Below are 115343 nucleotides of genomic sequence, written 5' to 3'. Positions count from 1 at the left end.
AACTGAAACGAGAACATTAACAAATGGAGATGAAACGTTTCAGGCCATTTTAGATGGATTAAAACGAGCGAAACATCACATTCATATGGAATATTACATTGTGCGTGATGATAAGCTTGGAACGGAAATTAAAGATATTTTAATACAAAAATCAAAAGAGGGCGTAGTCGTTCGTTTTTTGTATGATGCGGTTGGAAGTTTTAAATTATCAAAATCGTATATTGAAGAATTAAACGATGCAGGAGTCGAAATGATTCCGTTCTTCCCTGTACGCTTTCCGATTTTAAACGATAAAATTAATTATCGAAATCATCGAAAAATCGTTATTATTGATGGAAATGAAGGCTTTGTAGGTGGATTAAATATTGGTGATGAATATTTAGGGAAGGATAAGTACTTCGGCTTTTGGCGAGACACACATTTATATTTGCGTGGTGAAGCTGTACAAAGTTTGCAGCTTATTTTCCTTCAAGATTGGTTTTATATGACTGGTGAGGCTGTGCTAGCCCCTGAATATTTACAAGCGAAAGCAGTTGAGGGGGAGCATTGGGGAGGCGTGCAGCTTGTTGCAGGTGGGCCTGATAATAAATGGGAAACGATTAAGCATTTATATTTTGCCATGATTGCTTCTGCTCGGAAATCCATTTGGATTGCAACGCCGTATTTTATTCCGGATGATGATATTTTATCCGCATTAAAGGTTGCTGCACTTGCTGGTATTGATGTTCGTTTATTAATGCCGAGTAAACCGGATAAGCGTACTGTCTTTTACGCATCGAGATCTTACTTCCCAGAGCTTTTAGATGCAGGTGTAAAGATATATGAATATGAAAAAGGTTTTCTTCATAGTAAAGTTGTCATCGTCGATTCTGATTTAGCTTCAATTGGGACAGCTAATATGGATATGAGAAGTTTTCATTTGAATTTTGAAGTAAATGCCTTTTTATATGATACAGATAGCATTCGAAAACTTGTTCAAGACTTTAAAGATGATTTAGAAGAATCAAGTGAAATTCATGTTGATCATTTTCATAAAAGACGTCTTCATAGACGAATTGTTGAATCAACATACCGCTTATTATCACCTTTATTATAAAAAGAGATGTCCGAAATTGGGACATCTCTTTTTTAAAAGGAATTTGTAACAAATTGTAGAATATAAGGAGCTGAAAGGGTGTGATTACGATATTTATCGCTAAAAGAGAAAACGGAGAGAAAATTCATTTACTCTATAATTGTAATGAAAAGCTTTTGCGCCGTATGCGTCAACAAGAACGATTCTTTTGTGTAGCTTGTGGAAAGGAAGTGCAAATGAAATTAGGGAAACAAAAAAGTTGGCATTTTGCTCATAAAAAAGTGGATTCATGTCTTGCCTTTTATGAAGCGGAATCAACGTATCATATGCACGGTAAAGAATTGTTATATAGATGGTTCAAGCGTCAAAACTTTCAGGTGGATATAGAGTACTACCTTCCAGAAATTAAGCAACGACCAGATGTTTTTGTAGAGAGGGCGGGCAGAAAAATTGCAATTGAATACCAATGTGCAAACCTCGCTATAGAGCAGCTGTACAAAAGAACATATTCGTATTGGCAAGCTGGTATACAGGTCATTTGGATCGTTGGTGGAAATCAATTGAAAAAGCAATCTGCATATTGGATGAAATTTTCCTCACTTATGGCTTTCTCCTTACAATCTTATCCTCAGCCACTTCTTATTTTCTTCTGTCCGAAACAAAAATCATTTATGAAAGGTGTATTTGTCACTCCCTTTTCTACAAATGTCTTTTTCTCACATACTATATATTTACCAACTGATACGACTACTTTTGAAATGCTTTTTTCTCCCGTTCCTTTCGGGAAAGAAAGATTGGGTGAAGAGTGGAAGAAGAGAAAGAACTACTTCCGCAAAAATGCCCTGCCGATTTGGAATTATAATTATAAGTCATTATTACGCCTCTTATATCAATTTAAATGTACCCCAGCAAGCTTTCCTTCTGAAATTGGTGTTCCACTCCCTTCTGCATTTGCTTTACAAACAAACCCATTTATATGGCAAGCTTTTCTATATATGAAGTGTATAGGGAAGCTTGCAGTGGGAGAGTGTATTTCTCTTCAATACGTGTGTAGTTATGTAAAAAGGTATACGAAAAGGCGGATACTTCCGTACTTTTCAAAGCATATATGGAAAGTGGCAGTTACTGAATATATGACATTTTTATGCTATATAGGTGTTTTGCGTAAAGTGGGAACTTATACGTACCGGAAAATAAGGGATGTCATGATGTTAAAAACAGAGGAGGAGATTATAAAACATGATGAGATTTGCTTAATACATGCGCTATCTTTATTTGAGGCAAATTTTAACATGAGAGGAGGAAAAGGGGATATAATAAAGAATGATTGTGAAGGAATTACATAAGAAAAAAACGAATTGTACTTAAGTAGAGATATTTAAAGGAGGGCTTAAAGAATGTCTGAACAAAACAAAGCGAAAGCATTACCAGATCGCAACGAGATTGAAGAAGCAAGTACGTGGCGATTAGAAGATATTTTCCAAACGGATGCAGAATGGGAAAAAGAATTTCAAGCTATTAAAGAGCTATTGCCGAAGTTAACTGAATTTAAAGGGAAACTTGGTGACTCTGCGGACAATTTACTTGAGGCATTACAATATGAAGATGAAATTTCAATGCGATTAGGTAAGTTATATACATATGCTCATATGCGTTACGATCAAGATACAACAAACTCTGTATATCAAGCATTAAATGATCGCGCAACAAATTTATATTCACAAGTATCTAGTAGCACAGCGTATATTGTTCCTGAAATTTTATCGATTTCAGAAGATACACTACAAACATTCTTGAAGGAAAATAGAGATTTAAGTGTATATGAACATGCATTAGAAGAAATTACACGTCAACGCCCGCACGTATTATCAGAAGCTGAGGAAGCTTTATTAGCGGAAGCATCTGAAGTAATGAGTTCATCAAGCAATACATTCGGTATGTTGAATAACGCGGATTTAAAATTCCCATCTATTAAAGGGGAAGACGGAGAAGAAATAGAAATTACACATGGCCGTTACATTCAGTTTTTAGAAAGTGATGATCCTCGTGTTCGCCAAGCTGCATTTAAAGCTGTATATGAAACGTACGGAAAATTTAAAAACACATTCGCAAGTACGTTAAGTGGAGCAGTAAAACGTAATAATTTCAATGCGCGTGTTCGTAAATATGATTCTGCTCGCCAAGCTGCATTGAGCAATAATAATATTCCGGAAGCAGTATACGATCAACTCGTTGAAACAGTAAATGACAACTTACATTTATTACACCGTTACATCGATATTCGTAAGCGTGCACTAGGACTTGATGAGCTTCATATGTATGATTTATATACACCACTTGTACCAGAAGTGAAAATGAATGTGAAATACGAAGAAGCGCAAGACCTTTTATTAAAATCTTTAAACGTACTTGGTGATGAATATGTTGATATTTTGAAAGAGGCATATGAAAATCGCTGGGTAGATGTGTATGAGAATAAAGGAAAACGAAGCGGGGCATATTCATCTGGTGCATATGGAACAAATCCGTATATTTTAATGAACTGGCATGATAATGTAAATAATTTATTTACACTTGCTCATGAGTTTGGTCATTCGGTGCATAGTTACTATACAAGAAAAACACAACCGCACGTATATGGTGATTATTCCATCTTCGTAGCAGAAGTGGCATCTACTTGTAATGAAGCGCTTCTAAATGATTATTTATTAAAAACGACAGAAGATAAGAAAGAGCGTCTATATTTATTAAATCATTATTTAGAAGGGTTCCGTGGTACTGTATTCCGTCAAACGATGTTTGCAGAGTTTGAACATATTATTCATAAGAAAGTACAAGAAGGACATGCTGTTACGCCAGACATGCTAACGGAAATTTACTACGATTTAAATAAGAAATATTTCGGTGACGCTTTAGTAATCGATGAAGAGATTGGTTTAGAATGGTCTCGTATTCCACACTTCTACTACAACTATTACGTATATCAATACGCAACAGGATTTAGTGCAGCGACAGCTCTATCTAAACAGATTTTAGAAGAAGGACAACCAGCAGTAGAACGTTATATTAACGAGTTCTTAAAAGCAGGAAGCTCTGATTATCCAATTGAAGTGCTGAAAAAAGCAGGAGTAGATATGGCATCTCCTGAACCAGTAAAAGAGGCACTACAAGTATTTGAAGAGAAATTAAATGAATTAGAAGCATTATTATTTGAAGAAAAGTAATGAAAAAAGACGAGGGATTGTATCCTCGTCTTTTTTGTTGAATAGATTTAATGTCGATATTTGTTGAAAAAAAGATGAATTTCTTTATTTTTTCTAACTGAAAGGATAGCTTTACGGCTGATTTTTGAACTTAAAACCCTTTGAATCGTTTTTTATAATTGAAATAAGAGAGTGTGATAACGATGATTCCGAATAAAAGAGGTAAGGCAATAATTTTAGGAAAAGCTTGTAGTAGAGAGAGGATGTACAAGAAAAAAGAAACGATGACAGCTAGAAAGAGAAGAGCAATATAAGATTTTTTCATAAATAAACCCCCTAAATGACCTTTTTTATAGCTTATTCAAAAATGAAAACGTTTAGAATGTGACAAAAGTGTGAAATTCGACAAAAGGGGTTGTCATCTGACGTCGAATCTTGTAATATAATAAGCGTGAACGAATTCACATACAAACATATACCCCTTTGTTTGAACGTGAAAATTTCTCCCATCCCCTTTAATATTTTTATAAGCCGTAAAGAAGAAGACCTGGTGTTTACACCAGGTCTTTTTCTTTTGCTATCCATTTCCAATAACGTTCGCATTTTACTTCAATCATTTGTACTTTTCGTTTCAGTTGTAATTTTTTTAGTTCGCGCTCAATTTCTTGCTGCGGACAGTCATAAATAAATGCTACTTCTTTTGAAGATATAAATTGTGTTGCTTCTAGTAGCACTTCTAAAGGTGGTAATGGTTCTGGCTCAATTTCACATTTTACAAGTTCTTTCAATAATTGTACGTATACATCGTAGGAATAATTTCCAGCGATTTTAATACCTTCTTCATCTGAGTTCGCATGAAAAAAGACGAGGGAAGGTATTTCTGTAATATGCATTTCATTCGTGAATTTCAAGTCACATTGGAAAGCTTTTTTTGCACTAGCAGAATGTAGATCTTTTTTAAATTCTTCTACATCAATATTGCTATCTCTCGCACATGCAAGTAATAGTTCGCAATCAGGGTTTGATACATTTTCAAGGAAAATGTATTCTTGGAGTTTTCGCAAAAACTTCGAACCTGCTTTTCGGCCTTGCAACTCCGCTGCCTTAATTGCCATCGAAACTAAATATGGTGTTGACGATGCTTCTTGCATATGTACCTTTCCATCACATGAAAAACCTTGTAAACTGGTTGTCTTTTCCCACACAAATCGAATATTAGCAGGTTTATTCCATTTGTGTGAGGAAGCGTTCGTTCCATCCACTTTCCCTGTTACGATATGACGAATAGAGAAGTATTTCCCGTATTCAAGCCATAGTTTAATAATAAAAGGCTCAATTTCCCAGCAATCTTTACAAAGTGGATCAATAAATAAATATGCTTCTACAGACTTATGCTCGCATGCGGAAGGAGATGGCATATTTATATGCTTTGCTTCCTGCTTATCCATTACACTTCACCTGTTTCGTTTGGAGTATTAACCATATGCTGAGCGGTTAATGCTAAACGTTCAAAAACAAACTCTCTTATATGACCATGCACTCCAGTATCATCCATTGCTTGCTCCATACATGATAGCCAAGCCTCTGCTCGTTTTGGGGTAATCTCAAACGGGAGATGGCGTGCTCTTAACATAGGATGACCATGTTCTTCAGTGTACAAATTAGGACCACCTAAATATTGGGTTAAAAATTGCTTCTGCTTCCTAGCGGTTTCTGTTAAATCTTCCGGGAAGATGGGAGATAAGTCAGGGTGTTTACTGACATAGGAATAAAATGTATCTACTAATATTGCAATGCATTGTTCACCGCCAATTGCTTCAAATGGTGTCATCGGTTGCTTGCTCATCCTTTATAAACTCCTTTTTCCATGAAATGTATATCTATTGTAGCAATGGAATGTTCGAGAGGGCAAATAAACAGCCTTCTCAAAGATTCTTTGCTTATTCTACGGGTGTAACCTTTTTTAGTGAGGTGTATCCACTAGTGAAACATATTCACTAGTGGAATTTTCACTTTAGCGTGCTTTGTTTTGTTTGGCAAGGAAAAAGCGTTTTACTTTGTTATTTGTATGGCGAACGGGTATGTTATGTTGCGTTAATAAATCAATAAATGCAGCTTTTCCTGTTTCTTCATCTTGCACTTCAAATTCAATTTCATAATCATCGTGATTGTAATAGAAACTATGATCAAAGACAAGCGTTCCGCCTTTAAATAATGTTTCTGCTCTTTCTGTTGTTAAACTACCCATATATGTTAAAGCAGAAACAGGAATTTGTAATTTGTGTAATTGATCTACTACTGCTCCTTGAATGATTGTGTTTGTTTCCATCATCATTTTTGCTTCGTCTTCTGTTACGACTTGATGCGTTTCTAATAAACCAATTTCTGCAGGTTGTTTCAACGTTAACGTATAAGTTTTTCCTTTATGACGAATACGAAGTGCAGAGCCAGCTTCTTTTAACGAGAAGTCAGGTGTTTCAAAGTAGTGATTCACTTGTTTTGTAAATGCTTCAATAGAAAACGATTTACATAATGTATCGAATTCTTCTTTTGTAACGATATTTTTGAATTCAATTTCAATTTCTTGTGTCATTGTATAATCTCCTTTTGAAAAATAATTCTTTACACATTATCGCTTTTTCATAAATTTGGTTCAATGTTTTATTTGTTTGCGTCCATGTTATGATACAATAATACTGTTAAGTAAGACAGGAAGTTGAGATGGAGGAGTTAGAGCATGCAAAATAAAATCCAAGTTAAGAGCGTAGAAAAGAGAGAGAATGCTCTTATTTTTTGTGCGGAAAATAGTGAAATAGAGGTAAAGGAGTTAAGTGCGCGTAATCACGTACTTGTAGACTCAGACAATTTATCATTTTTATATATCTTAGAAAATGAATCATCTTTCATTTATGTAAGTATTCCGCACACATGCTGGGAAGCAATGCATGAAGCGATGAATAACGATGTGGTTATGTTCGTTCGCGTGAATGACATTGAAATGGAATTAGAAGGATTAAAAGAAGAAGTAGAATATTTAGTTGAAAATATTGAAGGTAATGCAAATTACGGAGAAGAACTAGTAACTGCTGTAGAAAAAGTATTTCTATAAGCAAATGGATTGATTTTGGTGGTGGTTGAAATGAATCGAAATTGGGAAGAATTTTTAGCACCTTACCACCAAGCGGTGGCAGAGCTGAAAGTGAAACTAAAAGGAATGCGTACTCAATTTGCAATGTTAACAGAGCATTCTCCAATTGAGTTTGTAACAGGAAGGGTAAAGTCGGTTGCAAGTATTATTGATAAAGCGGAGAAGAGAAATGTACCGCTAGACCGATTGAGAGAAGATATGCAGGATATTGCTGGGCTTAGAATGATGTGTCAATTTGTTGATGAGATTAAGCCTGTTGTAGAATATCTTCGAAAACGAAATGACTTTGAAATCGTGGAAGAACGTGATTATGTTACGCAAAAGAAAGATAGTGGTTATCGTTCTTATCATGTTGTCATTAGTTATCCTGTTCAAACGATTCAGGGTGAACAAAAAGTATTGGTAGAAATCCAAATACGCACGCTAGCAATGAACTTTTGGGCAACAATTGAGCATTCTTTAAATTATAAATATAGTGGACGTTTTCCTGAAGATATTAAAATAAGGTTGCAACGTGCAGCTGAAGCGGCGTTTTTATTAGATGAAGAAATGTCTTCTATTCGTCTTGAAATTCAAGAAGCGCAAAAGGCTTTTTCAAGAAAGCAAGAAACGAAAGATTCTGAATCATAAACTAAAGGGTGTTGGGCGATGAAATTTACAATTATGTCAAAGGGAGATCAATCATCAGATACACTGGCAAGCACGATGAAAGAGTACTTGCTAGATTTTGGATTTATAATGGATGAAAAGGAACCCGATATTGTAATTTCTGTTGGGGGAGATGGAACGCTTTTATATGCGTTTCATCGTTATTATAATCGATTGGATGAAACAGCATTTGTTGGTGTACATACAGGACATCTAGGTTTCTATGCAGATTGGTTACCGACAGAAGTAGAGAAATTAGTAATTGCAATTGCGAAAACACCATTCCAAGTGGTGGAATATCCGCTTTTAGAAGTTATTATTCGCTATGTGAATGGAAGTAAAGAGTCACAGTATTTAGCGATGAATGAGGCGACTGTAAAAAGTGCAGAAGGTACATTAGTAACAGAAGTAGAAATACGCGGAGAATATTTTGAAACATTCCGCGGAGACGGCCTATGTATCTCTACTCCTTCAGGAAGTACCGCGTATAATAAAGCGCTTGGCGGAGCGATTATTCACCCATCTATTGAAGCGATACAAATTGCAGAAATGGCGTCCATTAACAATCGTGTATTTCGTACTGTAGGATCGCCGCTCGTATTGCCGAAGCATCATACATGTGTGTTAAAGCCAGCTGCAGGAATGAACTTACAAATTACAGTGGATCATTTAACGATGGTTCATCAAGATGTGAAATCAATCCAGTATCGCGTCGCAAACGAGAAAGTACGATTTGTTCGTTTCCGTCCATTCCCGTTCTGGAAACGAGTTCGTGACTCGTTTGTTGCGGATAAATAGAAAGGGTTATATATTTGAACAGATTTACATTAAAATGGGATATAGGTCCGGCTGAAGAGGGAACTTTAGTTAGGGAATTTTTGAAAACGAAATGTATTTCTAAAGCCGCTTTAACGGATATAAAGTTTCACGGCGGGGCAATTGAAGTAAATGGTCAACATGCGAGTGTTCGTCATCAGTTGCGTGCTGGTGAAGAATTACGTGTCTTTTTTCCAGTTGAGGAAAGAAGTGAAGGGATGATGGCAGAAGATATCCCTTTAAGCATTGTATATGAAGATGACGCGGTTCTTATCATTAATAAAGAGGCGAACATGTCAACGATTCCGTCTAGAGAACATCCGACAAGGAGTGTTGCCAATGCGCTTTTATCTCATTATGATAAGCAGCACCTTGCAAGTACAGTGCACATCGTAACACGTTTAGATCGTGATACTTCGGGGCTTATGCTTATTGCAAAAAATCGTTTCGTGCATCATCTTTTATCGAAGCAGCATCAACAAAAAGCTGTGAAACGAACGTATGAAGCAATTGTTCACGGAAAGATTGTAGAACGAGAAGGAATGATTGATGCACCAATTGGTCGAAAATCTGATAGCATTATTGAGCGAACGGTTTGTGAGGATGGACAAAGGGCAGTTACTCATTTTAAGGTAATTGATAGTACATATCATAAGACACATGTAGCGCTTGAGCTTGAGACAGGAAGAACGCATCAAATTCGTGTGCATATGGCTCATATAGGACATCCGTTACTTGGTGATAGCTTATATGGAGGGAGAAGGGATGAAATGAAACGGCAAGCACTTCATAGTAAATCTTTGACGTTTTATCATCCTATTTTAGAGAAAGAGATGTCTTTCACTATAAAGCTTCCAAGCGATATGCAAGAAGTGTTGCGGCATACTTAAAAAGGGGACAAAATTCTTATATTATAAAGAATTTTGTTCCCTTTTTTCTTAGCGGAATAATATTAAAATTTGGTTTTCACCCGTACGCTTTATAACGAAAAATCCACTTTCGGCTTTTGTAGCAATGCCATTGTCATTTGGACGACAATATCCATGTGCTTCGCAAGTGCCGTCATCACGTACTAACATTTGTCCAATTAATCCGACAGGAAGCCACTCGGCGCGATCTTTTCTTGCTACATATTTGCAAGTTGGATCCCATTCTGTATTTAAAAGAGGTTGTATTTCTTCGGCTTCCGTCCATACATATTGGCGTTTTCCAAAGTTATCTGTTTTATAACGTTTTTGCCAACTTAAAGCCCCGCTATTTCCTATAAGGGCAGGGGTTGCACTAGATATTCCTAAAATGAACGAATCGCGTGAAGTAGCTATCCGAATTTTTTCTTCGTTACTAAATGTAACGAAATAACCGACATCAATAGGTTTATAACCTTCGGTTTCAAACATTTGTGCAAAATCCGTTCCGCTTGCATTGTAAGACGCGCCCTCAATGTACATTTCTCCATTATGAGCAAGCCATTTAGCCCCGATATTATGGTCGGTGTCGCTTACACCATTTGCAATAAACCAAGAATAAGCTTCTTCTGCAGTGCCGAAGCGCCCCATAATATGGCTACCTGCAAAATGAGCTGTTGATGTATGATGACCTTCCGCATGAGAAGAGGATCCGTTAGCGATAGTTGCGTTTCCTTCTGCGTGTGCTGCTTCGCCTAAAGCAATTGTCTGTTTACCCTCCGCATGAGAATAAGCCCCGCCTGCTGTCGTTTCACTTCCCTCACTATGCGAACTATGTCCAGTTGCTTTTGAGTTTGATCCTTCTGCATGAGAGAAAGAACCTTTTGCGTGTGTTAATAAGCCTTCCGCATGTGCTGCCATGCCCTCCGCATGAGAGTGAAGCCCCTCTGCATATGCATATCGGCCGCCCCTTTTAACTTTTGTATTTTCAGGTGTAGGTGTCTCAATTATGAGTGGTTTTTCAATTTGTATATCATTCGATGAAGCTAATGCTTCTTTTATTTTTTTTACTTTGTTTATAATAGCAGCTGGAATTTCTGGTTCCACTTTTTTATTTATTGCTACAGAAATATTTTCTTCCGTCTTTTCTTCTGTTTGGTTAGAATGTAGTATCTGTTCATCTTGATTTGAAAGCTGTTTATTTTTTTGTTGCATCTTTATTTTTCTGCGATCGATTATGCGGCTCATCACAGCATTTTCTAAAGAGACATATGTTGGTTTTACTTTGCTTTTTTTTGATGACTCTTGTTCTTCCAGTTCTTCTATCGCTGCAGCCCGAATACTACACCAGTTGTTAATTCCGTACATGGGCAGATATAAAGGGGGGAATTTTCTTTTTTGTTTAGAAGATTTTTTCTTCATTCTGTCACCTCCTGCGACATTATATGTAGTGTAATTAAAAAAAGATGCACTTTATTGCATCTTTTTTTAATTACTTTACCTAGTTTCATATGAAATCTGCCTAAATAATACGGTAATCTCTCGCTAAGTAAGGTAGTTATGAAATTGGACGGAATTTCTCAGCGACAAAAGGTAAAGAAGAAGGGACAGAGATAGTCTCCATTTCAGGATAACGTAATCCGGTTAATTTGCCACCAAATACAGCACCAGTATCAATATTGACTGTCTGATTGACGAATCGAGGTTCTGCTATTGGTGTATGTCCATATACAATCCAAGCTTGCCCCTTGTATTCTTGCGCCCAATCGCGACGGACAGGTGAGCCATCGGCATGCTTTTCTCCTGTAATATCGCCATATAATACAAAGGTTTGTACTTTTTTATCTCGTCTTCCTATGTAATCTTGCCGAATCCCAGCGTGACATACGATTACTCTTTTTTCATCTAGTATGTGGTAGAGCGGTGATTGTTCATAAAGAGTGATAAACTTTTCTTTTATAATGTTTTGCTTATTAGGAGGAAGTGCCTCATATTCAGCAACAGTTGTTTCAAGTCCGTGAGCGACTGTTACATTACGCCCAAGGAAAAATCGATATAGTTTATTACAGTGATTTCCAGGAGCGTAATAAGCTTCTTTTTTATGTATGACAAGTTCCCATACAATTTCAATCATACGTAATGAATGAGGACCACGGTCTGTAATATCGCCAACGAATGCAAGTTTACGTTGGTCAGGGTGAACCGGTAGACCGCTACTCCAGTTATATCCTAGCTTCTCTGTTAAATTTTGAAACTCTTGGAAGCATCCATGAATATCTCCTATAATGTCATATTTCATATTTAAACCTCCATCGTATTTTTCATTAGTATATCTAAAAAAGGATAGAGATAAAAATATAGCGTTTTTGTGTTGTTCATTTAAACATAAAGATTTTCGTTCTTGAGCGAACATTTAAAATGAATCCAATCGCAATCATGTATGTAAGCAGTGAACTTCCTCCGTAGCTCATAAGAGGTAATGTTATCCCTGTAATGGGGAGTAATCCGATTGTCATCCCGATATTTTGGAATACTTGGAAAGTAAACATTCCGATTGTACCAGCGCAAATGTAACTACCGAAAGGATCATTACTTTCTAAAGCAATATGAATCATTCGAAAAATGAGTAAGAAAAAAAGAGAAATAATGACACTTGCGCCTAGAAATCCAAATTGTTCAGCGACATTAGTGAAAATAAAATCTGTATGTGGTTCTGGAAAATATACTTGTCCATTTTCCCACCCTTTTCCTTGCATTTCTCCGGATCCAGTCGCTAAGAATGCTTGTCTTAATTGATAGCCTTGTGCATCATATTTGTAAGGTGCTAACCATCCGTAGAAGCGATTTAATTGATATTCTTTTAAAATGTGTGCTTTAAAGAAATCTGTGTGAGTAAAAAAAATATATATTAATGTAGTTCCAGCAACGAAAGTAGCTGAAACTAATCCGAAAATAAAACGCCATCGTATGCCAGAAACTAGTATCATTGCTGCAAGCATCGCTGAAATGACCATTGTATTTCCTAAATCTGGTTCCTTTGCGATGAGTAGTAGTGGTGGCAAACTTGTTGCAAATATTTTTCCAAGTAGTAAAAAATCGTCATGTATTGTTTGGGAAAAATATTTCTCATTATGGTTTGCTATAATTCGTCCAATGACGATAATTAAAAATAATTTCATAATTTCAGAAGGCTGAAAATTTCCGATGCCTGGGAGCCTGTACCAAGCGGTAGCGCCTTTAATTGTAACGGCACCTGGTACTTGAAGTTCTAGTCCAATAAGTAGTACCATTGCAAAGCTGTACAAATACCAAGCAATTTTTTGATAACGATCGAAGTCGATAATCATAATAACACCAATGGCTATAAATCCAATGAAATACCATTGGATTTGCTTTAGTACAAAATTGACGTTTTGTAAAAATGGCGGTAAAGAGGCTTGCGCACTTGCAATAGCACAACAACTAACAATCCCAATGGCAAATAAAATAAATAGTAATACGTAGTCTATTTGATATTGAGAATTTGGATCTTTCAATGTAGGTATTCCTTTCTACTGCTCTTTATAGTAATGGATTTTATCCCGCATTAATGGGCAGTAAGACCCCTACCTCAAAATTCAGCGAAAGCGAAGAAGTTAGGTGGGGGATCAACTGCCCGTAAAAGCCCGATTGGTGAGAGCTGATTAAAGTTTCACTTTATAGTATGAGAAAGAATGTATGAACTATACGAATGATTCACATATAGTCCATACACTTTTAATTTTGCAGAGTAGTTTAATTGTTTAACTCTTTAATAATTATATCCAAACAATGGGAAAGACGTACATGTGCGTCAGGAAAAATATCTAGTTGATGAAGATAGTATTTTAAGGAACTTTTACACCATTGGTAAGCACTAAGTAGAGCTGCTCTATAGTCTGTAGTATTTTGTAAAAAGCCATATTCTTTTGCTGTTATAACGAGGTGTGTGAAATCTTCACAACCTTGAAGGAGCTTATTGTGTATTTGTTGTCCAGCATGGTAGCGAAATTGACTTAAAGGCTCAGAAATGTATATTGCATTTCCTTTAGAAAGTAAAGAAATCCATGAGGCCATATCAACACTACAAGAATATTGTCGCTCTTTAAGGGTGCCAAAAGGTTCAGTGAGCAATTCCTTTCGGAACAAGGTAGTTGTAGGCTCACCGATAATGTTGTGTCCACCCTTTAACATCCAATTACCTAAAAATATCCCGTTTAATGGGGTGTCTTCACTATATAACCTTTGTGTTGGATGGGAATCACCTATTAGATTTCCATGATCATCAATGCGTACTCGATAAGAAGTAACAAGAGCAAGATTTTTATTGGGATCTTGCTCAAAATAGGTCATCATTTTTTGTATTTTATGCTTATAAAACACGTCATCGTCCATTAAAAAATTTATATACTCACCATTTGATTTTTCTATGAGCATAAGGTCATTGTGAAATTGTCCTAGAGTAGGGATATTTCGAATGTATGTTATATTTTTATAATTTGGTAAGTATTGTTCGCGTATTAAAGTTGCTGTTTCATCATTTGTACTATCATCTCCGATGATGATTTCAATATTAGAATAAGTTTGTGCCAATGCACTTTCTAGAGCAATTTTGAAATAATGAGGCCGATTATAAGTGGGAATAAGGATGGAAACGAGAGATGGATTTTTTTCATTCATCATACATAACTTCCTTTCAGAAGCTTTTTTTTGTAAGAACAATATCTTGGTAACTTGTATATTCATGTCTGCCGCACCATAAACCGTAATGCGGCTTATTGATTATTTCTAGGCCGTACTTATTCAATAGATTGCAAATATCTGTCTCAGGATAAGCAACTGCGAAATTCGGAATATCTTTATTTACAACGTAGCAATTTTCGATTCGATGATAAAAACCTAATGTACTTTGTCCTGCATTTAAATAATAGGACGATTCAGGATTTATAAGAAAGAATGTAATGAAACATCTCCCGTCTTTTTTTAATACACGTACAATTTCAGATACGTAATGTTCTAATTCTTTTGGGAGAAGATGCGTAAATACAGAAGTTAAAAAGATAAAATCGAATGTCCCGTCTTCATAGGGGAAACGATATTGAGAGGCATCTTCTTTTCCTTCTGGATTATAGAATTGATTGTATATGTCAACATGTTCAAAGTGAAAATTATTACGCATAGTTGAAATGTTATTTTGACACCAAGTAATTCCATCTTTAAACAAATCAAATCCATAATACGCTCCATCATCATTTAAGTAATTCAATAATGGTACAGCCATTCGACCGACGCCGCAGCCTACATCTAATACTTTTTCATTTGGTTTTAAAGCGCCAATTTGAATAAAATGCTTTAGGAACTCTTTTCCAACTTTTTTGAAGTCGCCACCTACATATTGGACGAGTTCAGGAGGGGGGAGTAAAGTCATTTCTTTGTTAAGTTCACTCATGAGTATACCCCTTTCTTGTATGAGAAGATGCAGTAAATCTATTAATAAAATTTTCAATTTGTATTGAGAGAACACAGGAAAACAATTGTTATATGTAAGGAGATTCCGAAAAAGAATACTTAATTGGATTAGAAGTGAGAGAAGGATGAGTGAAAATGAAATCTCCTATAGATTAAATCTTTTTTATTCTTTTCTCCAATAAACGCCAAATACATCAATTTTAGTAATAGGGGCTTTTAAATTTCGTTGGTTTCTAAAGTCTGTCACAGCCTCAGCGCATGGCGGTAGCCCGTAGTCATCGATAATTATATAGCCACCTTTAGAAACTTTATCATATAAGTTCACGAGACCATCCATTGTGGATTCGTACATATCACCATCAAGCCGTGCAATTGCTATTTTTTCAATTGGTGCTGTTGGTAAAGTATCTTTAAACCAGCCTTTTAAAAATTTCACTTGATCATTTAGTAAATCATATTTTTTGAAATTCTCTTGTACTTGTTCTAAAGAGACGCGTAAATAATCGAATGTGTGCAAATAATCACCGTAATCTTTTGGATATTGTTCTAGATTCGGTGCTGGCAAACCTTCAAATGAATCAGCGACCCACACATTACGATTCGTAATGTTGTTTGCTTGTAAAAAACCATTCATAAAAATGCACGATCCTCCGCGCCATACACCTGTTTCAATAAAATCTCCTTCTATATTTTCACGAACAACGGTTTCCATTGCCTCTTGTAATTGGTTCATACGTTCTCGACCGATCATGCTATGTGCTGCTCTTGGCCAATCCATTCCATCATGGCGTTCACTTTTTGAAACATTTGGTTTTACAATTTTTAAGTTATGGTTTTCAGCATATTGCTTAATGAATAAAGGGAGGGGGACTGTAACTGGCTCGAATTCTAGTTCTTTTGAAATATGTAGAGATGCGGGTAAGTATGCCTCATATTCTAACCATATTTCAAATAAAATGGTCTTCTTTAGCAATTCGAGATAAAGCTGAACAGCAGATTTACTTTCCATATTTGTGCCTCCTGCAAAATGTCATACAACAATATGATTATGTAGATAGCGAATGTTTCATGATTGAATTTGAAATTGAAAAAGCAGTAAAACTGATATCAGTTTTACTGCTAAGTAAAAAATTAAGCGATTTTTTCAATAATAATAGATGCATTTGTACCAACAGCTAATGATAGCCCAAGCCCTGTAACGATTACTTCAATTAATGATGGAGTTGTCGTAATTTGCGTAATTGCTTGAACAACGATAGGTGCTCCAACTGAGATTAAAGTGGCCCCAGTACCTGGAACAGATACCCCATTTACTTGGATTGTAAGTCCTCCTAATAGACTTACTGCTGCAGTGTATACGATAACGGTAATTTTATAGAATCCAGTTTGACTAATTACGAAAGTATCAGGATCTAATTGAGAAATTGCTGTACCAAACTGAGATCCAACAGTATTAAATGGTACTGGAGCATTAAGTCCAATATCCAAAGAAATCCCAGCGGAGTTAAATGCATACAATCCTGCTGGAAGCCCTAGTCCAGATGGTCCAGTAGGTCCAGTCGGTCCAGTAGTCCCAGTGCCACCAGTCGGCCCCGTAGGTCCAGTAGCCCCAGTGTCACCAGTCGGCCCCGTAGGCCCAGTAGTCCCAGTGCCACCAGTCGGCCCCGTAGGTCCAGTAGCCCCAGTGTCACCAGTCGGCCCCGTAGGTCCAGTAGTCCCAGTGCCACCAGTCGGCCCCGTAGGTCCAGTAGTCCCAGTGCCACCAGTCGGTCCTGTAGGTCCTGTAGGTCCTGTAGGTCCTGTAGGTCCTGTAGGTCCCGTAGGTCCAGTTGGCCCAGTAGGTCCAGTTGGCCCCGTAGGTCCCGTAGGTCCAGTCGGCCCGGTCGGCCCAGTCGGAAGGGTAAACGGTGGTATCGGTGGTAATGTAGGTCCTACAAGATTAGGGTCAAATGCACTAGCTGATAAAGATTCATCGGGATTTAATCCATTTGAATAATTATTATTTGACATAAATTCACCTCCATAAAGCGTTCATTATATAGTAGATGCAAAACCGAAAGAAAATGACACGGACATTTGAATTATTGAAAAGAAATCTTAAACTACTTGAACAATTTAAAAAAATGGAAAGTTTAGTATATGTATAACATATGATTGATTTGGAAGAGGGTGATTATGTTGAACAAGCAAGGAATTACAATTAGTTTATGTATGATTGTTCGAGATGAGGAGGAGACAATAGCCCGTTGTTTAGAAACAGTTGAAAAAATTGTGGATGAAATTATAGTAGTTGATACAGGTTCCGTCGATCGAACGAAAGAAATCGTAGAGAAATACACTTCTAACATATATGATTTCCAGTGGATTGATGATTTTGCAGCAGCAAGAAATTTTTCTTTTTCAAAAGCGACGCAAGAGTATATATTGTGGCTAGATGCAGATGATGTCTTATTAGAAGATGCTCAAGAAGCATTGAAACTTTTAAAAAGAGAATTAGATCCTAAAATTGATGCTGTTTCGATGCCTTATCATCTTGCAATGGATTCTAACGGGAAACCTTTATATTGTACAAAAAGAAATCGACTTGTAAAGCGTGAAAAACAATTTCAATGGTTTGGAAAGGTTCATGAGTATTTAGCTATTTCTGGTGAGGTTTTTAGTAGTAATGTTGCTATTACACATAAAAAAGAAAAAAAAGTAACAAATCGTAATTTGAAAATTTTTCAAAATACTGTAGCGGCAGGTGAAGAATTAAGTCCGAGAGATTTATTTTATTACGCAAATGAATCTACGGATAACCAAAAATATGATGATGCAGTTCTTCTATATGAAACATTTCTTAATCAAGACGAAGGATGGTATGAAGAGAAAATTTATGCATGTGGTAAGTTAGGAGATTGCTATGCAAAGCTAGGAATGTGGGAGAAGGCAATCGAATCTTGTGTGAAGTCGTTTCGGTATGACGTCCCTAGAGGAGAGAATTGTACAAGAATAGGATATATATATATGGAACAAGAAAAATATAATGAAGCGATATTTTGGTTTAAACTTGCCACGGAAGTACCAATGGCAACGGAAAGTCCTTTCCATAGTCCAGCTAGCTACACATGGCTACCCTATTTACAAATGTGTATTTGTTATAGCAGGTTAGGGGAGCAGGATAAAGCGTATTATTACAATGAATTAGCAGCTTCTTATGTTCCGAATAATGCTGCAATTGAATATAACCGTAAATATTTTCGGGGAGTTTTTGATAAACCATATAAAGTGTAATAGGTTTCGTTTTTTAGAAATGATTTATCGCTATTCTAACTCTAATAGATTGGTTATATATTAGAGTATCAGTAACGTAACCAATATAAATAAAAGATTTTATACTGCTATTTGCGGGCTAATAATCATTGGGGGATGAACAAAATCTGCACTTTATAGAATTCATATGAGATTTATATTTCTAATTCAATTTGCATAAGGAGTGTGTGAAATGAATCGCGAAAAAAGTTCTTTATATGAAGAAAAATCCGAGCATTATTATAATGCAGCGAATCCGAATTTATTAAAGCATATAAAAAAGGAATGGAAAGAAGTTCTTGATATTGGTTGCTCGAGCGGTGCATTGGGAGCAGCTATTAAAGAAAACGGTACACGTGTATCAGGAATAGAGGCATTTCCAGAGGCGGCAGAAAAAGCGAAGGAAAGACTAGATCATGTTATTTTAGGGGATATAGAAAAAATAGATCTTCCTTATGAGGAGGGGCAATTTGATTGCGTCCTATTTGGGGATGTATTAGAGCATTTATTTGATCCGTGGGCTGTGATTGAAAAGGTTAAGCCATATATAAAGCAAAATGGTGTGATTTTAGCAAGTATACCAAACGTTGCTCATATTTCAGTATTAGCTCCCTTACTTGCTGGAAATTGGACGTATACAGAATATGGTTTATTAGATAAAACACATATTCGTTTCTTTACATTCAATGAAATGCTAAGAATGTTTTTAAAAGCAGGATATTCAATTAGTAAAGTAGATCGTGTATATGTTGATCATAAAATGTATGAGTCGCTTATTGAGGAGTTATATGGAATTTGTAAAAAATATCGTCTTGGAAGTGGCTTCATGGCTGAGACAGTTGTATTTCAGTATATTATTGAAGCTGAAAAATCACAATTATGAGTGCTGCAGACAAAACAATATTATTTGTTACATGCATAAATGATCGGAAATTGTATGCAAACTGCGTGCGACATATATTGCAATTGTTAGTACCGCCAGGGTATATTGTCCAATTTATGCCGATTCGAAATGCGAAAAGTATGACGAGTGGATACAATCAAGCCATTTCGCATCCAGCGAAGTATAAAGTGTATTTACATCAAGATGTTTTTATTATAAATAGGGCTTTTTTATACGGATTACTTCAATTATTTGAGGAACATGAAAACCTTGGGATGATTGGGATGGTTGGAGCGCAATATGTTCCTCCGACTGGCGTATGGAACGAAGGGCGTGGAATTGTAGGAAAAGTCATTGGTTATATGAATGATTTGTTTTATATGGCAAGTTTAGAACAACCGTATCATGAATCAAAAACATTTATTCCTGTAGAATGTATTGATGGTTTATTAATGGCGACACAATATGATGTTCCGTGGCGAGAAGACTTATTTGACGGATTTGATTTTTATGATGTATCCCAATCATTTGAATTTAAAAAAGCAGGATATACAGTCGGTGTACCTGTACAGCGCGATGCTTGGTGTATCCATTATCATTTTGATGTGAATATGACGAACTATGAAAAGTATCGGAAAATATTTGTGGAACACTATATGTCAGATGTAAATAAGGAAGAATAAAAGGGGGGACAAAAATGAAAGATCATACAATATTAGTCGTTGTTTGTGTAAATAATGAGGAGCTTTTCAAACAATGTGAGAGCCAAATAAGAAACATTTTTGTTCCCTCTGGTTATGTCGTGCAAATTTTTCCGATACGAGATGCGCAAAGTATGGCAAGTGCATACAACCGAGCCCTTTCATATCCAGCGAAATACAAAGTGTATATACATCAAGATACATATCTTATTAATCGAGACATGTTTTCTACACTTATATCTCTTTTTAAAGAAAATGAAAAGCTTGGTTTAATAGGAGTCGCTGGGGCTCAGTTTTTACCGAATAACGGGATATGGTGGGAAGGAAAAAATTTAGTAGGGAAAGTGATTGAGTATAGAAGACGGAATTATCAATTATTAAATTTAGATCAGGTTTTTTATGGTAATCAACCATTTTTGTCAGTTCAGGCAATTGATGGTTTATTCATGGCAACGCAGTATGATATTCCGTGGCGAGAAGATTTGTTTCAAGGGTTTCACTTTTATGATGTGTCACAGTCTTTAGAGTTTCAAAGGGCTGGTTATTTAATTGGTATCCCAAATCAAGCAAATTTATGGTGTATTCATTACAACGGGGATGAGTTTGATGCGGATACATATGAGAAGTACCGGAAAGTGTTTGTAGAACATTACAAAGATATATTATCTCCATCATAAAGGAGAGATGAAAAGTGAAAGGAATTATTTTAGCAGGTGGTACTGGATCGAGATTATATCCAATAACGAAAGTAACGAATAAACATTTACTTCCTGTTGGTCGGTATCCGATGATTTATCATGCGGTATATAAGCTAAAACAATGCGATATTACAGATATTATGATTATTACGGGTAAAGAGCATATGGGGGATGTTGTTAGCTTTTTAGGGAGTGGTCATGAATTTGGAGTGTCCTTTACGTATCGTGTGCAAGATAAAGCGGGCGGGATAGCACAGGCGTTAGGGCTTTGTGAAGATTTCGTCGGGAATGATCGTATGGTAGTTATATTAGGGGATAATATTTTTTCAGATGATATTCTTCCGTATGTTGAAGAGTTTGCAAATCAAAAAGAAGGTGCGAAAGTGCTATTGCAATCTGTAGAAGATCCCGAAAGATTTGGCGTAGCACATATTCAAAACCGAAAAATAGTTGAAATTGAAGAAAAGCCGAAAGAGCCGAAAAGTTCTTATGCGGTTACGGGAATTTATTTGTATGATTCGAAAGTCTTTTCTTATATTAAAGAATTAAAACCTTCTGCACGGGGAGAACTTGAAATTACAGATATAAATAATTGGTATTTAAAACGAGGGGTACTTACTTATAATGAAATGAGCGGCTGGTGGACTGATGCGGGAACTCATGCTTCGCTTCAAAAGGCGAATACGTTAGCGCGTGATATTAATTTTGGGAAACAGTTTAACGGAGAATAGGTGAGAATATGAAAGTTGTAGAAACAAATTTTACCGATGCAAAATTGTTAGAACCGAGGTTGTTTGGAGACGAGCGTGGCTTTTTTTCAGAGAGTTATAATAAGCAGGTGCTAGAAACATTAGGGATAACGTATTCATTTGTACAGGATAACGTATCTTATTCGGCTAAGGCAGGAACGATTCGGGGACTACACTTTCAAAAAAAACCGAAAGCACAAACGAAACTCATTCAAGTTATGCAAGGGGCAATTTATGATGTTATCGTTGATTTACGAAAAAAATCACCAACATTTAAACAATGGAAAGGATATATTTTAAGTGCAGATAACCATCGGCAATTACTAGTGCCAAAAGGGTTTGCGCATGGATTTTGCACGCTTGTTCCGCATACTATCGTTATGTATAAAGTAGATGAATATTATAGCGCAGAGCATGACTCAGGATTACTTTGGGAAGATAAAGATTTAGCAATTCCTTGGCCAGTAACCGATCCTATATTGTCCGATAAGGATCAGATATTACCATTACTAGAGGAATATGAAGATAGTTTTTAAGTAGGAGCGTTGTTTATGAATATATTAGTAACAGGTGGGGCTGGATTTATTGGAAGTAATTTCGTCCATTACATGCTACAAAGTTACGAAACATATAAAATTATTAATTACGATGCATTAACATATAGCGGGAATTTAAATAACGTAAAATCTCTTCAGGATCACCCGAATTACTCTTTTGTAAAAGGAGAAATTCAAAATGGAGAGCTATTAGAACACGTTATAAAAGAGCGAGACGTACAAGTGATTGTAAATTTTGCAGCTGAATCACATGTGGACCGTAGTATTGAAAATCCGATTCCTTTTTATGATACAAATGTAATTGGAACGGTCACTTTATTAGAACTAGTTAAAAAATATTCGCATATAAAACTTGTGCAAGTGTCAACGGATGAAGTGTATGGCTCTTTAGGAAAAACAGGGAAGTTTACAGAGAAAACACCGTTAGCTCCAAATAGTCCATATTCTTCAAGTAAGGCGAGTGCGGACATGATAGCTCTATCTTACTATAAAACATATCAATTACCAGTTATAGTAACGCGTTGTTCCAATAACTACGGGCCGTATCAATATCCTGAAAAATTAATTCCGTTAATGGTTACGAATGCACTGGAAGGAAAAAAATTACCGTTATATGGCGATGGATTAAATGTAAGAGATTGGTTACATGTAACGGATCATTGCAGTGCGATTGACGTTGTTCTGCATAAGGGGCGTGTAGGAGAAGTATATAATATAGGTGGAAATAATGAAAAAACAAATGTAGAAGTTGTGGAACAAATTATTAATCTTTTAGGAAAAACAAAAAAAGACATTGAATATGTTACAGATCGTTTAGGGCACGATCGTCGTTATGCGATTGATGCAGAGAAAATGAAGAATGAATTTGATTGGGAACCGAAATATACGTTTGAACAAGGATTACAAGAGACGGTGAAATGGTATGAAAAGAATAAGGAATGGTGGAAACCACTAAAAGACCAGTAAGGGGCATGTTGTATGAAAGAGAGGGTTATCATAACAGGAGCAAACGGTCAATTAGGAAAGCAACTATTTGAAGAGTTAGACTCTGAAGAATATGATATATATCCATTTGATAAAAAGTTATTAGATGTGACAAATATATCCCGAATACAACAAGTGGTACAAGAAATAAAACCACATATAATTATTCATTGTGCTGCTTATACGAAAGTAGATCATGCGGAGAAAGAACAGGACCTTGCATATAGAATAAATGCAATCGGAGCTCGAAATGTAGCGGTTGCTTCACAATTAGTAGGAGCGAAGCTAGTTTATATTAGTACTGATTATGTATTTCAAGGCGCCAGACCAGATGGATACGACGAATTTCATAGTCCAGCGCCGATAAATATATATGGGGCCTCTAAGTATGCGGGGGAGCAGTTTGTCAAAGAGTTACATAATAAATATTTTATCGTTCGCACATCGTGGCTATATGGTAAATATGGAAATAATTTTGTCAAAACGATGATGCGATTAGGAAAAGAAAGAAATGAAATATCTGTTGTAGCGGATCAAGTTGGCTCTCCTACGTATGTGGCGGATTTAAATATGGTTATTAATAAGCTCATTCATACTTCTTTATACGGTACATACCACGTATCAAACAGAGGCTCATGCTCTTGGTTTGAATTTGCACAAAAGATATTTTCGTACGCCAATATGAAAGTGAATGTATTACCTGTTTCAACGGAAGAATTCGGGGCTGCGGCTGCGAGGCCCAAATATTCTATTTTTCAACATAACATGCTACGATTAAATGGTTTTTCACAAATGCCGTCTTGGGAAGAAGGATTAGAGCGGTTTTTTATAGAAACCAAAAGTCATTAACAAATTTCTGTTAATGACTTTTTTGTTTGCCTTTAAGCGGTTTTATGGTACTATAATTATAGTATCAGGTACTAATAACAAGTATAAGTATTTCTGGGAGGATATATCATGGAACTATTACAAGGGAAAACATTTGTTGTTATGGGCGTTGCGAACCAAAGAAGTATTGCATGGGGAATAGCTCGCTCTTTGCATAATGCAGGTGCAAAATTAATATTCACATATGCAGGAGAACGTTTAGAAAGAAACGTTCGTGAATTAGCGAACACATTAGAAGGACAAGAATCACTTGTATTACCTTGTGATGTAACGAATGATGAGGAACTTACAGCTTGCTTTGAAACAATTAAACAAGAAGTAGGTACTATTCACGGTGTAGCACATTGTATTGCTTTTGCAAATCGCGATGACTTAAAAGGTGAATTTGTAGATACTTCTCGCGATGGATTTTTACTTGCACAAAATATTAGCGCATTCTCTTTAACAGCTGTAGCAAGAGAAGCGAAGAAAGTAATGACAGAAGGCGGAAATATTTTAACATTAACATACCTTGGCGGCGAGCGCGTTGTGAAAAATTATAACGTTATGGGTGTTGCGAAAGCTTCATTAGAAGCGAGCGTGAAATATTTAGCGAACGATTTAGGTCAACACGGTATTCGTGTTAACGCTATTTCTGCAGGTCCAATTCGTACGTTATCTGCAAAAGGTGTAGGCGATTTCAACTCAATCTTAAGAGAAATTGAGGAGCGCGCACCACTTCGTCGTACAACAACGCAAGAAGAAGTTGGCGATACAGCAGTATTCCTATTCAGTGATTTAGCACGCGGTGTAACAGGAGAAAACATTCATGTTGATTCAGGGTATCATATCCTAGGATAAATATAATATTAATTTTTAAAGGACAATCTCTAAATGCTGAAGATTGTCCTTTTTATTTGTTCTTAGAAAGAACGATTTTTAACGAAAGTTCTTACCACGTGATGAATATAACTATAATAGTACACGATTTATTTAGCTACGTATGGAAGTGGGAGGGACGAGTGTGAAGAATAAAAATAAAAGTTCAACAGTTGGAAAACCGTTGTTATATATCACGCAAGTAAGTTTAGAACTTGCTGCACCGAAAATAAAAAGGATTATCCTGACAAACTTTGAAAATGAAGATCAAAAAGAGAAAAGTAATAGACAAGAAAATATTGTAAGAAGTGCTGTGGAAGAGGTAATAGAACAAGAACAACAAGAAGAGCAGCAAGTGGAAGAAAAAATAGAAGAAGAAAAAGAAGAACACATAGAACAAGAAGAGCAAGAACCAGAACCAGTAAGAACTGTCCCGTATAATAAATCATTTAAGGATATGAATAATGATGAAAAAATTCATTTTTTACTAAACCGCCCTCATTACATTCCGAAAGTAAGATGCAGAATAAAAACAGCTACAGTCTCATATGTTGGATCGATCATATCGTATCGTCATGGCATTGTATCTATTATGCCGCAAAATAGTATGAGAGATATTAGGTTGTCTATAGATGATATCCAATCGATTAGTATGGCCGGTTTTTAAATATGTAAAGGTGGTAGAAAGCTTCTACCACCCCAATAGTTTTTTAGTTTACTTTACGATAGAAACGTCGCGTAAGCATTGAATCGCACAGAAACAGCTTAAATCAACAGTAATGCAAGTAGTTGTAGATATTAATCTTGCATTTGGTACAGCTAAAAACGTACAAATTGGATCGTCACCAGGTGGTACCGGAGTACCGTCACCTAATACTACAGTTAATACACGTAGCACAGCACAGCTATCATCATCTACACTTTCCACACGGAAAATTGGAGATCGGCAGCTAGTAAGGCTTGAAGATGGTGCAAATGCTTCAAAAGGTTCTCCAGTTTTTGTGTATAAAATAAAAGGGCGTGTATTTGCTACTGATGCAGTATTGTGTGCACCTAAAAATGGGATTTCACAACCAGATCCACATGTTGTTGTAGAACAATCTTGTAATTCATTGATGAATTTTACAACGTCAACTACACAATGAGAAGAGCCATGGTGTTTATTTTCGTTACAACTCATTAATGTCACTCCTTATCTTCTTGTTTGTATTTACATTAATAAGATATTGGAGTCGAGGAGATTTGGTCACAATCTCAAGACCTTTTTTTTTAAATAGGCGAAAGAGGATAAGGGTAGGTGGAATTATGCTGTTTACAAGCTGGCTTTTATTTTTTATTTTTGCGTTAGCTGCTTTTAGGCTCACTCGTTTAATTGTTTATGATAAAATTACAGCCTTTTTGCGAAGACCATTTATTGATGAATTAGAGATTACGGAGCCGGATGGAAGTGTATCAACGTTTACAAAAGTGAAAGGTAATGGATTAAGAAAGTGGATTGGCGAATTATTAAGCTGTTATTGGTGTACAGGTGTATGGGTTAGTGCTTTTTTATTAGTCTTATATAATTGGATCCCTATCGTTGCGGAACCGTTACTTGCATTATTAGCTATTGCAGGAGCGGCAGCAATCATTGAAACAATTACAGGATATTTTATGGGAGAATAATATATTTTCATAATACGAGAAAAAGCGGAGTTTAAAAGAATGAGGGAACGGAAATAAAGAGTTGTTCATATAGTAAATAGACAGAATTGACAGTAGAGGAGATGTTTGCTGTGAGCAATAATCCAAGGCAGAATTCATATGACCTGCAGCAGTGGTATCATATACAGCAACAACACCAAGCACAACAACAGGCATATCAAGAACAATTACAACAACAAGGATTTGTGAAGAAAAAGGGATGCAATTGTGGGAAAAAGAAGAACACAATAAAACAATATGAAGAATGAAACACTCATGCTACTGTGAGTGTTTTTTATTATATATAAAAAGCGGTATTTCTGTATAAGAAATACCGCTTTTTACTAGCTAATTTGTGCAACTGTTAATGCTGCAGCACGAATGTCTACAGTTCCAATTAACTGAACTGGCACAATTTGAATTAAGTCACCAGGATTTAAGTTAATAAGAATAACACCGCTGGATACGTCTACTTCACCAGTACCAATAACGTTAGAACGAACTGCTGTACCTGATCCAGGAATAATGTTAGCTGGTGTATTTAATGATAAGAAGAAACGACCAGCTTCTGGTGCAGTAGGTACGTTATCAAGACTAATTGTTAATGTATAACTAATTTGATAAATACCAGCTCGTAGAATTCGAATGCCATCTCCGACACTTACTGTATCATTTATTACAGGAACAGTAATATTTGGGTTTGGACTTACGCTAGGTAATAATAGTGGTGTAAATAGTGAAGCAAACTGAGGTGCAGACGCGTTGAAAGCAAAACCAAAGGCAGGTAGTGTACTAGCTGGCTTCGCCTCACAATCGATTTTAGTAAATTCGCAATCAGAAGAGAACATGTTTTTCACTCCTTTATCTGTTTCTACTTTCAGTTAATGAAAAGGACAGGTTCTATGTTCTAGACAAGTTCCCAATTTTAAGAAATTTACATAAGAATACTCTTTAAGCATGGATTGGGTGGCAGAATACTCTGCCACCCAATCCATGCTTAACTCATTATTTAGTTTTAAATAGAAACATCACGTAAGCATTGAATAGCGCAGAAGCAACTTAAATCAACAGTAATGCAAGTGGAGGTTGATATTAGTCTTGCATTTGGTACAGCTAAAAACGTACAGATTGGGTCGTCACCAGGTGGTACAGCGGTACCATCACCTAAAACTACAGTTAATACACGCAATACAGCACAGTCATCATCATCTATACTTTCTACGCGGAAAATAGGAGATCGGCAGCTAGTAAGGCTTGAAGATGGTGCAAATGCTTCAAAAGGTTCTCCAGTTTTTGTGTATAAAATAAAAGGACGTGTATTCGCTACTGATGCATTGTTATGTGCACCTAAAAATGGAACTTCGCAACCAGATCCACATGTTGTCGTTGCACATTCTTGTAGTTCATGTATAAAACGAACAACATTCGATACACAGTTGAAATCACACTCATGTTGATGATCTTCATTACAATTGCAGCTCATTATGTTCACTCCTTCTCGTGAGTTCTGACATACACTATTACAATATGAGTGGGATATGGCTGATATTACGTTAATTCTCACGATAAAAACAAGGAATTTATATAGGAGGGATGTACATAACGTGATATAAAAAAAGACATCCTTATTTAGTGGATGTCTTTTCAGGTAAATCTTTTCGCACAGTATATAAAAAACGAGATATATCTAATTTCTTTCCTCTGAAAAATTGCGGAGAAGAAATGTAAAGTTCTTCTTTCGCACGTGTAATGGCAACATAAAGTAATCGGCGTTCTTCTTCTAACGCTTCAGAAGTTTCCGTAACACGATCATTTGCATCTTTTAAAGAAGAAGTATGAGGCAGGATTCCATCACTCGCTCCAAGTAAAAAGACACATGGAAATTCAAGGCCTTTTGCGTTATGAATTGACATAAGTGAAACGGCATCTTTTTGCGGCATTGTTTTTAATGCTTCCATTTCTTTTTGACCTTGAATCGCCTCGTCGATAAATTGTAAATAAGCTGGAATATCGGTGAAACGAGTTGCAGACTCCATTAATTCTTCCAACATTTCTTCTTGTATGTCTTTATGCATTGTAAAGGAAGAACGATCGTTACTTTGTAAGTACTCTAAATATTTTCCTTTACCATGAATGATTTCTTTTAATGCTTTTTTCGGTTCTAATTCTTTAATAAACTTAATAAAATCGATGCGCTCATTTACCTTTTTCACTTGAAAAGGTTTTAAGCTTGGATTTAATAGTAAGAAATGAAGAAGAGAAGGGAAGCGCCCCTCACCATATTTCCATTGTTCACGTTCAATAAATGAAATACAATCATCACGTCCGATATACATCGTCGGCAATATGTTTGAAAGTGATTCTAGTCGAAACGGCTCAATCACGAGTCTTAAATGATCTAATACAGGCTTAATTAAAGAATGTTCATAAAATGATTGGCTCGCTCCGTGTTTAATAAACGGGATTTTATGAATGGTAAGCTGATCAAGTAACGAACGACTTACAGAATGTGTGCGATACAGTAAACAAAAATCTTTATAGTTTCGTTCACCACTCTCTACTTTTTCTTGAATAAGCTGCAAAATTTGATTTGCTTCATCAAGAGTCGTAGCAGGTCTTGCATAAAAAGGTTGTACACCTTCCTCACGAACAGAGTATAGCTCTTTATCAAAACGTTCTTGATTTAATTTTATAACTTCATTTCCAAGCCCGACGATAAAGGGGTTGGATCGATAATTCGTATTTAGTGCAATGATTGTTGTGTTATCAAATTCTTTGGGAAAAGATAAAATAATTTGGTGACTTGCTCCTCGCCAGCCGTATATCGCCTGGTCGTCATCACCTGCGATAAATAAATTATTTCTTGGCGTGGCTAACAATTTTACGATTTCATATTGTGCATACGATGTATCTTGAAACTCATCTACTTCAATGTAGTGAAAACGTTGTTGTAATTGAGTTAGTAAAGGAGCATTATTTTCTAACATATAATATGTTTCCAATAAGATGTCATCGAAATCAATATAATTGTATCTTTGTTTTACCTCTTCAAAACGTTCGTATACTTCTTTAAATTCTTGTTCGACTGGTGTTTTCGCTTTTACATCTTTCGGACGATTTAATTTGTTTTTCTCAAGTGAAATCATCGCGAGCATCGTTTCCGCATCATAATCGTCTTTTAAACGCAATTCTTTTAAGATTTTCTTTATCATAATTTGTTTATGTTTTTCATTTGCTAAAATTTGCTGATTATAACCTTGACTACGAAGTAATTTTAAGAAAACAGAGTGGAATGTACCAGCAACTACGTAGCTACTTGCTGCATGATTCATACCCGGTAACTTCGCAACACGACTTCGTATTTCTTCAGCTGCTTTTTGTGTAAATGTAAGTAATAAAATATTTCGTGGATGAACTTGTTTTACATTTACTAAATAACCAACGCGAGTTGTTAAAACAGATGTTTTCCCGCTTCCGGCACCAGCTAGTGTAAGAACAGGACCTTCTGTTGTACGCACGGCTTCTAATTGTTTTTCGTTTAAAAAAACATTTTGTTGCTCGAGAGCGCGGAAATAAGCCGCATCTACATCTTCTTCCATAATTAAATGGGTAGATGTTTTCGGAATATGATATGTCGCACGCGGAATATCAGCGTGTGTTAACGATTTTTGTGAAAATTTTTCTTGTGTCATATGTTCACCTTCAAAACTATAGCATCAACATTTAACTTTAGCGGAAGAAAAAGAAAATAGCAATGTAAAAAAACAGGAGGGGTCACCTCCTGCTTTCAAATTACAATTCTTTTATCATTACGACGTGCGGGATATTTGCTTCCATAAATACATCAGAACTTGTTACATATCCAAGTTTTTTATAGAAATCTTCAGCATGTGTTTGAGCGTGAAGTTTCAATTTCGGTAGCGAATTTTCTTTTGCATACGCTTCAAGCGAATCCATAATAATTTTTCCGATGCCTTTTTTCCGATGGGAATTTAGCACGCAAATGCGTTCCATTTTTCCTATACCATCAAGGGTGCGAAAACGTCCAGCACCAACTGGAACATCATTGTCATATATAACAACGTGTGTTGAAGTTTCTTCAAACTCATCGTACTCTTCTTCAGCAGAGACACGTTGTTCATTTACAAACACTTGTTTACGTACAGAGAATGCATCTCTTAGTTGTTCGTCCGTTTGTACAATCTGTGCGTGCAAATTAGTTGTTCCCCTTTCCAAGACGGAATGTTTCGTGTACAGTCCATGTTCCATTTTCTAATTGATATAGAAGATGGAAACGATCAATTGGTTGTTCGTAATAGAAATCTTTCATACGTAATCGGCCCAACACATCAGCATGCTCTGCATCTGATAAGCCTTGTCCGATTGTTAAATGAGGTACGAAAGCATATTCGCGTTCTTGCGTGAATAACCCGCTATGCATTTCTTCATTTAAGAAAGTAAGTTCAGGTGTTTTTTCTACTTTAAAGTAAAGGACGTTATTAACAGGTGCGAATGAACCAACTTTCCCAACATGAAGGGTGAAAGGGTTCGTTTTACTTGCGATTGTATGTAACTCGTTTACAATCGACTCTAATTGTTCATCTTGCGCCTCAAAGGGTGTTTTCAATGTAATATGTGGCGGAACTAATGCGTAGTGCGGGTCATAACGTTTACGCAATCCGTTCGCTTTATCTTGAATCATTTTAGATGGAAAAATTACAATTCCTAATTTCATGTTCCAATTCCTCCCTTTGTAAGTCTAGTTAGATTTTGAGATAAATAAATCTCTTTATCTATTATATCAAATTATTCTGAATACTGCTCTCTATTATTTCATTGATAGAATATGAGAGAAGGCTTTCGGTAAATCAGTCTGCCAATATTTCCAAGTATGATTGCCTTCAAATTCCTCATAATGCGTGATGAAGTTTCTATCTGTAAGAAGCGTATTTAACTCACGGTTCGGCCCTACGAAATCAGATACTTGTCCATCAGTACGCTTTACAGCCGTTTCTTCTGTACCGATGACGTGATACAGTTCTAACGCCTGTGGATCTTTGAATTCTTTTGCTAAGTTCATCACTGTCTCATCCACAAATGGTGATTGCATAACGACTTTACCGAATGTATGCGGATACATAAGTGCAGTCATAAAGGAAACTGTTCCGCCAAGAGAATCACCAATTAAAACACGACCTTTTCCCATTTGGTACGTTGGATAATTTTCATCAATATATGGTGCAAGTTCATGAGCAAGGAAACGAATATATGCAGCATTTTTTACTTCATTTGGGAAATATTTTTCTTTACGATCATGTACATTTTTATATGGAATACCGACAATAATTGTACGGTCAATTTCTTCGGTTTCACGAAGGCGCTCAATTACACGGTGCGCTTTACCAAGCTGAAAATAATCTCTACCATCTTGTGCAATTACAACTGTATGTTTGTGCAGTGGTGTGTAATTTACTGGTAAATAAACGAGAAGTGTAACATCTTCTTGAAGTGATGCGCTATAAAATGAAATTTCTTCAATTCTCCCTATTGTTTGACTCATGTAGATCCCCCTAAATAAAAATTTACTGTAACGATTGTAAGAGCGACGCTTGTAGTGAAAAGGAAAGAAATATTCACTAATTGGTGCCTTAATTTCTATTTTACCATAATGGTACGAAGAATCTAAAAAATTAGTATTTAAGTTGCGAAAGAAAACGGATATAATGAAGTGGGATTTTTGACAGGTGAGAGGGGAGACAGGATTTGAAACAAGAAAAATCAATCGCACTACCATTAGCAATTTCTATAATTGCCATTTCGTTTGCAGCAGTTTTTGTAAAGATGTCCTCAGCACCATCTTCAATATTAAGTATGTATCGCTTATGGATTATCGTACTTATTATGCTGCCTATCGTATGGAAAAAAAGAGAGGAATTTAATAGGATTCAAATGAAAGATTGGGGCTTTTTAATTGGATCTGGTTTCTTTTTAGCACTTCATTTTCTTTTATGGTTTGAATCTTTAAAGCATACAACAGTTGCTAGTTCAACAATTATTTTGGCACTTCAACCGATCGTATCTTTAGTTGGAGGTTTTTTTCTATTTAAAGAAAGAACAACATATTCAGCCATTGCAACGATGGGAATCGCTATTTTAGGAGTAATGTGCATTGGTTGGGGAGATTTAGGTTTAAGTAAGCAAGCAATTTATGGTGACATATTATCCTTTCTAAGTGTAATAGCAGTTGTCGGTTATTTATTTATCGGGCAAACGACAGTGAAGAAAGTATCGCACTGGATTTATAGCTTTACAGTCTTTGCGTTCGCAGGTCTTTTTATGGGGATTTATAATGTCATATTACAAGTACCCTTTGCAGGTTATACGAAGTGGGATTGGACTGTTTTTCTTTTACTTGCGGTTGTGCCGACAGTGTCACATGTAATTAATAACTGGCTGTTAAATTATGTGAATGCAACGACGATTTCAATGAGTATTTTAGGAGAACCTGTTGGAGCATCTATACTTGCGTTCTTCTTACTTGGAGAAAAATTGAATGCAATGCAAATTATCGGTAGCATGCTCGTATTGTTTGGTGTATCTGTTTTCTTACTGCAGCAACAAAAGCGAACAGCAAAAAATGTCGTAAACGAGCCAGCGTATACACAGGAATTATAGTGTTAGAGGAGAAAAGAGAAGTTGTGATACTTCTCTTTTTGTTTTATAAAAATACAGAGGAAGAAGGGGGAGGAAAATGGAAGACATATTAAAGAAGTATATGCAGAAACTTACAACACTAAGTGAAGAAGAGCAGCACATGATCCTCAGTGAATTACAAATTGAAGAATATAAAAAAGGAACAGTGCTCCTAAGGCAAGGAGATGTTCCTTCAAAATGTTATTTTGTATTAAAAGGATGCATTAGGCAACATTGTATAGATGAAACAGGGAAAGAGGTTACATCAAATTTTTATACAGAAGAACAAGCAATCGTAAATTTTAATCATCATAAACAAGATAAATCATCCCCGCATACGTTAACGTGTTTAGAAGATTGTCTAGTTGTAGTTGGCGACCTGGATAGTGAAAAGGACATGTATAAGAAATATTCACAAATAGAAGAGATGACACGGCAAATGATTGAATATAATTTCGGTGAGGTACAAGAAGAACTTTCCTTATTTATTGCATCGACACCAGAAGAGCGCTACAAATCATTATTACAAAAACGACCTCATTTAATCAATCGTGTTCCTCAATATCAATTGGCAAGTTATCTAGGTATTACGCCAGAATCATTCAGCAGAATTAAAAAAAGACTCAAACAGTAGCATTTTTTCCACCTCGAATCAATAGCCATATACTAAATCCAAGTTCACCTGCAACCATCGGCAATTGGAACAGTATTTGCACGATTGAGATCATCGTATCGTATTGTGAAAACATCGTATTCATGACGTGAATGACGATATAACCGATAGACGCGAAGAATAGTAGTATACTAATCCATTTCGGTATATGTTTAGATAGGAAAGCTACATAGCCTAAAACGAAAAGATGCAATCCAAAAATGATCAATCCTACAGACCAAATGTATTCGAATGCACTGAGAAACAACATTGTATATGTTTCTGGATTCGCAATTGTATTTTTTGAAAGCAATAATGCCAATATTAGATTGAATATAGCAATCCCAAGTATAGCTGTATACATAAGACGAAGCATAGCGGCTAGTAATGAGAGGCTAGTATGAATCGGCTTTAGAAAGAAATAAAGAGCCCATGAGGCGACAATATCAGTAATGAAAATGATAATCCAACCGAAGATTTCCGCTTTGAAAAGTGAATTTGAAGTTTGGATATTATGGAATGTTGTACTCGCATCTCCTTGTATAACGAGATTTCCATGAACAAAACCGTAAGAAAAAAATGCACTGAATGCCATAACAAGAAGAGAAAAGCCAGCAAATAAGGCATACTTTCGTTCAGTCATAATACGTCCTCCTATTCTAATGTTGTTTTCATTGTAATTGGGAAGGGGAGGAGATTCATTGACTTAAATCAAGACGGGGAAAGTTTAGTAGAATTTCCATCAAAAAAAGATGTATGGTTATATACAATTTTTTATTAACCTTGTAAAAAGTAAAAACTCAAATATTGAAATCAAGTAAAAGAGTGGCTACGAAGCCACTCTTTTACTTTGGATTTGTCATATAAGGTTGTACATGAATGACACATAGGTCACGAAATTTGCCTTCAGCAGTTGTGACAATTACGACTGCTTTACCTGCACTTTTTCCAGTAATCGTCACGGTGTCACCTTTTGGATATATGGTGATGATATCAGAATTCATATTTGACCAAATAAGCTCTTTATTCGTTGCTTGTATTGGTAAAATGGAAGCTGATAACACAATGTTTTGTCCCGTTTTTATTTTTAATTTATGTTTTTCCATATGAACACCGATGACTGAAATAACAGAAGGAGCAATTGAAATTTTAGGCGGGTTAGGTTGCATGTTTAAACAAGACGCAGAAGTATTTGTGATAGGTGAAAATTTTCGTGTTTGTTGTTGCTGGAAAGCTGCTAACATGTTGGAGTCCCCTTTCTGTATAAGTGCTGATACTCATACTATAAAGGAGTAGTGTTATGTTAAATTTAACGAAACATAAAGAATTTGTTAAATTTGATAAAAAGATTGTCGAACTGTAAAAAATCTCTGCTGTTATGATAACAGCAGAGATTTTTTTATAAATTATGACGATGTTGTTTTTCGAAATCCTCAAATTGCTCTTTAACTTCTTTTGAAGGTTGTGTTAGTAAACTAACAATTACGATTACTAGTAAACTAATAGTAAAACCAGGAATCATTTCATATAAGAATTCTTTTAAGAATTTGAATTGAGTCCAAATAATGACTGTAGCGGCACCAGAAATCATACCAGCAAGTGCGCCCCACTTCGTCATGCGTTTCCAATATAAGCTTAATAAAATAGCAGGTCCGAATGAAGAACCAAATCCAGCCCAAGCGTACCCAACAAGAGCTAAAATCGTATCATTTTGTTTAAACGCTAATGCGCACCCAACTAAGGCAATAACAAGTACAGCCATACGACCGACAAATACAAGTTCTTTATCAGAAGCAGAACGTTTAAAGAATGTACGATATAAATCTTCTGTTATAGCGCTAGAAGTAACGAGTAATTGAGATGAAATTGTACTCATAATCGCTGCTAAAATAGCTGCTAATAAAAATCCAGTAATAAGTGGATGGAATAAAATTTTTCCGAGTTCAAGGAAAATTGTTTCTGGGTTAGATAATGTTAACTCTTGTTGTGAGTAGTAAGCAATACCGATAAGGCCAGTAAACATAGCTCCGACAACAGAGAAAATCATCCAGCTCATACCAATTCTTCGTGCGCTTTTAATTTCTTTTACAGAGGAAATCGCCATAAAGCGTACGATAATATGAGGTTGTCCAACATAACCAAGGCCCCATGCAAATAAAGAAATAATCCCTAAAGTAGAGGCACCTTTAAAAATATCTAAACGTGTTGGATCTACAGAACGAATTGTATCAAATGCAGGTCCCAGTCCGTTCGAATTCATAATTGTTACGATAGGAACAAGAATAAGAGCAACTACCATAATGATTCCTTGCACGAAGTCTGTCCAACTCACTGCTAAGAAACCACCAAATAATGTGTAAGCGACAACAACACCAGCTACAATGAATAATCCAACGTGGTAGTTCATACCAAATGAATTTTCAAATAATACAGCGCCTGAAACTAATCCTGAAGCTACATAGAAAGTAAAGAAAATCATAATAACAAGTCCAGATACTAAACGTAGCATATGAGATTTGTCGTGGAAACGGTGTTCCAAAAATTCTGGAATAGTAATAGAGTTATTTGCAATTTCTGAGTAGGTACGTAAGCGAGGAGCAACATAAAGCCAGTTTGCGTATGCGCCTAGTGTTAGGCCGATCGCAATCCAACTACTACTTAATCCAACGCTAAACATTGCACCTGGTAATCCCATTAAAAGCCAACCACTCATATCGGATGCTCCAGCACTTAATGCCGTTACTGCGGGGCCTAGTGTACGCCCGCCAAGCATATAATCTGTTAAGTTGGACGTTCGTTTATAGGCGAAATAGCCGATTACTAACATCCCGAGCATGTAAATAGAGATTGAAGTTAAAGTTAACATCTGCGTACTCATGAAGTTCCCCTTCCTTTTGTCATGTCTTTTGATGCGTTATGCATATTTATCCCGCATAAACGGGCAGTAAAACTCCCACCTTAAAATTGGCTGGGCAAGGAAGTTAGATGGGAGAGCAACTGCCCGTAAATGCCCGATTGATTTAACTAATAATCAGTGGGATGAACAAACCCCTACTGATTAAAGTTTCACTTTATAATCTATCATGATTATTCTGAAAAATCCATATAGAAATACGAATTTTCAGAAATGTAAGCGTTTTTTGATGTCATTTTACTTTTTTAATATATAATATTCATACAAAAAACCTTATTTTTAATAGAGTATTTATTATATTTACATAAAAAGAGGTTGTTTTGTCAATATAATATTGAAAGGAAAGAAAAATAAAATTTTTGAAAAAGTATTGACTTGTGAAAAAAGTCAGGTCTATAATGAGTGCAACTTAAAAAAATGCAAGCGTTGATGAAGAAGAGTACACATGATGAACATGTCAGAGAGCTGATGGTTGGTGCGAATCAGTATGGAATTGATGTGGAATGGGCTTCGGAGCTTCCAAACCGAAACGAAAGAAGTAGGCTTTGGCGACATGATCTCATCGATACAAGAGACACGTATTGTTTTTGATACGGTAAAGTGCGTTACATTTGTAACGAATTAAGGTGGCACCACGGGAGTACCCGTCCTTTCTATAGGATGAGTACTCCCTTTTTGTGTATAAAAAATTAAATAAATGAAATCGTTTAAGTAAGAAGAATACGTATATTGGAGACGTTACAGAGAGCCGGGAATAGGTGGGAGCCCGGTACGGTGCCATATACGGAATGGGCTTACGAGAGGTATGCTGAACAATTATTTTCAGTAGGCAACCCGGGTTCCGCCGTTACAAGGATAAGGTATAAATTTTGTACCTGAACAAAGCGGGATGCTTTTGCATCCAACACGAGGTGGTACCGCGGTATATTTATCGTCCTCTACATATTTTCGATATGTAGAGGGCTTTTTTATTTTTCAGGGCGAGGTGAAGGACATGATGACGAAAGAAGAATTTATAAAACAAAAAAGAGAGAGAAAGACATTTTTAGTAATCACTGAAGAAGAAGGAGATAGCATTACGCCAATTTCTTTATATAGACGTATGAAAGGGAAGAAGAAATTCTTATTAGAAAGTTCACAGCTTCATCAAGATAAAGGACGTTATTCTTACTTGGGATGTAATCCTTATGGAGAAGTGAAAAGCGTTGGTACGGAAGTGGAACGAACGATTTTCGGTCAAACAGAAAAGGTGCAAGGTAATGTACTACAAGTGTTAGAAGAAGTAATTGCACCATCACAAGTAGACAGTCCATTTCCATTTTGCGGAGGAGCAGTTGGTTATATTGGATATGATGTCATTCGGCAGTATGAAAACATTGGAGCGGATTTACACGACCCATTAAATATTCCAGAAGTACACCTTTTACTATATCGTGAGTTTATCGTTTACGATCATTTACGCCAAAAGTTGTCGTTTGTATATGTATGCAAGCAAGATGATTCAACAGATTATGAGGAAGTATACGAAAGGCTACGAGTATACAAAGAGGAAGTGCTACAAGGAGAAGAAGCTGAAGTAAATGCAATACAATCCACATTATCATTCACTTCTTCTATAACGGAAAAAGAGTTTTGTGAGATGGTAGAAACGGCGAAAGAACATATAAGAGCGGGAGACATATTCCAAGTCGTACTATCACAGCGTTTACAAAGTGAATGTATTGGGAATCCATTCGGGTTATACCGAAAACTTCGAATTGCAAATCCATCACCATATATGTTCTATATCGATTTTCAAGATTATGTTGTACTCGGTTCTTCGCCGGAAAGTTTACTATCAGTAAGGGAGGGCAAAGTGATGACGAATCCAATTGCTGGTACGAGACCAAGAGGGAAAACGAAGAGGGAAGATGAGGAAATCGCAAAAGAACTGTTAGGCAATGAGAAAGAGCGAGCAGAGCATATGATGCTTGTAGATCTTGGGCGAAACGATATTGGTAGAGTGAGCGAAATCGGCTCGGTTACGATAGATAAATATATGAAAGTAGAAAAATACTCTCACGTTATGCACATTGTATCTGAAGTTTACGGAACATTGCGAAAACAAATGGGCGGATTTGATGCGTTAGCGTATTGCTTACCAGCAGGGACGGTTTCTGGAGCTCCGAAAATTAGAGCGATGGAAATTATAAATGAACTAGAGAATGAAAAAAGAAATGTATACGCTGGTGCAGTTGGATACGTTAGTTTTTCAGGAAATCTTGATATGGCGCTCGCCATTCGAACGATGGTCGTAAAGGATGAAAAAGCATACGTTCAGGCAGGAGCAGGAGTCGTTTACGATTCAGATCCAGTAGCTGAATATGAAGAAACATTAAATAAAGCGAGAGCGCTTTTGGAGGTAATGAAATGATTGTACTTATCGATAATTACGATTCGTTCACATATAACTTGTATCAACTGTTAGGCGAACATGAAGAAGAAATTGTAGTTGTAAGAAATGATGAAATAACGATAGAACAGTTAGAAGAGATGAATCCAAGAGGAATTGTACTTTCACCAGGACCAGGAAAACCAGAGGATGCTGGCATTTGTATCGACGTCATCCGTCATTTTTATAAGAACGTTCCTATATTAGGGATTTGCCTTGGCCACCAAGCGATTATAGCTGCATTTGGAGGAGACATTGTTAGAGCAGAACGTATTAAACATGGAAAAACATCGCGTGTGAAACATAACGGAACGTCAATCTTTTCATACGCTACACAGCCGCTAACGGCAATGCGCTATCATTCCCTTGTTGCAGAGCAAACGAGCTTGCCAAAGTGTTTTGACATATTAGCGACAGCGATGGACGACGGAGAAATAATGGCAGTCCGTCACAATTATTATCCGCTCTTCGGATTACAGTTTCATCCGGAATCAATCGCAACAGAAGAAGGCGGAAAGTTAATACGTGCCTTTTTAACAGAAGTAAAAGAGGAGGAAAGAGTATGAATAACTATCTTCGTAAATTAGTGGAGGGTCAACATTTAACAGAAGAGGAAATGTATAAAGCAGGATTACTTTTATTAAGTGAAAACATATTAGAAAGTGAAATTGCAGCTTTCTTAGTCTTACTGAAAGCGAAAGGTGAAACTGCAGAAGAAATATACGGTCTCGTTCGAGCTCTTCGCGAAAAGGCATTGCCGTTTTCGAACCATATACAAGGAGCAATGGACAATTGCGGGACGGGTGGTGATGGTGCTCAAACGTTTAATATTAGCACAACATCAGCATTCGTACTGGCAGGAGCAGGTGTAAAGGTTGCAAAACATGGTAATCGTGCTGTTTCTAGTAAAACAGGAAGTGCAGACTTATTAGAAGAACTAGGTGTAAATATTAGTAGTACGCCAAGCGAAATTGATTATTTACTAGAGCATGTAGGTATTGCATTTTTATTTGCACCAGTGATGCATCCAGCACTAAGGCGCATTATGAAAATAAGAAAAGAATTAAACGTACCGACGATCTTTAACTTAATTGGCCCTTTAACAAATCCAGTGAATTTAGAAACACAATTTGTCGGTATTTATAAACGAGATATGTTATTACCAGTTGCACAAGTATTACAAAAGTTAGGCCGGAAACAAGCGCTTGTCGTAAATGGAAGTGGTTTTTTAGATGAAGCATCATTACAAGGGGAAAATCACGTAGTCCTTTTAAAAGATAATGAAATAGTAGAAATGAGTATTGATCCAGAAAAGTATGGTTTTTCAAGAGTGAAAAATGAAGAAATTAGAGGGGGGAATTCAAAAGAAAATGCAAAGATTACGCTTGAAGTATTGAGCGGAGAAAAGAGTGTTTACCGCGATACCGTTTTATTAAATGCAGGTCTAGCTCTTTTCGCAAATGGAAAAACGGAAACGATTGAAGAAGGAATTAAACTCGCGGCACATAGCATCGACTCTGGAAAAGCATTAACCAAATTAAACTTATTAATTGCAGCAAGCAACGAAAAATTAGAAAGGGTGAACTAAAGTGGGGACGATTTTAGATAAAATTGTAGAACAGAAGAAAAAGGAAGTTGCGGAGTTATATGAAATATATACACCAGTAAAAACAAAAAGAAAGGCACATTCACTTGTAGAAGCGTTACAGCAGTTTACTGTCATTGCAGAAGTAAAGCGAGCATCACCATCAAAAGGAGATATCAATTTACACGTTGACGTACGAAAACAAGTGGGAACATATGAGAAATGTGGTGCAGGAGCAGTTTCTGTTTTAACAGATGGTCAATTTTTTAAAGGATCGTTTCACGATTTACAAACAGCAAGAGAAGAAAGTAACATTCCGCTTTTATGTAAAGATTTCATAATCGATAAGATTCAAATCGATAGAGCGTATGAAGCGGGAGCAGATATTATTTTACTAATTGTAGCAGCGTTAACGAAAGAGAAGTTAAAAGAGTTGTATAGCTACGTGTTAGAAAAAGGATTGGAAGCGATTGTTGAAGTTCATGATGAACAGGAATTAGAAACTGCGATTGTATTAAATCCGCACGTTATTGGTATTAATAATCGTAATTTAAAAACGTTCGAAGTAGATTTAAGCCAAACTGAAAAGCTTGGAAAAAGATTGAATGAGGAGAAACTACTTTGGATTAGTGAAAGCGGGATTCATTTAAAAGAGGATATTATTCGTGTTAAAAAAGCAGGAGCAAAAGGTGTATTAATTGGAGAGGCACTTATGACATCATCTTCTATTAGTAACTTTTTTGAAGACTGTAAGGTGAATATATGAAAGTGAAAATTTGCGGCATCACTGATATGGAAACAGCAAAACGTGCTTGCGAATACGGCGCAGATGCACTCGGATTTGTTTTTGCAGAAAGTAAGCGGAAAATCACTCCAAAGAGAGCGGAAGAAATCATTCAGGAGCTTCCAGCCAACGTGTTAAAAATCGGTGTTTTCGTAAATGAATCAGTAGAAGTGATCCAGAAAATTGCAGATGAGTGCGGGTTAACACATGTACAACTACATGGAGATGAAGATAATTATCAAATTAGAAGATTGAATATTCCGTCTATAAAATCACTAGGAGTAACTTCAGAAAGTGATATGAAAAACGCTCAAGGGTATGAAACGGATTATATATTATTTGATAGCCCGAAAGAAAAGTTTCATGGAGGAAATGGAAAGACATTTTCATGGGAACTACTTGGGCATATGCCAAAAGAATTGCGAAAGAAAACGATATTAGCTGGTGGATTAAACGCTCTTAATATAGAAGAAGCAATTCGAACTGTTCGGCCTTATATGGTCGATGTGAGCAGCGGAGTAGAGACAGAAGGAAAGAAAGATGTAGAGAAAATAAAACAATTTATTATAAAAGCGAAGGAGTGTTCCAAATGAACTACGCATATCCAGATGAAAAAGGACATTACGGTATATACGGAGGACGATACGTTCCAGAAACGTTAATGCAATCTGTACTAGAACTAGAAGAAGCATATAAAGAAGCGATGCAAGATGAGGCATTTCAAAAGGAATTAAATCATTATTTAAAAACGTACGTCGGAAGAGAAACACCGCTTTATTTCGCTGAAAATCTGACGAAGTATTGCGGAGGTGCAAAGATTTATTTAAAACGTGAAGATTTGAATCATACAGGAGCTCATAAAATTAACAATACAATCGGTCAGGCACTACTTGCAGTGCGAATGGGCAAGAAAAAAGTTGTCGCTGAAACAGGAGCTGGACAACACGGAGTTGCAACAGCTACTGTATGTGCTCTTCTCGGATTAGAATGCGTCATTTTTATGGGAGAAGAAGATGTAAGACGTCAAAAATTAAATGTGTTTCGAATGGAATTACTCGGAGCGAAAGTAGAAAGTGTAGCGGTAGGTAGTGGTACATTAAAAGATGCGGTAAACGAGGCGCTTCGTTACTGGGTTTCACATGTGCATGATACGCACTACATTATGGGATCTGTTCTCGGACCACATCCATTCCCGCAAATTGTACGTGATTTCCAAAGTGTAATTGGAAATGAAACGAAAAAACAATATGAGGCGTTAGAAGGAAAGGTACCAGAAGCAATCGTTGCTTGTATTGGAGGTGGTAGTAATGCGATGGGGATGTTTTATCCGTTCGTACACGATGAAGAAGTTGCTCTTTACGGCGTAGAAGCAGCTGGAAAAGGCGTTCATACAGAAAAGCATGCAGCAACTTTAACGAAAGGAAGCGTCGGTGTTTTACACGGATCAATGATGTATCTTCTGCAAAATGAAGAAGGGCAAATTCAAGAAGCACACTCTATTTCAGCAGGACTTGATTATCCAGGTGTTGGTCCAGAACATAGTTTGCTAAAAGATATTGGCCGCGTTTCTTATCAGTCGATAACAGACGAAGAAGCATTAGAAGCATTTCAATTATTAACGAAAAAAGAAGGCATTATCCCGGCGTTAGAAAGTTCACATGCTGTCGCATACGCATTAAAATTAGCGCCGCAAATGAAGGAAGATGAAGGACTTGTTATTTGTTTATCAGGCCGCGGGGATAAAGATGTAGAGAGTATAAAACGTTATATGGAAGAGGTGTAAAAAATGGGAGTAGAAAAAATTAAAGCAGCGTTTGAAAATGGTAAGAAAGCATTTATTCCGTACGTAATGGGCGGAGATGGTGGCTTTGAAAAATTAAAAGAAAGAATTCGTTTTTTAGATGAAGCAGGAGCGAGCATCGTTGAAATCGGCATTCCTTTTTCGGATCCAGTCGCAGACGGTCCAACGATTCAAAGAGCAGGGAAACGAGCGCTAGATAGCGGTGTAACAGTAAAAGGTATTTTTCAAGCATTAATAGAGGTAAGGAAAGAAGTGCAAATTCCGTTTGTACTCATGACATATTTAAATCCAGTACTTGCATTCGGAAAAGAACGATTCATCGAAAACTGTATAGAAGCAGGTGTAGACGGCATCATCGTTCCAGACTTACCGTATGAAGAACAAAATATTATTGCGTCGTTACTTCGAGAGGCAAACATTGCGCTCATTCCACTTGTTACCGTAACGAGTCCTATTGAAAGAATTGAAAAAATTACGAGTGAATCAGAAGGGTTCGTTTATGCTGTTACAGTAGCGGGCGTAACGGGAGTACGTCAAAACTTTAAAGAGGAGATTCATAGTTACTTAGAAAAAGTAAAATCACACGTCAACTTACCAGTAGTCGCTGGATTTGGCATCTCAACAAAAGAACATGTAGAAGAAATGGTTACAATATGCGACGGAGTTGTCGTTGGAAGTAAGATCATTGAGCTTTTAGAAAATGAAAAGCAAGAAGAAATATGTGAATTAATATATGCAACAAAACAAAAAGAAGAGGCGTAGTCTCTTCTTTTTGTTTTGCGTAATAAATGTTAAAATATACAGAAAATACATATAATTTAGAGGGTGAGAAGGCATGCTAAGACGTAAACTACTATATCTATTTTTAACTGTACCGCTATACGCTTGGCTCATTAGCATGACGAAAATAGAGTTAATGGCTCTATTTTTAGGGTATGTATTCATCTTTTCCAACTTAAATCGCATTCAAGAACAGTCTATTTTAGGAATATGTCTATTTTCGATTAGTATAGAATTATTTAGTATCGTTTCGATTGTATTATTAAACGAATTATTTCTACGGATTCATTCATTTACATTAATGAAATTTTGGAATATTATATTGCAAGCAATATGTACTTACATTGTGTTTGTTGTGTTGAAAGAAATAGTCGGAAAGCAGACCGTTTTTCAGGATAATAGAAAATGGGAGTGAATGAAAAGGAGCCGTTTGGTTCCTTTTTTGAATCTGTTGTAAAAACAATTGAAAATTATAGTATCTGTTATATAATAGTTAAAAATTGTATTTTAAACGAAATGAGATGATAACATGGCCATATTGTTGGCACTTATCCCAATTATGATGATTTTCATTTGTTTATTTTTATTTAAACAAACGTCATTAAGGTCCTCGTTAATTTCTTATGCTGTGTCTGTTGGAATCGTTTTACTCTCGCCAATGTTTCAATTAGGGATAAGTGAAACTGTGCACGCAACGATTAAAGGATGGTTAATTTGTTTTATTGTCGGGTACGTTTTATTTTTCGGTATTTTTTTATTTCACCTCATGAACAAAATGGGGTACATCGATCAAGTAGCACGTTTTCTAGAAGCAGTTACTCAGGATCGCTTATTACAAATGCTGCTTATGTGTTTTGGCATTTGCCCGCTTATTGAATCAGTAAGTGGATTCGGTATTGGCTTCATGGTTGCAGCACCTATTTTTCTTTCACTAGGATATAAACCATTTCAAGCTGTACTACTCTCATTCATCGGCTTACTAGCTAGTTCATGGGGCGCAATGGCAACTGGTACGATTATCGGTTCGCAGCTAATAAATATGCCTCTTACAACACTTGGCACAAATACAGCGCTATTAAGTATTCCGATGTTTGCTTACTTCGTTATTCTTTCTTTACACGTTGTTGGCGGCTGGCAAGCGGTTATAGAAAAGTGGAAAGAAGGAGTAGGGTTCTTTCTATTATTTTCTCTCGGAATCTATCTTTCTAATGCGTACGTAAGTGTTGAACTAGCCGGGATATTAAGTTCTATCGTTACGATTACCTTTGGCTTTTTTATCATTAAATTAAAAGGAAAAAGTAGGCAAAATCTTATAACAGAACATGCGGCTGCAACGGAGAGAGAAGTATCCATTATAAAAATTATTAGCCCTTATATATTTCTAACAGTTTGTATTTTACTTTCTCGCCTCGTTCCAGCATTACATGATTTGTTCAGATCATATGCGGTTCTTGATTTGAAATCATACTCTTACAAATTAGAGTTACTATATTCACCAGGATTTTGGCTCGGTATGACTTGCTTATTTACTATTATTTTCTTCCGCATCCCGTCTAATATTATTAAACAATCACTCTCACAAACGATTAAACAATGGATTCCATTTGCTATTACGACGACAATGTTTATCGCCATTTCAGAACTAATGGGTGCATCAGGCATGCATTCATTACTCGCAAAGACAGCTGGTGAAACATTTGGAACCTTTTTCGTTTTCGTTGCTCCGTTTATTGGCGCTATTGGTGGATTTTTAACAGGTAGTAACGCAGGATCAAATGCAATGTTTATAAAACTACAAATGCAAACCGCACAAAACGTAGCACTCCCGTGGCAATATGTCACAACACTTCAAAACACCGCATCATCAGTAGCGACAATCGCTTGTCCATCACGGATTACACTAGGTGCTTACTTATGTAATATCCCTTACCGTGAAAATGAACTATTAAAGAAGACGACGTTAATGATCTTTGGTGCGGTTTTGCTTGTAGTGGTAGAAGTTATTGTTTGGTATATGTTGAGAAATTAAAAATCCTCCTAACATAGGAGGATTTTTTTTATGAGTGGATAATGATTTAAATATGAATAGCTTCTACTAAATGAATAGGAGATGAAATGTATGCCCCTAAAAAACTACGGTGTGTTAAAAGGTACAGTTATACAATCAAAGATTGGAAAAGGGAAAACACCTCATTATCAAGTTCATTTACAGGGCGAGACAGGAGTAAATTATCGTATTGCAATTAACGTAAAATCGGAAAGCTATCCGTCAGAAGTTTTATATTTTGCGAGTAACAATATTAAGTCAGAGGCGATTCATATTTTACCGACATTACCATTCGGTTTTACAGAAATAAAAAACAATGAACCGAAAGTAGCTTTAGATTATGTAAGAGGAAATCTATTTGACTCAAATCAAATGATTCCTTTGCCTCCCGAAAAAGCAGGAGCAGATAATGATTTAAATGAAAAAATAGAACGTTATATAAAACGAGCAATAGAAGAAAAAGCAATTATTTACGCGTTTGGTGAAAGATGGGGACCAGAAGAAAATACACCAGATTCCTATTTTCATTTCAAACCAGGAAACGGTATACATGATATTCATATGAATCAAGGGAATGTAGAAAAATGGCAAGGTGATGATGGCATATGGCAAGACGGAGGCATACTCATTCACTTTGAAAAGGAAGAAGAATGGATTGGTATCTTTCTTGCATTCCAATCACAGTCATGGTGTACCGATGAAGAAGGGCATGCTCGTGTGCCTGTTGAGCATTGTGATTATAAGGGGAATAATTAATAAGAAGAGGGCGTTTAAAAAGAACGCCCTCTTCTTATTTTATAAAACGAAAAACTAACAAGTGTAGAAATACAAGAGAAAAGCAGTGCTACACTAGAAAACGCAATGAGATACATATTATATTTCATAACCTGTCCAATTAGCTGGTTACTGTCGTATTGAAACAGTCCCGCGATGATGTTGAATAAAAATAAAACGATAAACATGACGATAACACCGTCTATTGATCCTTTAATGTCTGGTTTACTTAAAGCGATATGTGCGGAAATGCAAATGGAGATAAATAAAAATAACCAAAAGGAAGGATTCAATAAATTGCCGATTGTAAATAAGCTTTTCAATAATACAAACGTCGACAAGAGCATGTTTTGGATCATTTCTACATTAATAGAAGTAGAAGCAATCGTTTTTTCGAGAGTTGTATTAAATAAAAAATATGATTCTGGTACGAAATAGCGCATTAAAAGGATTAACGCAGTAATACCAGAAATAATAGGCCCAATGCCGATGAAGAAATTCCCAATCCGTTGATACACACTTTTTTGATTGTATTGATGTTGTACGTAACCTAAAGCCCCTTGACTTGTATCTGTCGGGAAGAACTGCGTTGCTACAATCTTATGACGGAACAGCACGCACATAATGGCATGTCCAAGTTCGTGAATAGGAACACCAATCCAAGCCGTTAATAGGAATCCTTTTCGTCCAAAAGCTCTCGACCAATACATCCGTGTGAGAGATTCTAAATAGCCTAATAGAAATCCAATTACAATGATAACGCCAATTAAAGATAATAATTGGATTACGCTTGTAAGGAGTATTTGAAAAATTGAGTTTACCAATTCCATTGCCAGTCATCCAATCTGTTAAAAATATTATTTATTCTGTTTCATAATAGCATTTTTTTTCAAGATTACTAGCACATATATTTTCTTTCGGAAGAAGGATTTCAGAATCTTTTTCTTGTAGTCATGTTTTATGTACAAATTCATATATTGAATTTGTAACACCCTATACGGTATATCCTTAAGGAGGGATAAGAGAATGAAATGTCCGTCATGTCATACAGAAAATGCAGCGGAGGCAAAATTTTGCGGGAATTGTGGACATTCGTTAACGGAAGAAGTAGTGGCAAGTAGTGGCCAAGAAGAAGGGCCGGAACAAGCACGTGCGGCACAAGCAAAGGAAGCTCGGCAAAATGAAACGGTAGAGCAAGCGAAGCGGTTTGCGAGCGGCTATTTTCAATTTTTTAAACATGCATTACAAGCACCGACAGCGATTATGCAAAGCGGCGCTATTGAAGTACGAAATGGAATTGTAAGTCTTGTTCTTATTTGTTTTTTAGGAGCATGTATTTTTTATAGAATGATGAGTGCAGCATCAGCAGTTACGAGAACATTTGCACCAGATATATCTACTCCCACGTTTTTTGTAGAATCTATAACGGTCTTTTTCTTTTTATTAATTTTAACTTTATTTGTCGGATTTATTATTTTTGTAAGTGGTAAGATGATGAAATCATCTTTTTCGTTTCTTGAAGTATTCGGTATATGGGGAACGATAGCGACGCCGGCTATTGTCATATTAGTCCTTTCTTTTCTTTTTAGTTTCTTATTAATCTTTTTCTTACCGATATTATTATCCGTAGCTGCAACTTATATAGGGATTAGTATAACTGTAGCCGTATTAAAGCTAGACAATGGCGGATTAGATCTCGTTTACACACTTATTATTGCAAATGTTTTAATTGGAATTGCAACATTCATTGTACTTTGGTCTTACATTAGCACGATAATTCAAGCCTTAACACAGGGAATAACTGGCTTCTAATGAAAAGGTGGTTGACTGGATGAATGTATGTACAAAGTGCGGAGTTCAGTTTGAAGATGGTGTGCAGTTTTGTCAAAACTGCGGGACGAAGAGGGGACGTTCTGTAGTAAAGAAGAACATGAGCGGTGGTGTAAAAGTTGGCATTACACTGTTAGCGCTATTTGTTATAGCGATTATTGGATTGTATTTGTACGGATTGTCGTATTATACGCAGGTGGCACAAGTAGACCGGATGATTACGATTTTACAAGAGAGGGACGGAGAGAAATTAGCTGAGATCGTTACGGCAGATGATCCATCGGTTATGATAACGAGAGAGAGCGTAACGCCTCTATTTTCATATATAAAAGAAAATCCATCTTACGTGAATGAATTAAAAGAATATTTGAGACAAGGTGAAAAACAACGGGACGGAATAGAAAGAGCTGATTTTTCATTAACGAAAGACGGAAAGTATTTCTTTATATTTGATCGATATAAATTGAAAGCGAAGACGTACTATGCAACTTTGCTTTCAAATGAAAAAGACGTATCGTTAAAAATGAACGGAAAAGAAATTGATAAGACAGATGACAAAAAGTTTGAGAAGCAATATGGGCCATTTCTTCCGGGAAATCAAGTGTTTCAATCAGAATATAAAAATGACTACGTAAAACTATCGCGTGAGGAAAAGGTTGTACTTATGAAACAAAGCCAAAATAACGTAACGGTAGATTTAACGTTGCAAGGTCAATATATTACAGTTCAAACGAACGCGCCTGGTGCAACATTGTACGTAAATCAAAAACCAGTTACAGCGCTCGCAGGAGAAGAAATTACATGGGGGCCTGTAGCGACTGATGGAAGCGCGAAAATTTATTTAGAACGAAATGGAGAAAATGGACGGGAAACGACAAAAGTAGAGACGGTAACGGCACTTTCGTCTTATAATCTTCCATTCCAAACGAAAAGTGCAGAAAAAACAGTTGTTTATAATGTTACTCCAACGCCCGCGACTGGGTATGTATATAATGGTTTCATCTTTCCTGATAGTGATATTCGAAAATTAACGAGCACAGATTTAACATATTTATCGAAAGAACAGTTGAAAATTGCTAGAAATGAAATATATGCAAGGCATGGACATATTTTTCAAACGAAAGATATGCAAGCGTATTTTGCAAAACAGTCTTGGTATAGAGAAAATCCTTATTTTACAGGAAAGTTAACAGATATCGAAACTTATAATATTGAACTAATTAAATCAAGAGAATAGAGCGCGGGAAAAAGGTACAGTGTATATTACTGTACCTTTTCTATCGTTATTTGGCTGGACGAGGTTCCCTAGAGAAAAAGATATGAAAGAGAAATGTGACTTTACTTGCCCCTCCTGATGTACTGGCTTGCACATCAGATAAAGAACTAGACGTTAAAGCAGCTTCAGAATGAGGAGGGACGATTATTTTAAGAGCATCATCTGATTCTGAGGATGCAGTAACTGTTATTGTATCGTCAGAAAAATTTAAAATTTTAACAGTACCGACTGGAAAGATGGCCTTGCGAGCATGTGATGAAGAAGCGAAGCGGGTAGCTTTCCAGATAGTTTGTGAGAAAGTGTCATTGTCAGATAACCAAGCACGAGCACTGTATAAAGTTACACTAACCGTAAACTCCTGTTCAAGCGGGAGGGCGGGTTTCGGTTCTATCGGTTCCTCTGGAAGCTGGACGAGAAGGCCGGCGCACATGTATGTTTCACCTACTTTCAACTGGTTACTGTTATAGGATATTAAACATGTTGTTTATAAGACACGACAGTTACCTATTCAGGCATAAGTTTGTGCACAAAATTTGAAGATGAAATTCTCTTTCTTTACAATGGAAGTAGGTGTTATTTCTATAAAATATGGAAAACGTAAAGAGTATGTAAAAAAGAAGGAGTGGTAAAGTGAACTATGTCATTATTGGCGGAGATGCAGCTGGTATGAGTGCAGCGATGCAAATTGTTAGAAACGATGAAGATGCAAATGTTGTAACTTTAGAAAAAGGTGAAATTTATTCGTACGCGCAGTGTGGGTTACCGTATGTCATTAGTGGTGCTATCGCTTCAACGGAAAAGTTAATCGCGCGTAATGTAAAGACGTTTCGTGATAAATACGGAATTGATGCGAAAGTACGACATGAAGTAACGAAAGTAGATACGGAGAAGAAAATTGTGTACGCAGAGCATACGAAGACGAAAGATGTCTTTGAATTTCCATACGATCGTTTATTAATTGCGACTGGCGTGCGTCCTGTTATGCCAGAATGGGAAGGACGGGAATTACAAGGTGTTCATCTTTTAAAAACAATTCCGGATGCTGAGCGCATATTAAAAACGCTAGAAACGAATAAAGTTGAAGATGTAACCATTATTGGCGGCGGTGCAATTGGACTTGAGATGGCAGAAACTTTCGTCGAACTTGGTAAGAAAGTAAGAATGATTGAGAGAAATGATCATATCGGTACAATTTATGATTCAGATATGGCGGAATATATACATAAAGAAGCAGATAAGCATCATATTGAAATTTTAACGAATGAAAATGTAAAAGCATTCAAAGGGAATGAACGAGTAGAAGCAATTGAAACGGATAAAGGTACGTATAAAGCAGATCTTGTTTTAGTGTCGGTTGGAGTGAAGCCAAATACTGATTTTCTTGAAGGGACAAATATACGTAAGAATCATAAAGGAGCAATCGAAGTAAATGCATATATGCAAACGAATGTGCAAGACGTATATGCAGCCGGTGATTGCGCAACACATTACCACGTTATAAAGGAAATTCATGATCATATCCCGCTCGGAACGACTGCCAATAAACAAGGGCGACTTGCTGGACTGAATATGCTGGATAAACGAAGAGCATTTAAAGGTACGTTAGGTACAGGCATTATTAAATTTATGGATTTGACACTCGCAAGAACAGGATTAAATGAAAAAGAAGCGAAAGGGCTACACATCCCGTATAAAACAGTCAAAGTAGATTCTACAAATATGGCGGGCTATTATCCAAATGCAAAACCACTTTACTTGAAATTACTATATCGCTCCGATACGAAACAATTATTGGGCGGGCAAGTAATTGGAGAAGAAGGGGTAGATAAACGGATTGATGTGATCGCAATGGCGCTTTTCAATAAAATGAGTATTCACGATTTAGAAGATATCGACTTAAGTTATGCACCACCATATAACAGCGTGTGGGACCCAATTCAACAAGCGGCAAGGAGAGCAGAATAGCACTTTTTAAAGTGCTATTTTTTTTACAATGAGGGAGTAAATAAAGTTTCACTTTATTTTGAATATACCGTTTCCCCTTGAAAACATATTACGTATCGCTTATATTTTCATATAGTATTTATTTTTTAAACGAAGCAATGAACGAACCAGGGGGCGCAGTATGGCAATTAACATGAAAACAATCGAAGAATGGATTGCTGAATCAAATGCAAGACATGAAGAAGACTTTGGACACGTTGTGGAAGAAATGAAAGAAGTATGTGTCGGACTTGATAACGCGACATTAATTTATACGAAAAATGTATTTTGTTTCGGTAAAAAAGTAGAAGTCTTTTTCTTCTTCCAAGACCATGTCGTGATTGGACAAGAAAAAGACGAATATGTTGAGATTGAAAAATTAAAGTATGATGCCATTACAAATAGTAACTTAAAAACAAATGACAAAAATACTACGTTAGAATTAAAGTTTGCTAACGGACAATCTATCAATTTAGATAGTTTAAATGATAACTACGGTACGAAAAATTGGTTATTTGCTAGACAAATTAAGAGTATTTTTAAGTTAATCTAGTAAAAAGAGCAGACCTCAAAGGGTCTGCTTTTTTATTTGTTTCCTATTACACAAAGGCATCCTCTTTCTTCATAACATTTCACATTTGTAAATCCTGTCTTATAAAATAGGTTTATTAATTCTTCATTCGTTTTCCATTTCTCCATATGATATTGAATTTTAAAAGTTTCAGCGACCAATAAAAAGGATCCGTTTGGTTGTAGGACGCGAAATAGTTCTTTTATATCTTGTTCCACATCAGGCCAAAAGTAGTGTGTTTGAAAAGCGGTTATGAGATCGAAGAAGTTTGTATGATAGGGAATAGAAGAAACGCTTGCTTGTTAAACAATTACTTTTTGTTTTTGAACATCTTTTGCATTCGTCTGTATAGAATTTTTCACAGCTTGATCGGAGTAATCAATTCCATATATTTCCCCAAGTGGAGTTCGTTTTGAAAGAGTGTGTATGGTTTTGCCTCCACCACAGCCGATGTCTAATACGACTGCATCTGTCTTTATATGTACTTTCTGCAATGCCCAATTTATTAATCTCGTATGTGCAGCGTTCATAATACAAAGCATGGAGGAACCAATTGTTCCGCTAGGCTTTTTTGCTTGCTGAATTAACCGTTGTAAAATGCTCAAGTTAAATTCTCCTTTTATGTAAGAATATATACTCATTTCGCTTTTTATAAATTAAATCCTTTAAAAAAAGCACGCCGATAGACGGCGTACTTCTAACAATGCAAAGCCCCTTTTAACCAATTCCGCGCCCGATATGCCCCAACTGGAACTTGAATAAGAGATGTTTCATTCCCAGCATCTATTCCGTACAATTGATCACATGCATTTGTATCAAAACTAAGTAAAGGATGCCCGCCCATCCCCATAGCAGTTGCAGCAAAAACGAGTTTATGAACGAGTATACCTGCTTCCATTTGGTGAATGCGGTATCCTCTATAGCCTAATGCACGTGTATAGTAATCTTTCTGTCCGACTACATGTAAGCAAAGTGGTACTTGAAAAAGGTTTACGTTATCCATCGTCATACTAGACTGAAGTGGGTAGCGAAGGTCTCCATATCGAATTGGTTGTATGGAATGTGTTTTACTGTTATAAGCGTAAGCCCCGTTTTCAATATTTTTCACGCTATAAAAACATCCGTATAAGGAGACGCGTGTATTTTCATTTGTATACTTACCGTCAAGGTCGTTGTAATAGGGGAAGGAGAGACTCGCTTCTTGTAGTAAAGTAGCGAGCTCAGCTGCATCCCATTTCGTTAAAATAAAATCCGCATCAGGAGAATATCGTTTTTTACAAAGTTGTAGGAAATCATACGATAACCGTTCTACTTTCGGTAGCTGTACAGAGTACGCATTATGTTGATAGTGCTCTTCATGATGTAGTGTTTGGAAGTGTGCTGTCGATTCGATTATAGAAGCCGCATTTATTTTTGTTATCATCGGATGTTCATCTACATGTTTTGAGCGAACGAAATGTTCATGTGCGAGCGGCGGAATTTGTTGCAACAACTCATGAGAAGTAACTATTTTATTTTCACGGTAATCATTGTGAAACCAATTAGTTTCTGGTTCTGTACTTAAAGGAATAACGGCATACACACTTTCTTCACCTTCTGACAATCCGAGTAAATGGTTCAGTGCACGGTCTAGAAATTGAAAATATACGCCGTTCGTATAACCGAACTGTTTTGCACATTCTAGCAATTGTCCAATGAGAACCCCGCTATCTAATCCTTGAAGTCGATATGAAAAGTTATTGTATTTAAAGAAGTTTTTCCAAAACATAGTGGATACGAATGCAGCACCGAAACAATCCTGTATGTTACAGCGATTACCGAGTGCGTCTGCTAAATAAGAATCGAAATTTCCTTCGCGAAGTAAAATAAGTCGGTGATGCGCGGCGTCATAATGGTAAATGCCGTCTGGATAATCGTCAATCTTTAAATAGATATACAATTCATTCGGATATAAAGCACCACCCGAAGGAATAGATCTTCGTAATACATTTCTCTCGCTATTTAGCTGACATAATTGTGTTACACCAAATGAATACCAAAGGTAGTGACCAATCTCATCTAAAGTAGGTGTAGTAGAAGAGTTCGGTAAAGATAATGGGATTTCTAAGGAGAGCGGGATGGTAGGTAAATTTCGATATAATTTATAAGGAAGCGGTGCGTCTTTCCAGTCCACCTCATGATTCGGCATAATTTCATCGATAGAGAAATGGAGATGATGTAAAAAAGTATCTAGCTGCATGAAATCCCTCCTTTACTATGGAAACGGATGTGGATGTGGATTTAATCTTTCATTCGTTAAAGGTTCGTCTGTATATCCAAGTGTCATCGGTACGGTATATACCCGGTCCAGTCCTGTAACTCGAGTAAGATGGTGACCAAACGTCATCGGTAGCATGCCTGGAATAATAACTTTTACACAATGTAATCCATTCTTTTCTATGAGGGGAACGGTTTGATCTACAACGATTATTTCAAGATTAGATTGATGCAAACGATTTAAAAGTTGGTGGAGATCGGATGTTAAATCCATATCAAATGATTGTGATACATTCATTTCTTGGAACGTTTGCACCGGTGCATCTTCCCGTAAAAGGAAGTGAAGACGTTCTTCTGTTTCTTTCAATCCATACAGCATACTATGGTCTTCCATTTTATTAACGAAATAAGGATCTTGTAAGCATTTTTCGTAGTATTCTCTTTTGTGCTCGAGCTCATCGTCTGTTATAAGTAACATGCCTGCTATTTCTTGAATGGCGCTTTTTAAGGCTCGAATAGGATCTAAATGAGCGCCTCCTGCACAAACAACGTTCATTCCATTTTCACGCGTATTTTTTGCAATTACCCATAAGCTAGGAATGCCGTGTTCCATCGTCGCGTTAAAAGCGTGTAATTCATATCCGGTAATCGTACGTAACCGCTGAATCATTAATTGTAATTCTGTATCATTTGCTGAACTAAGATCAAGGCGGGGAAGAGGTAATTCGGCATACCAAGTGAGTAAGAAGGCATCACGCTCTACTATTTCTAAAATGCCGTGAAAAATCGCTTCTTCTAAACTACCGCCAATTGCACATCCATTTGATGTTTCATACACGAAAGCATCTCGATGACCAAGGCTATAATAAGCAATTGATTCAGGAACTAAAAGCGGTCTGTTTTGTGATAAAGAATATCCCCATACCCAGTTTTGCTCATAATCAGGATCAAACGGCTTGAATGGAAAGTTATCACGATTGTAATGTTCATTTGTATGGACACCGAGTGTGAGGGGATTTAGTGCATGTTCCTCTAAATCATGAAAACTACCATGCACATTTGTCTTTTTCCCTCGAGGCGACATACCGCAATATCGTTCTAAACCTTCTAAAATAGCAGTTGCTTCACTCACTGCAAATGAATGAGTTCGTCCCGCAACACCTTCATTTCCGAACATTAATGGCATGTTTATAATGACGTCAGCGAATGGTAATACAGAATGCTGCATTTTTCCGTTCAACATACCGACCCGATAATCTAAATAGTCTCTCGTTAAAAATGTGTTTAGCTCATGAATGGAACGGCAGCGATACGTTTCGGTGCTTACTTTTAAACTCGGTTGTAAAGAAACTTCCGCCGCATCCGCAGTATCATCAGGTAAATTACTACATACAGGACAGAGAGGATCTGGAAGAAAAGAATGCCGCGTACATTGTAATGTTTGTAAGTTTAGTAAAATAAGTTCATTTTCTAAAGAAGAATGGTTATGAGTTAATATTTTTCCTGTTTCTGCGCAAATAAGATGGCACATTTGCAACATTCCATTTTGGGTGGCACGTACGTCACGTCTCGTTACATTATCTGCTTTAAAGGCATATTTCCGCTGTAGTTCCCACATTTCTTTTTGATCAAAGCCAGCGATAAAACGGCGTCCATCAGAACAATGGGAACATCCAGGCGTAAGAGGATGAATGTAAGGACCGATAATACCTTCGCCAAATGAAGTAAAACCACGAAGCCATGGAATATGATTTGAGCGAAAAATAAGTTCGGCATCATGATGAATAGTAGAAGGAGATCCGTCATGTAATACGAGAGCGAGATGAATATTTTCAGGAAGTTCTTCTGTAAGGGTCTGCTGACGAATGATGGAATATTGTTTGCATAATTGATCATGTACATAGTCTGCAAGAAGGCCGTCTCCTATAAGCAATATATTTTGAATCATAAACCGTCCTCCTTTGCAATTAATACCCCATACACACCGTCTAGGTTTTCTTTCAAAAATGGTTCGATTGCTAAATCGAACACGAAGGGATAAAAATTATGTTCTTCTAAATGCTGTAAGGCAAGCTGTAAAGATTGCACACTTGGAATTTCTTCTTCCGCTTGTATTTCCACTCTAAAAGAATCCGTGTCATATAAAATAATAGAGGATTCAGGCAAGATATTAGCTCTGTAAGGAATTTCTTCATTTTGAACGTGAAAGAGTGATAGTTGTAGTGCGTTTCGTAACGCTAACGTCATATTAATATTAGATGCACCGTACCATCTATCATTTATACCAACCCAAACGACTGGAAAACTAAGAATCTCTTCACTCATTGCGATTTTAGGTGTTTCATGGATTGTAGAGAGAGCATCGTAATAAAATCTACAATGTTTATCTTGAATATCAATTAAATCAACAGTTGTAAGTTCCTCTAGAATATGTGACTGCCGCTCATACAGTTTATTGTTTAAATGTTGTTGTAGTGCCCGGTAAAATCCTTCTGTCATCGTTTCTCCAGCACCGATACCGATATTGTTATGTTCAGGAATAAGGCGGTGAATGATTTCTGCTACATATGTTTCAATTCCTGTTAAACCAGCTTCTCGGCGTGCTTCATTATGAGTCAATCCACTACAAGTCATAAGAGGCAGAAGGGGAGCTGGGCCATCTGATAGTGGAGTAGCTACTTGAATATAGCATTGTGATAATGGTAATTGATATGAATCTTGTTCATCCCATACATGGAATATACCGGCTTCTTTAGAAGTTAATGAATCGAAAAAGCGGAATACATCAGTTGAAGTATGTTGGCCATACCGATGCTCAAGTTTTTCAGAAATATTTTCTATCGTATCAATTGTAAAACTTTCATCAGTTGCAAGAGGGTGTTTTATAAAAGGATGCCACGTTCCTTCAAGTGTTTCATAGTTTAATAAAAAGAATTGTGATTCTTTTTCACGATATGAATCATCCGCGACATGTTTAAACAATTCAAAAACGATTACATTTGCTAACATGGCAGATGTAATTGGTGAGAAGGAATCCGATGAATTTTCATTTTGTAAAGTCGTTTCATGTAGCCGATGCCATGCGGATTCCCAGCATTCATCACGATTTTCTGTTACGACAGGTCCAGCTATACCGAGTGTTGATAAACAAATAGCTGGTATGAAATTCTTTTTCGTTTCTCTACAAATAGTGTGAACTGTTTTTAAACCGTCAATGTCTCCGTTTTGAGAAACATATAAAATCCAATCAAAAGGTTCGAATACTTCACGCAAGGGACGGTCAATTGTAGTATCGATTTCTTGAAGGAGTACACTGTTATCAACTTCATATGCACGTTCTATTAGCTCATGTATTCTGTCATAGTTTGTTTCATCCCGATCTGTAACGAGGTAATGAAATGTAGGTAAACCAGATTCTAATAAAGAAGAAACTAAGGAAGTGAGCATATCCCCAGAACCAAGTACAAGGACATTTGCTCCGCGGTATGTTTCAAACTTTAAAGCACCTGAATGAGAATCAGCTTCTAAAAATTCAATTTGTGAAGCATATCTGTCGAGTAATGTACTGTTTAATTCATGAGGTGCATCTTGATTTGCATCGCGAACGAAACCATTTTCATATAAAATCTCTCCAATTTCAAATACACGGTTTTGATAGGGGAGAGGGAGGCCATCGGTTATTTCGGCTAAAGAATAATTCCCGTTAAACATTGGCATTAATTTTTCAATCCAATCATAAATTCCATCACCGTCCATACGAAATGAACTGGCGTTATTTCGAAAATAGACACCCCCGTTTGAATCGGGGAGGAAGAAAGTATCCTTATTTACTTTAAGTTTTGCATGAATTGGAAGGTTATTCATTTTAATCCTCCTTACGTTTAGGCATACATTATTACCTTATGTCATGAAATTTGTCCCGTATGAACACAATAAAAAAAGGCTGTAGAATGATTCATTCTACAGCCTTTAATAGATTTTTAATCTATCAACCTTCTAATAATAATGACTTTGGATCTTCAAGCATATCTTTAACAGCAACAAGGAAGCTAACTGCTTCTTTACCATCAACAATACGGTGATCGTAAGATAAAGCAATGTACATCATTGGGCGGTTTTCCATACGCTCGTTATCAATTGCAACTGGGCGTACTTGGATTTTATGCATTCCTAAAATACCAACTTGTGGGCTATTTAGGATTGGTGTTGACATTAGAGAACCGAACACACCACCGTTTGTAATTGTAAATGTACCACCTTGTAGTTCTTTTAATGAAAGTTTGTTGTCACGTGCTTTTTTACCTAATTCACGAATTTCACTTTCAATTTCAGCGAAATTTAATTGGTTGGCATCGCGTACAACTGGAACAACTAATCCATCTGGAGCTGCTACTGCAATACCGATATCATAGAATTTTTTAATGATAAGCTCGTCACCTTGAATTTCAGCATTTAATAATGGGAATTGTTTTAATGCTGCAACAACTGCTTTTGTGAAGAATGACATGAAGCCAAGACGTACATCATGTTTTTTCTCGAAAGCATCTTTGCGTTCTTTACGTAATTCCATGATCGCACTCATATCAACTTCGTTAAATGTTGTTAACATTGCAGATGTTTGTTGAACTTCTACAAGACGTTTTGCAATTGTTTGACGGCGGCGGGACATTTTCACGCGCTCAACTGGTTTTTCGAATTCCGTTTTTGCAACTGGAGCAGGAGCTGGACTCTTTGGAGCAGCTGGTGCTTCTTTTGGTGCTGCAGCATGAGCTTGTACATCATGTGGTCTCACGCGTCCAAGTGGGTCTGTGCTACGTACGTCGTTTAAGTCGATTCCTAATTCACGAGCCATTTTTCTAGCAGCTGGTGATGCGATAGGACGGTTTGTATTTGGTAACCCTTGTAGTGTTGCAGTTTGCTCAGCATTTGGTGCCGCAGCTTTCGGTGCTTCAGTCGTTTCTTGTTTTGGTTGCTCAGCCACTGGTGCAGGTGTACTTACTGCAACTGGTGCTCCATTAGCATCTAAAATTGCGATAGTTGCACCAACTTCAACTGTATCCCCAGGTTCGCCTAGTAACTTCGATACAATACCTGAATCTTCTGCAATGATTTCTACATTGACTTTATCAGTTTCAAGCTCAACAACGCTGCCACCTTTCTCAACTTTGTCGCCTACGTTGAGAAGCCATTGTGAAATAGTTCCTTCAGTAATAGATTCTGCAAGCTCAGGTACTTTAATTTCGATCATTTTAAATGTCCTCCCCTTATTTGCCTAACGGTGTGTTTTTTCTTCTTTTGTCTTCGGTAATCTCCATTTGTTAGCCTGGCCTTGGGCAGAATATCTGCCCAAGGAACAAGCTAGAAAGCTTCATTGTTACTTTTTAGTTGCTGTAAACTTCAATTTCTTGTTTATCTTGACGGAAGTTATACTTCACATCTAAAGCATGTGCAACAATTAGTTCTTGCTCAGCTTTGTGAGCGAATGGATCGCCGCCAGATGGACTAGAGCGATCAGGACGTCCAATGTAGCCTGTTTTCACTTTATCTCCAGCAAGTTCGAACAGAATTGGAGCCATGTAATGCCATGCGCCCATATTACGAGGTTCTTCTTGAACCCAAATGATTTCTTCTAAGTTTTTAAAGCGTTTAATAATAGATTGAACTTTCTCAGCAGGGAATGGGTACAATTGCTCAATACGAACGACATGAACTTCGTCTAAGTTGTACTCATGTTTACCAGACTCGATTTCTGCTGCTAAGTCAATCGCCATTTTACCTGTGCTTAAAACAAGACGTTTTACTTTATTTGGTTTCATGCCAAGGTTTTCTTGTTCTAAAGCAGGTTGGAAACGTCCTTCGCTTAACTGACTAGCAGTTGAAAGCGTAAGTGGGTGACGTAATAAACTCTTCGGCGTCATCAATACTAATGGTCGAACAGCTTCTGTTCCTAAGATAGATGCTTGACGACGCAGGATATGGAAGTATTGAGCCGCGCTCGTTAAGTTTGCAACTGTCCAGTTATTCTCAGCAGCTAACTGTAAGAAACGCTCTGGACGTGCACTAGAGTGCTCTGGTCCTTGACCTTCATAACCGTGTGGTAATAGAAGAACTAAGCCAGATTTTTGACCCCATTTTGCTCTTCCAGCTGAAACATATTGATCAAATAATGCTTGCGCAGTATTTGAGAAGTCACCATATTGCGCTTCCCACATAACAAGAGTTTCTGGAGCGAATACGTTATAACCATATTCGTAACCAACAACAGCAGCCTCTGATAACGGACTGTTATGAACAGAGAATGAAGCATTAATGTTTGGTAAGCGATGTAATGGTGAATATGTTTCATTTGTATCAGTATCGTGTAATACGATATGACGGTGTGCGAATGTACCACGCTGTGAATCTTGACCAGTTAAACGAATTGGCGTACCTTCTTGTAAAATAGAAGCGAATGCTAATGATTCAGCAAGTGCCCATTCAATTTTGCCGTTCTCTTCAAGAGCATCTTTACGGCGCTCAAGAATTTTCTTCACTTTCGGATATACGTTAAAGCCTTCTGGCCAAGATAGTAGACCTTCATTAATTGCACGAAGTGAGTCAATCTCAACGCCAGTATCAATTGACTGAATACCTTTTGCAACAACATCTGGTACTTTAACGTGAATTGTTGCATCACTCGTATCAGCTGGTGGTACTTGTGCATAGTCGGATTTTAATTGCTCTTGTATAAACTGTGTAATTGTTTCAACCTCATCTGCATTTAGAACACCAGCAGCTTGTAATTGATCTGCATAAATTGCTCTTACAGTTGGATGGTTTTTAATTTTTTTGTACACTTGTGGTTGCGTAACTGCCGGGTCATCCATTTCGTTATGACCGTAGCGGCGGTAACCAATTAAATCGATTAAGAAGTCTTTTTTGAACAACATGCGATATTGAATCGCAAGGTTAGCAGCTGCAAGACAAGCTTCCGGATCATCAGCATTCACGTGAACAATCGGAATATCGAAACCTTTTGCAAGGTCACTTGAATATTTCGTAGAACGAGAATCATAGCTATCAGTCGTAAAACCAACTGCATTGTTTGCGATAACATGAATCGTTCCGCCTGTTTGGTACGCGTTCAATCTGCTTAAGTTGAGTGTCTCAGATACAATACCTTGACCAGGGAATGCAGCATCACCATGAACTAAAATTACGAATGATTTTGAAGTATCTTGATCTGGAAGACCAGATTTTTTACGATTCTCTTGAGCCGCACGTGCGAAACCTTCTACTACAGGATTCACGAACTCAAGATGACTCGGGTTATTTGCTAATGTAACGCGAGTACTAACTTCTTCGTTACTAACGACTTGTTCTCTACCTAAATGGTATTTCACGTCGCCAGTCCAGCCAGAATTAGCCACTGCGCCTTCTATTTTTGCATGTTTGAACTCAGCAAACATGTGGCTATATGGTTTTTCTAATACGTGAGCAAGTACGCTTAGGCGACCGCGGTGAGCCATACCAATCATGACATCCTCTACGCCGTTCTTAGCACCTTCTAGAACAATTTCATCTAAAACAGGTACAAGCATATCAACGCCCTCGATAGAGAAACGTTTTTGCCCAACGAATGTTTTATGCAAGAATTGCTCGAAACCTTCAACAGCTGTTAAACGTTTTAAAAGAGCAGTTCGTTTTTTATTTGATAGTGGTTGACGCAATGAATTTGATTCCACCATTTGATGCAACCACGCGCGTTCTTCACTATCTTGTATATGAGAAAATTCATAAGCTAAAGATTTTGTATAAACGTCTTTTAATCTATGAATTACATCAAGTGCAGTGTGAATACCTTCTGGTGCATCTTGCCATACCGTTTTCGCTGGAATCGCTTTCAAGTCAGCATCGCTCAGTTCGTTCATTGCTTTCTCAAGAAGAGATTGTCCATTTGCAGCATCTTCCATCGGGTTGATGTGAGCCAACGTGTGCCCGAAAGAACGAATCTGCTCAACAAGTTGAACGACTTTAAGAATTTTTTCAATGTTACCTGTGTTTTGAGGAGAAAAATGTGTTGCTGTGTTGTCCCCTGTTACGACATCATCTTGAAACGAAGGAGCTCCAAAAATTTCAAAAAGCTCTTGTAATTCCGGATCAACAGAACCTGCTCCAGTTACGTAAAGATCATACTGCTCAATAACATAACCAAGGTTCGGACCGTGGAACTTGGCCCAAGGGTTTGTCGTTGTATTCTTCCTCGTCATTTGTTTAAACCTCCCAATGCATATAATCCTTTTCCATACAAAGGTGCATTTTGCTCTTTTTCAATAAGTAATGAATCAATAATCAATGTAAATGTTTTTCTTTACTCTTATGTTATTACAATAATTTACATAATACCAAACACTATTACTTATCTGTTTTGTAAAAAAACATTCACAATAACTTATCACCCAAGTTAATCTTTCATGTTATAAAGTAATTTTACAGAAAAATGGGGTGGATATATTTGGTATGCCTATACTAATAGCTATAATTGTTGCATTTAAATATAGGTATAATAGTTAGAATGTTTCGATAAAAACAGTTTGAATTATGTATATTGAAATAATAAGCGCTTTCATAGATATTATACAACAATATAACGGAATATAGTATAAAAAATAAAAAATTATGAATTTATCGTAAACTTTATTTAGATAGTGTTAAATATTGAAAAGAAAGTGAAGGATTTCTACAAAAAAAGTTGCTAAACATAAAAAATGCTCCATAAACAGTTAGTTTCTATAAATATGACGAAAAACACCGTAAAACAAATAACGCATTTCGTGAAATAAAGAAATAAATGAAATATTTTAAAAGGATAAAACAAATATGGAGATATTAAATTTTAAAAAAAGAAGTGAGGAGATATAGTAACAGTTATTTACAGTGTTCCGTGTTTCGCTTCAAAATAGACGTGCTGAAATTTAAAAAAGTTTCTTCTATATTATTGAATATACTTATGGCACTTACAATGAGTACCGTCTTTATCTCATTTGTTGTTTTGGCAAAAAGATATTAAGATGGAAGAGAGAAAGGAAGATTAACATATGCAAATGATGTATGCTTTTGGCATTGGGCTTGTATTATTTTTAGCCGTATTCTTATTTATTCGTAAAGACGTTCAAGGCGGGACGTTAACGAAGCGAGGATTTTATAAATTAATCGGCTGTTTAGTTGTTATGCTTATAGCAATTATTGTAATGATCGTATTAATTAATCAGTCACTATAGAATGTAAAAACGGAACCTTACTTTGGTAAGGTTTTTCTTTATTGTTCAACCTGAAAATTACCACCAAATCCATTTTCTGAAAATAAATTGTGTTATATAATCCAATGAAATGATAGATAAGGAGTGTAGTATATGAATAAAAAAACTATCTTCTATTTATTAACTTGTATACTACTTGTAGCTAGTACTACTTATATAATATGTAACAAAAGAGAACAAGTGCCACCTATATTAGTATGGGACGAACAAGAATACTATGTTACGAATGAACCTGCCAAAGTAGAAGAAGTTGGGCAAAAACTTGGCGAAGTAACAAAGAAAATTAAAACAAGTAAAAAAACTACTAAAAATAGAGAATCTAATACATTACAAGAGAAAACAGAAGTATTCATAATGATTGAGGAAGAAAAAAGTGATTACCCGCCTTTAATCATAAAGGAAGCTTATAGTGATGAATATAGGGTAGTGAGGCCGATGTTGAAGCAAGTATTATGATGAAAAGGAGGTTCATATGCAGACACTAACTCCGCATCCGTAGTCGTTAAGAAAAATATTTGTCTTTTTCCTCCTATCGGTGCCGCTTACATTTTGATGAATAGAGGAGCAATACAAAAGAGAGATTACATTTTATATTTATTATTTGCTACTATGAATATATCACTCTGGTTATCGCTTATGATTTTTGATCGGAGTATGTGGATGGTAGCAGGGCATTATATAATTGGAGCAATTGTTATTGTTTTTTTAAATATAAATAAGAGATAATCCAGCAATCTTAAAGTTGCTGGGTTTTATTTTGATATTTATAATTAAGAAACAAATTTTGAATAGAGAGTAGTGGGCGTTATGAGATGGAAAGCAGGAACGTTTGAAAAAATAGAAACGAATGACTCATCTATTGAGAAACTCATACATACATTTAAGGAACAAAACGTAAATGGCGGAGTGGTTATAAGCTGTTTTAAAGTACATAAAGAAAATTTTTTTAAAGAAATACCATATTGGAAAGATGGACACGAGCACTTCTTTAGAAGAATCTTTAACTCTTTAGATATAATCAATAGCTTAGAAGAGTTAAAAATACATACGTCAGAAAAATATAAGTTGCATTTTAAAGAGCAATGGGCAGTCATGCTTGATGGTAGCATTGCCGCTCAAATTTTGTCGGGCGGAGCATATGAAGGATTTAAGGAACGACCAGTTATCGCAAAACAATTAGCCGTGAATGTATGTCAATATATGTTCCAAGATCGATACGAAGATATTAAAGTGTTCAAAAGCTATTGCCCTTGGACAGATTGGTTTTACGATGTTGCATGGGATGCTACTTGGGTGGTGTTAGATAGTAGGGAGCGTAAAATGTGGTTCATTTGTGCTACGGATACAGATTGATAGAAGAGGGGCCTTGTAGGAATGCTGCAAGGCCCTTTATCTTTTGGGAATTAATAGAAAACGAATCATATAAATGCTATACTAAAAAATGTTTGTAATGTCAGTTTCATAATATTGTATGATGCTGACTTACTAGAAAAGATAAGAGGAGAATGAACGTGCAAAAGATAAAGAAATTATTGCTATTAATGATGGTAGTAGGATTAACAGCAGGTGTTTTAGCGGGGTGTGCAAATCCGAAAGATACTACAGAAGAATTTTTAACAGCGATACAAAAAGGTGATGTAGAAAAGGCTCGTACATTTGTTGAGAGTGACAAGGAATTTAATAAACTAAATGAAAAAACAGATGATGCTGAGGCAAAAGCAATGCTAAGTGCAATTACGAAAAACTTTAAATTTGAAAAGCTAGAAGAAGTATCGAAAAAGGATGACAAAGCAGAAGTGAAAGTGAAAATTACATCTGCAGATCTATCCGTTGCTGTAACAAAAGCAGTGGGAGAAGTTATGCCAATGGCGTTCGCTAGTGCCTTTAGTGAAGACAAAGAACAATCTGAAAAAGCAATCGAAAAAACAATGACATCAACTATCGTCAAAAACTTAGCAGATAAAGATGCAGCAATGGCAACTCGCGAAGTTACATTGAACTTAAAGAAAGACAAAGATGGCGACTATAAAATCGTTGCTGACGATAACTTGAAAGAAGTATTGTTTGCCAATGCGAAGTCTTTGGAGAAGATGTTTGGTGGGAAGTAATTGAATTAGATAAAAAGAGACACCATATCACGTAGAAGGTTGATATGGTGTCTCTTTTTTATGACCCCGGAGAGGCTCGAACTCACGACCTCCACCCTGTCAAGGTGGCGCTCTCCCTGCTGAGCTACGGGATCCCAACTATAAATGTTACCATCAGCAATGTATTTTCATTTCATTCGTGTAATCGGAGGATTTATATAATTTGTTGAGTATTGTAACATTTGATGTATTCCTATAATAGCAACAAACTTTAATGGTGTAAAGGCGTAATTTTCTGAATATTCATATTCTAATTTTGTATAAAAAAATAAGCCCCGAAGAGCTTATTTTAATAATAATATCAACGCAATTATCAATGATATTTTCAAAAATACAATCATAAATAATGGAGCTTGTTCATAAGCTATCGTCCTGTAACTGTCATTCCTGCTGTGTAAATTGTATCAATAGAACCGTCAGCGCCTTTTATTTCGACTTTATAACGATATGTTCCATCCTCATAAATATCATCGCCATATCCTGTGAAAGTTGCAATTTCATCATTGCTTCCAGCTGGGACCCATTGATTTTGCCAACGGAAGTTGGTTTCAAATTCTCCCCATCTATCGCCATATTTCTTTTCAAGGCTGACATTGTAATGAATTTCTTCAGCTCGGTCATTTGTAATTCTTGCAATTACGCTGTTACCAAAAGTAACTTGTGTAGAGTGTACCTGAACTGTAACACCGTTCACCGTTTCACCAGGACCACAAATGTAATGACAACCATCCCATTCGTCAGCATGTGCTTTTGGTGTTTCAATGTTCATAACCGTTAAACCGCCTAAAGCTAATGCGCCAGTTAATAATACTTTACCAAATGTTTTCACTTGAAATTCCCCCTAAGTATATTCTCAATTCGTTCGATAGATATCACATTAATCTAATGGAACGTTTTTTCCTTAAGTGTATTCGCTATGAATCTTTCATCTTGTAGTAATCTAATCACTACATAAAATTTCATAGTTTTGATTCCATATATGTATCATGATTTACATAGAACAAATCTGTTAATACGCTTTGGTTATTTACTTATTCCACTATTTCTTATTACCTTTTATTGGTAAAACGTTGGTTTTATTATATAACATTATTATCTATTTACAAGAGAAAATAATACTGTATGCAAAAATGCATAATAAAAAACACTGCTTGTATTCTAGATTACAGATTAAATGGAGTGTTGGGTTTCAATTAATATTTGAGTGGAACTTAATGCTAATTTTTTATGCTTAACAGTATGCATATATTATCGTTTATTAAAGTCATAATTGATAAACTTTGTTCAGGGGACGCTCTTCCTGCTGAGCTACAGAATCTTCAAAAGGGAAAGTATAAGCGATTATGCTAGTAATGTATGAAGGAATAATGATGAGAAGCGAATTCAGTAGAAAGTAGTCTTTGGATGTAGTGGTTATATTATTTACGATACCAATCCAAAGGACCTTCAGCACTCAAATCAACAAGAAAAGGGAGTAAGAAATGTAAAGGTAAGCTTATAAGTTCTGGCATAGCGTTCACCGTTTTCTTTGATAGATATTGTCTCATAAAACAATACGGACAATCCTTTTCAAATGTCATGAGTATTGCCCATACATCTTTTATTGTCCACTTCGTTTTACAATACGTACAACGCGTCATGAGGTTCCTCCTCATTTTAAGTTTTCTTCTAGTATACTCCATTCCATTGTAAGAAAGTCATTTGTATTTGGTGTGGTAAAATATAAGTTGTTTTATTTTTATGTGAATCTATTTAGTCATTTATGAACAATTACATATCATTTGATATTTTTGCAGAATGATAGATTTTCAGTTTCAATATGCCAATTGGCCAATATATCCTTTTTACAATTTACTGAAAATCATGTATAACAGAGATACATGATTATTTTATCTCGCTATTTGCGGGCAGTAAGATCCCTTACCTCGAAATTCAGCAAAAGTAAAGAAGTTAGGTTCGGGTCGGAATGCCCGTAAAAGTCCGATTCGTGAGGGTTGATGAAAGTTTCACTTTATAAATATTCAGAAGTAGAGGGAGAAAAGTTGTAATGGTAAGAAAAACGTTCAAGATGCGCGTGTCTAAAAATAGAACGATTTCGATTAATGGATCGATTCTTGATGTGGATGTTACACATGATGAATTTTTACAAGAGTTTGTTGAGTGGGTTGATTCTAAAGGTTGGTCGTTTATGGGAATAACAGATGAGATTACGCCCGAGGAAGCTAGTCAAAAGTTAATAGATTCGTTGATTGATGAGAAGGATAAGAAAGAGTAATTCCTTCTTATTTTTATTGTATATTTATGTTCTTTATCGTAAAAGTATGATATAGTAAAAAATAGTGAAAATTCTTCCAATATAATACAAATTACATATGATTGGTAGATTTATTATTTTGTTAAGGAGTAAATGGAAAAGGGAGAGTCATATGGTAAATTTTAAGAAAATTTTGGTTTTTATTACAGTTATTTGTTCGTTTTTTTTGACGCCCATAACATTGCGTGCTGAGACGAATATTGGAGTAAATCCAGAACAAGTTGCACCACCACCTGCGGAAGGACCGAATGTTTTTAGTCAGTTTGCAACGACAATTGATGCAAAAACAGGAGATGTTTTGTATGACAAAAACGCATATCACCGAGCATATCCTGCTAGTACGACGAAAGTGTTAACAGCGATTTTACTCATGGAGCATACAAAGCCAGAGGACCAATTTACATTTTCACAATTAGCATTAGATCAAGAGAAGAGTAATTATCAAATTGAGTTTCAACCTGGAGAGACAATTAATAGAAATACTGCGCTTATGATTTTAATGGTGCTGAGTGCGAATGATGTGTCGTATGCGATTGCGGAGCGGATTGGCGGGAGTGTTGAGAATTTCGCTAATATGATGAATGAGAAAGCGAAGCAATTAGGGGCGAAAGATAGCCACTTTGTAACACCGAATGGATTGCATGATCCGAACCATTATACGACGCCGTATGATATGGCTATGATTACGAAGGGTGTGCAAAAGTATCCTGAAATTTTACAAGCGATGAATACGAAAAGAACGACAGTTACGACGTCTAGGCAGACGGTGTCTATTTTTAATAAATCTAATTTTTTTGAAAATCCATATAGCATTGGCGGTAAGACAGGGTTTACGAATGAAGCACGTAATACACTTGTTTTATTAAATGAGAAAGATGGAAATCGTATTATAAGCGTAGTAATGGCTTCTCAAAGACCTGAAATTTATGAAGATTTGAAGCAGATGGCGGAATATTCTTTCGGTCAATTTACGAAGCAAATGGTGCTTGATAAACATAATTGGCATCAAAAAACAACATATTTAAATAAAGATGTTAATTCTGAGTTGGAACAAAGTGCGGAGCTTATGCTTAAGAAAGATGAAGGGAAAAATGTGAAAACTATTTTCCGGGCGGCTTCATTAGATAAAGAATCTTTATATCATAAAGGAATACATCGTGGTGAGGTAGTTGGTGCAGTTGATATCACGAAAAATAATCAAACAATTGCGACGGTAAATGTTCTTTCAACAGAAGATGTCACTTTTACGATGCCTAAAAAAGATACAACTATGCCTGAAGTAAAAGACTCAAATGTGAAAGTAATAAGTGTTGGGATAGGAGCCCTTGTACTATTTGGAGCCATTTTATATGTAGTACTACGCCGAAATACAAAAGGAATGAAAACAGAAGAAAAATAACGTAGTAGTAAAAAGACTGTGGAGAGATTTTGTCACAGTCTTTTTTATATGCTAAAAAGATATTTAACTAATAATTGTAAATTTTCTTATTGCAATAACTTGAAGTTCGTTATATCATTTACTTGTGTTCTTGTTAAAGAACAAAATGAACATTGCATACTTCAAATAATATAAAACAACGGAGAGGGAGAGAGACGATGAAATTAATATGGAAGATAATTAGCAACGCGATCTCATTTGTTTTATTTGCATTGATGGTTTTTTTAGCTTTTGTAGTTATTTCTTCAAAAGCAAGCGGTGGTGATCCGACAGTGATGGGATATCAATTTAAGAGCGTTCTTTCAGGATCAATGGAGCCGACGTTTTTAACTGGATCAATCATTGCAATAGAACCAAACAAAGATGGTTCTAAATATCAAAAAGGTGATGTTATTACCTTTAAAGAGAAAGATCAAAAAATTATCACTCACCGTATTATCGGTGTGAAAGATACAAATGGAAAAGTAATGTATGAAACAAAAGGGGATAACAACAACGGACCAGATTTAGAGCCAGTACTTGCAGAAAATGTAGTTGGAAAGTATGCAGATATTACAGTTCCGTACGTTGGTTATTTACTGAATTATGCGAATTCTAAAGCGGGAGCAGCATTGCTTCTTATTATTCCAGGAGTCTTTTTACTTGGTTATTCCGCGATTTCTATTTTTGGTGCTATTCGTAGCATTGACGGAGAAAAGAAAGATAAAAAAGTAGAACAATCCGTCTAGTTCGTTTGGTTATACTTTCCGTTTAGGAAGTTAACAAATATATATTAAGGGGATATGGACATGACTTTAAAGAAAAAATTAGGAATGGGTATTACATCAGCAGTATTAGGAGCAGCTTTAGTTGGTGGAGGAACATTTGCATTTTTCAGTGATAAAGAAGTGTCAAATAATACATTTGCGGCTGGAACACTGGATTTAGCATTAAATCCATCAACAGTTGTTAACGTATCGAATTTAAAACCTGGGGATACAATTGAAAAAGAATTTAAACTAGAAAATAAAGGCTCTTTAAATATTAAAAAGGTTCTACTGAAAACAGATTATAATGTAGAAGATGTAAAGAAAGACAATAAAGATGATTTTGGTAAACATATTAAAGTAACATTCTTAAAAAATGTAGATAAGCATGAGACAATTGTGAAACAAACTACTTTAGATAAATTAAAAGGTGACACACTTACAGCTGTAGATAATGATTTATCGGCTTGGTTCTGGGATGAAAAAGGTATTTCAGCAGGTAAATCTGATAAATTCAAAGTGAAATTTGAGTTCGTTGATAATGGAAAAGATCAAAATCAATTCCAAGGCGATAAGTTACAATTAAATTGGACGTTTGATGCACAACAAACAGCAGGTGAAGAAAGATAATAAGAAAAAGGGCTATCACATGGATAGCCCTTTTTCTATTTTTCTAGTATTTGTCTATCAATTTTAATAGTTCTTTACTATAATATAGATAATGTTCTGTATAAAGAACGTAATGTTCGATGGGAGAGATTAAGATGCTGAAAAGACCGCGTAATTTTAAAAAGATGCTTATATTGCCGTGTATGTGCTCTATTACGTTTTATTTAGGATCTCAAATTATGACGCATACAGAAGCGGCGTTCATTCATGAAACGAAAGTAGAAGCGACGTTTTCTACAGCAATTATATTTCCGAAAACAGTTAATACGTTAAAAGAGCAATCTGAGAAACATAAACAGTTTATTGAGCGTGAGTATGGAACGATGAAGGGAAAATCGAAAGCAACTTCGATTGAAGAAATAAAACAGGCGATTTCTGTATGGCAACAAGGGCGTGAGAAAATTGTTGCTGAGAAGGAAGCCCTGCAAAATGTATATACTGAAATAGAAGCTCCTTACAATCAAATACAAGAAGAATTAAAGGTAAATAAAGATGAATCGATGCAGCAAGTGTCCATATATGTAAATGAAGGCTTCCGCAGTATCAAAGAGAAGCGTGACTATATTGAGAAAGAAATTAGCTTGAAAGCTATTGATGAGCAAATTCAGGCTTTTCAGCAACAATTAAACGTTGCAATTGAAGCGGAAGGACAAAAGAAAGTAGAAGAACAGAAGAAAGTAGAAGAACAAAAGAAAGCAGAGGAACAAAAGAAAGTAGAAGAACAGAAGAAAGTAGAAGAACAAAAGAAAGTAGAAGAACAAAAGAAAGTAGAAGAACAAAAGAAAGCCGAAGAACAAAAGAAAGTAGAAGAACAAAAGAAAGCCGAAGAACAGAAGAAAGTAGAAGAACAGAAAAAAGTAGAAGAGCAAAAGAAAGTGGAGTAACTGCTTTAGCGAAACCGAATAAGCAAGACTAGTAATATTTATACGAGTGTGAGGGAACGTTAGCCCTCACCTCTTTGTTTTTCTTTTTCTTATAGTATTAAATGATTTGAGTGTGAAAAAAGTTATAAATTATCATTCTTTTTTCTGAAAAGTCTAAATAATATTAAGAAATAAAAATAATTGAAAATACTAAAAAATGTTGTTGTATTTATATAAGTTTGTTCGCTATAATGAACGTAAGGTTTTAAAAAAAGAACGAATATTAGCTTAGCTAATATAGTTTTAGTTACACCTCTTATTTATATAAGAGATAGCAATGTAAAAATACAAAAAACAGCTAGGGGGAATTGATTGTGAGTCTGAAAAAGAAATTAGGTATGGGAGTTGCATCAGCAGCATTGGGGTTATCTTTAATTGGTGGAGGAACGTTTGCATTCTTTAGCGATAAAGAAGTATCAAATAATACATTTGCAGCTGGGACGTTAGATCTTACATTAAACCCTAAGACGCTTGTAGATATTAAAGATTTAAAACCAGGGGATTCTGTTAAGAAAGAGTTCTTATTAAAGAACGATGGTTCGTTAAAAATTAAAGACGTTAAATTAGCAACAAAGTATACTGTGAAAGATGCAAAAAATGATAATGCTGGGGAAGACTTTGGCAAGCACATTAAAGTGAAATTCATTTGGAACTGGGATAAACAAAGTGAGCCTGTATATGAAACAACTTTAGCAGACTTACAAAAAGCTGATCCAGACCTTTTAGCTAAAGACATCTTTGCTCCTGAGTGGGGAGAAAAAGGTGGATTAGAAGCTGGTACAGAGGATTATCTATGGGTACAATTTGTATTCGAAGATAATGGTCAAGACCAAAATAAATTCCAAGGTGACTCATTGAATTTAGAATGGACATTCAATGCTAACCAAGAAGCTGGGGAAGAAAGATAATAAAAAAGCGGGTATCCCCCGCTTTTTTTATAAAGAAAAAGAAGTGCTGCTTGTAAGCACTTCTTTCTATTTATTATTTTGCTTCCACTTTGTAAATTCAAGAAATTCACGAAATTGTTCTTTGGAGACACCAGAGTTCATTGCATCTTTAACGAGTTGTGTCCATTCGGAGTCTAGGCTAGTTTCCTTTGTTGTTTCATCATGAAGTAAAGTATCAACTGGAATTTGTAGAACTGCTGCGATCTTTTCAAGAAATTGAATGGAAGGGTTTTTTTGTAAATTTCGTTCTATAGAACTAATGTAAGATTTAGCAACGCCAGCTTTTTCGGCAAGTTCAGTTAATGAAATCCCTTTTTGTAAACGAAGGCGTTTTATACGTTCTCCAATCATATTTGCGCACCTTTCTATCAATATGTAGTTGTCTTATGATGTCATTATTATAACATAAACTTCGTTAAAAAGAACAAACCTATTGAGCCTGACTGGATGGCTTCATACGTTGGAAAAATTGCTCGATGTCTTGCATGGCGATACCGGCATCTAGAGCTTCAAGTATTAAATCAATCCATTCTTGATCCAGTGCGTCTGTCTTATCTTTGTACAAATGTAATTCCTCCCTAATTATCGGTCATAATTGCTGCTACAGAATACATGATAATGAAATCCGATTTTGTGTTTTATATAGTGAATTATCAAATATTGTGTAGATGAAACAAAGATAAAATCCCCATTAAACTCCCTCTATGGAAATTATAAATTGTTCGATAAAAACTTTCGATATTTTCAGAAAACATTGTTGAATTGTGATATATTCGTATGCTAACTATGAAATTTTTACAAATATATTAAAAACATTACATAATATGACTAAATATTGAAAAAATATTGAATTTTTAATAAAATTTAATTTGTAATACATATTATTTATTAGGGGAGGAAATAAGGGATGAACAAGAAACCGTTCAAAGTTTTGTCATCAATCGCATTGACAGCTGTATTAGGCCTTTCATTCGGAGCTGGCACTCAATCTGCATATGCTGAAACGCCTGTGAATAAAACAGCTACGAGCCCAGTGGATGATCATTTAATTCCGGAAGAACGTTTAGCAGATGCATTAAAAAAACGTGGGGTAATTGATTCGAAGGCTTCAGAGACAGAAACAAAGAAAGCAGTCGAAAAGTATGTAGAGAACAAAAAGGGTGAAAATCCTGGGAAAGAAGCAGCGAATGGGGACCAACTTACGAAAGATGCATCCGACTTTTTAAAGAAAGTGAAAGATGCGAAAGCAGACACGAAAGAAAAATTAAATCAACCAGCAACAGGCACACCTGCAGCGACAGGCCCAGTTAAAGGCGGTCTAAATGGTAAAGTACCAACTTCTCCAGCGAAACAAAAAGACTATAACGATGAAGTTCGTAAAGACAAAGTACTCGTTTTACTTGTAGAGTACGCTGACTTTAAACATAATAATATCGACAAAGAGCCTGGATATATGTATTCTAACGATTTTAATAAAGAACATTATGAAAAAATGTTATTCGGCAACGAGCCATTCACATTAGATGATGGAAGTAAAATTGAAACGTTTAAACAATATTACGAAGAGCAATCTGGTGGTAGTTATACTGTAGACGGAACAGTTACAAAATGGTTAACAGTTCCTGGTAAAGCTGCTGATTACGGTGCAGATGCTCCGGGCGGAGGCCATGATAATAAAGGACCAAAAGGGCCACGTGATTTAGTAAAAGATGCATTAAAAGCAGCTGTAGATAGTGGTATTGATTTATCAGAGTTCGACCAATTTGATCAATACGATGTAAATGGTGATGGGAATAAAAATCAACCAGACGGTTTAATCGATCACTTAATGATTATTCATGCGGGTGTTGGACAAGAAGCAGGCGGTGGTAAATTAGGCGATGATGCAATTTGGTCGCACCGTTGGACAGTTGGACCAAAGCCATTCCCAATTGAAGGTACACAAGCGAAAGTACCATATTGGGGTGGAAAGATGGCAGCATTCGACTACACAATTGAACCAGAAGATGGAGCAGTTGGTGTATTCGCACATGAATATGGTCACGATTTAGGTCTTCCAGATGAGTACGATACACAATATAGTGGTCAAGGTGAGCCGATTGAAGCTTGGTCTATTATGAGTGGCGGAAGCTGGGCTGGTAAAATCGCTGGAACGACGCCAACGAGTTTCTCACCACAAAATAAAGAGTTTTTCCAAAAAACAATCGGTGGTAACTGGGCAAATATCGTAGAAGTAGATTACGAGAAATTAAATAAAGGTATCGGTCTAGCGACATATTTGGATCAAAGTGTTACGAAATCAGCAAGACCAGGCATGATCCGTGTTAACTTACCGGATAAAGATGTTAAAACAATTGAGCCAGCATTTGGTAAACAATATTATTACAGCACAAAAGGTGACGATCTTCATACGAAGATGGAAACACCGTTGTTCGATTTAACGAATGCAACGAATGCAAAATTTGATTTCAAGTCATTATATGAGATTGAAGCAGGTTATGATTTCCTTGAAGTACACGCTGTAACAGAAGATGGTAAACAAACGTTAATTGAAAGACTTGGTGAGAAAGCAAATAGTGGAAATGCAGATTCGACAAATGGAAAATGGATTGACAAATCATATGATTTAAGTCAATTCAAAGGCAAGAAAGTAAAATTAACATTTGATTACATTACTGATGGTGGTTTAGCATTAAATGGATTCGCTCTTGATAATGCTTCATTAACAGTAGATGGTAAAGTAGTATTCTCTGATGACGCAGAAGGTACACCACAATTAAAATTAGATGGTTTCGTTGTATCTAACGGAACAGAGAAGAAAAAACATAACTACTATGTTGAGTGGAGAAACTATGCTGGGGCAGATAACGCGTTGAAATTTGCTCGCGGTCCAGTATTTAACACTGGTATGGTTGTATGGTATGCAGATTCAGCTTATACAGATAACTGGGTTGGTGTACATCCAGGACACGGTTTCCTTGGTGTAGTTGATTCTCATCCAGAAGCAATTGTTGGTACTTTAAATGGTAAACCAACAGTTAAGAGTAGTACACGATTCCAAATCGCTGATGCAGCGTTTTCATTTGACAAAACGCCAGCTTGGAAAGTCGTATCTCCAACGCGTGGAACATTTACGTATGATGGCTTAGCAGGCGTACCGAAGTTTGATGATTCTAAAACGTATATTAATCAACAGATTCCAGATGCAGGACGTATTTTACCGAAGCTTGGTTTGAAATTTGAAGTAGTAGGACAAGCTGATGATAATTCTGCAGGTGCTGTTCGTTTATATCGTTAATACTGTAAAACTACCGAGAGATTTTCTTTCGGTAGTTTTTTTGTGAGCAATGAATTTTATATAGCTGAAAAAGTCATATATAATGTAACCTTAAGAATAGAAATTTGTTATATATGAAGTTTATATAAATAATGAAAGAATTGGATAAAAATAGTGGGAGAAGGTGAGTGAATGAGTATTTCCTCTATTGTAAGTAGGCAAAAGGAATATTTTTTAAAAGGGCATACGAGAAGCATCGAAATGAGAAAGAATAATTTGAAGAAGCTTTATGAAGGCATTCAGCGTTTTGAAGAAGAAATATTTCAGGCATTGAAATTAGATTTAAATAAGTCAGTTCACGAGTCGTTTACAACGGAAGTTGGATATGTATTAAAAGAGATTTCCTTTCAATTGAAACATATGTCATCGTGGAGTAAACCGAAACGAGTTCGAACAGCACTTACTCATTTTGGATCAAAAGGAAAAGTAGTGCCAGAACCGTATGGTGTGACGCTTATTATTGCACCGTGGAACTATCCTTTTCAATTAGCAATTGCACCACTTGTAGGAGCACTGGCAGCTGGAAATACAATCGTTTTAAAGCCGTCAGAGTTAACGCCAAGCGTTTCAAAAGTGCTTAAGAGAATGTTAGATGAATTATTCCCGGAAGAGCTTGTAGCGGTAGTAGAAGGTGGCGTTGAAGAGAGTACATCTTTGCTGAAGGAACCGTTTGATTATATTTTCTTTACTGGTAGTGTTGGCGTTGGAAAAGTTGTAATGGAAGCAGCAGCGAAACAGTTGACGCCGCTCACTTTAGAACTTGGCGGGAAAAGTCCTTGTATTGTACATAAAGATGCAAAGATAGAGATGACAGCAAGAAGAATTGTTTGGGGTAAGTTTTTAAATGCAGGGCAGACGTGTGTAGCGCCTGATTATATGTACGTGCATTCTTCCGTGAAAGAAAAGCTAATTGAGGCACTGCGACATGAAATTACAGAGCAGTATAGTAAAGAACCTTTACAAAATGAAAATTACGTGCGTATTGTAAGTGAGCGTCATTTTGAACGATTATGTGGATTCTTACAAGATGGTCAAGTCGTAATTGGTGGAAACTATGAGAAAGATACTTTACATATTGAACCGACAGTACTAGCGGATATTACATGGCAAGATGCTGTTATGGAAGATGAAATTTTTGGTCCGATTTTACCAATCATAGAGTACGACAATATAGAAAATGTAATTGGCACAATCCAGCAACATCCGAAGCCGTTAGCGTTATATGTATTTTCTGAAGATAAAGAAGTACAAAAGAAAGTGACGAGTAATATTTCATATGGTGGAGGCTGTATTAATGATGTTGTCTATCACCTTGCTACGCCATATTTACCTTTTGGGGGTGTTGGAAGTAGTGGATTAGGGGGTTATCATGGGAAAGAAAGTTTTCGGACTTTTTCACATTATAAAAGCATTTTAGCCCAATCTACAGCATTCGACATGAAAATTCGTTACTCTTCTACAAAAAGTGCTTTAAAATTCATACGAAAGTTGTTAAAATGATGATGGTGTTTATCAGTAGGCGTAGCCGTATGATAATAGCCCCTTCGCAATGGAAGGGGTTTTTCTGTTCGACGTTATGTATCAGGCGAAAATGAATCAAACATACTACATAAAGAATAGAAACGAACGCTTGCTAAATAACCATTTTTGTTTGGATCGAAACAAAAAATAGTCTATAGAACATAAATATTTATTCATGAATATAAAAATTTAAAATTTAAGGTAGATAGGACGGGAAAATGAAAAAGATTATTAAAGTTGAAGCAGTTGAAAAACATTTTGGAAATCAAGTGATTATCCCACCTCTTTCTTTAGATATTAAAGAGGGAGAGTTTTTAACAATTTTAGGGCCGAGTGGCTGCGGGAAAACGACGTTACTTCGTATGATCGCAGGATTTGAAACTCCAACTAAAGGGAATCTTTTATTAGATGATGAAAGAATTAACGATTTGCCGCCATATAAGCGTCATATGAACCTAGTGTTCCAACATTACGCACTATTCCCACATATGACAGTAGAGAAGAATATTTGTTTTGGTATGAAAATGCAGAAAGTATCAGCAGCAGAGCAGAAAGAGCGTGCTGAAGAGGCAATGCGTTTAACGCAGTTACTTGAGTTCCGTAATCGTAAACCTGCGAAGCTTTCTGGTGGACAACAGCAGCGTGTTGCAATTGCAAGAGCGATTGTAAATAATCCGCGTGTATTACTATTAGATGAGCCACTTGGAGCGCTTGACTTTAAGTTACGAAAAGACTTGCAACGTGAATTGAAAAACTTACAACGTAATTTAGGAATTACGTTCATATACGTAACGCACGATCAAGAAGAAGCAATGAGCATGAGCGATCGTATTGTAGTTATGAATAAAGGACATATCGAACAAATCGGAACACCGAAAGAAATTTACAATAAGCCGAAAACATTGTTCGTTGCGACATTCATCGGTGAAAATAATATTGTGAAAAACGGGGAAGGCTATGTAGCAATTCGCCCTGAAAATGTAAAAGTACGTTCGGTTGAAGAGTCAATTTTAAAAGAATACCATCTTGGACATATTGAAGATATCGAGTTTGTCGGAAATATGGAGAAGCTTTATGTACGTGATGAGAAAACATCAGAATTACTAATGGCATATCAAACTGCTGAAGAGGCAGCACAGTGGAGCATTGGAGATAATGTATATGTAGGCTGGGAGCAAGAGGACGAGGTGACCTTAAATTGAAAAAAGGGAAATTACTCGCACTACCTACAGTCGCGTGGCTGTTAATTTTCTTCCTAATCCCGCTCGTATTCGTATTAGGATTCGCCTTCATGCAGCGCGGAGCTTACGGGACAGTAGAAATGCAATTTACGCTGGAGAATATATCCCGTGTGTTTGATCCATTATACTTAGGAACGTTATGGGAAACTGTTAAAATTGCAGTTATTACAACAGTAATATGTTTATTAATTGGTTATCCGTTTGCGTATACAATTACAATTGTTGACCGCAAATACCGCTCTATTCTTTTATTATTGGCAACGATCCCGTTTTGGATTAACTTTCTTGTTCGTTCATACGCATGGATTGTTATTTTACGTTCACAAGGTCTTGTGAATACGTTGTTATTAAAGCTTGGCATTATTAGTGAACCGTTAAATTTATTATATAATACTCCTTCTGTAATACTCGGAATGGTCTATTCTTTATTACCATTTATGATTTTACCAGTGTATGCAGCAATTGAGCAGCTGGATAAGCGTAAGCTAGAAGCTGCTTATGATTTAGGAGCAACACCAATAAAGGCATTTTGGAATATAACAGTGCCGATGACGATGTCAGGAATTGCGACTGGTTCTATTTTAGTATTCGTTTCTTCTATCGGAATGTTTGTTGTATCAGACGTGATGGGCGGATCGAAAGTAGCATTAATCGGAAACGTTATTCAAAATCAATTCTTAGGTGCACGTGACTGGCCGTTTGGATCTGCGTTATCGATTATCGTTGTTCTATTCTCTGTTCTGTTAATTTACTTATATTATCGTGCAACGAAAGTATATAAATATAATGAGAACGGAGGGGAATAGGCAAAGATGAAGAAGTTTTTAGTTTCTTATTCTTGGTTAATTTTGTTATTCTTGTATTTTCCAATGATGGTTTTAATGGTCTATTCTTTCAACGACTCTCGCATTAATGCGGAGTGGGAAGGTTTTACATTCCATTGGTATACAGATTTATTTCAAAAACAAGATGTTATTGATGCATTTGTAAATAGTATTACGATTGCAGTTATAACAACGATTGTGACAACGGTACTTGGTGTATTCTTTGCAATTGCTTTACATCGTTATAAATATCGTTTTGAAGGGGCTATTAATGGCCTTGTATATTTACCAATTTTAATTCCTGATATTTTAATGGGATTATCTTTACTAATTCTTTTCAGTCAGTTAGGAATGGAACTTGGACAAACAACGATTATTATTGCACATATTACATTTAGTATTTCGTTTGTTGTTGTTATTTTAGCTGCGCGTCTTTCAAGTATGGGACGTGACTTAGAAGAAGCTGCAAATGATTTAGGAGCAACGCCTTGGCAAACGTTTCGTTATGTAACGTTCCCAGCAATTGCACCGGGAGTTATTTCGGCAGCATTATTAACATTCACATTATCAATTGATGATTTTGTAATTAGTTTCTTCGTATCAGGACCAGGATCAACAACATTGCCACTATACATTTACAGTATGGTTAAGCGCGGAGTATCACCAGAAATTAATGCTCTTTCTACAATTTTAATTGTTGCTATCGTAGGATTAATGGTTCTATCTGAAATCTTCCGGAACAAAGGTGCAGATGGTGAAGAAAACTCTGGAGGACACCTTCCTTTATAATACGAACGATATAGAAAGTACAAGGGGGTAATAAACCGATGAAATTAATGAGAAGAATAGCTGGCGCAGCAATTAGCCTTAGCCTTGTTGCTGGTGTGCTTGCTGGTTGTGGTGAAAAGAAAGAAGAATTAAATATTTATAGCTGGGCTGACAATTTTGATGAGCAAGTGCTAAAAGATTTTGAAAAGAAGTATAATGTGAAAATTAACTATGACAAGTACGCAAGTAATGAAGAAATGCTTGCGAAATTACAAGCTGGTGGCGCAAAGTATGACTTAATCCAGCCGTCGGATTACATGGTTAAAACAATGGCGAAAATGGACTTATTAGCGCCGTTAGATAAAAAGAATATCCCGAATATCGAAAATATGGTTTCTAATTTCAAAACACCTGCGTTTGATCCAGAGAATAAATATTCTTTAGTGTACACTTGGGGTGTAACAGGGATTGCATACAATAAAAAGTATGTGAAAGAAGCACCTACAAGCTGGGCGGACTTATGGAATGAGAAATATAAAGGACATGTAACGTTATTGAACGATTCTCGTGAAGTATTAGGAGTGGGTCTTAAGAAGCACGGGTTCTCAAACAGTACGAAAGACGATGCACAATTAAAGACAGCAGCAGATGATTTAAAGAAGCTGCTTCCAAACTTATTAGCATTTGATACAGATAACATTAAACAAAAATTCATTACAGAAGATGCTTGGATCGGAACAGTTTGGTCTGGAGATGCAGCATTTATCGCAAAAGATAATAAAGATGTAGAATATGTTGTACCAAAAGAAGGCGGCACAATTTGGGCTGATACGTTAGCAATTCCAAAAGGTGCAAAACATAAAGAGCTTGCTGAGAAATTTATGAACTACTTACTAGATAAAAAAGTAAGTGTGAAAAACTACGAGTCAATTGGTTACAGTAATCCAAATGAAAAAGCTCATCCTCTTCATAGTAAAGAATACCGTGATAATCACATGATTTTCTTAACGAAAGAAGAGTTAGATCGTACAGAATGGCTTGTTGATGTAGACGATAAGTTAAAAGACTATGATCGTTACTGGACAGAGCTAAAAACAAAAGGTAAATAAGTAAGGAAATGCGGTTTCTAAAGTAGAAATCGCATTTTTTCATAGTAGGAGGAAATCGTTTGAAGAAGAAGTTACATCAGTATGAGGTAATGTGTATCGGTTTGTTATTTGCTGTATTTGGTATTGTTGCTTGGCGCGTACATGCAGGTGGCGTTACAGTGATGGATACATATGTCCGTGGATTAGTAAGAGGGCTACAAACGGAAAGTTCTCTTACATTTTTCTCGTACTTTACAAAATTGGGATCAGCAATTGGGATAGTCGCTACGCTCGTTATAAGTTTGCTTGTTTTTTGGAAGAAGCGTTATTATGCTGCGATGATTGTATATCCAATGGGAATTTTAATAACACATCTTGTGAATAAAGGGATAAAAGAGAGTGTAAAGAGAGAACGTCCGTCATTAAATGAAGCGCTAGATGCACTTGGATATAGTTTTCCTAGTGGACATGCAATGCTATCGATTATGACATTTGGATTTCTTACTTATATCATTGCTGCTAATTTGAAAAGTGTAGCTGGGAAATGTGTCACAACAATTTTGATGGGTATAGTAATTTTATCGATTGGATTAAGTAGAGTCATTTTAAATGTACATTATCCAACTGATATTTTAGCTGGTTACTGCGTAGGTGGTATTTTGTTAATTATCGCGATTTACTACCATCGTTTACTTACTGAGAGATTAGGGCTTAATAAAGAGAGATAGAAAAACGTCTGGAAAAACTATTATTATAGTTTTTCCAGACGTTTTTTGTTTATATCAAGATGTGATACAGTATAAGTGACAATTGAATTATTTAAAGTAGGTGAAAATGTGTGAAGACAAATGTACATAAAGTTGATAAGTGGGGGAAGTTAGGAGCCTTTTTGTATCAGTTTCGTTATACCGTAATTGTAACGTTACTGTTGCTCGCAATCGCACTTGGGATTTTTGCTCCAAAGCTACCGGGAGTATTAGGTGGTGACGGTTTCCAAACGGAAGGCGACTATCAAAAAACGAAAGAAATTTTAGATAAAGATTTTAAGAAGTCTCAAGATACGCTGCTGCTCATTTTTGAGAAAAATAAAGATGCTTCGCATGAGGAATTTAAAAAGCGAATAAATGAAATTGTAAAGAATGTTCAAGAGAAAGAGAACTATGAATCTTTCCATCACCCAATCCAAAATAAAGAAATGCTACAAGATGACATCGGTTATGCGACAATTTTATTTTCCGGGAAAACAAATAAAGAAAGAATGGAAAAGACATTACAATTTGCTGATGAGATTGAGAAAGAAAGTAATGTAGCATTAAAAGTAACACCTACAGGATTTCCGAAAATTAATAAAGAGATTAATGAAAGAACGCAAAATGATTTAAAAGTAGCAGAAATGATTGGATTACCAATTGCGTTTCTTGTATTACTATTTTCGTTTGGTAGTCTTTTGGCATCAATTTTACCGATTTTGAATGGGGCGCTTAGTGTTATTAGTACGATGGGGATATTGTATTTCATCGGTGTTGATAAAGAACTATCTATTTTCGTGTTAAATGTTGCACCGATGATTGGACTTGCATTATCTATTGATTTTGCGCTATTATTTGTGAACCGTTTTCGAGAGGAAGTTGCTAAACGAACGGTAAAAGAAGCGATAACAATTACATATCAAACGGCAGGACGTGCGATTGTATTTTCAGGATTATGCGTATTTGTTGGATTATCTGGTTTGTTTTTCTTTAAGATAGATTATATTCAATCTGTCGCGATTAGCGGAATGATTGTTGTCATTATGAGCATTTTATTCTCACTCACACTTCTTCCAGCACTATTATCGTTAATCGGTAAAAGAATATTAAAAAAGAATCAAGTAGCACATACGCCGGCAAAAGCATGGCGTAAATTTGCACAATTTGTGATGAAACATCCAATTGCAATGATTATTGTTGTTACAACATTTATTGTTATTTGCTTATTACCGTTACGTACAGCTAATTTGCAGTTCCCTGGTGTTGAAGCTTTACCTGAAAAGAGTGATACAAGGATTGCATATGAAAAGTATGAAGAAGCATTTAATGAAACTGTCAAAACACACGCTGATGTTACGTTAGTTGTAGAGACGAAAAAAGATATGAAAGAAAAAGAAAGTCTACAAAAGATAGAAGAAGTCGTTCAAAAGTTAAAAGATGATAAGAAAGTACATGAAGTAAGAAGTTTATACGACGGGTTAACTGGAATGAAAGCAGATCAAGTTGTTGGAATATTGCAGTCGCCAGAATCAGCGAAACTAACTCCTGTATTTGAAGCATACACGCAAGGGAATAAGACGACGATAGAAATCTTTTTGAAAACAAAACCACGTACAGAGACTGCAAAACAGTGGGTACGTGACTTTAAAAAGAACTATAAAGAAACGGATGTTACGTATTATCTAGGCGGAATGACGACGTTTCAACAAGAATTAGAAGATGAAATTAAAGATAAAGTTGTAATTGGTATGTCTGTTATATTTGGATCGACCTTTGTTATATTATTATTTGCATTCCGATCTATGCTCATTCCAATTAAGGCAATTGTTATGAATATACTTAGTTTAAGTGCAACCATTGGAATTGTTGTTTGGTTATTTGAAGGTGGTCATTTCGGTTTAGAAGCGAGTCCGGTTCTGTTTGTCTTACCAATCTTCATTTTTGGCCTCGTATTTGGGCTTAGTATGGATTATGAAGTATTTCTTATTTCACGTATTCATGAGCTCTATGAAGAAACAGGAGATAACGATCAAGCAACGTTAGAAGGGCTCGTTTCAACAAGTAGAATTATTACATCAGCTGCTTTAATAATGATTGTTGTAACTGGTGCATTCGCATTTACTGATATTTTACCAGTAAAGCAGATGGGTCTTGGCGTTGCATTAGCAATATTTCTTGATGCAACAATTATTCGTCTTATGCTCGTACCAAGCTTAATGAAGTTATTTGGAGACTGGAACTGGTGGTTACCATTTCGAAAAAAACGAGAAAAAGCATCGTAAAAAATGCTCATCAATATGATGAGCATTTTTTATGAATAGCAAAGCCTACATTTTGCAAATAGTATGTGATAAGAACATTACATAATAAGTAGGTGAAGGCAATGTTTCGTTATTTTAAGTTTAAGTTAAATGATACAGTACAGTTTGCCGAGAACGATGGGCATATGTATCGCATTGTCGGTTATCGGTTAGAAAAAGGATTTTATCCAAAAGATGAATGGACTCATATCATTTATGAACTACTTAGAGAATTTGACGGGTATACGATGGATGCAGAAGAGGAAGAACTTGTAAAGGTCGTTCAAGTAGAGGATGAGTATTACAAAATACAAGAAGTATCAGGTTATCGCTATCCAGTAAAAATGAAACAAAAACAACAAGTGATGAAAATAGAAAAGATGGACGATTTATTAGATGCTTACAATGATTATAAAAGGTTGGCGGATTTCTTTAAAGATTTATCGTATGAACAAAAAGCTGAAGAAGTATTATTAGAAATGAAAAGACTTAGAGCTTGAGGGGCAGTCTATTATAAGACTGTCCTCTATTTTTGACAGTGCATCAAAGTGTGTTTTCCGTTACAATGAGAGAATCAATAGAAATAAGGTGATAAACAGTATGGAAACAAAGAAAAAGGGCGAATGGTGTGAAATTATCGTTCCAGCTAAATGGAATGGTATAAGTATTGAATCGGTATTAAAAGTAGAATGGGAAATACCGAAAAAGCTATTACATCAGCTTCGTATGGAAAAAGGTGTTACGGTTAACGGGGAACAAAGAAGATGGAATGAGCTTTTAAAAGAGAACGATAAGTTACAAGTCCATATGTTTGCGGAGGAAGAGTACGGTGTAGATCCAGAATATGGTGAATTACATGTAGTATACGAAGATGATCACGTACTTATCGTAAATAAACCAGAGCAAATGGACACACACCCTGCTGAAAGAGGTGGAACCGGGACGCTTGCAAATCTTGTTGCTTTTCATTTTCAAATGCAAGGTTTAGAGACGAAGGTGCGTCATATTCATCGTTTAGATAAAGATACGACAGGTGGTGTCGTGTTTGCTAAGCATAGAATTGCTGGTGCAATTATGGATCGTCTATTAATGGAAAGAAAAATTAAAAGAACGTACGCAGCGCTCGTTGAAGGGAAAGTAAAGAAGAAACAAGGAAAGATTGATGCTGCTATCGGAAGGGATCGCCATCATGCTACAAGGCGTCGTATTTCTCCAAAAGGTGACCAAGCTATCACATATTATAAAGTAGAAAAGTATTTTAAGAAGCAAAACACGACTTTCGTAACGTTACAATTAGAAACGGGTAGAACACATCAAATTCGTGTTCATATGAGTCATAATGGTAATCCACTAGTTGGGGATGTATTATATGGTGGACAAACAAAATATATGTCCAGTCAAGCATTGCATGCGATGAAGATAAATTTCTTGCATCCAATTACGAAAGAAGCAATTGAAGTTGATGTGCCGTTTCCTACAAAGTTAAATAAAAAAATAAAAGAATTTCAAAAAGAAAATGCGTAAAGTATAAGTTTTAACTTGAAAAAAGTAGATTTTTGCAGGGATTTCTCTAAAAGAAGCGAAGCCGTTAAGAGAAAAGAGAGGTGAGAATCACTTGATCAAATATAAGTATGTACTTGGAATATTTTTCGCTTGTCTTTTACTTACTCTATTTCTCTATCCCTATTTACCAAATCGTATGGCAGTACATTGGAATGTAAATGGTGAGCCAAACGAGTTTATGAGTAAACAAGTTGTTGTAGCATTTATTCCCTGTTTTATTATTTTTTCATATGGATTTTTGTATATTATTTCACATAATATATTTAAGTTTAATGAAAGAGGGCATGGTATTATAGGCGGCTTTATAAAGAAAATTACGTTATTTATGTTGTTTATTCATATGCTTATCCTCTTTATTAATTTTAGGAAGGTGATATCCTTTCAAACAGGATTAACGATTGGGATTAGTATGTTTCTTTTTATGCTGAGTAAAGAATTTAAGAACATAAAAGGCAAAGAAAAAGAAAAAGAAAAAGACCCAATTAAATTACAAAAAATTCGTTTAGTGAGTAGACGAATTTTTCAAGTGATGGCATGGGGCATATTGTTTTCATTGTTTTTGAACTTAGAGTGGGGATTTTATGTATTGCTTAGTATAATAAGCTGTGGATCTATGTTGTTTATGTTATATATTTTCTATTCATACATAATAGAAAGCTATGAAACTTAAAAAAGAGTCTTCTCATTATGAGAAGACTCTTTTAATCTATTTACTTCGTAATAAATTGTTGTGTCCAGTAGTTGCCGCTTTCTACATAACCAACACCGATGTGAGTGAAGCCGTTATTTAAAATGTTTGCACGGTGTCCAGCGCTGTTCATCCAAGCTTGTACTACTTCTTCAGGTGTACGTTGGCCTTGAGCGATGTTTTCACCTGCAGATGTATAAGAAATACCAAATTTCTTCATCATATCAAACGGAGATCCGTATGTAGGGCTGTTATGATCAAAGTAGTTGTTTTTTTGCATATCTTCAGACTTAATACGTGCTACTTTGCTTAATTCAGTATCGATTTTTAGTGCTGGTAAGCCTTGTTTTGCACGCTCAGCGTTTGTTAATTCAACAACACGTTGTTCGAACTCACTTAAAGATTTTGCTTCTTCAGCAGGCTTTTGCTCAGCAGGTTTTTGTTCAGCAGGTTTTTGAGTATTGTTGTTTTCAGCAGGCTTTTGAGCTTCTGGTTTTTGAACTTCTTCAGCAGGCTTTTGCTCGGCTGGTTTTTGTTCAACTGGCTTTTGAGTTTCTGGCTTAGCTGTTGGTTGCTCAGTTACAACATTTTCAGTAGGTTGTTGACCAGGAATGAAGCAGTTTGGTTGGAAGTTTCCTTGTTGCCATTGTGCTAATGATTCAACTCCCATAGATTGTAAGAATGCTTGTAATTCTTGTTGGTTCATTTGTTTCATCATCACTTTTGAATGCTGAATATTTTGAACCTTTACGTTAGATGGTTGTACTGTTGCAGCTTGTGCATCTAGAGAAGATACTCCTAAAGTAAGAGCTGTTGCAGCAGCTACAGATAATAAAACACGCTTTTTCATGATGTGTGTCCCCCTATATAAAGTTTTAATTTGTTTTCACACGATTTGTTTTTGACAGCCTGTCTGACTGACAAATTCATCGTAGCATACAATTTGCGAGAAAAAAGATGGAAAAAAATTCATAGACTTTAAAATTACCTAATTTATCCTAAGAGAAGAAGGGAGCAAAAATAAGAGAAATATAGAGTATAAAAGGAATTTATAGTGTTTTTATACTTGGTTTTAAGAGGGGGTTTTTGGATAAAGTTACCTAAATAGAAAATGAAGAATCCTATTGTATCAATGGTTTGAACGATTTTTTGAGGAATATAATGGATTGATTTTTACAAAACTGTAATGTTTCTGTTGTTCTTTTTTATAATAAAGTAACATATTTTTAATGTTGTAGCAGACAAAAAAGCGGCTATCTCTTTACATAGACGAAGGAGATAGCCGTTTTCCTATTATTACGTATGTTACGAGTTATTACGAGTTAGTTTCAATTGCTTCTAATAATAAATCCACAATGTGAATTCCTCTCATTTTATGAGAAAGCCCTTCTCGCTCAATGCCCAATTTCATTTGTAATAAACAACCTGGATTTGCAGTAACAATGGTTGCTGCTTCTGTTTCATGCACACGGTCCATTTTGTAATCTAGAAATTCCATTGATAACTCTGTATGAACAATATTGTAAATACCAGCAGAGCCACAGCAACGATCGGCATCTTTCATTTCTCGATATGTTGCACCTTGGATAGCCTCTAGTAACATACGAGGTTCAGAAGATGTGCGCATAACATTGCGTAAATGACAAGAGTCTTGATACGTAATAACTTGCGGCGTGAGTCGTAAGTCAGTTCGCTTATGGAAGTCTAGTTCTACTAGTATAGCAGTAATATCTTTAATCTTAGAAACAAACTGCTTAGCACGTTCAGCCCAATCCGGATCATCCTTTAAAAGATAATCATAGTCTACAAGATAAGCCCCGCAACCACCTGCATTGGTAATAATATAGTCGATGTTTAAATCTTCGAATGCTTTTATATTTCGCTTTGCTAATTCTTTTGCTCCACTCTTTTCACCAGCATGTCCATGTAATGCACCGCAGCAACTTTGTGTTTTTGGAATAACGATATCACAACCAGCTAGTTGAAGAAGTTTCATCGTTGCGTTATTTGTTTCTAAAAACATCGTATCCATTAAGCAGCCTGTGAAGAATGCAACTTGTTTTTTCTTTGTACTTTCTGCAGGTAAAAATGAAGGACGATCTTTCATCGCTTTCATTTTAGGGACTTTTGGTAAAACGAGATCCATCGTTGCAAGTGTTTCAGGGAATAACTTCATAATCCCTGTTTTATGTGTTAGCGTTTGTAAACCAGAACGTTGATAAAATCCGATTAGTCCAGTTAATGTTCTCATTCGATTTTGATGGGGGAATAATCCTTCAAAAACGACTTTTCGAACAGCTTTCACTGGCACCGAGAATTTTTTATTTTGATTAATAATATCACGAGCTTCTTCTAATAAATGGCCATAATTTACACCAGATGGACAAACAGGCTCACAAGCACGGCAACCAAGACAAACGTTTAATGTATTCTCAACATCTTCATCTGGTTCGATTAAACCATCAACGACAGCTTTCATTAATGCGATACGTCCGCGCGGTGAATGTGACTCTTTATATCCGGATTGAATGTAGGTAGGACAAGTAGGTAAACAAAAACCGCATCGCATACAGTTTAGTAATTCATCTTCACTTAATCGTTCTTTAAATTCTTTTTGAATATTTTCTTTATTCAATGTCGTCATCGCTCAACCACCACTCTTTTTCGAGTGTCTTTCGCAAACATTTTTCCAGGATTCATAATGTTATTTGGATCGAAAGCTTGCTTTATTCCTTGCATAGCTGCAATACCTTCCTTACCTAATTTCATTTCTAAATATGGAGCTTTCATCGCACCAACACCATGTTCACCAGTAATTGTGCCACCAAGTTCAATTGCTTTCGCAAATATTTCAGCAAAAGCTTGTTCAGCTCGGTGCATTTCTTCTGCATTACGAGCGTCTGTCATACAAGTTGGATGTAAGTTACCATCACCAGCGTGTCCAAACGTACAAATAGGAATATTATATTTTTTTGCAATGGTATTAATAGCTTCAACCATTGGAGCTATTTGTGAACGTGGTACAGTTGCATCTTCTAATATTGTAGTAGGTTTTAATCGTGCGAGCGCTGATAGGGCACTACGGCGAGCGGTACGAAGCGCATCTGCTTCCGTCTCATCTTTTGCAACGCGAACATCAACTGCATTCATAGAGTGACAAACGTTAGCCATTTTTTCAATATCTCGATTGACTACTTCGGGTGGACCGTCTTGTTCGATTAATAAAATTGCTTTTACATCTGTAGGTAAACCGATTTGTGCAAACTCTTCTACTACTTCAATTGTCGGTTGGTCTAAAAACTCCAGTGTTGCTGGAATGATTTTATTTGCAATAATAGAAGAAACAGCACGTGCAGCTTCATTAATATCTTCATATAATGCAAGCATTGTTTTCTTTGTTTCAGGCATAGGAACAAGTTTTAATATGGCTTCTGTTACCACGCCAAGTGTTCCTTCAGAACCGATAAATAAACGAGTTAAATCGTAACCAGCTACATCTTTTGCTAATTTACCACCAGTGCGAATAATATCACCATTTGGTAAGACAAGTTCAAGCCCCATTACATAATCACGTGTTACGCCATATTTCAAACCGCGTAATCCACCTGAGTTTTCATTAATATTACCGCCGATTGTAGAAATTTTCATCGAGCTTGGATCTGGTGGATAAAATAAACCTTTTTCTTCTACCGCTTTAATAATATCAAGTGTAATGACACCAGCTTGTACAGTAATTGTTAAGTTTTCTTCATCAATTTCTAAAATATTGTTCATATGGCGGAAAATAAGGACGATACCGCCTTCAAGTGGACATGTTCCTGCGCAAAGATTTGTTCCAGACCCGCGCACATACACAGGGATTTTGTAAGTGTTACATACTTTTAACACTTCAGCTACTTCATTTGTATTACGAGGAGCAATGACTGCATCAGGCATTGCTTGGAAGTTTGGAGTGGCATCATAACTATAAGTTAAACGCCCCATATTGGATGTATCTACATTATCTTCGCCAACAATAGATACGAATGAATGAATAATTTGTTTTTCTAACATTGGAAATCCCCCTCAAACTGTTAACGTGTTTAGTTATAATAAACAACGTGGTAACAGTGCTTTCATTATAATGATAAAAAAGTCGAGGGATTCTTTCTATGTATAATCATCTAAAGATTAATCTGTTTTATCGTTCTTTTTTGTATAATTATCTAATAGGAGGAGTGCGAAGTATAAAACGTTTAAGTCTCTGAATTGTTTTGGATCAAGTCCTGTATGTTCTTCAATCTTTTTTAGCCTATAATGTAAGGTGTTAATGTGTATATGTAATTGTTTAGCTGTCTGTTTATAAGATTGGTTATAATCGATAAATAAGCGTAAAGTGTGCATAAGCTCAGGAGATGATAGTAAGCTTTCGATGGTACGCTCTAGAAATTGTTCACGCGTTTCGACAGAAATATCTTGTAAACACATTTCTAAACGTAAATCTTCATTAAATACAATTTTTTTCGTTTCCAATGATACAGAAAGAGCACGTAATGCTTGTTCGTAACATATGTTCATATTGTTTGGGGTAACTGTTTGCCCAATCCCGATATATAAAGGAATAGAAAATAAAGCTTCGCAGTCTTGTTTTAACCGTTTTAAAAACTGATAAGTTTGTTCTTTGGAGCTCATCGCTGTAAATAAAATAAAACGATCATTTCCCCAGCGAACAAATAGATGCTCTTTTGTTAAAATATTTCGTACATGTTGCCATATTTTACGCTGGAGCATTGTGTCATTTTTGCCAATAGAAAACAAAACAAGTTGTTTTTTCTTATATAAATCAATGCCAAGTGTTTTGGCACGATCAAGAAAACTCGGGGACCACTCTGTATTTTGAAGCCAATCAAAGACAAAAGCTTCATAAGAACGGTGCTCAAGTTCTAATTGCTCTAAAAAGTAGTTTTCATGAATTAATAATTCGGTCATCTTACGCAATATTTCTCCGTAGCGTGAAATATTTTCAGGTTCTCCGGTAATCCCAATGACACCGATTACTTCATCATGAAATAATAGAGGAAGATTCATCCCAGCCTTTACACCTTGCAATCGCCTTTCATCTTCTTTTGTAATGATGACGGTTTTCTTTTGTTTAGCGCAGCGGAGTGCACCTTCATGAAATTGGCCAATTCTTTCTGTATCTGTACTTGCGATAATAACGCCTTCTATATTAATGATAATTATATTTTCTGTAATTAGTCTGCGTACTTCTCGTACAATTTTATTCGCTAAATCAGGAAATAGCATAATTGACACACCTCAAATTCTATTTGTTGTACATTATATATGTAAATTGAGTAAGAAAGGGGAATTTCACACTTTCCACACATTTATTTGTTATTTTACAATTATAACGAAATCATCTGAAGGTGGAGGGAATCTTTTGAGAAAGTATGTTTTTCTTCTCTGTTTTTTATTTCTATTAGTAGGGTGTCAAGGAAGTTCATATACACCAATTGCTAAAGATAAAAATGTTATTATAACTACGAATATAAAAGAAGGCAGTATTAGTTTTATTGATAAAAAAGATAAAAAGTTAATTACGACATGGGAACTAAATGAGCCAATGGCTGGAATCACACTGCTTCCAAATGGCGATGAAATACTTGTATACGGTAAGCAATTAGAATATATGTATGTATATTCACTAGCGGAAGGAAGGCAAGTGGAAAAATATAAAACTGGAAAGGGCATTGTAAATGTGGTCGTATCAGCAGATAAAAAACAATTATTTGCTGCTGATCAAAATGTTCAAAAGGTAAGGTTCTTTACGATAAATGGGAAAGAGACAGGAAATGTTTCAACAGGAAAAGGGCCTATAACGATGGTAGAGTATCAGAATCGGTTATCTGTACTAAACTTTTATGATACGAAACTAACGACAATTGATACGAAGAAAAAAGAAGTTGCTCAATCCTTTATGATTCCGCCAGCATCAACAGGAGCGACGATTAGTCCTGATGGGAAAGAAATATGGATTGGCGGGCATGGTGATGGAAATCAAGTGAATGAGAAAGTATTAGTGTATTCTTTACAGAGCGGTGAAATGGTACGTTCTTTACACGCTCCATTTATGCCTGTGAACATAACGAAAGATAATAAGTACGTATATGCATTAAGCCACGGTTCGAATATGCTTAGAAAATTTGATATTAGTACGTATAAAGAGGTAGCTTCCGTTGAAATAGGCTCAAATCCATTTGCATTTTTGAAAAGCGGAGCAGAAGGATATGTAGCAAGTTATGATAGTGATGAAGTGTGCGTCATGGATATGAAGAGTATGAAAATAAAACAAACAATTAAAGTCGGAAAAGGACCGTTTCAACTCATAGAGAGGGAAGGGAAGGACAATGAATAAATATAGAGTGCTAGTTGTAGATGATGAAAGTGATATGAGGCAGCTTGTTGGAATGTATTTGGATAACTTTGGATATGAGTGGGGAGAAGCTGAAAACGGAAAAGAGGCTCTTAAAAAACTAGAAACGGATCATTATGATTTCGTTGTATTAGATATAATGATGCCAGAAATGGATGGACTTTCAGTTTGTAAAGAAATTAGAAAAACGTCAGATGTGCCGATTATATTTTTAACCGCAAAAGGTGAAGAGTGGAATAGGGTGAATGGCTTACGTATGGGAGCAGATGATTATATTGTAAAACCGTTTAGTCCTGGTGAATTGGTTGCCCGTATGGAAGCTGTACTAAGAAGATATACAAAGCAAGAACAGCAAGAAGAGATTCAATTTGGACCAATTCTTATCAATGAAAAAAGCAGACGAATTGAGGCGAATGGTGAGTCGATTTCTCTTACTGTAAAAGAGTTTGATTTACTATATTTTCTTTGTCAGCATACAGGACAAGTATTTAGCCGGGAGCAATTACTTGAAAAGGTATGGGGATATGATTATGCCGGAAGTACAAGAACAGTAGATACGCACGTGAAAACGATGCGCTTGAAGCTTGGAGAAAGTGGAAACTACATTCAAACTGTTTGGGGTGTAGGCTATAAATTTGAGGTGTAACATATGTTTACGATGGTACAAAAACTTTGGCTTACAGTAGTATGTGCAGTATGTGTAACAGTGTCCTTTCTTTATTTCGTATCTTTATACTCGTATGAAAAGTTATACGTTGATAATTTAAAAACTTCGTTAGTAATGGAAGGGAAAAGTCTTGCTGCTCAATATGATAAGCGTGAAGGAATATCAACTTTTGAAGAGAAAGTAAGATCGTTTGATCAAATATCTAGTTCAGACGTTATTTTCGTATCTAATCCGCGTGATTTAAGCGCATGTTTGCCTTTTGATGTGCATCATCATTCTCTTATAAGTGAAGGAGATAGGCAAACGCTATTAGATGGGAAAACTGTGACAAAAATAGGATATGAAGAACATTTTGACCGTAATATTATGGGGGTTGTCATTCCTGTATTGGAAAATAAAAAATTAGTCGGAATTGTCTATTCGTATATTCCTTTAAAAAGTATAAAAGATTTAATCTATGATATGGGTCTTATTTTAGCACCGCTAGCAATTGCTATGATTTTAATTACGATATGGGTTGGAAGAAAAATTATAATTGCAATTACGAAGCCACTTTCGCAAATGGAGCGGGTTGCAAATCATTTGGCTACGGGAGATTTTTCGGAGCGGATTACAGTTTCTTCAGAGGATGAAATTGGACGATTAGGAAAAGCATTTAATAAAATGGCAAATTCATTAGAAACAGAAGATGTAAAGCGTAAGGAATTTTTAGCAAATGTTTCGCATGAACTTAGAACACCACTTAGTTATATAAAAGGGTATAGCGAGGCTATTTTAGATGGTGTTGCAAAGGGAGCTCAGCAGGAAAAAGTAACTCAGCTAATTCATAAAGAAGCAGGTCGTATGCAGCGTCTCGTTCATGACTTGTTAGACTTAGCACAATTAGAAGGTGAGCACTTTCCGTTAAAGAAGCAACCTATCGTTTTTTCACAGCTGATTGAAGACGTATTAGATACGTATGAGATTAAGTTTATAGAAAAGGAAATTCATATTTCAACCAATTTAAATCCAGAGGTCATTGTCATGATTGATGAGGATCGTATGCAACAAGTGCTTCATAATGTGTTAGATAATGCGATACGGTATACAAATCAAAAAGGAAATATCGTTATAACTTTAGAGCAAATCGATGATTACTGTGAATTAAAAATAAAAGATACAGGAATTGGCATTGATATAGAGCATTTGGAGAATCTTGGGGAACGCTTTTACCGAGTTGATAAAGCGAGAAGTCGTCAACATGGTGGAACAGGTTTAGGCCTTGCTATTGTGAAACAAATTGTTCATATACATGGTGGACAGTGGAAAATTGAAAGTGAAAAAGATAAGGGAACAACGGTTATTATTAAACTGAATGTACAGGATGAGGGGGCATGTTCTAATTTTTAGGGCATGTTCTTTATATTGAAGAAAATATTTATCCCGCTATTCTCCGGTCAGTAAGACCCTCACCTCAAAATTCAGCGGAAGCAAAGAAGTTAGGTGGAGGCACTGCTGCCCGTAAAAGCCCGATTGGTGAGGGCTAATAATCAGTGGGGGATGAACAAAACCCTCACTGATTAAAGTTTCACTTTATACGTAAAAATATAAATTAATATGTAATAAATATCGAAAATTTGACTATTTTATGAACAAAACATTTGTACTTCTTATCAATTCGGTCTAAAATAGTTATGATGCAAAGTTCTTATAAATCGTTTCAATTGTTGTTTGGAAGATACTGAGGTGATTTAACTGGAGTACAAATCTATTAAACCGAAAAAAATTTACGAAGAAGTATCTGAAGCTATTTTAACAATGATTAAAAATGGTACGTTAAAACCTGGTGACAAACTACTCCCTGTGCATCAATTAGCTGAGCAGTTTCAAGTTGGCAGATCTGCTGTTCGTGAAGCGCTAAGTGCGCTAAGAGCGATGGGCTTAATTGAGATGAAACAAGGAGAAGGTACATATGTGAAGAACTTCGATTCTTCTTCATTAACGAAATCATTAAACAATAGATTATTAATGAAGAAAGAAGATATTTTGAATTTATTAGAAGTACGAAAGGTGCTTGAAGTGGGGGCAGTTCGAGTAGCGGCGGCAAAACGTACGGAAGATAATTTACAAAATATGAAACATTGGTTAGATGAAATGGCAAAGAGCATTGGAGATGAAAAGGCTGGCGAAAAAGCCGATTTTCAATTTCATATGGGAATTGCAGAGTCTTCGCATAATAGCATTTTGCTTGAACTCATGAATCATGTTTCAGAGATGATTGCTGAAACGATTGGTGAATCAAGACGCATTATTTTATATGGTGAACAAACGACATCAGAACGACTTATAGAAGAGCATCAAGTTATATATGATGCGGTGTTAAAACAAGATGTAGAATTAGCGCAGCAAGCAATGCTAGATCACTTAACAAATGTAGAACATATTGTCACAGGTAAAAACGATATAAATTCGTAATTTAATCTTTTAAAAGTTTAATTTTCTGATAAAATAGAGAAAGATTAAGTAAGCGTTTTCTTTAGAAGAGGGAGAGGATAGGCCATGGTTGAGCCTATTTCTTCTCTGCTAAGTCATCTGATGACCATATGTTTGTTGGTGGAGTTGTAAAAAGGGGGAGTAATAGTTATGAAAGTTACTTTATTTGTTACTTGTTTAGTCGATATGTTTGAAACAAATGTCGGTAAAGCAACGGTTGAAGTGTTGGAGCGTTTAGGTTGTGAAATTGAATTTCCAGAAGCGCAAGTTTGTTGTGGTCAGCCTGCTTATAATAGCGGCCATGTAGAAGCAGCAAAAGAAGCAATGAAACATATGATTGAAACTTTCGAAGATGCAGAATATATTGTTACGCCATCTGGTTCTTGTGCGACAATGTTTCATGAGTATCCACATGTTTTCAAAGATGATCCAAAGTGGGCTAAACGTGCACAAAAAGTTGCTGATAAAACTTATGAATTTACACAGTTTATTGTGGATGTTTTAAAGGTTACTGATGTTGGTGCAAGTTTACCAGGGGTCGCTACTATTCATAAATCATGTCATATGACACGTATGCTTGGAATAAAAGAAGCACCAGGAATTTTATTATCAAATGTAAAAGGATTAACTGTGAGAGATTTGCCAAACGTGCAAAATTGTTGCGGGTTTGGGGGAACGTTTTCAGTTAAGATGACTCCAATTTCTGAGCAAATGGTAGACGAAAAAGTAGATAGTGTAATGGAAACAGGTGCAGATTATTTAATCGGTGCAGATTGTGGGTGTTTGTTAAACATTGGCGGACGTATTGAGCGTTTAGGAAAAGAAGTAAAAGTAATGCATATTGCTGAGGTACTGAATAGTCGCTCATGAAGGGGGAACATAAGCTATGTCTATGAAAATCAGTGAGAAAAAATTTAATGATCGCGTTGGTGATGGAATTCAAGATTCGTTTATGCGCGGAGCAGTATCTTCTGCACAAACGCGTTTATATACGAATCGCTTAAAAGCCGCAGATGAACTAGGAAACTGGGAAGAGTGGCGTGAACTAGGTGAACAAATTCGTCAACATACGTTAGAAAATCTTGATTATTACTTAATGCAGTTAAGTGAAAATGTATCAAAAAGAGGCGGACACGTGTACTTTGCGAAAACGAAAGAGGAAGCAGCAAAGTATATTCAAGACGTTGCAAAAAAGAAGCAGGCAAAAAAGATAGTAAAATCAAAGTCGATGGTAACAGAAGAAATCAGTATGAACCATGCGCTTGAAGAGATTGGCTGTGAAGTGTTAGAGAGTGACTTAGGAGAGTATATCTTGCAAGTAGATAACGATCCACCTTCACATATTATTGCACCTGCACTTCATAAAAATAGAACGCAAATTCGCGATGTATTTAAAGAAAAGCTAGGCTATGAAAATTCTGATGACCCGTATGAAATGACAAAGTTTGTTCGTAAACAACTTCGTGAGAAATTTATGGATGCAGAAATTGGTGTAACTGGTTGTAACTTTGCTGTTGCAAATACTGGCTCTCTTTGTTTAGTAACGAATGAAGGTAATGCAGATCTTGTTATGTCAATTCCTAAAACACAAATAGCGGTAATGGGTATGGAACGTATGGTTCCGACAATGGAAGAATTAGATGTTTTAGTTGGTTTACTATGTCGTAGTGCAGTAGGTCAAAAATTAACAAGTTATGTAACAGTAGCGGGGCCAATTCAAGAAGAAGAAGTTGATGGACCTGAAGAATTTCATTTAGTTGTTGTTGATAATGGTCGCTCTCAAATTCTTGGATCTGAATTCCGTTCAGTATTACAATGTATTCGTTGCGCTGCTTGTGTTAATGTATGTCCTGTATATCGTCACGTTGGTGGACATTCATATGGATCGATTTACTCAGGACCAATCGGTGCGGTATTAACACCGCTTCTAGGTGGATATGATGATTACAAAGAGCTTCCTTATGCATCTAGTTTATGCGGAGCATGTACAGAAGCTTGTCCAGTAAAAATTCCATTGCATGATTTATTATTAAAACATCGTCAAGTCATCGTTGAGCAAGAAGGTCGTGCACCACTTGCAGAAAAACTGGCTATGAAAATGTTTAGTATGGGTGCTTCTTCAGCTGCTTTATATAAAATGGGTTCAAAAATGGCACCAGTGGCAATGAGTCCATTTACATCTGGTAATCGTGTATCAAAAGGTGTTGGACCACTTAAAAACTGGACGGATATTCGTGAATTCCCAGCTCCAAGTAAAGAACGATTCCGTGATTGGTATAAAGATCATAAGAAAGGCGGGGATAAATAATGACAGGATTAATTCAAAACCGTGATGCCTTTCTAGATAACATTGCAAAAGAACTTGGGCGCGCGCGTAAAACAGAAGGTGTAGAGCGTCCAGTATGGAAAAGTAATGTGAATATAGAAACGTTAAAAGATTATTCACAAGAAGAATTACTAGAAGTGTTTAAAGAGCAATGTACAAACATTCATACAACTGTAGTAGAAACGACAAACGACCGTTTAGGTGAAGACCTTCAAAAAGTAATCATGGAAAACGGCGGGGGACCTATTTTATTATCAGCAGATGCGCGTTTTGATGCATATGGTTTAACATCTTTATTTAAAGAAGAACTTCCAAAACGAGATGTTGAAGTAAATGTATGGGATCCAGAGAGAAAAGACGAAAATATGCGTTTAGCTGAAAAAGCGAATATTGGTATTGCATTTAGTGATTATACATTAGCTGAATCTGGTACAATTGTTGTACAAAGTCATAAAGGTCAAGGGCGTTCTTTACACTTTTTACCGACTGTATATTTTGCTATTATTCCACGTGAAACACTTGTGCCTCGTATTACACAAGCAGTTCAGGATATGAACTCACGCGTAGAAAATGGGGAGACAGCGGCATCTTGTATTAACTTTATTACAGGGCCAAGTAACTCGGCTGACATCGAGATGAATCTTGTTGTCGGAGTACATGGACCATTAAAAGCAGTTTATTTCATCGTATAAAAGAGGGGAAAGCAGGCCAGGAAATGGCCTGCTTTTTAGTAGAATAAAGGATAATATGAAGTAGAAGTTCTCTCCTTTTTTTGCTATGTTTTTTGGGAAAGGAGAGGAAGGGATGTTCACTTATTTATATGCACTGTTAGCAGGGATGGTGTTTGGTTCTTTTTTTATGCTAGTTGCGATGAGGGTTCCATTAGGTGCTTCTATTATTACCCCGCGTTCACATTGTGATTATTGCAAATATGTGCTAAGGACAAAAGAACTAATCCCCATCATTTCATTTTATATACAAAGAGGCTGTTGTACGAATTGTAAGAGGAAAATTCCAATTATGTATGTAGCATTTGAATGTATAACAGGGGGTATATTTCTTCTTACAGTGTATATGATTGGAATAGAACGAGAGCTTATTATTATTTTATCCCTTTTTTCGCTGCTTCTTATTATTTCAGTTACAGATTACTTATATATGTTAATTCCTGATTGTATTTTAATTTCGTTTGCCTTTTTACTCATTCTCGAAAGTGTTTTTGTACAATTAGTTACTTGGACAGATAGTATAGCTGGTAGTGGTGTTATATTTATTTTGTTATATTGCATGCAAAAGATATATCCAGAAGGGCTTGGCGGAGGAGATATAAAACTACTTTCGTTACTTGGATTTATAGTAGGAGTGAAAGGAGTTTTTATCGTTTTATTTTTAGCATCTTGTTTTAGTCTTTGTTTTTTCGGGATTGGTATCGGATTAAAACGTATAGAAGTACGAAAGCCAATTCCATTTGGTCCTTTTATTAGTCTCGGGGCAATATGTTATGTATTGGCCGCATATTCAAATTAGAGAGGGAATCGAAAATGAACGTATATATGGATGATCAAAGAAGTTGCCCGTTCGGGTATGTGCCCGCAACTACAGTAGAATGTGCTTTGCAAATGGTTCGGGATTATGATGTGAATATTCTTTCTCTTGATTTTAATATGGGATGGGGAGCGAAAAATGGACTAGATTTTGTAGAAGCTTTTTGTACAGAGGGGTTATATGTAAATGAAATTCACTTTCATACGAATGATGTCATCGGTATGCACAAGATGAAACAGAGAATGGATAAGGGAAAGGAAGAAGGAGAAATTACTCCTCACCTTGTTATTAAATACGTGGGAAGCTAAAAACTCCAAAGTAAAACTTTGGAGTTTTTAATGTTTCATATGGGCTTGTAAAGGAATAATCTCTTCTTGTTGAGCTGTTGCGATTTCAGTTTCTTCCTGTTGAACTTCAGGCGTTTTCTTTGTTAAGTAGTGGTATACCATACCGACAAATACTGATCCGCCAATAATGTTACCAATTGTAACAGGAATTAAGTTATGAATAGCACCTGAAAAAGAAATTGTCTCAGGATGCGGTGAAACTAAAGATAAAGCAAAGAGTGATAAGTTTGCAATACTATGTTCGTAACCAGATAAGAAGAATGTGAAAACAAGTAGCATCATGACCATTATTTTTGCTGTGTCACCTTTAACCTGAGAAGGTAAGAAGCAAGCAAGACATACGAGCCAGTTACATAAAATGGCTTTAAAGAATAACTGCATCGTAGGTGTATTCATCTTTCCTTCAACGACTTTACTCATTAAGTGACCGTGATCAATTGCTTCAAAAATTCCAGTTGCGTAAAATAGTAAGGCAAAGAATAATGCGCCGGCTAAGTTACCTGCATAACAAGCAACCCAGTTACGAAGTGTATCAGAAATCGTTGTTTCTTTTCTTAAAGTTGCGACAGTAAAGTACATTGTGTTCCCAGTAAACAATTCAGCACCGCCATATATAATAAGTACGAGAGCAATCCCGAAAAACATAGAAGCGGCTAAATAAGTTGCTGGTGAATCTGCAATGTGAAAAAAGTTACCTAATTTAAAACATAGTACAATAATAAAACCGATATAAATACCAGCAAGTGCAGCACGAATGAAATATTGCATTGGGTTTGTATCTAGTATTTTCTTTTTGCTTTTAGCCAGTTTGACAACATAATCTAGTCCTTGTTCTAGCATGAGTAATACGCTCCTTTAGTAAATCTTCTATAAATACTCCTTATATGAATAAAGTACATGGAATTGTTCTTACTTTCAATAAGTTTGTGCAATGTTTCACAAAAAGGACATACATACATTAAGAAAACGTTTACAAAAGGTAGTATAATGGAATTTTTTCTGGACATTGCGAGGAAGAAAGGAAAAAGAAAAAGCGCTGTAATTACAGCGCTTTTTCGTCTAAATTCTTTTCCACTTTTACTTCTACTTCTTTTGAGAAGAACCAACCACCAACTGCGATTCCGACTAATACAATCCAGAATGTAAGCTTCCACGGAGTGGATTCTGGGAATGAATGTGGAATTACATTTAATGCAGGATGTGCTAATGTATAAACTGCTAGCTTCACACCAACCCAACCTACAATTAAGAATGCTGCAGTTTCAAGCCCTGGTTTACGTTTTAAGATTTGTACGAAAGCAGTTGCTGCAAATCGCATAATGATTAATCCGATAAGTCCACCTACAAAGATAACAACGAATTGCCCAGTATCAAGACTACCAATTGTACCTAGTCCTGTTTTTGGTAAAGTCATTGCTAGTGCAACAGCAGCTAAAATTGAATCAACTGCGAAGGCGATATCAGCAACCTCAACTTTAAATACAGTCCACCAAAAGTTCTCTTGTTTTTTCTTTGCTTCTTTTTCTTCAGTTTCTTCATCTGTATTCTTTTTAACATATGTTTTAAATAAGTGATTACCAGCGATAAACATAAGGTAGATGGCACCGATTGCTTGCACTTGCCATACATCGACTAAGAACGAAATCATAAATAACGATCCAAATCGGAAAACGAATGCCCCCGCTAATCCGTAAAATAGTGCTTTCTTTCGTTTTTCTTCTGGTAAATGTTTTACCATAATTGCAAGAACAAGAGCGTTATCAGCCGCTAAAATCCCTTCAAGTGCAATTAGGATGAGTAATACCCAACCATACTCCAATAATAATGATACATCCATGTACATTCTCCTCTCATCTCTATAACTTCTAAATAAGTGAAGAATTTCCCCACTATTTAGTTTCCCCATACTCCTGCCTATTAACTTTGGGAGAATCTGGAAATGAATGCAAAAAAGACCTCTGCCGTTAATAGGCAAAGGTCTTGCTAGACATATGTAATAAAAATGCCAACAAAGCCGGAAGAACTAAGTTCTACGTAATGACGACTTTGTTTCCAAGATATATTCTTGGACGCTACTCCCCTTTGGAGATATGTTATTGTATTCTCATTATATGGATAATTTATACGGTTGTCAACCTGTTAAAATATCTTCATTCGGATATTTTATTTTTCGGTTCTTTTTACGAGCAAATGAAAATGCCAATGTTAAAGGACCCATTTTCCCAAAAAACATCATAAAAATAATAATCGCTTTTCCAATTATAGTTAAGTGGGGTGTTAAGTTCATACTGAGGCCAACAGTCCCAAATGCTGAAAATACTTCGAAAGCACTCATCAATAGAGGAACTCGTTCAGTAATACTCAAAATTAAAATAGCAAAAAAGATAAATGAAATAGAAATAATAGTAATGGTTAATGATTTGACAATGAGAGTATCTTTAATGGATTTTTTAAATACGACAATATCTTCTTGTTGTTGTAAAAATTTAAATACGCCAAAAAATATGATTAAAAATGTTGTTAACTTAATCCCCCCACCCGTTGAAGCACTACCAGCACCAATAAACATAAGTAGCATCATTAATAGCAGGGAAGGTTTTGACAATGTAGAAATATCAACTGTATTAAAACCGGCAGTTCGCGTTGAAATTGCTTGGAAATAAGAGGCCATTCCTTCTTCAAATGGGGTAAACCCTCTCATAGAAAGGGAGTTATGGAACTCGAATATAAAAATAAAAAGGGTAGCAATAATGTTGATGATTAGAGTAGAAGAGAGCATAAGTTTTGAATGTAGTGTAAGGTTTTTAAAGTTTTTCTTTCTTTTTATGTCTACGATCACTGTAAAACCAATTCCACCTAAAATGATGAGAGAGGAAATGACGAAATTGACAATAATGCTATGAGAATGGGACATTAAATTATCGCTCCACACAGAAAAACCAGCATTGTTAAAGGCTGAGATTGAATGGAAAAAACTATAATAGATCCCTTTGGTAACCCCGTATTTTGGTACCCACTCAAAAGAAAGAATTAAAGTAGCGATACATTCGACTGTAAAAGAGAATAAAAATAATGCTTTGGCAAGACGGATGACGCCGCCTATATTCGTTTGATTTAATGCTTGTTGCAGTAAAATCCGATTTTGAAGACCGATTTTTCTTCCGAGCATAATCGCAATTAAGACAGCAAAGCTCATAATACCAAGCCCGCCAACTTGTATAAGCGTTAAAATGATACATTGTCCAAACAAAGTAAATACTTTTCCAGTGTCCACAACACCAAGCCCTGTAACCGTACAAGCAGAAACTGTTGTAAATAAAGCATCGAGCCATGAAATAGACGTTGTTGTAGCAATTGGAAGCTTTAATAAGCATGTACCTATAATTGATAACATGATAAAAGACAAAGTAAGAACGCGGGGAGGACTCATACGAATGTTAATCCGTTTCATGTTATATATCGTTCCTTTCTGTTTGCTCTTACTAGTATGTGAAAAAGTCCGATTATGTATGTGAAAAATAGAAAGAGGCAGAGAATATCTGCCTCTAAGCCATATGTTATATTATTATCCACGTAATTGTTGTTGAGCTAAAGAAACAAGACGTTTTGTTACTTCACCGCCAACTGATCCGTTAGAACGAGATGCTGTATTAGACCCTAAGCTTACGCCGAATTCTTGTGCAATTTCATATTTAAATTGATCAAGTGCTTGTTCAGCACCTGGAACTAGTAATTTGTTTGTTTTTGCCATGATGATACACATCCTTATGAGTAATCCAGTCCAGATAAGTACTTATCTGAATTGGTACTGTTATTTTATGTGGAACCGGCGTGCTCATACGCGGAAGTAATCGGTGTGATTAGAAGTTATTGGATAGAAAAAAGAGTAGCAAATTTGCTACTCTTTTTTTAGTATTGTCGCTGTACCTTCCACGACAATATCATCCGATTGATTATATATATTTGTTTGCAACGTAATGATTTTTTTATCGTCACGCTTCTTAATAACCTCTGCCACAACGCGAAGTGTATCACCGATTTTGACAGGGGCACGGAATGAAACATTTTGGGATAAATAAATCGTATTTTTGCCTGGGAGTTTCGTTCCAAGGATGGTAGAAATAAAACTCGAAACGAGCATACCATGGGCAATACGTTCTTTAAACATTGTCGTTTTCGCAAAAGAATCTAAAATGTGAATAGGATTCACATCTCCAGTCAATTTTGCAAAATTGATAACATCTTCATCTGTAATTGTTTTTGTAAGGGATGCTTGATCACCGACTTGAATCTCATCATAGCGAAGCTCCGGAACAGTTTGTGCTTCTTGAAATGGATTCATTTTGTCCTCCTTCTTTTCCATATCGAAAAATGTTAGCCATCTTGATGTAGTAGGAGGAAGAAAGAGTTTTGTTTGTGCTGCGGTTAGCTCCCACATTTTTCTTACTTGATGGAAGTAAATAGATTTTTTGAGTTTTCCTCGAACTTTTTTGCGAGTTCCAACTGTTTTGACTTGAACTCTTCCAAAAAACCCTCTAACTGTTTTTGAGCCTCTTCACGTTGTAATTGTTGTTGTTCAATAAATTGTTTTGTTGTTTCTTCAAATTGACCGCTTGTTTGTGTAAGAATTGACAAAGAAGTTTTTGTAGGAGAAACGGTAAGCTGATGCATATGAGCAGAAAGTTCTTTCCATTTGTCTTGCCACTCGTTAATTTGATCATTTAAGGAGTTTCCAGTTAATTGTTTCACGTAATCTGTATATTGGTTATTGAACTGAGCAGTGAGTTGTTGTAGTTCTTTTTCTAGTTCATCTACTCCTGATGTTAACTTATGCAAAGCGTCTTGTTGTTGTTTTAATGTTTCTAAAGTAAGTTGCTCTAACTGTTTCCCAGCTGAAGAGAAAAGGGAAAGTGATTGAGACCAGTTTTTCCAAAATGCATCGACTAATTCGTATGGTTTAGTTTCCATTGTTTGACCCCCAAATGTTTTTTTGCATATTGTGAACGCAGATTACTCTGCTGTACCACCAGGTGAAGATGAAGAATCCTTTTCATCCTTTTCTGGAGAAGTAGAAAATGGAAAGAATGCATTGGTGTATAACGTGAAAAACGTTCGCAACATATTTTGATAATGTTCAAAAGAAGTCGCACATGTTGTTAAATATTGCTCTCCATATTCAGTTAAAGAATAAATTCTTTTTGCTGGCCCTCCATCGCTTGTATCCCAAGTAGAAGAAATAAGGTTTTCTTTTTCTAACTTGCGTAGTGTTCTATAAACATTACCTTGGTCAACAGAAGAAAAGCCGATATCCATTAGCATTTGAATAAGTTTGTAACCATGAAGACTCCAGTCTTTTAGACAGAGAAGTAAGAAGGGAACTAAGAAGTTTTTTGGCATGGAGTTTGGTTGTTTCGCTTGGTTGCTCTCCAAACTTTCGCGTTGTTCTGGTTCATTTTGTAGCATGATTGTGCATCACCTCATGAATCAGTTAGATGGAATTTTTTGCTTATAAGTGCAATTTACACCTATCTGTTTTTAAAGTCAACACATTTGTTAGAAAATAGAAAAAAATAAAATATAGACTTGAAGTTTTATTCAGAATATTAGAAAATAGTGAATAGGTTGAATTGTTTCAAAAACGAAAAAAGGAGTGTAGGTAAAGTGATTGATCAAAAATTCGATCCACTACAAGCATGGAAAAATGCTTATGAACAAACCGAAACATTTTGGGGAAAAGCGCTCAATGAAACAATTAAAACAGAAGAATATTCTGCTTGGATGGGCAGCGTTCTAGATTTGAATTTGTTTTATCAAAAAGCATTAAATGATACGACAAAAAACTATTTAGAACAAGTAAATGTGCCGACGAAAGAGGATATCGCAAGAGTGGCTACGCTTGTTATTAACTTAGAAAATAAAGTAGATAACATTGAGGAGTTTCTAGAGGAGAAAGTAGATTCTTTAGGACAAGCTCCTACATTAAAGCGTGATGTGACGAAAGTAAAACAAGATATTCGTACGCTTGAAACAAAAGTAGATCAAATTTTAGAATTGCTAGAAAAGCAAAATGCAGTACTAGCTAAACTACAAGTACCTGTAAAAGAAGAGGTAAAGCCTGCGAATAAACCAGAAAATAAAAAATGATAAAAGCGCTTGTTTATAACATGTAAAAGAGAGAGGGAGAATCTCTTTTCGTGTATAAACAGCGAAACATAATTATATATGGACTCTATAGTATGAGTACCAAAATGATTCATAACAATCGTTCACAAATTCATTTAAGGGGGAAAAGAAATGGTTCAATTAAATGGAAAAGTAGCAATCGTAACAGGTGGAGCAAAAGGAATTGGAAAAGCAATTACAGTAGCATTAGCACAAGAGGGAGCGAAAGTAGTTATTAACTATAATAGCAGTAAAGAAGCAGCTGAAAATTTAGTAAATGAATTAGGAAAAGACGGACATGACGTTTATGCAGTGCAAGCGGATGTTTCTAAAGTAGAAGATGCAAACCGACTTGTAGAAGAAGCTGTGAATCATTTTGGTAAAGTTGATATTCTTGTTAATAATGCTGGTATTACAAGAGATCGTACATTCAAAAAGTTAAATCGTGAAGATTGGGAGCGCGTAATTGACGTGAATTTAAGTAGCGTATTTAATACGACAAGCGCGGTTCTTCCATACATAACGGAAGCAGAAGAAGGAAGAATTATTAGCATTTCTTCTATTATTGGTCAAGCAGGTGGATTTGGCCAAACAAACTACTCAGCAGCAAAAGCGGGTATGTTAGGATTTACAAAATCATTAGCGTTAGAACTTGCAAAAACAAATGTCACTGTAAACGCTATTTGCCCAGGATTTATTGATACTGAAATGGTAGCAGAAGTACCAGAAGAAGTACGTCAAAAAATCGTTGCAAAAATCCCGAAAAAACGTTTTGGTCAAGCTGATGAAATTGCAAAAGGTGTAGTATACCTATGCCGTGACGGTGCGTATATCACAGGTCAACAATTAAACATTAACGGCGGATTATATATGTAATGAAGTAAGAAAAAAGTGCATATCCATAGCAGGAATGCACTTCTTTTTTTAGAAGGAAATCGACCAAAAAGGAGATAGAAAAATGACTACATTCGCAACAGAATGGGAAAAGCAATTAGAGCTATACCCAGAAGAGTACCGAAAAGCATACCGCCGAGTGAAAAGGGCGAGTGAAATTTTATTACGTGAACCAGAGCCGCAAGTCGGTTTAACGCCGAAAGAGGTTATTTGGACGAAGAATAAGACGAAGCTTTATCGCTACATTCCAAAACAAGAAAAAACACAGAGAGTTCCAATTCTATTAATATATGCTCTTATTAATAAACCATATATTATGGATTTAACTCCTGGAAATAGTTTAGTGGAATATCTAGTGGATCGTGGTTTTGATGTGTATATGCTTGATTGGGGCACATTTGGTTTAGAAGATAGTCATTTGAAATTTGATGATTTTGTGTTTGATTATATTGCAAAAGCAGTAAAAAAAGTAATGCGAACTGCAAAATCGGACGAGATTTCTTTACTTGGTTATTGCATGGGTGGAACGCTAACTTCTATTTATGCAGCACTTCATCCGCACATGCCAATTCGTAATTTAATTTTCATGACAAGTCCTTTTGATTTCTCTGAAACAGGATTGTATGGCCCTTTATTAGATGAGAAATACTTCAATTTAGATAAAGCGGTTGATACATTTGGAAATATTCCGCCAGAAATGATTGATTTCGGAAACAAAATGTTAAAGCCAATTACGAACTTTGTTGGTCCATATGTTGCTTTAGTAGATCGTTCAGAGAATGAGCGCTTCGTCGAAAGCTGGAGATTGGTTCAAAAGTGGGTTGGTGATGGTATTCCGTTCCCAGGTGAATCATACAGACAGTGGATTCGTGATTTTTATCAAAATAATAAGTTGGTTAAGGGTGAACTCGTTATTCGCGGACAAAAGGTAGACCTTGCAAATATTAAGGCGAATGTCTTAAATATTTCCGGGAAACGTGATCATATCGCTTTGCCATGTCAAGTAGAAGCATTACTAGACCATATTTCTAGCACAGATAAACAATATGTATGTTTACCAACAGGGCATATGTCTATCGTTTACGGTGGAACAGCTGTAAAACAAACATATCCGACGATTGGAAATTGGCTTGAAGAGCGTTCTAATTAAAAATAAAAAAATCCAACTAGCCTATGTTAGTTGGATTTTTTTATGAAAAATAACAAAACATAGAAAGGAGAAATTTATATTTTAGGAGTATAATTATGAAACTTATGATGGGTAAGTTGTTTTGGAATACAGGAGTTTCTGTACCTTGTTATCCACTGTTAGAAAATGATATGATATGTGATGTGCTCGTAGTTGGAAGCGGCGAAGCCGGTGCTCATATAGCGCATTCGTTAGCGAAAATTGGCATGAGTGTTACACTTATTGAAAAAAGAGCAATTGCGTGTGGTAGCACAGCTGCTAATACAGGTTTACTACAATTTCTTCATGATAAATCGTTAACCTCTCTTATCCATACATTTGGTAAAGAAAAAGGGGTACGAGCATATAAGCTTTGTTATGAAGCGCTAAGAACAATGGAAGCGGTTATACCGACTCTTGATATTAATCCCCATTTTATTCCGCGAAATAGTTTATATTATGCAAGTAAAAGTGAGGATGTCTCATTTTTACAAGAGGAATATAATACGTTACAGAATTATGGATTTCCAGTTGAATATTTTACAGAAGCTGATATTAAGAAACGTTATTCTTTTGCAAAACAAGCAGCGTTATATACGCAAGGTGATGCTGAGGTGAATCCGTATTTACTAGCGTATAGTTTTTTGCATAAAGCAAACCAAATGGGAGCTAATATATATGAACATACAGAGGCAATACATATAAAAAAACGCAAAAATGATTTAATTTGTTACACGAAAACAGGAAATCAAATTGTAGCAAAGAATATTATTATGGCGACAGGTTATGAAGCGCTTTTTGGAAAGAAAGAAAAAAATACAACAGTAGACACCTCTTATGCAATTGTAACAAATGAAATAGATCAATTTGAAGGCTGGCATGAGCGATCGTTAATTTGGGAAACGGCACGGCCCTACTTATATTTTCGAACGTATCGAAACCGCATTATTGTAGGCGGATTAGATGAAGCGCTACAAATTCAAACAATTGGTGATACGAAATTATTGCATAAGCGTGATATCCTTATTAATATTGTAAAAGAGATGTTCCCGCAGTATAAAAATATACAGGCAGACTACTATTGGGCAGCCGCATTTGGTGGTACTCATGATGGTCTCCCCATTTTAAAAGAAGACGAAAAGATACATAATTTGTTTTATGCATTGCCGTATGGAGGTAATGGAACTGTATATGGAATGGTCTTTGCCAAATTATTTGAGCAGTTATTTACAAATAAAGAAAGTAAAGATTTTTCTTTATTTAATCGATAGAAAAAAGGTAGCGAAGTGATGGAATGAGAGATATAAAAAAGTTTTTACAAAAATTACGTCCTGTACAACTCATCGTTTTGTTTTATTTATTAGCGGTAGTTGTATCGGTGATATTGCTTAGTTTACCGTTTGTTACGAAGCCTGGTGTGAAATGGACATTTATAGATGCGCTTTTTACATCGGTTAGTGCGGTAAGTGTTACGGGACTGTCTGTTATTACGATTTCAGATACGTTTACTACAGCAGGAATTATTGTTTTAGCCCTTATTTTACAATTAGGCGGCTTAGGAATTATGGCGCTTGGGACATTTGTTTGGATCATTACGGGGAAAAAGATTGGTTTGCAAAGAAGAAGATTAATTATGGCAGACCATAATCAAGGAAATTTATCGGGTCTCGTAGAATTGATGCGTTCTATTTTAATTGTAATTATTTCAATAGAACTTATTGGAGCAATCTTATTGGGGACAAGATTTTTACTTTACTTTCCGACTTGGCAAGAAGCTTATTTTCACGGTTTCTTTGCAGCTGTTAGTGCCACTACGAACGGCGGATTTGATTTAACAGGACAATCATTAATTCCGTATAAAAAAGATTATATTGTTCAAATGATTCATATGTTACTAATTATTTTAGGAGCGATTGGTTTCCCTGTGCTAATGGAAGTGAAACAATTCCTTAGTAAAAGGAGACAACAATTATTCCGTTTTTCATTATTTACAAAATTGACGACAACAACATTTTTTGCACTTGTTGTTGTTGGTACAATTATGATTTTTTTACTGGAGAGAAATCATTTTTTAGTAGGAAAGTCATGGCATGAAACTGTATTTTATACATTATTCCAATCTGTGACGACGCGAAGTGGTGGACTTGCAACAATGGATATACGTGAATTATCACAACCGACGCTTTTATTTATGAGTATATTAATGTTTATAGGGGCATCTCCAAGTTCGGTTGGGGGCGGAATACGTACAACTACATTTGCTGTTAGTATATTGTCACTATACACCTTTGCAAGGGGCGGTAGAACAGTTAGAGTCTTCAAACGTCAGCTACATGAAGAGGATGTACTGAAAGCATCTGTCGTTATGACGATGGGGATTTTGTTATGTGCTACTGCGCTATTCATTTTATCTATTACGGAAAATGTACCGCTTATGAGCTTAATTGTTGAAGTTTGTTCTGCTTTCGGAACGACGGGACTATCAACAGGTGTTACGCCTGATTTAACAACTGTTGGGAAACTTGTACTTATTGTGCTTATGTTTATCGGACGCGTTGGTATTTTAACATTTATTTTAGCTAGTGGTGGAAGGGAACAACCACCTCGCTATAAATACCCGAAAGAGCGGATTATTATTGGATAGTATGAAACCATTCTACCTACGTTAGGTAGAATGGTTTTTTAGTCGTTAATGCCAAATTGTGGATGCATAAAAGCTTCATTTTTATTATCCACTTCGTTTTTTAGTAACTCTTGATTTTCTTCTGAAATCCACCCAATATCATTTGTCGGATGGATCCACTCATCGCCAGCCATAATGGCAGGATCTACTTCATCACTCCAATTGTTAAGCGGACTGTTCTCGGAATTATATTTACTGTCTCCAATTACAACATTATATTGATTCACAAAAGGTTGTTGCATCGTTTTTCCTGTTCCTTTAAAAGATGGAAAATTCATTTGATGCGGGAGCGTTTCGTCTAAAATGGGTGATTGAATCTTTTCTTTTTTCTTCAAAATTATCGCTCCTTTTTATAATGATTTCTTCATATGTAGTATTTCCATCTAACGCCTCTTATGTACTTGTTAACACTTGCCAGTAATAATTATTTTAAGTTGTTTCAAACTAGAGTAGAAAGTGATTTCTTGAGAGCAGGTGAATGTATTGGTAAAAAGAAAAGTGAAACAAAATGCGGCAATCAATAATAATAAAACTCCGAAAGAAAGCTTACCAGATGCAGAATTTGCATTAGAGTATGAAGGAGAAAATAGCGCAAAGCATGCGAATCGTAATTCAAAAAAAGGGAAACAAAAATGAGGCGTTTTTTACAAACGCCTCATTTTTTTGTGGGATTATAAAGGTTTTTTTAATTATTTGTAAATTTAGTGTTTTCTATTAGCAGAAAAATGCGAAAAAACATAGAAGTAGCAACGTATTACACAAAAACAAACAACAAACAAAAGATTAATGTTGGTTTAATACTGCTTTTACACTAGTTGTTTATATTTGAGTTGTACATAAGATTTGTAAAAGGAGAGAGAAACAGTGAAAAAAACAATCTTTAAAGCTGTAGCGACTGGAATGGTATTTTCGTTATTAATGGGGTGTGGTGCAAAGAAGGAAGAAAGTGCTGGAGCGAAAGTGAAAGATGACAAATTATCTGGATCATTAACTGTTTACACAGCAATTGAAGAAGAGCTTGTACCAATTTATCTTGATTCCTTTAAAAAGAAATATCCTGATGTGAAATTGAACATTGTACGTGATTCAACAGGAGTTATTACTGCGAAATTACTAGCTGAAGGGAAAAATACACAAGCCGATGTTGTATGGGGAACTGCGGCATCAAGTCTATTAGCTTTAGATAAAAAAGATATGTTAAAAGGATACTCTCCAAAAGGAGCAGATCGTGTTCTTCCACAATTTAAAGATGATAAGCAACCTGAAAAATGGGTAGGAAATACTGCATTTATGACGGGGATTGCTGTAAATAAAGAAGAGTTAAAGAAGAAAAATTTACCGATGCCAGAATCATATGAAGATTTAACGAAACCAGAGTATAAAGGAACACTTGTTATGCCACATCCAGCATCATCTGGAACAGGATTTTTAACAGTTTCTGCATGGCTACAAATCATGGGTGAAGATAAAGGCTGGGATTACATGAAGAAACTTCATGATAATATGGCAAGTTATACGCATTCAGGATCAAAACCAGCAAAATTAGCAGGAGCGGGTGAATATCCAGTTGGCGTATCAATGGTTTATAGTGCTTTGAAAGAGAAACAAAAAGGTGCACCAGTTGAAGTTGTATTGCCGAAAGAAGGATTAGGTTGGGAAGTAGAAGCGAACGCACTTATTAAAAAAGATAATGCAAAAAATGAAAAATTAGCGCAAGCATTTTTAGATTGGGCGATTACTGATGATGTAATGAAGTTATACTTCGAGAAAAATGGATTTGCGACAATTAAAAATGATTATAAACTTCCAGATGGATTCCCTAAAGATGTAACAGAAAAGTTATACAAAAAGAATGACTTTAAGTGGGCAGCAGAAAATCGTGACAAAATTTTAGAAAAATGGGAAAAAGAGTTTGGCCAAAAAGCAGAACCGAAAAAGTAAGTGAGTGGGAGAGAGAAAAAATGAGCGAATATTTATCAATTCAACACATTCAAAAACAGTTTGATGTATTTACAGCGTTAAAAGATATTTCTTTTACTGTGAACAAAAATGAGTTTGTATGTTTATTAGGCCCAAGTGGTTGTGGGAAAACGACATTGCTTCGAATTTTAGCAGGGCTAGAAGAGGCAACAACAGGTAGTATAGCTGTGAATGGAAAAGATATTACAGCATTACCTCCTGGAAAGAGAAACTTCGGAATGGTGTTTCAATCGTATGCATTATTTCCGAATTTAACAGCACTTGAAAATATTGAATACGGCTTAAAGACAAAAAAATATGGAAAAGCAGAAGTAAAAGAGAAAGCGCTAGAGGCGTTAAAACTTGTAGATTTGCTGAATGTAAAAGATAAATATCCTGCTCAAATGTCTGGTGGACAACAGCAGCGAGTGGCACTTGCACGTGCGCTCGCTCTGTCTCCAGATATTTTGTTACTCGATGAGCCGTTATCTGCTTTAGATGCGAAAGTACGTGAAAAGTTACGTAGAGAAATGCGTGATTTGCAAGAGAAAGTAGGAGTAACAACTATTATGGTCACGCATGATCAAGAAGAGGCATTAACGATGGCTGATAAAATTGTTGTAATGAATCATGCGGAAATTATGCAGATTGGAACACCACAGGAGATTTATCAAAGACCAGCCAATCCGTTTGTGGCAGATTTTATTGGTTCTATTAATTTCTTTTCGAAAAATAACGAAGAGCATGCAATTCGTCCTGAACATGTAACAATTGTACAAAAGGACGGTATTAAAACAGTTGTGGAAAGTATGGAATTTCGTGGATCTGTATATCGAACGGAAGTGCGAGTCGTAGAAGAAAACACACACCTTTATAATGAGAAAATTGTAGTGGATATATTAGCATCAGAAGTAGCTGATATTAGAAAAGGAAAGCCGATTCAAATCTCTTTCTCAGAAAATCATATGTTGTCATATGGAAAGAAGGTCATTGTATAGATGGAGATGTTAGAAAACTACAAGGTAGAAAGTGCGAAAAAAAAGATTAAGAGAAGTATAGGGAAAGAGGAATGGATCCAAAGGCTTGTAATTATCGGTATGATTCTTTCCTTCCTTATCATACTTGTATTACCACTATTACAACTATTTACACAAGCTTTTTATAATAAAGATGGAGTTTTCATTGGTTTAGC

The 115343-nt window shown here is 36.0% G+C and carries 118 protein-coding genes, 1 tRNA gene, 2 pseudogenes, 1 riboswitch and 2 other annotated features (2 of these 124 running past the window's edge); of the genes and pseudogenes, 75 read left to right on the top strand and 46 right to left on the bottom strand.

Translation table 11 applies throughout. The annotated features are described in order from the left end of the window. The 3 genes from ACS2CR_RS03375 to pepF form a co-directional block, all read left to right on the top strand. Positions 1 to 1096, top strand: the 3' portion of a protein-coding gene (locus ACS2CR_RS03375; RefSeq protein WP_000799198.1) for a cardiolipin synthase. 449 nt of this gene lie to the left of the window's left edge; 1096 of the gene's 1545 nt are visible here — the last part of the coding sequence; its start codon lies beyond the left edge, outside the window; its stop codon occupies positions 1094 to 1096. Positions 1097 to 1176: 80 nt separating this feature from the next. Beyond that, a complete protein-coding gene (locus ACS2CR_RS03370; protein ID WP_048568764.1) occupies positions 1177 to 2421 on the top strand; it encodes a competence protein CoiA in 1245 nt (414 codons plus the stop codon). Positions 2422 to 2472: 51 nt separating this feature from the next. Further along, the gene (gene pepF, locus ACS2CR_RS03365) at positions 2473 to 4299 is read left to right on the top strand and encodes an oligoendopeptidase F (protein ID WP_053513450.1); all 1827 of its coding nucleotides are present in this window, start codon (positions 2473 to 2475) and stop codon (positions 4297 to 4299) included. 130 nt (positions 4300 to 4429) lie between these two features. On the opposite strand, the gene ACS2CR_RS03360 is transcribed toward pepF, so the two are convergent. The 4 genes from ACS2CR_RS03360 to ACS2CR_RS03345 all read right to left on the bottom strand — a co-directional run bounded on the left by ACS2CR_RS03360 (position 4430) and on the right by ACS2CR_RS03345 (position 6871). After that, positions 4430 to 4603 carry a hypothetical protein gene (locus ACS2CR_RS03360; protein ID WP_000750355.1) on the bottom strand — a complete coding sequence of 58 codons (174 nt, stop codon included), beginning with the start codon at positions 4601 to 4603 and terminating at the stop codon, positions 4430 to 4432. A 229-nt stretch (positions 4604 to 4832) separates the two neighbouring features. Then, complete coding sequence (locus ACS2CR_RS03355) at positions 4833 to 5726, bottom strand: ClpXP adapter SpxH family protein (protein WP_000360656.1); 894 nt, start codon at positions 5724 to 5726, stop codon at positions 4833 to 4835. Beyond that, positions 5726 to 6124 (bottom strand): globin domain-containing protein, encoded by a 399-nt coding sequence (locus ACS2CR_RS03350; RefSeq protein ID WP_000043386.1) that lies wholly within the window; start codon positions 6122 to 6124, stop codon positions 5726 to 5728. Before ACS2CR_RS03350 ends, ACS2CR_RS03355 begins: the two co-directional genes overlap by 1 nt. Positions 6125 to 6292: 168 nt before the next feature. Continuing rightward, positions 6293 to 6871: a CYTH domain-containing protein gene (locus ACS2CR_RS03345; RefSeq protein WP_000191125.1), complete on the bottom strand. Its 579-nt coding sequence runs from the start codon at positions 6869 to 6871 to the stop codon at positions 6293 to 6295. A 144-nt stretch (positions 6872 to 7015) separates the two neighbouring features. Here ACS2CR_RS03345 and ACS2CR_RS03340 point away from each other — a divergent pair, with 144 nt between their 5' ends. The 4 genes from ACS2CR_RS03340 to ACS2CR_RS03325 are packed head-to-tail and all read left to right on the top strand — an operon-like array spanning position 7016 to position 9780. Then, the gene (locus tag ACS2CR_RS03340) at positions 7016 to 7387 is read left to right on the top strand and encodes a hypothetical protein (protein ID WP_001180003.1); all 372 of its coding nucleotides are present in this window, start codon (positions 7016 to 7018) and stop codon (positions 7385 to 7387) included. A gap of 30 nt (positions 7388 to 7417) precedes the next feature. Continuing rightward, on the top strand, positions 7418 to 8056 hold the full coding sequence (locus tag ACS2CR_RS03335) for a GTP pyrophosphokinase (RefSeq protein WP_001081482.1): 639 nt from the start codon (positions 7418 to 7420) through the stop codon (positions 8054 to 8056). Between the two features lie 18 nt (positions 8057 to 8074). Beyond that, positions 8075 to 8872: an NAD kinase gene (locus ACS2CR_RS03330; protein ID WP_000673190.1), complete on the top strand. Its 798-nt coding sequence runs from the start codon at positions 8075 to 8077 to the stop codon at positions 8870 to 8872. Positions 8873 to 8886: 14 nt separating this feature from the next. Next, the gene (locus tag ACS2CR_RS03325) at positions 8887 to 9780 is read left to right on the top strand and encodes an RluA family pseudouridine synthase (protein ID WP_001079131.1); all 894 of its coding nucleotides are present in this window, start codon (positions 8887 to 8889) and stop codon (positions 9778 to 9780) included. A 48-nt stretch (positions 9781 to 9828) separates the two neighbouring features. Here ACS2CR_RS03325 and ACS2CR_RS03320 read toward each other — a convergent pair whose 3' ends face one another. The 7 genes from ACS2CR_RS03320 to ACS2CR_RS03290 all read right to left on the bottom strand — a co-directional run bounded on the left by ACS2CR_RS03320 (position 9829) and on the right by ACS2CR_RS03290 (position 17292). Further along, positions 9829 to 11217 (bottom strand): peptidase G2 autoproteolytic cleavage domain-containing protein, encoded by a 1389-nt coding sequence (locus tag ACS2CR_RS03320; protein WP_053513447.1) that lies wholly within the window; start codon positions 11215 to 11217, stop codon positions 9829 to 9831. A gap of 136 nt (positions 11218 to 11353) precedes the next feature. After that, complete coding sequence (prpE, locus tag ACS2CR_RS03315; protein WP_153602436.1) at positions 11354 to 12094, bottom strand: bis(5'-nucleosyl)-tetraphosphatase PrpE; 741 nt, start codon at positions 12092 to 12094, stop codon at positions 11354 to 11356. A 76-nt stretch (positions 12095 to 12170) separates the two neighbouring features. Beyond that, a complete protein-coding gene (locus tag ACS2CR_RS03310; RefSeq protein WP_000654700.1) occupies positions 12171 to 13331 on the bottom strand; it encodes an FtsW/RodA/SpoVE family cell cycle protein in 1161 nt (386 codons plus the stop codon). A gap of 238 nt (positions 13332 to 13569) precedes the next feature. Further along, on the bottom strand, positions 13570 to 14496 hold the full coding sequence (locus ACS2CR_RS03305) for a glycosyltransferase family 2 protein (RefSeq protein ID WP_053513462.1): 927 nt from the start codon (positions 14494 to 14496) through the stop codon (positions 13570 to 13572). Positions 14497 to 14509: 13 nt separating this feature from the next. Next, positions 14510 to 15262 (bottom strand): class I SAM-dependent methyltransferase, encoded by a 753-nt coding sequence (locus ACS2CR_RS03300; RefSeq protein WP_001292838.1) that lies wholly within the window; start codon positions 15260 to 15262, stop codon positions 14510 to 14512. A gap of 183 nt (positions 15263 to 15445) precedes the next feature. Next, positions 15446 to 16291, bottom strand: coding sequence for a TylF/MycF family methyltransferase (locus ACS2CR_RS03295; RefSeq protein WP_000444386.1), 846 nt, complete (start codon positions 16289 to 16291; stop codon positions 15446 to 15448). A gap of 122 nt (positions 16292 to 16413) precedes the next feature. Next, positions 16414 to 17292, bottom strand: a complete 879-nt coding sequence (locus ACS2CR_RS03290) for a BclA C-terminal domain-containing protein (RefSeq protein ID WP_153602437.1) — start codon at positions 17290 to 17292, stop codon at positions 16414 to 16416. Positions 17293 to 17457: 165 nt separating this feature from the next. Between ACS2CR_RS03290 and ACS2CR_RS03285 the strand changes: the two genes are divergently transcribed. The 10 genes from ACS2CR_RS03285 (at position 17458) to ACS2CR_RS03240 (ending at position 25558) form a co-directional block, all read left to right on the top strand. Then, a complete protein-coding gene (locus ACS2CR_RS03285; RefSeq protein ID WP_000932913.1) occupies positions 17458 to 18555 on the top strand; it encodes a glycosyltransferase in 1098 nt (365 codons plus the stop codon). 211 nt (positions 18556 to 18766) lie between these two features. Then, on the top strand, positions 18767 to 19456 hold the full coding sequence (locus ACS2CR_RS03280) for a class I SAM-dependent methyltransferase (RefSeq protein ID WP_053513441.1): 690 nt from the start codon (positions 18767 to 18769) through the stop codon (positions 19454 to 19456). Beyond that, positions 19453 to 20139: a glycosyltransferase family protein gene (locus ACS2CR_RS03275; protein WP_001271187.1), complete on the top strand. Its 687-nt coding sequence runs from the start codon at positions 19453 to 19455 to the stop codon at positions 20137 to 20139. Before ACS2CR_RS03280 ends, ACS2CR_RS03275 begins: the two co-directional genes overlap by 4 nt. A 14-nt stretch (positions 20140 to 20153) precedes the next feature. Next, a complete protein-coding gene (locus ACS2CR_RS03270; protein ID WP_000651529.1) occupies positions 20154 to 20834 on the top strand; it encodes a glycosyltransferase family protein in 681 nt (226 codons plus the stop codon). A 14-nt stretch (positions 20835 to 20848) separates the two neighbouring features. Further along, positions 20849 to 21586 (top strand): sugar phosphate nucleotidyltransferase, encoded by a 738-nt coding sequence (locus ACS2CR_RS03265; RefSeq protein WP_000676160.1) that lies wholly within the window; start codon positions 20849 to 20851, stop codon positions 21584 to 21586. Positions 21587 to 21594: 8 nt separating this feature from the next. Beyond that, the gene (gene rfbC / locus ACS2CR_RS03260; protein ID WP_000869415.1) at positions 21595 to 22140 is read left to right on the top strand and encodes a dTDP-4-dehydrorhamnose 3,5-epimerase; all 546 of its coding nucleotides are present in this window, start codon (positions 21595 to 21597) and stop codon (positions 22138 to 22140) included. A 15-nt stretch (positions 22141 to 22155) separates the two neighbouring features. Continuing rightward, positions 22156 to 23127 (top strand): dTDP-glucose 4,6-dehydratase, encoded by a 972-nt coding sequence (rfbB, locus tag ACS2CR_RS03255; RefSeq protein WP_053513429.1) that lies wholly within the window; start codon positions 22156 to 22158, stop codon positions 23125 to 23127. A gap of 12 nt (positions 23128 to 23139) precedes the next feature. Further along, positions 23140 to 23994: a dTDP-4-dehydrorhamnose reductase gene (gene rfbD, locus ACS2CR_RS03250; protein ID WP_000664656.1), complete on the top strand. Its 855-nt coding sequence runs from the start codon at positions 23140 to 23142 to the stop codon at positions 23992 to 23994. 108 nt (positions 23995 to 24102) lie between these two features. Beyond that, positions 24103 to 24873, top strand: coding sequence for an enoyl-ACP reductase FabI (fabI, locus tag ACS2CR_RS03245; RefSeq protein ID WP_016109553.1), 771 nt, complete (start codon positions 24103 to 24105; stop codon positions 24871 to 24873). 142 nt (positions 24874 to 25015) lie between these two features. Then, positions 25016 to 25558 (top strand): spore coat CotO family protein, encoded by a 543-nt coding sequence (locus ACS2CR_RS03240; protein WP_002196304.1) that lies wholly within the window; start codon positions 25016 to 25018, stop codon positions 25556 to 25558. Positions 25559 to 25606: 48 nt separating this feature from the next. Here the strand turns inward: ACS2CR_RS03240 and exsY are convergent, their stop codons facing one another. Beyond that, positions 25607 to 26071, bottom strand: coding sequence for an exosporium assembly protein ExsY (gene exsY / locus ACS2CR_RS03235; protein ID WP_001277743.1), 465 nt, complete (start codon positions 26069 to 26071; stop codon positions 25607 to 25609). Between the two features lie 125 nt (positions 26072 to 26196). On the opposite strand from exsY, the gene ACS2CR_RS03230 reads away from it, so the two are divergent. Further along, on the top strand, positions 26197 to 26556 hold the full coding sequence (locus tag ACS2CR_RS03230) for a DUF1360 domain-containing protein (protein WP_000899664.1): 360 nt from the start codon (positions 26197 to 26199) through the stop codon (positions 26554 to 26556). A 101-nt stretch (positions 26557 to 26657) separates the two neighbouring features. After that, a complete protein-coding gene (locus ACS2CR_RS03225) occupies positions 26658 to 26843 on the top strand; it encodes a hypothetical protein (RefSeq protein ID WP_029948404.1) in 186 nt (61 codons plus the stop codon). A 75-nt stretch (positions 26844 to 26918) separates the two neighbouring features. Here ACS2CR_RS03225 and exsF read toward each other — a convergent pair whose 3' ends face one another. The 6 genes from exsF to ACS2CR_RS03195 form a co-directional block, all read right to left on the bottom strand. Next, on the bottom strand, positions 26919 to 27422 hold the full coding sequence (gene exsF / locus ACS2CR_RS03220; RefSeq protein ID WP_000492943.1) for an exosporium protein ExsF: 504 nt from the start codon (positions 27420 to 27422) through the stop codon (positions 26919 to 26921). 167 nt (positions 27423 to 27589) lie between these two features. Then, positions 27590 to 28057 carry a spore coat protein CotY gene (gene cotY / locus ACS2CR_RS03215; protein ID WP_001277719.1) on the bottom strand — a complete coding sequence of 156 codons (468 nt, stop codon included), beginning with the start codon at positions 28055 to 28057 and terminating at the stop codon, positions 27590 to 27592. Between the two features lie 142 nt (positions 28058 to 28199). Continuing rightward, positions 28200 to 30266, bottom strand: coding sequence for an ATP-dependent helicase (locus ACS2CR_RS03210; RefSeq protein WP_000191205.1), 2067 nt, complete (start codon positions 30264 to 30266; stop codon positions 28200 to 28202). Between the two features lie 100 nt (positions 30267 to 30366). After that, entirely contained in the window at positions 30367 to 30789 is a 423-nt protein-coding gene (locus ACS2CR_RS03205) for a GNAT family N-acetyltransferase (protein ID WP_000543306.1), read from the bottom strand. A gap of 1 nt (position 30790) precedes the next feature. Then, positions 30791 to 31309 carry a YjcG family protein gene (locus ACS2CR_RS03200; RefSeq protein WP_000765863.1) on the bottom strand — a complete coding sequence of 173 codons (519 nt, stop codon included), beginning with the start codon at positions 31307 to 31309 and terminating at the stop codon, positions 30791 to 30793. Between the two features lie 93 nt (positions 31310 to 31402). Next, complete coding sequence (locus ACS2CR_RS03195) at positions 31403 to 32134, bottom strand: alpha/beta hydrolase (protein WP_000084013.1); 732 nt, start codon at positions 32132 to 32134, stop codon at positions 31403 to 31405. Between the two features lie 203 nt (positions 32135 to 32337). Between ACS2CR_RS03195 and ACS2CR_RS03190 the strand changes: the two genes are divergently transcribed. After that, positions 32338 to 33249: a DMT family transporter gene (locus ACS2CR_RS03190; protein WP_053513427.1), complete on the top strand. Its 912-nt coding sequence runs from the start codon at positions 32338 to 32340 to the stop codon at positions 33247 to 33249. A 76-nt stretch (positions 33250 to 33325) separates the two neighbouring features. Further along, a complete protein-coding gene (locus tag ACS2CR_RS03185; protein ID WP_053513425.1) occupies positions 33326 to 33901 on the top strand; it encodes a Crp/Fnr family transcriptional regulator in 576 nt (191 codons plus the stop codon). On the opposite strand, the gene ACS2CR_RS03180 is transcribed toward ACS2CR_RS03185, so the two are convergent. The 3 genes from ACS2CR_RS03180 to putP all read right to left on the bottom strand — a co-directional run bounded on the left by ACS2CR_RS03180 (position 33891) and on the right by putP (position 36797). Further along, the gene (locus ACS2CR_RS03180; protein ID WP_153602438.1) at positions 33891 to 34562 is read right to left on the bottom strand and encodes a DUF4386 domain-containing protein; all 672 of its coding nucleotides are present in this window, start codon (positions 34560 to 34562) and stop codon (positions 33891 to 33893) included. The genes ACS2CR_RS03185 and ACS2CR_RS03180 overlap by 11 nt on opposite strands. A 202-nt stretch (positions 34563 to 34764) precedes the next feature. After that, positions 34765 to 35163, bottom strand: a complete 399-nt coding sequence (locus ACS2CR_RS03175; RefSeq protein ID WP_000878734.1) for an Ig-like domain-containing protein — start codon at positions 35161 to 35163, stop codon at positions 34765 to 34767. 155 nt (positions 35164 to 35318) lie between these two features. Next, positions 35319 to 36797, bottom strand: a complete 1479-nt coding sequence (gene putP, locus ACS2CR_RS03170; protein WP_000107205.1) for a sodium/proline symporter PutP — start codon at positions 36795 to 36797, stop codon at positions 35319 to 35321. 453 nt (positions 36798 to 37250) lie between these two features. Then, positions 37251 to 37488, top strand: a binding site (T-box leader). 42 nt (positions 37489 to 37530) lie between these two features. Next, positions 37531 to 37775: a binding site (T-box leader), on the top strand. A gap of 52 nt (positions 37776 to 37827) precedes the next feature. Here putP and trpE point away from each other — a divergent pair. The 10 genes from trpE to ACS2CR_RS03120 all read left to right on the top strand — a co-directional run bounded on the left by trpE (position 37828) and on the right by ACS2CR_RS03120 (position 47017). Next, on the top strand, positions 37828 to 39246 hold the full coding sequence (gene trpE / locus ACS2CR_RS03165) for an anthranilate synthase component I (RefSeq protein ID WP_016109555.1): 1419 nt from the start codon (positions 37828 to 37830) through the stop codon (positions 39244 to 39246). Continuing rightward, complete coding sequence (locus ACS2CR_RS03160) at positions 39243 to 39830, top strand: aminodeoxychorismate/anthranilate synthase component II (protein WP_016109556.1); 588 nt, start codon at positions 39243 to 39245, stop codon at positions 39828 to 39830. The genes trpE and ACS2CR_RS03160 overlap by 4 nt, the downstream gene beginning before the upstream one ends. Continuing rightward, positions 39827 to 40852 carry an anthranilate phosphoribosyltransferase gene (gene trpD / locus ACS2CR_RS03155; protein WP_016109557.1) on the top strand — a complete coding sequence of 342 codons (1026 nt, stop codon included), beginning with the start codon at positions 39827 to 39829 and terminating at the stop codon, positions 40850 to 40852. Before ACS2CR_RS03160 ends, trpD begins: the two co-directional genes overlap by 4 nt. A gap of 1 nt (position 40853) precedes the next feature. After that, positions 40854 to 41615, top strand: coding sequence for an indole-3-glycerol phosphate synthase TrpC (trpC, locus tag ACS2CR_RS03150; RefSeq protein ID WP_000536696.1), 762 nt, complete (start codon positions 40854 to 40856; stop codon positions 41613 to 41615). Next, a complete protein-coding gene (gene trpF / locus ACS2CR_RS03145) occupies positions 41612 to 42226 on the top strand; it encodes an N-(5'phosphoribosyl)anthranilate isomerase (protein WP_000865118.1) in 615 nt (204 codons plus the stop codon). The genes trpC and trpF overlap by 4 nt, the downstream gene beginning before the upstream one ends. Further along, positions 42223 to 43416, top strand: a complete 1194-nt coding sequence (gene trpB / locus ACS2CR_RS03140) for a tryptophan synthase subunit beta (protein WP_016109558.1) — start codon at positions 42223 to 42225, stop codon at positions 43414 to 43416. The genes trpF and trpB overlap by 4 nt, the downstream gene beginning before the upstream one ends. 3 nt (positions 43417 to 43419) lie before the next feature. Beyond that, positions 43420 to 44196: a tryptophan synthase subunit alpha gene (trpA, locus tag ACS2CR_RS03135; RefSeq protein WP_000537815.1), complete on the top strand. Its 777-nt coding sequence runs from the start codon at positions 43420 to 43422 to the stop codon at positions 44194 to 44196. A 73-nt stretch (positions 44197 to 44269) separates the two neighbouring features. Then, on the top strand, positions 44270 to 44629 hold the full coding sequence (locus ACS2CR_RS03130; RefSeq protein ID WP_053513419.1) for a DUF4029 domain-containing protein: 360 nt from the start codon (positions 44270 to 44272) through the stop codon (positions 44627 to 44629). Positions 44630 to 44743: 114 nt separating this feature from the next. After that, positions 44744 to 46243, top strand: a complete 1500-nt coding sequence (locus ACS2CR_RS03125) for an L-lactate permease (RefSeq protein ID WP_053513417.1) — start codon at positions 44744 to 44746, stop codon at positions 46241 to 46243. A gap of 90 nt (positions 46244 to 46333) precedes the next feature. After that, entirely contained in the window at positions 46334 to 47017 is a 684-nt protein-coding gene (locus ACS2CR_RS03120; RefSeq protein ID WP_053513415.1) for a DUF2278 family protein, read from the top strand. A gap of 14 nt (positions 47018 to 47031) precedes the next feature. On the opposite strand, the gene ACS2CR_RS03115 is transcribed toward ACS2CR_RS03120, so the two are convergent. Next, the gene (locus tag ACS2CR_RS03115; RefSeq protein ID WP_053513413.1) at positions 47032 to 47865 is read right to left on the bottom strand and encodes a hypothetical protein; all 834 of its coding nucleotides are present in this window, start codon (positions 47863 to 47865) and stop codon (positions 47032 to 47034) included. A 196-nt stretch (positions 47866 to 48061) separates the two neighbouring features. Between ACS2CR_RS03115 and ACS2CR_RS03110 the strand changes: the two genes are divergently transcribed. After that, complete coding sequence (locus ACS2CR_RS03110; protein ID WP_000650090.1) at positions 48062 to 48847, top strand: zinc ribbon domain-containing protein; 786 nt, start codon at positions 48062 to 48064, stop codon at positions 48845 to 48847. A gap of 19 nt (positions 48848 to 48866) precedes the next feature. Further along, positions 48867 to 50102, top strand: coding sequence for a TcaA 3rd/4th domain-containing protein (locus ACS2CR_RS03105; protein ID WP_001099940.1), 1236 nt, complete (start codon positions 48867 to 48869; stop codon positions 50100 to 50102). Between the two features lie 46 nt (positions 50103 to 50148). On the opposite strand, the gene ACS2CR_RS03100 is transcribed toward ACS2CR_RS03105, so the two are convergent. Next, positions 50149 to 50571 carry a hypothetical protein gene (locus tag ACS2CR_RS03100; RefSeq protein ID WP_000332423.1) on the bottom strand — a complete coding sequence of 141 codons (423 nt, stop codon included), beginning with the start codon at positions 50569 to 50571 and terminating at the stop codon, positions 50149 to 50151. Positions 50572 to 50771: 200 nt separating this feature from the next. Here ACS2CR_RS03100 and ACS2CR_RS03095 point away from each other — a divergent pair, with 200 nt between their 5' ends. After that, positions 50772 to 52106 (top strand): CoA-disulfide reductase, encoded by a 1335-nt coding sequence (locus ACS2CR_RS03095; protein ID WP_053513411.1) that lies wholly within the window; start codon positions 50772 to 50774, stop codon positions 52104 to 52106. A gap of 160 nt (positions 52107 to 52266) precedes the next feature. Then, positions 52267 to 52677, top strand: coding sequence for a DUF3908 family protein (locus ACS2CR_RS03090; protein WP_000996782.1), 411 nt, complete (start codon positions 52267 to 52269; stop codon positions 52675 to 52677). 32 nt (positions 52678 to 52709) lie between these two features. Here the strand turns inward: ACS2CR_RS03090 and ACS2CR_RS03085 are convergent. The 6 genes and pseudogenes from ACS2CR_RS03085 to odhA all read right to left on the bottom strand — a co-directional run bounded on the left by ACS2CR_RS03085 (position 52710) and on the right by odhA (position 63200). Next, positions 52710 to 53300: pseudogene (locus tag ACS2CR_RS03085) on the bottom strand (class I SAM-dependent methyltransferase). 92 nt (positions 53301 to 53392) lie between these two features. Then, positions 53393 to 54934 (bottom strand): SagB family peptide dehydrogenase, encoded by a 1542-nt coding sequence (locus ACS2CR_RS03080; protein ID WP_053513409.1) that lies wholly within the window; start codon positions 54932 to 54934, stop codon positions 53393 to 53395. Positions 54935 to 54949: 15 nt separating this feature from the next. Further along, a complete protein-coding gene (locus ACS2CR_RS03075; RefSeq protein ID WP_053513408.1) occupies positions 54950 to 56899 on the bottom strand; it encodes a TOMM precursor leader peptide-binding protein in 1950 nt (649 codons plus the stop codon). Continuing rightward, positions 56896 to 58815, bottom strand: a complete 1920-nt coding sequence (locus ACS2CR_RS03070; protein ID WP_053513406.1) for a putative thiazole-containing bacteriocin maturation protein — start codon at positions 58813 to 58815, stop codon at positions 56896 to 56898. Before ACS2CR_RS03070 ends, ACS2CR_RS03075 begins: the two co-directional genes overlap by 4 nt. 124 nt (positions 58816 to 58939) lie before the next feature. Further along, a complete protein-coding gene (odhB, locus tag ACS2CR_RS03065) occupies positions 58940 to 60199 on the bottom strand; it encodes a 2-oxoglutarate dehydrogenase complex dihydrolipoyllysine-residue succinyltransferase (protein ID WP_106001055.1) in 1260 nt (419 codons plus the stop codon). A gap of 133 nt (positions 60200 to 60332) precedes the next feature. Continuing rightward, positions 60333 to 63200, bottom strand: coding sequence for a 2-oxoglutarate dehydrogenase E1 component (odhA, locus tag ACS2CR_RS03060; RefSeq protein ID WP_000197136.1), 2868 nt, complete (start codon positions 63198 to 63200; stop codon positions 60333 to 60335). Positions 63201 to 63925: 725 nt separating this feature from the next. Between odhA and ACS2CR_RS03055 the strand changes: the two are divergent. From ACS2CR_RS03055 to ACS2CR_RS03035, 5 genes and pseudogenes are all read left to right on the top strand, one after another. After that, positions 63926 to 64000: pseudogene (locus tag ACS2CR_RS03055) on the top strand (permease); the annotation flags it as partial. 28 nt (positions 64001 to 64028) lie between these two features. After that, entirely contained in the window at positions 64029 to 64211 is a 183-nt protein-coding gene (locus tag ACS2CR_RS03050; RefSeq protein ID WP_001178294.1) for a DUF3976 domain-containing protein, read from the top strand. 132 nt (positions 64212 to 64343) lie between these two features. After that, positions 64344 to 64706 (top strand): hypothetical protein, encoded by a 363-nt coding sequence (locus ACS2CR_RS03045; protein ID WP_053513403.1) that lies wholly within the window; start codon positions 64344 to 64346, stop codon positions 64704 to 64706. Between the two features lie 351 nt (positions 64707 to 65057). Then, complete coding sequence (locus ACS2CR_RS03040) at positions 65058 to 65603, top strand: hypothetical protein (RefSeq protein ID WP_053513398.1); 546 nt, start codon at positions 65058 to 65060, stop codon at positions 65601 to 65603. Positions 65604 to 65761: 158 nt separating this feature from the next. After that, positions 65762 to 66358, top strand: a complete 597-nt coding sequence (locus tag ACS2CR_RS03035; protein WP_001169482.1) for a DUF4878 domain-containing protein — start codon at positions 65762 to 65764, stop codon at positions 66356 to 66358. A gap of 61 nt (positions 66359 to 66419) precedes the next feature. Here the strand turns inward: ACS2CR_RS03035 and ACS2CR_RS03030 are convergent. The 3 genes from ACS2CR_RS03030 to ACS2CR_RS03020 form a co-directional block, all read right to left on the bottom strand. Continuing rightward, positions 66420 to 66492, bottom strand: a tRNA-Val gene (locus ACS2CR_RS03030). A gap of 269 nt (positions 66493 to 66761) precedes the next feature. Then, complete coding sequence (locus ACS2CR_RS03025) at positions 66762 to 67226, bottom strand: hypothetical protein (RefSeq protein WP_000846655.1); 465 nt, start codon at positions 67224 to 67226, stop codon at positions 66762 to 66764. Positions 67227 to 67815: 589 nt separating this feature from the next. After that, positions 67816 to 68037, bottom strand: coding sequence for a hypothetical protein (locus ACS2CR_RS03020; protein WP_053513393.1), 222 nt, complete (start codon positions 68035 to 68037; stop codon positions 67816 to 67818). Positions 68038 to 68444: 407 nt separating this feature from the next. On the opposite strand from ACS2CR_RS03020, the gene ACS2CR_RS03015 reads away from it, so the two are divergent. The 6 genes from ACS2CR_RS03015 to calY all read left to right on the top strand — a co-directional run bounded on the left by ACS2CR_RS03015 (position 68445) and on the right by calY (position 73395). Next, positions 68445 to 68672 (top strand): hypothetical protein, encoded by a 228-nt coding sequence (locus tag ACS2CR_RS03015; protein ID WP_000251856.1) that lies wholly within the window; start codon positions 68445 to 68447, stop codon positions 68670 to 68672. A gap of 151 nt (positions 68673 to 68823) precedes the next feature. Next, positions 68824 to 70110, top strand: coding sequence for a D-alanyl-D-alanine carboxypeptidase family protein (locus tag ACS2CR_RS03010; protein ID WP_053513392.1), 1287 nt, complete (start codon positions 68824 to 68826; stop codon positions 70108 to 70110). Positions 70111 to 70307: 197 nt separating this feature from the next. Further along, positions 70308 to 70877 (top strand): signal peptidase I SipW, encoded by a 570-nt coding sequence (gene sipW / locus ACS2CR_RS03005; RefSeq protein ID WP_000767792.1) that lies wholly within the window; start codon positions 70308 to 70310, stop codon positions 70875 to 70877. A 60-nt stretch (positions 70878 to 70937) separates the two neighbouring features. Further along, a complete protein-coding gene (locus tag ACS2CR_RS03000) occupies positions 70938 to 71525 on the top strand; it encodes a CalY family protein (protein WP_000172854.1) in 588 nt (195 codons plus the stop codon). 134 nt (positions 71526 to 71659) lie between these two features. Continuing rightward, the gene (locus ACS2CR_RS02995) at positions 71660 to 72448 is read left to right on the top strand and encodes a DUF4047 domain-containing protein (RefSeq protein ID WP_053513390.1); all 789 of its coding nucleotides are present in this window, start codon (positions 71660 to 71662) and stop codon (positions 72446 to 72448) included. Positions 72449 to 72801: 353 nt separating this feature from the next. Then, complete coding sequence (gene calY, locus ACS2CR_RS02990; RefSeq protein WP_053513385.1) at positions 72802 to 73395, top strand: biofilm matrix protein CalY; 594 nt, start codon at positions 72802 to 72804, stop codon at positions 73393 to 73395. 66 nt (positions 73396 to 73461) lie between these two features. Here calY and ACS2CR_RS02985 read toward each other — a convergent pair whose 3' ends face one another. Beyond that, a complete protein-coding gene (locus ACS2CR_RS02985; protein ID WP_053513383.1) occupies positions 73462 to 73785 on the bottom strand; it encodes a helix-turn-helix domain-containing protein in 324 nt (107 codons plus the stop codon). 79 nt (positions 73786 to 73864) lie between these two features. Further along, a complete protein-coding gene (locus tag ACS2CR_RS02980; RefSeq protein WP_000276219.1) occupies positions 73865 to 73999 on the bottom strand; it encodes an anti-repressor SinI family protein in 135 nt (44 codons plus the stop codon). A 342-nt stretch (positions 74000 to 74341) separates the two neighbouring features. On the opposite strand from ACS2CR_RS02980, the gene inhA1 reads away from it, so the two are divergent. From inhA1 to ACS2CR_RS02925, 11 genes are all read left to right on the top strand, one after another. Further along, entirely contained in the window at positions 74342 to 76732 is a 2391-nt protein-coding gene (inhA1, locus tag ACS2CR_RS02975) for a M6 family metalloprotease immune inhibitor InhA1 (protein ID WP_153602440.1), read from the top strand. A gap of 171 nt (positions 76733 to 76903) precedes the next feature. Then, positions 76904 to 78271 carry an aldehyde dehydrogenase gene (locus ACS2CR_RS02970; RefSeq protein WP_000028382.1) on the top strand — a complete coding sequence of 456 codons (1368 nt, stop codon included), beginning with the start codon at positions 76904 to 76906 and terminating at the stop codon, positions 78269 to 78271. 239 nt (positions 78272 to 78510) lie between these two features. Beyond that, positions 78511 to 79494 carry a spermidine/putrescine ABC transporter ATP-binding protein PotA gene (gene potA, locus ACS2CR_RS02965; protein ID WP_000720336.1) on the top strand — a complete coding sequence of 328 codons (984 nt, stop codon included), beginning with the start codon at positions 78511 to 78513 and terminating at the stop codon, positions 79492 to 79494. Then, positions 79491 to 80339, top strand: a complete 849-nt coding sequence (gene potB, locus ACS2CR_RS02960) for a spermidine/putrescine ABC transporter permease PotB (RefSeq protein ID WP_000715500.1) — start codon at positions 79491 to 79493, stop codon at positions 80337 to 80339. The genes potA and potB overlap by 4 nt, the downstream gene beginning before the upstream one ends. Before the next feature lie 6 nt (positions 80340 to 80345). Beyond that, a complete protein-coding gene (potC, locus tag ACS2CR_RS02955) occupies positions 80346 to 81146 on the top strand; it encodes a spermidine/putrescine ABC transporter permease PotC (RefSeq protein ID WP_000714192.1) in 801 nt (266 codons plus the stop codon). A 38-nt stretch (positions 81147 to 81184) separates the two neighbouring features. Next, the gene (gene potD / locus ACS2CR_RS02950) at positions 81185 to 82234 is read left to right on the top strand and encodes a spermidine/putrescine ABC transporter substrate-binding protein PotD (RefSeq protein WP_053513381.1); all 1050 of its coding nucleotides are present in this window, start codon (positions 81185 to 81187) and stop codon (positions 82232 to 82234) included. Positions 82235 to 82293: 59 nt separating this feature from the next. Then, a complete protein-coding gene (locus ACS2CR_RS02945) occupies positions 82294 to 82941 on the top strand; it encodes a phosphatase PAP2 family protein (protein WP_000727794.1) in 648 nt (215 codons plus the stop codon). Positions 82942 to 83051: 110 nt separating this feature from the next. Continuing rightward, positions 83052 to 85244 (top strand): MMPL family transporter, encoded by a 2193-nt coding sequence (locus ACS2CR_RS02940; protein ID WP_016109577.1) that lies wholly within the window; start codon positions 83052 to 83054, stop codon positions 85242 to 85244. Between the two features lie 101 nt (positions 85245 to 85345). Continuing rightward, entirely contained in the window at positions 85346 to 85762 is a 417-nt protein-coding gene (locus ACS2CR_RS02935; RefSeq protein WP_000490301.1) for a hypothetical protein, read from the top strand. 100 nt (positions 85763 to 85862) lie between these two features. After that, on the top strand, positions 85863 to 86786 hold the full coding sequence (locus ACS2CR_RS02930; RefSeq protein ID WP_000448324.1) for an RluA family pseudouridine synthase: 924 nt from the start codon (positions 85863 to 85865) through the stop codon (positions 86784 to 86786). Between the two features lie 91 nt (positions 86787 to 86877). Further along, positions 86878 to 87495 carry a DUF1648 domain-containing protein gene (locus tag ACS2CR_RS02925; RefSeq protein WP_000598998.1) on the top strand — a complete coding sequence of 206 codons (618 nt, stop codon included), beginning with the start codon at positions 86878 to 86880 and terminating at the stop codon, positions 87493 to 87495. Positions 87496 to 87535: 40 nt separating this feature from the next. On the opposite strand, the gene ACS2CR_RS02920 is transcribed toward ACS2CR_RS02925, so the two are convergent. The 4 genes from ACS2CR_RS02920 to ACS2CR_RS02905 form a co-directional block, all read right to left on the bottom strand. Further along, on the bottom strand, positions 87536 to 88363 hold the full coding sequence (locus ACS2CR_RS02920) for a CAP domain-containing protein (RefSeq protein WP_000747593.1): 828 nt from the start codon (positions 88361 to 88363) through the stop codon (positions 87536 to 87538). A 465-nt stretch (positions 88364 to 88828) separates the two neighbouring features. Then, a complete protein-coding gene (locus ACS2CR_RS02915; RefSeq protein WP_053513376.1) occupies positions 88829 to 90157 on the bottom strand; it encodes a (Fe-S)-binding protein in 1329 nt (442 codons plus the stop codon). Then, positions 90154 to 91566 (bottom strand): glycolate oxidase subunit GlcD, encoded by a 1413-nt coding sequence (gene glcD, locus ACS2CR_RS02910; RefSeq protein ID WP_053513372.1) that lies wholly within the window; start codon positions 91564 to 91566, stop codon positions 90154 to 90156. Before glcD ends, ACS2CR_RS02915 begins: the two co-directional genes overlap by 4 nt. A gap of 117 nt (positions 91567 to 91683) precedes the next feature. Beyond that, positions 91684 to 92808, bottom strand: coding sequence for a CdaR family transcriptional regulator (locus tag ACS2CR_RS02905; RefSeq protein ID WP_140159926.1), 1125 nt, complete (start codon positions 92806 to 92808; stop codon positions 91684 to 91686). A 127-nt stretch (positions 92809 to 92935) separates the two neighbouring features. Here ACS2CR_RS02905 and ACS2CR_RS02900 point away from each other — a divergent pair, with 127 nt between their 5' ends. The 9 genes from ACS2CR_RS02900 to ACS2CR_RS02860 all read left to right on the top strand — a co-directional run bounded on the left by ACS2CR_RS02900 (position 92936) and on the right by ACS2CR_RS02860 (position 101246). Next, on the top strand, positions 92936 to 93910 hold the full coding sequence (locus ACS2CR_RS02900) for a YncE family protein (RefSeq protein ID WP_053513370.1): 975 nt from the start codon (positions 92936 to 92938) through the stop codon (positions 93908 to 93910). Beyond that, a complete protein-coding gene (locus ACS2CR_RS02895; protein ID WP_001046400.1) occupies positions 93903 to 94574 on the top strand; it encodes a response regulator transcription factor in 672 nt (223 codons plus the stop codon). The genes ACS2CR_RS02900 and ACS2CR_RS02895 overlap by 8 nt, the downstream gene beginning before the upstream one ends. Positions 94575 to 94577: 3 nt before the next feature. Next, the gene (locus ACS2CR_RS02890; RefSeq protein ID WP_025967036.1) at positions 94578 to 95984 is read left to right on the top strand and encodes a sensor histidine kinase; all 1407 of its coding nucleotides are present in this window, start codon (positions 94578 to 94580) and stop codon (positions 95982 to 95984) included. A gap of 375 nt (positions 95985 to 96359) precedes the next feature. Next, positions 96360 to 97049 carry a FadR/GntR family transcriptional regulator gene (locus ACS2CR_RS02885; RefSeq protein ID WP_254904472.1) on the top strand — a complete coding sequence of 230 codons (690 nt, stop codon included), beginning with the start codon at positions 96360 to 96362 and terminating at the stop codon, positions 97047 to 97049. A 168-nt stretch (positions 97050 to 97217) separates the two neighbouring features. Further along, the gene (locus ACS2CR_RS02880; protein WP_000869150.1) at positions 97218 to 97937 is read left to right on the top strand and encodes a (Fe-S)-binding protein; all 720 of its coding nucleotides are present in this window, start codon (positions 97218 to 97220) and stop codon (positions 97935 to 97937) included. A gap of 16 nt (positions 97938 to 97953) precedes the next feature. Further along, positions 97954 to 99375, top strand: a complete 1422-nt coding sequence (locus ACS2CR_RS02875) for a LutB/LldF family L-lactate oxidation iron-sulfur protein (protein ID WP_053513369.1) — start codon at positions 97954 to 97956, stop codon at positions 99373 to 99375. Then, positions 99375 to 100085, top strand: coding sequence for a LutC/YkgG family protein (locus ACS2CR_RS02870; RefSeq protein ID WP_000147183.1), 711 nt, complete (start codon positions 99375 to 99377; stop codon positions 100083 to 100085). Before ACS2CR_RS02875 ends, ACS2CR_RS02870 begins: the two co-directional genes overlap by 1 nt. Before the next feature lie 112 nt (positions 100086 to 100197). Next, complete coding sequence (locus ACS2CR_RS02865; RefSeq protein WP_000495716.1) at positions 100198 to 100920, top strand: prepilin peptidase; 723 nt, start codon at positions 100198 to 100200, stop codon at positions 100918 to 100920. A gap of 14 nt (positions 100921 to 100934) precedes the next feature. Beyond that, the gene (locus ACS2CR_RS02860; RefSeq protein WP_001103760.1) at positions 100935 to 101246 is read left to right on the top strand and encodes a cyclic-phosphate processing receiver domain-containing protein; all 312 of its coding nucleotides are present in this window, start codon (positions 100935 to 100937) and stop codon (positions 101244 to 101246) included. Positions 101247 to 101273: 27 nt separating this feature from the next. Here ACS2CR_RS02860 and ACS2CR_RS02855 read toward each other — a convergent pair whose 3' ends face one another. The 7 genes from ACS2CR_RS02855 to phaQ all read right to left on the bottom strand — a co-directional run bounded on the left by ACS2CR_RS02855 (position 101274) and on the right by phaQ (position 106748). Continuing rightward, complete coding sequence (locus ACS2CR_RS02855) at positions 101274 to 102125, bottom strand: formate/nitrite transporter family protein (RefSeq protein ID WP_000893027.1); 852 nt, start codon at positions 102123 to 102125, stop codon at positions 101274 to 101276. Positions 102126 to 102327: 202 nt separating this feature from the next. Then, positions 102328 to 103122, bottom strand: a complete 795-nt coding sequence (locus ACS2CR_RS02850; protein ID WP_000383326.1) for a TerC family protein — start codon at positions 103120 to 103122, stop codon at positions 102328 to 102330. Positions 103123 to 103204: 82 nt separating this feature from the next. Continuing rightward, positions 103205 to 103378: riboswitch (yybP-ykoY riboswitch) on the bottom strand. 38 nt (positions 103379 to 103416) lie between these two features. Then, positions 103417 to 104736, bottom strand: coding sequence for a TrkH family potassium uptake protein (locus ACS2CR_RS02845; RefSeq protein WP_000822330.1), 1320 nt, complete (start codon positions 104734 to 104736; stop codon positions 103417 to 103419). 114 nt (positions 104737 to 104850) lie between these two features. Then, positions 104851 to 105036: an alpha/beta-type small acid-soluble spore protein gene (locus ACS2CR_RS02840; protein WP_001140707.1), complete on the bottom strand. Its 186-nt coding sequence runs from the start codon at positions 105034 to 105036 to the stop codon at positions 104851 to 104853. Positions 105037 to 105183: 147 nt separating this feature from the next. After that, positions 105184 to 105627, bottom strand: a complete 444-nt coding sequence (locus tag ACS2CR_RS02835) for a MaoC family dehydratase (RefSeq protein WP_001067916.1) — start codon at positions 105625 to 105627, stop codon at positions 105184 to 105186. Positions 105628 to 105728: 101 nt separating this feature from the next. Continuing rightward, entirely contained in the window at positions 105729 to 106253 is a 525-nt protein-coding gene (gene phaP, locus ACS2CR_RS02830) for a polyhydroxyalkanoic acid inclusion protein PhaP (protein ID WP_000448594.1), read from the bottom strand. Positions 106254 to 106295: 42 nt separating this feature from the next. Then, positions 106296 to 106748, bottom strand: a complete 453-nt coding sequence (phaQ, locus tag ACS2CR_RS02825) for a poly-beta-hydroxybutyrate-responsive repressor (RefSeq protein WP_000939955.1) — start codon at positions 106746 to 106748, stop codon at positions 106296 to 106298. A 198-nt stretch (positions 106749 to 106946) separates the two neighbouring features. On the opposite strand from phaQ, the gene phaR reads away from it, so the two are divergent. The 5 genes from phaR (at position 106947) to ACS2CR_RS02800 (ending at position 112153) form a co-directional block, all read left to right on the top strand. Beyond that, a complete protein-coding gene (gene phaR, locus ACS2CR_RS02820) occupies positions 106947 to 107429 on the top strand; it encodes a polyhydroxyalkanoic acid synthase subunit PhaR (protein WP_000566942.1) in 483 nt (160 codons plus the stop codon). Positions 107430 to 107579: 150 nt separating this feature from the next. Continuing rightward, positions 107580 to 108323: an acetoacetyl-CoA reductase gene (locus tag ACS2CR_RS02815; RefSeq protein WP_000250407.1), complete on the top strand. Its 744-nt coding sequence runs from the start codon at positions 107580 to 107582 to the stop codon at positions 108321 to 108323. An 82-nt stretch (positions 108324 to 108405) separates the two neighbouring features. Beyond that, positions 108406 to 109491, top strand: coding sequence for a class III poly(R)-hydroxyalkanoic acid synthase subunit PhaC (phaC, locus tag ACS2CR_RS02810; RefSeq protein ID WP_000206336.1), 1086 nt, complete (start codon positions 108406 to 108408; stop codon positions 109489 to 109491). Between the two features lie 95 nt (positions 109492 to 109586). Continuing rightward, positions 109587 to 110780 carry an NAD(P)/FAD-dependent oxidoreductase gene (locus ACS2CR_RS02805; RefSeq protein WP_048568817.1) on the top strand — a complete coding sequence of 398 codons (1194 nt, stop codon included), beginning with the start codon at positions 109587 to 109589 and terminating at the stop codon, positions 110778 to 110780. A 23-nt stretch (positions 110781 to 110803) separates the two neighbouring features. Continuing rightward, complete coding sequence (locus ACS2CR_RS02800; RefSeq protein ID WP_001204707.1) at positions 110804 to 112153, top strand: TrkH family potassium uptake protein; 1350 nt, start codon at positions 110804 to 110806, stop codon at positions 112151 to 112153. Positions 112154 to 112191: 38 nt separating this feature from the next. Here the strand turns inward: ACS2CR_RS02800 and ACS2CR_RS02795 are convergent, their stop codons facing one another. Continuing rightward, positions 112192 to 112527, bottom strand: coding sequence for a DUF3905 domain-containing protein (locus ACS2CR_RS02795; protein ID WP_000726028.1), 336 nt, complete (start codon positions 112525 to 112527; stop codon positions 112192 to 112194). A gap of 148 nt (positions 112528 to 112675) precedes the next feature. Here ACS2CR_RS02795 and ACS2CR_RS02790 point away from each other — a divergent pair, with 148 nt between their 5' ends. From ACS2CR_RS02790 to ACS2CR_RS02775, 4 genes are all read left to right on the top strand, one after another. Then, positions 112676 to 112828 carry a hypothetical protein gene (locus ACS2CR_RS02790; protein WP_053513465.1) on the top strand — a complete coding sequence of 51 codons (153 nt, stop codon included), beginning with the start codon at positions 112676 to 112678 and terminating at the stop codon, positions 112826 to 112828. A gap of 228 nt (positions 112829 to 113056) precedes the next feature. After that, complete coding sequence (locus ACS2CR_RS02785) at positions 113057 to 114133, top strand: putative 2-aminoethylphosphonate ABC transporter substrate-binding protein (protein WP_000750895.1); 1077 nt, start codon at positions 113057 to 113059, stop codon at positions 114131 to 114133. A gap of 20 nt (positions 114134 to 114153) precedes the next feature. Continuing rightward, positions 114154 to 115149 (top strand): putative 2-aminoethylphosphonate ABC transporter ATP-binding protein, encoded by a 996-nt coding sequence (locus tag ACS2CR_RS02780; protein WP_053513468.1) that lies wholly within the window; start codon positions 114154 to 114156, stop codon positions 115147 to 115149. Beyond that, on the top strand, positions 115150 to 115343 hold the 5' portion of the coding sequence (locus ACS2CR_RS02775) for a putative 2-aminoethylphosphonate ABC transporter permease subunit (protein WP_000425514.1). Its footprint extends 1564 nt past the window's final position; the window shows 194 of its 1758 coding nt (coding positions 1–194); its start codon is at positions 115150 to 115152; its stop codon lies beyond the right edge, outside the window.

The organism is Bacillus cereus group sp. BceL291 (assembly GCF_051776705.1).
In the GTDB taxonomy this organism is placed as follows: domain Bacteria; phylum Bacillota; class Bacilli; order Bacillales; family Bacillaceae_G; genus Bacillus_A; species Bacillus_A cereus.
The sequence above is the reverse complement of the archived record's forward strand: the minus strand, read 5'-3'. Positions and strand labels throughout refer to the sequence as shown.

Excerpts from the sequence above, each read along its gene's own strand:
- pepF (WP_053513450.1), top strand. The coding sequence starts at position 2,473 with ATGTCTGAACAAAACAAAGCGAAAGCATTACCAGATCGCAACGAGATT.
- ACS2CR_RS03360 (WP_000750355.1), bottom strand. The coding sequence starts at position 4,603 with ATGAAAAAATCTTATATTGCTCTTCTCTTTCTAGCTGTCATCGTTTCT.
- ACS2CR_RS03355 (WP_000360656.1), bottom strand. The coding sequence starts at position 5,726 with ATGGATAAGCAGGAAGCAAAGCATATAAATATGCCATCTCCTTCCGCA.
- ACS2CR_RS03350 (WP_000043386.1), bottom strand. The coding sequence starts at position 6,124 with ATGAGCAAGCAACCGATGACACCATTTGAAGCAATTGGCGGTGAACAA.
- ACS2CR_RS03345 (WP_000191125.1), bottom strand. The coding sequence starts at position 6,871 with ATGACACAAGAAATTGAAATTGAATTCAAAAATATCGTTACAAAAGAA.
- ACS2CR_RS03340 (WP_001180003.1), top strand. The coding sequence starts at position 7,016 with ATGCAAAATAAAATCCAAGTTAAGAGCGTAGAAAAGAGAGAGAATGCT.
- ACS2CR_RS03335 (WP_001081482.1), top strand. The coding sequence starts at position 7,418 with ATGAATCGAAATTGGGAAGAATTTTTAGCACCTTACCACCAAGCGGTG.
- ACS2CR_RS03330 (WP_000673190.1), top strand. The coding sequence starts at position 8,075 with ATGAAATTTACAATTATGTCAAAGGGAGATCAATCATCAGATACACTG.
- ACS2CR_RS03320 (WP_053513447.1), bottom strand. The coding sequence starts at position 11,217 with ATGAAGAAAAAATCTTCTAAACAAAAAAGAAAATTCCCCCCTTTATAT.
- prpE (WP_153602436.1), bottom strand. The coding sequence starts at position 12,094 with ATGAAATATGACATTATAGGAGATATTCATGGATGCTTCCAAGAGTTT.
- ACS2CR_RS03305 (WP_053513462.1), bottom strand. The coding sequence starts at position 14,496 with ATGATGAATGAAAAAAATCCATCTCTCGTTTCCATCCTTATTCCCACT.
- ACS2CR_RS03300 (WP_001292838.1), bottom strand. The coding sequence starts at position 15,262 with ATGAGTGAACTTAACAAAGAAATGACTTTACTCCCCCCTCCTGAACTC.
- ACS2CR_RS03295 (WP_000444386.1), bottom strand. The coding sequence starts at position 16,291 with ATGGAAAGTAAATCTGCTGTTCAGCTTTATCTCGAATTGCTAAAGAAG.
- ACS2CR_RS03290 (WP_153602437.1), bottom strand. The coding sequence starts at position 17,292 with ATGTCAAATAATAATTATTCAAATGGATTAAATCCCGATGAATCTTTA.
- ACS2CR_RS03285 (WP_000932913.1), top strand. The coding sequence starts at position 17,458 with ATGTTGAACAAGCAAGGAATTACAATTAGTTTATGTATGATTGTTCGA.
- ACS2CR_RS03280 (WP_053513441.1), top strand. The coding sequence starts at position 18,767 with ATGAATCGCGAAAAAAGTTCTTTATATGAAGAAAAATCCGAGCATTAT.
- ACS2CR_RS03275 (WP_001271187.1), top strand. The coding sequence starts at position 19,453 with ATGAGTGCTGCAGACAAAACAATATTATTTGTTACATGCATAAATGAT.
- ACS2CR_RS03270 (WP_000651529.1), top strand. The coding sequence starts at position 20,154 with ATGAAAGATCATACAATATTAGTCGTTGTTTGTGTAAATAATGAGGAG.
- rfbC (WP_000869415.1), top strand. The coding sequence starts at position 21,595 with ATGAAAGTTGTAGAAACAAATTTTACCGATGCAAAATTGTTAGAACCG.
- rfbB (WP_053513429.1), top strand. The coding sequence starts at position 22,156 with ATGAATATATTAGTAACAGGTGGGGCTGGATTTATTGGAAGTAATTTC.
- rfbD (WP_000664656.1), top strand. The coding sequence starts at position 23,140 with ATGAAAGAGAGGGTTATCATAACAGGAGCAAACGGTCAATTAGGAAAG.
- fabI (WP_016109553.1), top strand. The coding sequence starts at position 24,103 with ATGGAACTATTACAAGGGAAAACATTTGTTGTTATGGGCGTTGCGAAC.
- ACS2CR_RS03240 (WP_002196304.1), top strand. The coding sequence starts at position 25,016 with ATGGAAGTGGGAGGGACGAGTGTGAAGAATAAAAATAAAAGTTCAACA.
- exsY (WP_001277743.1), bottom strand. The coding sequence starts at position 26,071 with ATGAGTTGTAACGAAAATAAACACCATGGCTCTTCTCATTGTGTAGTT.
- ACS2CR_RS03230 (WP_000899664.1), top strand. The coding sequence starts at position 26,197 with ATGCTGTTTACAAGCTGGCTTTTATTTTTTATTTTTGCGTTAGCTGCT.
- ACS2CR_RS03225 (WP_029948404.1), top strand. The coding sequence starts at position 26,658 with ATGTTTGCTGTGAGCAATAATCCAAGGCAGAATTCATATGACCTGCAG.
- exsF (WP_000492943.1), bottom strand. The coding sequence starts at position 27,422 with ATGTTCTCTTCTGATTGCGAATTTACTAAAATCGATTGTGAGGCGAAG.
- cotY (WP_001277719.1), bottom strand. The coding sequence starts at position 28,057 with ATGAGCTGCAATTGTAATGAAGATCATCAACATGAGTGTGATTTCAAC.
- ACS2CR_RS03210 (WP_000191205.1), bottom strand. The coding sequence starts at position 30,266 with ATGACACAAGAAAAATTTTCACAAAAATCGTTAACACACGCTGATATT.
- ACS2CR_RS03200 (WP_000765863.1), bottom strand. The coding sequence starts at position 31,309 with ATGAAATTAGGAATTGTAATTTTTCCATCTAAAATGATTCAAGATAAA.
- ACS2CR_RS03195 (WP_000084013.1), bottom strand. The coding sequence starts at position 32,134 with ATGAGTCAAACAATAGGGAGAATTGAAGAAATTTCATTTTATAGCGCA.
- ACS2CR_RS03185 (WP_053513425.1), top strand. The coding sequence starts at position 33,326 with ATGGAAGACATATTAAAGAAGTATATGCAGAAACTTACAACACTAAGT.
- ACS2CR_RS03180 (WP_153602438.1), bottom strand. The coding sequence starts at position 34,562 with ATGACTGAACGAAAGTATGCCTTATTTGCTGGCTTTTCTCTTCTTGTT.
- ACS2CR_RS03175 (WP_000878734.1), bottom strand. The coding sequence starts at position 35,163 with ATGTTAGCAGCTTTCCAGCAACAACAAACACGAAAATTTTCACCTATC.
- putP (WP_000107205.1), bottom strand. The coding sequence starts at position 36,797 with ATGAGTACGCAGATGTTAACTTTAACTTCAATCTCTATTTACATGCTC.
- trpE (WP_016109555.1), top strand. The coding sequence starts at position 37,828 with ATGATGACGAAAGAAGAATTTATAAAACAAAAAAGAGAGAGAAAGACA.
- ACS2CR_RS03160 (WP_016109556.1), top strand. The coding sequence starts at position 39,243 with ATGATTGTACTTATCGATAATTACGATTCGTTCACATATAACTTGTAT.
- trpD (WP_016109557.1), top strand. The coding sequence starts at position 39,827 with ATGAATAACTATCTTCGTAAATTAGTGGAGGGTCAACATTTAACAGAA.
- trpF (WP_000865118.1), top strand. The coding sequence starts at position 41,612 with ATGAAAGTGAAAATTTGCGGCATCACTGATATGGAAACAGCAAAACGT.
- trpB (WP_016109558.1), top strand. The coding sequence starts at position 42,223 with ATGAACTACGCATATCCAGATGAAAAAGGACATTACGGTATATACGGA.
- trpA (WP_000537815.1), top strand. The coding sequence starts at position 43,420 with ATGGGAGTAGAAAAAATTAAAGCAGCGTTTGAAAATGGTAAGAAAGCA.
- ACS2CR_RS03130 (WP_053513419.1), top strand. The coding sequence starts at position 44,270 with ATGCTAAGACGTAAACTACTATATCTATTTTTAACTGTACCGCTATAC.
- ACS2CR_RS03125 (WP_053513417.1), top strand. The coding sequence starts at position 44,744 with ATGGCCATATTGTTGGCACTTATCCCAATTATGATGATTTTCATTTGT.
- ACS2CR_RS03120 (WP_053513415.1), top strand. The coding sequence starts at position 46,334 with ATGCCCCTAAAAAACTACGGTGTGTTAAAAGGTACAGTTATACAATCA.
- ACS2CR_RS03115 (WP_053513413.1), bottom strand. The coding sequence starts at position 47,865 with ATGGAATTGGTAAACTCAATTTTTCAAATACTCCTTACAAGCGTAATC.
- ACS2CR_RS03110 (WP_000650090.1), top strand. The coding sequence starts at position 48,062 with ATGAAATGTCCGTCATGTCATACAGAAAATGCAGCGGAGGCAAAATTT.
- ACS2CR_RS03105 (WP_001099940.1), top strand. The coding sequence starts at position 48,867 with ATGAATGTATGTACAAAGTGCGGAGTTCAGTTTGAAGATGGTGTGCAG.
- ACS2CR_RS03100 (WP_000332423.1), bottom strand. The coding sequence starts at position 50,571 with ATGTGCGCCGGCCTTCTCGTCCAGCTTCCAGAGGAACCGATAGAACCG.
- ACS2CR_RS03090 (WP_000996782.1), top strand. The coding sequence starts at position 52,267 with ATGGCAATTAACATGAAAACAATCGAAGAATGGATTGCTGAATCAAAT.
- ACS2CR_RS03080 (WP_053513409.1), bottom strand. The coding sequence starts at position 54,934 with ATGCAGCTAGATACTTTTTTACATCATCTCCATTTCTCTATCGATGAA.
- ACS2CR_RS03075 (WP_053513408.1), bottom strand. The coding sequence starts at position 56,899 with ATGATTCAAAATATATTGCTTATAGGAGACGGCCTTCTTGCAGACTAT.
- ACS2CR_RS03070 (WP_053513406.1), bottom strand. The coding sequence starts at position 58,815 with ATGAATAACCTTCCAATTCATGCAAAACTTAAAGTAAATAAGGATACT.
- odhB (WP_106001055.1), bottom strand. The coding sequence starts at position 60,199 with ATGATCGAAATTAAAGTACCTGAGCTTGCAGAATCTATTACTGAAGGA.
- odhA (WP_000197136.1), bottom strand. The coding sequence starts at position 63,200 with ATGACGAGGAAGAATACAACGACAAACCCTTGGGCCAAGTTCCACGGT.
- ACS2CR_RS03050 (WP_001178294.1), top strand. The coding sequence starts at position 64,029 with ATGCAAATGATGTATGCTTTTGGCATTGGGCTTGTATTATTTTTAGCC.
- ACS2CR_RS03045 (WP_053513403.1), top strand. The coding sequence starts at position 64,344 with ATGAATAAAAAAACTATCTTCTATTTATTAACTTGTATACTACTTGTA.
- ACS2CR_RS03040 (WP_053513398.1), top strand. The coding sequence starts at position 65,058 with ATGAGATGGAAAGCAGGAACGTTTGAAAAAATAGAAACGAATGACTCA.
- ACS2CR_RS03020 (WP_053513393.1), bottom strand. The coding sequence starts at position 68,037 with ATGACGCGTTGTACGTATTGTAAAACGAAGTGGACAATAAAAGATGTA.
- ACS2CR_RS03015 (WP_000251856.1), top strand. The coding sequence starts at position 68,445 with ATGGTAAGAAAAACGTTCAAGATGCGCGTGTCTAAAAATAGAACGATT.
- ACS2CR_RS03010 (WP_053513392.1), top strand. The coding sequence starts at position 68,824 with ATGGTAAATTTTAAGAAAATTTTGGTTTTTATTACAGTTATTTGTTCG.
- sipW (WP_000767792.1), top strand. The coding sequence starts at position 70,308 with ATGAAATTAATATGGAAGATAATTAGCAACGCGATCTCATTTGTTTTA.
- ACS2CR_RS03000 (WP_000172854.1), top strand. The coding sequence starts at position 70,938 with ATGACTTTAAAGAAAAAATTAGGAATGGGTATTACATCAGCAGTATTA.
- ACS2CR_RS02995 (WP_053513390.1), top strand. The coding sequence starts at position 71,660 with ATGCTGAAAAGACCGCGTAATTTTAAAAAGATGCTTATATTGCCGTGT.
- ACS2CR_RS02985 (WP_053513383.1), bottom strand. The coding sequence starts at position 73,785 with ATGATTGGAGAACGTATAAAACGCCTTCGTTTACAAAAAGGGATTTCA.
- inhA1 (WP_153602440.1), top strand. The coding sequence starts at position 74,342 with ATGAACAAGAAACCGTTCAAAGTTTTGTCATCAATCGCATTGACAGCT.
- ACS2CR_RS02970 (WP_000028382.1), top strand. The coding sequence starts at position 76,904 with ATGAGTATTTCCTCTATTGTAAGTAGGCAAAAGGAATATTTTTTAAAA.
- potA (WP_000720336.1), top strand. The coding sequence starts at position 78,511 with ATGAAAAAGATTATTAAAGTTGAAGCAGTTGAAAAACATTTTGGAAAT.
- potC (WP_000714192.1), top strand. The coding sequence starts at position 80,346 with ATGAAGAAGTTTTTAGTTTCTTATTCTTGGTTAATTTTGTTATTCTTG.
- potD (WP_053513381.1), top strand. The coding sequence starts at position 81,185 with ATGAAATTAATGAGAAGAATAGCTGGCGCAGCAATTAGCCTTAGCCTT.
- ACS2CR_RS02935 (WP_000490301.1), top strand. The coding sequence starts at position 85,346 with ATGTTTCGTTATTTTAAGTTTAAGTTAAATGATACAGTACAGTTTGCC.
- ACS2CR_RS02930 (WP_000448324.1), top strand. The coding sequence starts at position 85,863 with ATGGAAACAAAGAAAAAGGGCGAATGGTGTGAAATTATCGTTCCAGCT.
- ACS2CR_RS02920 (WP_000747593.1), bottom strand. The coding sequence starts at position 88,363 with ATGAAAAAGCGTGTTTTATTATCTGTAGCTGCTGCAACAGCTCTTACT.
- ACS2CR_RS02915 (WP_053513376.1), bottom strand. The coding sequence starts at position 90,157 with ATGACGACATTGAATAAAGAAAATATTCAAAAAGAATTTAAAGAACGA.
- glcD (WP_053513372.1), bottom strand. The coding sequence starts at position 91,566 with ATGTTAGAAAAACAAATTATTCATTCATTCGTATCTATTGTTGGCGAA.
- ACS2CR_RS02895 (WP_001046400.1), top strand. The coding sequence starts at position 93,903 with ATGAATAAATATAGAGTGCTAGTTGTAGATGATGAAAGTGATATGAGG.
- ACS2CR_RS02890 (WP_025967036.1), top strand. The coding sequence starts at position 94,578 with ATGTTTACGATGGTACAAAAACTTTGGCTTACAGTAGTATGTGCAGTA.
- ACS2CR_RS02880 (WP_000869150.1), top strand. The coding sequence starts at position 97,218 with ATGAAAGTTACTTTATTTGTTACTTGTTTAGTCGATATGTTTGAAACA.
- ACS2CR_RS02875 (WP_053513369.1), top strand. The coding sequence starts at position 97,954 with ATGTCTATGAAAATCAGTGAGAAAAAATTTAATGATCGCGTTGGTGAT.
- ACS2CR_RS02870 (WP_000147183.1), top strand. The coding sequence starts at position 99,375 with ATGACAGGATTAATTCAAAACCGTGATGCCTTTCTAGATAACATTGCA.
- ACS2CR_RS02865 (WP_000495716.1), top strand. The coding sequence starts at position 100,198 with ATGTTCACTTATTTATATGCACTGTTAGCAGGGATGGTGTTTGGTTCT.
- ACS2CR_RS02860 (WP_001103760.1), top strand. The coding sequence starts at position 100,935 with ATGAACGTATATATGGATGATCAAAGAAGTTGCCCGTTCGGGTATGTG.
- ACS2CR_RS02855 (WP_000893027.1), bottom strand. The coding sequence starts at position 102,125 with ATGCTAGAACAAGGACTAGATTATGTTGTCAAACTGGCTAAAAGCAAA.
- ACS2CR_RS02850 (WP_000383326.1), bottom strand. The coding sequence starts at position 103,122 with ATGGATGTATCATTATTATTGGAGTATGGTTGGGTATTACTCATCCTA.
- ACS2CR_RS02845 (WP_000822330.1), bottom strand. The coding sequence starts at position 104,736 with ATGAAACGGATTAACATTCGTATGAGTCCTCCCCGCGTTCTTACTTTG.
- ACS2CR_RS02840 (WP_001140707.1), bottom strand. The coding sequence starts at position 105,036 with ATGGCAAAAACAAACAAATTACTAGTTCCAGGTGCTGAACAAGCACTT.
- ACS2CR_RS02835 (WP_001067916.1), bottom strand. The coding sequence starts at position 105,627 with ATGAATCCATTTCAAGAAGCACAAACTGTTCCGGAGCTTCGCTATGAT.
- phaP (WP_000448594.1), bottom strand. The coding sequence starts at position 106,253 with ATGGAAACTAAACCATACGAATTAGTCGATGCATTTTGGAAAAACTGG.
- phaQ (WP_000939955.1), bottom strand. The coding sequence starts at position 106,748 with ATGCTACAAAATGAACCAGAACAACGCGAAAGTTTGGAGAGCAACCAA.
- ACS2CR_RS02815 (WP_000250407.1), top strand. The coding sequence starts at position 107,580 with ATGGTTCAATTAAATGGAAAAGTAGCAATCGTAACAGGTGGAGCAAAA.
- phaC (WP_000206336.1), top strand. The coding sequence starts at position 108,406 with ATGACTACATTCGCAACAGAATGGGAAAAGCAATTAGAGCTATACCCA.
- ACS2CR_RS02805 (WP_048568817.1), top strand. The coding sequence starts at position 109,587 with ATGAAACTTATGATGGGTAAGTTGTTTTGGAATACAGGAGTTTCTGTA.
- ACS2CR_RS02800 (WP_001204707.1), top strand. The coding sequence starts at position 110,804 with ATGAGAGATATAAAAAAGTTTTTACAAAAATTACGTCCTGTACAACTC.
- ACS2CR_RS02780 (WP_053513468.1), top strand. The coding sequence starts at position 114,154 with ATGAGCGAATATTTATCAATTCAACACATTCAAAAACAGTTTGATGTA.